Raw genomic sequence first — 86,577 nt, 5'->3', positions numbered from 1 at the left:
TCGGGCGCGGGTCCTTGTAGCCGCCGAGCGGCTCGGTGGCGCCCTTGTGCATCGAGGTGATCGTGTCACCGACCTTGGACTGCCGGACGTCCTTCCCTGTCCGTAAGTGCCCGCCTGCCCGCTTCCGGGGCGTCCGCTCCACCTGTCAGCGCGTGCGGCGGCCGGACGGCGAGCCGGCGACGGGCGCGGCAGGGCCAGGTCCCGCCGCGCCCGTCCGCTTCAGCCCGTGTAGGCGTCCAGGACGGAGCGCGCCTCGGTCAGCGTGCGCCAGTCCATGACGAACTCGCCGTTCATGCGCTCCAGCACGTAGTGGTCGCCGCGGAACCACAGGCACTCGGCGAGGCGGCGGCCGTCCCCCTGGTAGGTCCGCACGATCTCGTGTTCGCGGGCGTGCTCGTGCTGTTCGCTGCTGGACGTGGTGACCTTCAGCTCACGGCTCAGCGTCGTGCTCATGGCGGAGGAGAAGCCCTTGACGGCGAACGCTGCCTCGGCGGTGACGGAGATGCTGGTGGTCGACTCCACCGCCCTGGCGTTGCTGGTGACGAGCCCGACCGTCTCCTTCTTCGTCTCCGTCTTCTGGTGGGTGCCCGAGTGCTCGTAGAAGTAGACCTGCTGCCAGTAGCCGTACCGCCGGAGCACGTAGTACGGGCTGTTCTCAAGCTGCCACCGCGGCGAGGAGTCCTTGACCGCGAAGAACGGCATGACCGCCTGGCCGACGAGCGTCTCCGGGGTCCGGTCCTGGGCCGGCTGCGTGAAGCCGTCCATCCTCACCACGTCGCCGATGCCGTTGGGGTCCGTGTCCACCCGGTCCAGGCCCGTGATCTCGGGGTACTCGTCCTCGGCTTCGAGCTCCCACCACTGGTGCTCCCGCTTGTCGGCGGGTGCCCGGTCGTACTGCTGGAGCCCGGCGGACGGCGAGGTGCTCCAGCTCGCGACGGTCAGGTACTGGCCGCTGTTCACGTTCGACACCAGGTGAGCGCCGCCCGGCTGGGCGGTGAGCCTCCACGTCTGCGACGGCTTCTGCTCCGGGGGACGGATGTGGTACTGCTCCACGCCGAGCGAGGCGGAGGTGCCGTCGCCGTCGACGTTGAAGCACAGGCCCGTCACCTTGTTCACGAACACCACATCGCCGTTGTCCAGCGGCATCAGATGCCAGGTCTGCATGGCCCGCAGGCCATCGCCCTGCAGCCCGTACTGCTGAAGCTGGATTGGGCCGGTGCTCCACGACCGCGGGGTCACGTACAGCCCGCTCGCCCTGTTCCGCACGAGGTAGGTCCTGCCGGGTTCGAACGTCATGTCCACTCCTTGCTCTTGTAGGGCCCGCGCACACGGGCGCGGGCGGGACCGGACGGCGACCGCGCGGCCCGTCGTCGGCGAGGCGGTGCGCCCGCGGTGCAGCCGGCCTTCACGCCCTCCAGCGCGGTGGCCGGTGCCGTTGCCGGCGGCGACGGCACCGCCGGCACCACACGCAGTCCCCGGTGCCGGGGCTCCCGGCGCCCGCGAAGGCGCCGCTTGCCGTAGCGGGCCCTCGGCGGCACGCCGCCCCTGTGTCGTGCGGCGCGGCGCTCAGGACAGGTCCCGTCGAGGCTGCCCCGCCACCGGGTGTGCGCCCTAGAAGGACGCGGGAAGGCCGGAGAGGCCGTCCGACTCCCATGTCGGCAGCCAGACCCTGACCTCATCCGAGACGGAAACACTGCAGACGTCGCCGGGCGGGCAGCCCTCCAGCAGATCCTGACCGGCCGCAGCGTGGGCAGGGGCGCCCAGAGGCGGAACAGCGATCAGCGGGACGAGGAAAACGGCGGCGGTCAGGGCACTCCTGGCGGGCTTCATGCCGTGTGAACGATCCCGCCGCGCCCGCAGTAACGATCCCGCGCACAGACCCGGCCACCACACGGCGGGCCAGACCCGGGACGGGCCCCCGCAAGGCCGCACACAGTGCCCGGCAGGCCGGGTGAAGGCCGCGCACGCCTTCGCCCCGCACGGCAAGACCGGGCTCTCGGCCACCAGCCTGCCCCCCGGTTTCCCCCCTCCAGGCGGAGGGCAGGTAGGTCCCCGCGGCCCGCCCGCGGGCCGCGCCCGGGCGCAACCACCGCGCCCGGGGACGAGACGACGAAACGGGGCCGCGATGCCGTTCACCCTGCTGCCGTCCATCCACGTCGGCGACGGCCGCGTCATGCACCTCCTCAGAGGCGAAGTCGTCCCCGAACCCCGGCGCACCGACCCGATGGAAACCGCCGCCGCCTTCAAGGAGCAGGGCGCCCAGTGGCTCCACCTGCTGCCCCTCACCTCCTGGGGACTGTCCTTCGACCTGCGCCTCATCGACCGCATCGCCGAGCACACCGGCCTGAACATCCAGGTCGCCGCCGGCCACACCGTCACCGACGACCACTCCCTGGCCCGCATGCTCGCCACCCGCTGCGCCCGCCTCAACCTGGGCACCGTCACCTTCGACGACCCCACGTGGTGCGCGAAGGCCATCGCCGAGCACGGCGAGCGCATCGGCGTCACCCTGCCCGTGTGGATCACCGCCGAGGGGCCCCGCGTGGCGCGGCACGGCCGGATGGCCGACGGCGGCTGCCTGTGGGAGGCCCTCGAACGGTTCGACCGCATGGGCTGCACCCGCTACGCGGTCACCGACGTCGGCCGCGAGGGAACTCTGACCGGCCCCAACCTCCACCTGCTGCGCGAGGTGTCCGCCCGCACCGACGCCCACGTGCTCGCCGCGGGCGGCATCGCCACCCTCGACGACCTGGCCGCCGTCACCGCCCTCGCGCCCGCGGGCGTGGCGGGCGCCCTCGTCGGACGCGCCCTGTTCACCGACGCCTTCACCCTCACCGACGCCCTCACCGTCGCCCACCGCCCCGAACAGCACGCCTGAACCCACCGGGCCCGGTGCCCTCGCGGCACGGCACCGTCATCGGCCCGCGCGAAGCCCGGCGGGCTCAGCGCCGTGAACGGGGCTGCCCGGGAATCCCCCGGCAGTCACCCCGCCGGGCGGCGGGCGCACCAGACGGCCGGGGCCGGTGGTGGTGCCCGTCCACAGGCACAGGCCGCCCTCTGGTGAGGGCGCGAGCCGTCCCGGGGCTCCGCTCGCGGTACCGTTCGGGGCCTGGGCCGGCGAACTGGCGGACAAGGGGGGACCGCGCCCGCGGCGTCACGGGCACCACGGTGCTCATGGCGCCGCGGTCCTGGCGGCCGGGGGAGCCGGGCCGCTCAGACCTCGGCGGTCATCGCGGTCACGGTGACGGTGACGAACTCGGCGGGGCGGACAGGGGCGAAGCCGACCGTCAGGATGATCCGGCCTGCCTCGACGTCCTGGTCGGTCATCGTGACGCCCTTTCCGACCCGGACGCTGAACGCCTCCGCCGACGTGCTCCCCGCCAGCGCGCCCCGCCGCCACAGGCCGTGCAGGTAAGTGTCCGCCGCAGCCTGTACCCGCGTCCACGTCGGCTGGGTGTTCGTCTCGAAGACCGCCATGCTCAGCGCGTTCTGAAGGTCACGTCCGACCGTGTCGGCCAGACGCCGGACCGGAATCTGCGCCCACGTGCCGCCGGTGTCATCGAGCGTCCGGGCGCCCGTGACGACCGTTCCCCTGCCGCCGGTCTCGTGCAGGAAGTTGACCGGCTGGGCGCCGCCCAGCTCCTGCTCGGTCACCTTCCGGGCCGCACGAGCGGCCCTGATGCCGACGTCGGCCGGCGCGACCCACACCCCGCGGTCGCGGTCGACCGCGGACCACACGCCCGCGACCGCGCCCACGGGCGGCACCGGCTGGGACTGGTCCCCGGACGGGACCAGCCAAGGGTGGTAGAGGACGGCGTGGGCGCGCTGGTCCGCGGTCAGCCCGAACGCCAACGCCGCGTCGCGGGCCTCGTGGGCGTCGTGGTCCCGGCCGGCGTGGAAGATCGCCATCGCCCGGCGGCCGGCCGCGTACGCCGCCACCGCCCGCGCCTGCTCCCCGGCCGCGTCGGCACCCCGGTCCCACAGGCCGACCGGAACCAGGACCGTCACATCGCCGAAGGCACCGACCCCGGCCAGCGCCTCCCGCACGCTCCGGCCGGAGGTGTCGGCCAGGTAGCAGAAACCGCCGCCGTTGTCGAAGTACCCGCGCACGACACCGCCCGCGGCTGCGGCCAGGACGCCGCCCCCTGCGGTCTGGAGGAAGTGGAGCAGGCTGTCGACCCTCACCACACCCTCGAACGCCCTCCCGAAGTCCCCGAGGAAGACCGGCACCGCAGTATCACCCGACGACACCCACAGCCCCCCCGTGGACTGCTCGTCCACATAACTCATTGACACACTCCGACCGGACTAGGAGACGACACGACACGGGCCAGGCCCCGGCACCGCAGCCGCCGTTGACGACGACAAGGCACGGCGGGGCCGCTACTTCAATTCCGGAGCGTAGCGAAACCGGGACCGCCGGGTGATCGCATCCGGCACTTCCGGGCAGGCCGGGGACTGCGCACCGGAGCGCCGGGCACCCAGGCCGGCCGACGACTGGTCGGGGCCGTCAATATCACTGATGGCCGGGAAGGTTGCTGTGGCGGAGGCGGTGTTCTTCTCCGAGGAGAACCACAAAGGCGCGAGCAGGGAGCTGGGGATCGGACGGCACCAGATCGGCACGGAGTCCTCGATCTCCTCGGCCCGCGCCCCCCAGGGATGGACGGCCACCCTCTACACCGGTACGGACTTCGACGGCGAGCAGCACCGCGTCACGGGCGACGCCCCGACGCTGGGCGGCTTCAACAACCGCACGGCCTCCATCGAGATCGCGGGACCGCCGGTCTCCGCCCGCGCGAGCATTCTCGAATCGGAGACGAAGATCGACTCGATGTCGGACATCCGCGTCGTCTTCGAGGAAGCTGACTGACCGCCGGGAACCGTTGACCACGTGACGCGCGCCGGGGTGGCGGCACCCTTCACCCGCCCGCCGCGCACACCGGCGCGCGCCTCGCCGCCCCGGGTCCGCCCGGGACGGACCCGGCCAGCCGTGACCATCATCGCGAGCGCCGCACACCGTCCACGCCCCGGCCGGCACGCCCGGGTTCGGGCCTGCCCCGGCCTGGCCGGCCCCGGGTCCGGTCCCCACGCCGGGGGAGACGGCACCGGCCACAGCCCGGTGACGACGGCCGCCCCCCCCTTTCGACAGCCCGTCACAGGCACCGGCCAGCACGCGACTCCCCCAGCCGCAGCCGAGTCCGACTCGACGACCGAAGACAACGCCACCGGAGCCGGCGCCCCCGCTGCGCTCTGCCGCCAGGGCCCGGCCTCCGCCCTGACGTCCGGTCCGCCAACTGCTCCCGCGGCGGCCGTCCCTGCCGCACCCCAGCCCCCTTGGCCTTGACCATCCGGTGTCCCCGGCGGCCCGCAGGTGTACACGATCGTGTGGTCCTGCCGGCAGGACGCCCGAACGGCCCCCGCCACGCACCTACTGTTCCCAGCGGAGCGCGCTCCCGGCCCCGGGAGCGGTCCACCGGAGAACAAGGAGCTGGTCCGCCATGCCCGGAGCACCCAGGACTGCCACCGAACGCCTGGACCGCCTGAACGCCGCCCTGTCCGGCACCCGGGCGCACAGCCGCGCCGACAACCGGATGCGGATGAACCGCCCCGGCAACATCCTGTTCGGGGTCCTGCTGCACGCCGCGGCGCGCCTCGACCAGGGACTGCCCCTGACCGACCTGGAGCAGCGCCTGATCACCCAGGCGGGCAAGTACATGCCCGCACAGGAACTGCCCGCCTTCGGCCGGGCCTACCGCGAAGCCGTCGCCCGCGGGTCGATCGCCGTCCTCCCCCAGGCGATCACGGACGTGCCGGTGGAGAAGGGCTTCAGCAGCGCCGACCTGACCGCGGCCCTGCCCGCCCTGACGCAGGAGATCAACGCCCAGGACAACGTCCGCGTCGTCGACATCAGCAAGCTCGGCAAGGACGAGCCGGTCGACAACGACGACTACACCGCGGCCATGGCCCGGTACGGCCGCGGCATCACCATCCTCAACGCCCCGCGGCAGGAGTCGGACACCCAGAGCCTGCTGGACGTGCACATCCGCATGTACCGGTTCACGGCCACGAGGGAGTCCTCCGGGGAGGCCGGCAGTGACGAGATCTACTGGGGAGTGAGCGCGGGCAGCGACACCACCGCCAGGAGGTCGTTCAAGACCAGGGAGTACGGGTCCGTCGACACCGGCGAGACCCACCAGTTCGACTACGCGTACCGCAAGGAGACCTACGTGTTCAGCGGCACGGTCGACAGGCACCTGTCGACCGAGTTCGAGTGCTGGGAGGCCGACAGCAGCCCCGGCAGCTTCTACAGCAAGCTGATCGAAGCCCTGTCCGACTTCTCCGAGCACGCCGCGGACACCTCCAGCGAGATCTCCCAGTTCTACGACAACGAGACGAGGAAGGCCGCCGCCTGGGCCGCCCTGCTCGCCGTCGGCGCGGGCCTGCTCAGCTCCCTCCTCAGCCTGTTCATCAACGACGACGACCTCGTCCTCGCCCGCTCCATCGGCTTCTCCCGCGAATACCTGATGGACCTCCAGCGGATGGAACAGGACTGGTGGGACTTCAACGGCGGCGACGGCGGCAGGCACCGCCTCTTCCTGAAGTTCGCCTAACCCGACAGATCCACCCGCCCTCCGGCCGGCCCGGCCCGCGAACGGCGTGCCGCAGGACACGACCAGGGCCGGCCCGTCCCACAGCCCGCACGCCCCGTGTGCCGGGCCGCAGGCGGGCCACCCCGCCCGGCACACGCGGACCCGGCCGGCGGCACGGGCCGCCGCCCGCGGCGCACGCCCGAAACACGCAGACGGCACCGTACCCGCGAGGCCACCGCCGCGGCCGCCCGGCGGGCCCGCTGCGCTCTGCCACCGGAGCCCGGCCTCCGTCCGCCGGCGTCCGGTTCGCCAACTGCTCCTCCGGCGACCGTCCTTGCCGCACGCACGCCCCTGGGCCTTGACCACGCGACGTCGCCGGCGGCCCGGATAACACCCCGGATGCCCGAGGAACCGCAACGAGTCCACCAGCGGCGAACACCGAGCACCGTCCGGCCGCCATCGGCCGACGCCGAACCGTCCCGCCCGTGCAGAGAAGCGCCCTGAGGCCACCCGGCCGCGGCACCCGCCACGGGCAGCCCCAGGGCCCGGACCCGAGCACGCCGCCCCTGTCCGCGCCCCGCACCTGCCCGGGCTGAGCCTTGCGCACGTCAACTCGCTGTTGGCGCCGCCGGATTCCGGCTGGGCCGGAGTGGGTATCGAGATCCGTCGACGGGTGACGGCAGGGCTTGACCACACTGCTCAGGTCAAGCGTCAAGCCGTACGGCACGGTCCGCCTGCCGCATGGACAAGCCGCCTCGCCCTCGGGCGGGCCGCCACCGTGCCCCACCCCCTGCCCCCGGCGCACACCGCTGGCCGATCGAGCGCGGAGACACGATGACGGACTTCCAGAACCTCGCCGGCCCCCGGACGGAGGAGGCGGCGCGGAAGGCGCCCCCCGGCTCCGGCCTGGAGGCCCATCACCAGTGGATGACGGCGCTCTGGCGCACCAGCAGGATGGCCGGCGAAGCGCCCCTCCCGGTCGACGGCGCGGACGCACTGCGCTACGTCGCGCCACAGGACCGCGACGTCTTGGAAGCTTTCTTCGACTGGTACTGCCGCAGGTTCCCCGTCACACAGCTTCTTGACCTGAAGCATCTGAAGGACCAGACGCACCTGACCGTCATGTCTTTCCCGAAAGTGCGGGATTTCAGCACGCTGGCCACGCTGAACCACGCCATGCTGGTGACGTTCTACGTCGACGACTACCGTCACCGGCTGGATCTGGTGCGACTGCTCGACGACAGTCGCGCGGACACAGTGTTTCACGCGTTCATGGAATACATCCGGAGTGATATTCCCGGAACCTACGAAGAATACACGGACGTGTTCCGTGAGTTTCTCGCCGGAAGCCTGCTGCAAGGCAAGATCAAGCGGAGTGATCTCCTGTACAGCAGGGTGAAGAGCAGGACCATGGGCATCGTACCCGTGCACTACATCCTGTGGAGCCTGTACGGGCTCCCGTCCGGGAAATTCGGCGCCCTGAAACTCCACAACTACATGCACTGGCTGGAGATCGACACGGTCCTGGTCAACGACCGGTACTCACTCGCCAAGGAGTCCGCCTCCCGCGAGTGGAACGCACTTGGCGCACACGAGCTCACCCACGAAGAGCTGACCGCCATGATCGACGACAACTACGCCCACCTGATCACGGCCCTCGGAGAGCTGCTGGCAACCGAACAAGACCGGACGTGCGTGGAGGCGTACGAGGACTTCAAGATCTGCGCGGACGCCACGAAGACCTGGGAGGAGTTCTCGCCCAGGTACCACCCCGACCAGGACGGCACGAAGACCGAAGGGCCGGAACGCGGCCGGCCGGCGCCCCTCCGCATCCCCTGCGGCCCGACAGGACTGGGAACCAGCGGCCTGCGACTGGACGGCAACAGCACCGGCTGACCCGACAGACAGCGGCAGCAACAGGAAGCCCGGCGTCCAGGGCCCGCAGGGCCCCCGCAGCCGGCCGCCGCGCAGGACGCGGCTCATGGCGGCACGACGGCCCCACCGGGGTGCGCCCCGCCGCCCGCACCCCGGCGGGATGCGGGCGCGCAGGCGCCCGGCGCCTTCTCAGTAGGCGGTGGTGGGGTAGCTGGGGGCGGCGCCGGGATGGGCGGGGTCGGCGACGAGGACACCCTTGTTCTTCGGCTGGGAGAGAAGAACGTGCCAGAAGCAGTCGACGGCGGGTCCGGTGGCGTCACGGTGGGGGGCGATGCTGTAGATCGTCTCGCCCCGGGCCTCGGCTGCGGCGGCGGACCTGGTGGAGATGAAGCCGTACAGGTCGCTGTTGTTCCAGACCTCGACGACGGGGTTGGCCGGGCCCTCGGGCGCGGGCAGTTCCCGCTCGTCGTCGTAGAAGGTGCCCTCGCGCTGGTGGCGCTCGTCGTCGGCGAGGGCGGTGTCGACCAGGCCGAGGGAACGGCCGTCCTTGAGCCCGAAGCAGACGTCCGGGTGGTGCGCGGTGTCGCTCTTGCACCGCGCGATGGAGGCGTAGCGGTACCAGGTGTCGGTGCCGGCGGCGTTCGCGGGCCCGGGGGCCGCCAGCGCGCCGGCGGCCAGGGCGAGGACGGCGACGGCCGCGGCGGCGGCGCTCCTGCGTCGTTCGACGGTGATCACACGAGACTCCCAACGCCGGGCCGGGCCCGGCACACGCCAATAAGTCCCACTCAGCGTAGTGGCTCGAACGCTTTGCGTTGCGCCGTGTCGCGGGCCGGGGCCCTGGCGCAGGCGTTCGCCCCAGGGAGCACGGCGACACCCCCGGAGGGCCTCTGGCCCCCTCGGGGCGGGCGGGCGTATGCTCCGCCGGATGGAGAGCGGCGGCGCAGCACCTGGGTGTGAAGTCCTCGTCGTGGGAGCATACTTCGCCGATCTCGTCTTCCACGGCCTGCCGCACCCGCCCGTACCGGATGGCGAGGTGTTCGCCGAGGGCCTCGCGCTGGTGCCGGGCGGCGCCTACACCCTGGCCATGGCCGTGCGCCGGCTGGGGCGCAGCGTGGTGTGGGGCGCGGACTTCGGCGCGGACGTGTTCAGTGCGCAGGTGCTGGCGGCGGCGCGGGCGGAGGGGCTGGACGAGGCGGGCTTTCGCCACCATGCCTTCCCGGTGCGCAGTGTGACGGTGGCCCTGTCGGGGCCGTGTGAGCGGGCGATGGTCAGCTATCAGGACCCGGTGCCCGCTCGTGCGCTCGTGCCGCTGGTGGAGTGCCACCGGCCGCGTGTGCTGATGCTGCCTCAGCTGCGGTGGGACGAGGAGACGGTGGGGGCGTGCCGGGCGGCGCGCGGGACGGGGGCGCTGGTGGTGATGGACGGCCACGACACCCCGGCGACGCTTGCGGACCCGCGGGTGCGGCGCGTCCTCGCCGAGGTCGACGTCTTCACGCCCAACGCCGCCGAGGCCCTGCGGCTGACCGGCGCGGCCACCGTGGACGGGGCGCTGGCGGATCTCGCGGCCCTGGTCCCGACCGTCGTGGTCACCCGCGGCGCCAGCGGGGCCGTCGCCGTCCACGGCGGCGTGCGGTACGAGGTCGCGGCGCTCGCGGTGCGGGCCGTGGACGCCACGGCGGCGGGTGACTGCTTCAACGCGGGCCTCGTCCACGGCCTGCTCGCCGGCTGGGACATGCCCGCCTGCCTGGCCGCCGCGGCGGCCTGCGGGGCCGCGGCGACGACGGGCCCCGGCTCCACCGCGGCCCTGCACGCGAAGGACCTGCCCGGCTGGCTGGAGGGCGCATACCCCGCCCACCCAGCCGTGACGTGAACACTTCACCACCGGGTGTGGTCGTGTTAGCTTCACTCGGATGTCGAGGATTCTGGTCACCGATCTGGACGGCACCCTGCTCGGCGGCGGCACCGGCGAGCGGCGCCGGCTGCGCGACGCACTGGCCCGCCACCCCGGGGTGAGCGTCGTCTTCGCCACCGGCCGGGGAGCGGCATCGGTACGCCAGGTCCTGCACGACGCGCTCGTCCCCCGCCCGCGGTGGATCATCGCCGACGTCGGCGCCACCGTCCTCGACGGCACCGGCCTCTCCCCCCTCCAGCCCCTGCAGGAACAGCTGCGCGCCGGCTGGCCGGGCCAGGAGCGGGTACGCGCCGCGCTCGCCGGCTTCCCCGCCCTCACCTACCAGCACGCGGTCACGCAGGAGGGCCGCTGCTCGTACTACCTCGCCCCCAACGGCCTCACCCCCGAGCTCACCGCGAGCGTGGAGGCGCTGGGCTGCAGGTGGGAGTACTCGGCGGGCCACTACTTCGACGTCCTGCCGCCGCGCGCGTCCAAGGGCGGCGCGCTGCGGGCACTCGCGCAGGCGCGGGCCTGGCCGGTGCGGTCGATCCTGGTGGCCGGCGACTCGCTCAACGACCTGTCCCTGTTCCGCCTCGGCACCCACGGCGTGATCGTGGCCGGCGCCGAACCCGCGCTGAGCACCGCGGTCGGCCACGACCCGCTCGTCCACCGCCCCAGCCAGGCGGGCGCGGGCGGCATCCTCGCGGCCCTGCACACCCTGGGCTGGGTGACCCCGCCCCGGCGTCCCCGCCGGCGCGGGCACGCACTCGTCGTCGGCTACCACCGCCCGCCCGCCCACCGCAGCAACGCGGGCACCCGCACCCCCGCCAGCCCCAACGGCATCCTGCCCACCCTGACCAGCGCCTTCGCCGACGGCCTGCCCGGCATCTGGGTCGCCGCCACCACCCCCGGCACCAGCCCGGCCCCCCGCACACACCCCGCCGAGGCGCCACCCTCCGCCCCGCCGGCCGGGGAAGAGGCCCCCGCAGCCCGCCGCGACGGGCCGCCCCTGTCCCTCGTGCCGCTGAGCGCACACCAGTGGAGCGGCTACTTCCACCAGGCGTGCAAGGAACTCCTGTGGCCGGTCCTGATGTCCGAGCCCCACCGCATGGCCTTCCGGGAACGGTCCTGGGCCGCCTACCGCGCCGTCAACGCCCGCTTCGCCCGGCACATCGCCGACCGCGCCGCGCCCGGCGCGACCGTCTGGCTGCACGACTACAACCTGTGGCTCGTGCCCGGAATCCTGCGCACCCTGCGGCCCGACCTGCGCCTGGGGCTGTTCCACCACACGCCCTTCCCCCCGGCACTAACCTTCGCCGCCCTGCCCGTCGCCGCGCAGCTGCGGGCCTCCCTCGCCCAGCTCGACTGGGCCGGCTTCCACACCGCCGCCTTCGCCGAACACTTCCGAAACGCCCTCGGCAACGCCCGCCCCCTGCCCCGCATCGGAGTCCACCCGCTGGGGATCGACCGGCCCGCCATCGAGGCCATCGTCCGCACCCGCCCCCGCACCGGGCCCCCGCCGGCCCACCGCCTGGTGCTCTCCGTCGAACGTCTCGACTACGCCAAAGCCCCCGTGCAGAAGGTCGACGCCCTCGAACGCCTCCTCACCAACCGCCCCGACCTGCGCGGCCAGGTGACCTTCCGCCTCATCTGCCCCCCACCGGAACCAGGCATCACCGCCTACGACACCACCCGAGCCCTCCTCGAACAACGCGTACGCCAGGTCAACACCACCTGGGCCCACGACGGCTGGCAGCCCGTCGACTACCGCCCCACCCACCTCCCCTTCCCCGACGTCGTCGACCAGTACCTGGCCGCCGACGTGCTCTGGGTGACCTCCCTCCAGGACGGCATGAACCTCACCGCCAAGGAGTTCGTCGCCGCCCAGACCGCCCACCCCCGCCCCGCCACCCACCGCCCCGGCATCCTCGTCCTCTCCCGCCACACCGGAGCCGCCGCCGCCTTCGGCGACACCGCCCTGCTCACCGACCCCCACTCACCCGAAGACCTCACCAGCACACTCGCCCGCGCCCTCACCACCCCCACCGCAGAACGCGAATCCCGCATGAACCGCCTCTCCCACCTCCTGGGCCACGAACGGCCCGTCGACTGGGCCCGGCAAGTCGTCGACGCCATCCGGCAGCCACCAGACAACCCGGACAGCCACGGCCGCCCCGACCGGATCCGTCGCGGCCCGGTTCGGCCGGCGGCGAGAAGGGCGTGAAAGCGCCCGCGGGCGCCGACCGCCAGGCGTAGCGGGCACCAGGGCGATGGGCCCGGCATCGTGATCCGGGGCCGCCTGTGGCGCCTGGTCGGACAGTCCGCCGCAGCCGGCTGGCGCCGGGTGCCAGCGGTTGCACCGTGCTGCTCGGGCCGAAGGCGCGCGGGTTCCAGGGCAGGTCCCCCGGCAAGATCACAGCAGGTCGTATCGTCTCTGCGGTGGCATCCCCCTCTTCCTCCGACCTCCCGGTCCGGCGCTTCTCGTCACCGTTCCCCAAGGGCTATACACCCTGTTTCAAGGGCCATCCGGTACGTTCGCAGCCCGTGGTTCCGGAACTGGCCCGCCGGGACGAGACCCGCACCGGCCTGTTCCACCTGTGGGACCCGCAGTGGGGCGCGCGCGGCATGAGCACCCTCGCCTGCCCCCGCTTCTCGGGCTGCACGCCGTTGGCACCGGAACACCTGGGGGAGCCGATCATGGCGGCGCTCGTTCCCCCCGCGCAACGCTGCGGCGGCCCCTCGCCGTGGCCCACCTACGTACAGCGAGCCTGGGACGGACCCTTGCCGGAGCGCTGGGACGACGAGGTCATCCCGCGCTGGTACGTCTGGTGGCGGCTGTTCGAACTCCAGGGCGGCCGGTGCGCCTGCTGCCTGGCCTCTCCCACCGCCATCGACCACGACCACCGGACGGGGCTTGTACGCGGCCTGCTGTGCACCTCGTGCAACTCGCTCGAAGCCGCCTGCTTCCGCCGGGACCGGATGTGCATCCACCCGCCGCCGCACTGCTTCAACGCCTACTGGAGGAACCCGCCCGCGCTGCTGTTCGGATGGCTGTGGCACAACAAGTCGTCGTTCCGCCTCGCGCCCTGGACAGGGGGGCCTGCGGCTGCGGCGCCGAGGCGTCGGGCATCCTCCTGACCAAGCCAGGGCCCGCCCCGGCAACAGCCCCGGAGCCTGGCTCAGCGGCGGCCGTAGTCCGACGGGGCGTTCACTGCGTCGGCTGCTCGGGCCGGTGTCCGTGGTCCAGGAGCTGGGCGAGGCGGTCCGCGTAAGCGGTGATGCGCCGGCGCAGGAGGAGGCGGCCAGCCTTCTGGTTGACGGGGGTGTAGGTCTGGGCGATGTTGTCGACGAGCCGGCTGGAGTCCGCCCCGGCCTCGCGCAGGCCGGCCAGCACGGGGCTGTGGGTGTACTCGGCCTGGGTGATGTCGGTCCACACCAGGACGGTGGCGGTCAGCCGTCCCTCCTCGCCGGCCATCCTGGGGAAGCGGGGGCTCAGGTCGCCGAAGAGTGCGGCCCATTGTTCGGCGGGCAGCTGCCAGTGGGTGAGGGCTGTGCGGCGCCGGGTGTAGTCGACGCGGGCCTGGTCGTCGTCGAGGCGGCAGGCGATCTGGTCCACGCGGTGCTCGAAGTCCCGCCACAGGGTGGGGCCCATCTGCGGGCGGAGCTTGTTCATCGTGCTGGCGGCCTTGGCGACGGGGATGCCGAGAAGGCGGGCGCACTGGGAGTAGGAGCCGCCGGCCGCCATCTCGGCGAGTTTGAGGCTGACGGCTCGTCGCAGGTGCCGGGGTGTGTAGCTGGTGGGGTTGTTCAGGCGGTCGGCGAAGTCGGCGAAGTGCTGGTCGTACCAGGGCTGGGGGAGGTACGGCGGGACGTGCTGGGGCCCGAAGCGGCAGTCGCGGGAGGCGACTCGCACGCTGCCGTTCTCGGTGCGGCCGGCGGCGTGGAAGCCGTGCCGGTGGCGCACGAGCGCGCGGGCCAGACGCGGTGAGATGGTCTTGCGCCGCAGCGCGGTGTAGGCGCTCGCGTCGCGCCGGAAGGCGGCCTGGGCCAGGGGCTGGAGCCGCTCGCGCACATCACCCGGGTCGTGCTCGTCGCCGAGAAGGTGTTCGGCGGCCAGCAGGAGGGCGCCGCAGGTGGCGCTGTCCTGGGGTGCGGTCCACCGGTCCGGGGCCTGGGCGCCGGCGCGGATGGTCTGGACGTGGTCGTCGATGAGGTCCAGCATCCACGGCTCCAGGGTGAGGCCGTCGGCGGGGGCGGGCCAGCTGAGTGCGATCAGCTGGCTGGTGGCGGCGAGGTCCGGGAAGTACGCCCCGCCGGGCGCTGGGCCGGCGTGGTGCAGCCGGGCCTGGAGCCGCTGCTGGAGGCCGATCAGCCTCCCGACGCCGCCGGTGGCAGGTGGCGGGTGTGCCCCGGGTGGTGGCTGGTCGAGGCGGGCGCCGCAGACGGGCCCGCAGGCGCCAAGGCGGCTGCTGCCCGGCACGGCGGCGTCGCCGCGGCAGGCCAGCGGGTGGATGCCCGGTGTGCCGGGCCGGTGGAGCAGGGCTGCCCGGCGGTGGTGGATCGGGTTGGACGATCCGCCGCAGTGCGGGCACTCGTGGGCGAGCAGGCGCTGGTGGGCGGGGCAGGCGAAGACGACGGGCAGGTGCCAGCTGGCCTTCCACGCACCGCCGAGCAGGTCCTGGATGGGGCTGCCGTCGCCGGCCAGGCAGGCCGGGCAGTAGCGCGGTGCGAGGGTGAAGGCCCAGGTGCGGGCGAAGAACGCGGTGGCGAGGCGGCTGTGGGCGGGTACGGCCTTCAGCGCGGGATAGGTGTCTTCGAAGCGTCGAAGTCCCAGGTCCGCGACCTCGCGTGGGGTGAGGCGGGTGGCGGCGGCGAACGCCGTGGCCGTGACCGGTGCCAGGCCCAGGAGGTGGTCGGTGCTCAGGCGGCCGTTGCGGATCGGGCCGAGGCCGGCCAGTTCGGCGGTGCGGGCCGGGGTGCGGCGGATCCGGAAGGAGAGCCGCAGCAGGAAGCCGGCCATCGACTCCTCGGGCAGCGGGGCCAGGCTGCGGGCCAGCGGACGGCCCGTCACCTGGTCCGTCCTGTGGCGAATTCGGCCGCGGGCCGGGCGTCGCACCGGGCGGCGAGCTCGTCGGCGTAGGGGGCCAGGCGCGCCAAAAGGCGGGCTTTGTCGCCCCTGCGCACCCCCAGGAGGCGGACCGTCTCGCGCACCAGATCGGCCCCGCCGTCCAGCTGCGGCCCCGTGCCGCCGGCACGGACCAGAGGACTGAACAGGTATTCACCCTCGGTGACGCGGGCCCAGACCAGGACCGAGGCCGGCAGCCGCATCGCGCGGGCGGTGGGCAGGCCGGCGGCCAGGACGTCCCAGTCCTCCTCGGGGATGGCCCACGCGCTGAGCGCCGCGCGGCGCCGGGCGTAGTCGATCCGCCGGTCGTGCCGGTCGAGTTCGCCGGCGATCGCCTCCACCGCGGCCAGGAACTGTCCCCAGTGCGCGTCCGGGGTTCGTGCCCGCAGCTGCTTGAAACCGGAGACGGCGTGGCCGGGCGGGATGGCGAGCAGGCGTGCCCCGTCGTCCCGGGTGCCGCCCAGGGTCATCTCGGCGAGTTTCAGCGCGGCGGCCCGGCGCACGAGGCGGCTGTTGCTGCGGCTGGCGGCCGTGAGGTGCGCGCTGAAGCCGGCGAGGTGGCGCTCGTACCAGTCGGTGGGCAGGAGCTGGGGGACGTGCCGGGGGGCGAAGAGGCAGGGGCGGGAGGCCACCCGCAGGACGCCGGAGGTGCCGGCACCGGCGGTGGCGTGGAAGCCGAACTGCTGGCGCGACAGGGCGAGGGCCAGCGGCGTGGACAGCCGGCGGCGGATGATCCCCGCGTAGCGGAGCCGGTCGGTGTCGAACGCCGTGCGGGCGAGGGCCTGCATCGCCTCGCGCAGGGTGGCCGCGTCCGGCTCGGCCAGGAGGTGCTCGCTCATCGCGAGCAGGGCCGCCGTTGCGGCGGCCGGTGCCGGGGGGCCGATGACCTCGCGGCCGTTGTGCCCGTGGGGGAGGTCGGCGGTGCGTCGGCGTACGTCCTGGATGTGCGTGTCGAGTGTGTCCGCCAGTGCGGTGGGCAGCGGTGCGAGGTCGGCGGCGATGGGCCAGGTGATCTTGATGAGCTGGCTGACGGCCACCAGGTCCGGGAAGAACAGCGAACCGGTGCCCGTGTCCGCGGCGAGGTGGTGGTCGAGGCGTTCCTGGAGCCCGAGCACGGTGGTCAGCTGGGCCGGGGCGAGCGACCGCACGGCGGGATCGGGCGTGGTGAGGTCGGTGCCGCACAGCGGGCGGGGCCTGCTCGACTGCGCGTTAGGGGCGAGGTTGCGGCACTGGGTGGGGTGCAGGCCGGCGCCGTGCAGGTGGAGGATGGCGCTGGCGCGCCCGTCGTAGGAGAGGTTGGCGGGCCGCCGGCAGTGCGGGCACAGGTGTTCCAGCAGTCGGCGGTGGCGGTTGCAGGCGAAGACGACGGGCAGGTGCCAGCTGGCCTTCCACGCACCGCCGAGCAGGTCCTGGATGGGGCTGCCGTCTCCGGCCAGGCAGGCCGGGCAGAAGCGGCTGGCGGTGGTGAACGCCCACACGTTGAAGCCCACCCGGCCGTCGGTGCGGGTGCCGGCCTGGGCCATCGGCGGGTAGGCGGCGGCGTACTGGCGCAGTCCCAGGGCGGAGACTTCGCGTGGGCTCAGGCGGGTGGCGGCGGCGAACGCCGCCGCCCGCTCGGGCCCGAGGTCGACCAGCAGGTGCGCGGGCAGGCGGACCATGCGCCCCGAACGGTAGGGGGCGAGGCCGGTCAGCACGCCGATGCGCCCGGGTGGCCGGCGAAGGCGGTGGGCCAGCCGCAGGACGTAGCCGGCCAGGGATTCCTGCGGCAGGGGCGCGAGGCTGCGGGCGAGCGGGGCCGGGGCGGTGGTCAACTCACCGCCCCGCTGGGGCCGGCGTCGTCGAAGACCGTGTTGCGCCCTCGCGCCGCCTTCCTCCTGGCCGGGGCGGGGATGTGGGGCTGCTCGCCGGAGGCGGCGTCCAGGTCGGGCAGGTCGGTGGGGGTGACCGTGAAGGCGTCGAGCAGGTCGATGGTCAGCCGCTCGCTGCCATCGCGGATCGCGCGGCGGCAGCCGGTCTGGATGAGCTTCTCCAGCAGCCCCACCACCCCGCCGGTGCGGCGGAACAGGTACTCGGGCATGCCACCGGTGGTGAGCATGCCCTCGGTGTCGGTCAGCAGCCGCAGATGCTGCTCAAGGCCCGCCAGGTGCGCGGTCCACGCGGCGATCCGCGCGGGCGTGTCGTAGCCGAACGCGTCGAGGTCGATCAGGTCGAAGCGCCGTTCGTGCTGGGTGGCGGCCTGGTCGTTGGGGCTCTTGCCGCGGTCCGGGACCGGCTTGAAGATCCACTGGCCGGTCCTGGCGTCCCGGCGCCCGTCGCGCAGCAGCGCGGAGTTCGGGATGCCGACGCCCACCAGGATCAGGGTGACGGGCATGCTCATCATCTCCCGGATCAGGTCCAGGACGTCCTGGTCCGCTTCCCGGTGCAGCTTCAACCTCGTGATGTCGTCGATCACCAGCGCCTTGGAACCATGCGCGAAGATCGCGTCCTTCACGGTGCGGACGAGGTCCTCCAGGCGCATGCCCTTGTGGTCCTCGCCGAAGAAGTCGAGGATCCGCTGGCAGGTGGAGATCGGCGTCGCCCGGACCGGACAGCGCACGTACGCCACCGGGGCGTGCAGGTCCCGGGTGCCCTCGATCGCTTCCGGGTTGACCTGCCCGTGCAGCTGGAGCCACTCGTCCTCGAACGCGGCGAGCGCCTCGCACACCGTCTCGGTCTTGCCCTGGGCGCCGCCGCCGTTGACCATCACGCCGGTGCGTGTGCCCCACTTGTGGCTGAACGCGCCGTCCTCGATGCGGGTCTTGACCAGGTCGGCCACGGCCTCGCTCATCGGGGTGGCCTGCACCGGCAGACTGCTGTGGGTGGCCAGGCGGTGCAGGTCGTGGATCCGGGCCTGCCTGGGGCTCAGCCGCGCGTACTGCGCCGCGGTCAGCCGCGGCGCCGGCACGAACGCGTCCCGGCTCGCCCGCCACCGCTCCCAGCCCTGCCAGTGCGTGCGGTCCAGCGGCGGGCCCGGCAGGAACACCGGCACCGTTCCCTCCTCGCTCCCGCTCACCGGGTCTCCTCCGCAACCGTGGTGTCGTCCTCGTCGGGCAGGGCGAGCAGGCTCACCGCCCGCAGCCGCTCCCCCAGCCTGGGCGGCGGCACCGGCCGGGCAGGTACCGCCTGCTCCCTCCGGCGCCGGCGCTCGGCGTCCACCGCGCACTGGCCGGTCTCGGCCCGCTCCCGCCAGGCGAGCGGCGTCACCGTCGCGCCGCCCGCTCCGGCGGCCTCCTCGGCGGGCGGCGCCGCCTGCGGTGCCGGTACCGGGCGGTCGGCCGCGGCGGCGGCCACCTGGGCGACCTCCCGCGCGTGTTCCACCTTCTGGCCCGGGCTCAGCCGGGCCGGCCACTGCTCCACCGGCACGCTCGCGCCGATGAGCTCCAGCAGCACCGGCAGCAGCTCGGCGTCCGACTTCGGCGCCATCCCGCGACGGCGGACCTCCCGCAGCACCTCCCGCACCCGGGCGTCCCCGAACGCCGGCACCCGGCCCTCCTCGGGCAGACCGGTCCAGCGCAGGGTGTGCCAGTCGTGAGTGCGCGGGTCCTGGAAGAACACGAAGCACGGGTCACGCGGATCGCGGTGGAAGACGTACCGGTTGCGGGCCACCCCGCCCCGCCCGGAGGCGGCGAAGCGGTAGTCGTCCAGGGCGGCGCCGTCGTACCAGAGGTTCTTGATCTTCACGCCGCGCTTGCCGTGGATCATCACGCGATGGGTCGGCAGCAGCTGGTAGTACAGCTCGGCCGGCGGGATCTGCAGCGCGAACCCGCCCTGCACCATCGAGGCGGCGAACAGGCTGTTCGGACTGTGGTCCCCGGCCGGATCCCAGCTCGGGGCATATGCGCCGAATCGGCGGTTCTGCCACACCTTGACGATCCAGGTGGCGATCATGTGTTCCATCTCGGCGACCGTCAGCACCGCGTCGCCCTCCGGGTCCACGCCCCGGTCGGCCACATCCACGCCCTGGTAGCCGGGCAGGATACGGAACAGCAGTGACTGGATCGCGCCGAAGGCCCGCTCCACCGCCTGCTTGTCGGTCGGGCGAAGGACCCGGCTCGGGCGTATGTTCGCCCCGATCACGCGCTGCACCTCGGTGACATGGTGGTTCTTGTAGACGGAGCCGTGGTCGGTGGTGACGGTCTCCGGGGCGAAGAACGGCAGACCGGCGACCCCGTGCCCGGCGAACTCGGCGACCAGCGTGGCCGGCACCCCCGGGTAGGCCCACTCCATGTCCTCGCCCCAGTCCGGGCGCATCGGCAGCGGCATCATCACGTCCCGCAGCACCATCGCCACGTCGACCGCCGTGTCGGAGACCAGCGTGAGGCGGAACGCCACGATCGAGTGGGTGTAGACGTCCAGGGCCAGGGTCAGGTGAACGGACACCGCCTCGCCGAACACGTCCTCGCGGACCTTCACCGGCAGGATCGTGGTGTCCAGCGCGACGACCTGCCCGGGCCGGTGCACCACGACGTGCCGCCCGGTCGCGTTCTCCTGCACCCGGGCCGCCGAGCGGCTGTAGCGCTGGCGCGCGCCCGTGGAGCCGAACCACTCCCGCCACACCACTCGCAGGGTCTCGTAACTCGGCACCGGCTCCTGGGCCCCGTGGGTCTCCCGGACGTACTGGTGGACGAGGCGTTCGCGGTCCTTGGCGGTCAGCTTCGAGCGGTGCAGCGTCTCCGCGCGGACCGCGAAGAGCGCCTCGCGCACCGCGGGAGAGATACGCCTCCCCGTCGCCTCCCGCAGCCACCGGTCGTCCGCCACACCCACCGCGCCGAACCGGATCCGGCCGCGGTCCCAGCGGATCAGCGTGCGGTAGCTCACCCTGTCCAGCGCGAGCGCCCGGGCCCCGTCTGGATCCGCCGCGGCGGCCTGCCGCAGCTCCAGCGCCTTGTGCTGCCGGCGCTGGGTCAGCGTGGTGGTGTCCGGGTCGTAGCCGGGACGCGGCTCGCCAGCCGCCGGCCGCAGCGCATCGCCGCTGCGGTAGCCGGTCTCCACCTCCAGCAGGTGTTCCATCCGCAGCGCGACCAGCGCCCGCCGCTGCGGCGGCAGGTCCGCGAGCGCCTTCGGCTGCCGGCCGCGGCTGGCCGCCGGCAGGTCCGCCCGGGTGCGCGTGGAGGGGCGGCAGCGCGGATGGTGCATCAACTCCCGCAGCGAGGTGGTCCAGGGCTCGGCGCCCTCCCGAACCAGCGTCACCCGCCCCAGCTGCGGCTGGACCACATCCACGGTCCACTCGCACCCGTTCACGATCAGCTCGATGCCAGGCGCGAGATCCCAGCAGGCCGCCGGCGTCAAGCTGCCGCCCCCGTCCCTGCGTCACCAGGAGCGAGACGGACCGGGCTCGCGTCGGTGAGCGGCGCCGACACGTCGATACCCAGACGCCGGTGCCACATCAAGTGCACAGCGTGCGCGCGGGCGACGGCCGGCACGCTGCACCGCCCGACCAGGTCGCCGAAGTTCAGCGGCCCGCCCGCGACGGCGCCGAGCAACTCGCCCTGCAGCCCGAGCGGGTCACTCAGCCGACGCCGCCCGGCAGACAGGGCGTCCACCAGCTCCGGCACGTTCTCCCGCCAGCCGGACACCACGCTGTAGCGCCACCCGGCAGCAAGCGCCGCCTCGGCCGCCGCCGCGAACCTCAGCGCGTCCTCGGGGCGGATCCGGCCACCCGGCCGCACGTCCACCAGCCACGGCCCCGTCCCGGTCAGCAGCAGGAAGTCCGGAGTGTGCTCCCGCGAACCGGCCGCCGAATCGAACCGCAGCCGAAACGGCTGGGACAGCGCCTCCGCCAGGTCCGCGGCGAAGTCCGCCACCAGGAGCAGGCTCTCCTCCTCAAAGCTCTCGAAGCCGTGGTGGCGGCCGGTGGACACCAGGTACTCCAGGCCCGGCCGGTGCCACTGCCCGGTCCGCCAGGTGAACCGCCGCACCGGCCGGCTCCGGACGATCTCCGCTTCAGCCTCGGCCAAATCCCGGACCGCGTACACCACCGGCGTCCGCCCGAAGCGCCACGTCGTCGTCCACCGGCGCGTCCACCCCGACTCCAGCGCCAGCTCACCGGCAGACCCGCGAAAGCCCGCGTCCAGGTGCGCAAGGTCCTCCAGCCCTTGCGCATCCGACCACCGGACAGTCGCCGCCGCCGCCCGCCCACCACGTAACGCCATGACCGCCCGCTCCTTCGCCGCCCCACGATCAACGAGCAACCTACGACGAAGATCCAGCTCTAGGTGCATGTTCCCGACAATCAGGCGACACCAGCGCCGAGGCTGTCAGCACCGCCCTGTACGAATATGCCAACTAGATTCTGCCGATCATGCGTTTAGATGCCGCTCGGAACTGGCACAACACCAGCTCATGGCGCTGATCGAGTGCCATCTATCAGCAGTGGTCGCATCGCCGTGCACCCAGGTCTACGTCGGCTACCAGCCGGACAATCGACACGTCGACACCTGGATCATCGCGCTGCACGGCACCGCCCGGCAGCCCGGCTGGCGGGCCACCTTCAACCGGCACACTCCCGCCGAGCTGGTGATCGACCTTCTCACCTCCATGGTCGACCGCTCCGTCCCCCGCCCGGCCACCACCTCCTCGTCGCCCTCCTGAAAGGACGCGCCATCCCTCGTACTCTCCGCCTGCCTGCCCGTCGTCGCCTCGCCCTCGCTGAGTACCTGATCAGCGCCGCCGCCGTGGGCCTGGCCCTCGACGCGCTGCTGCTCAGCGAGCACGCCGCCGTCCGCGTGGGGCTGCTTCTGATGACCCTCCAGTTGGTCGTCGCGCGGGCCCTGCTTGTCCGTGTCCCGGCCGTCGTCGAGCCCTCTGAGCGCCGGATTCCCCGGCAGCGCTGCCCGCACTGCTGACCATCGCCTCCTCGCACGCCGCCGCGCCCCGGCCCGGCGGCCCAGTCATCGACGCACCCCGCGTCGAGCACCGCGACCACGGAGGCCCGTTGGAACCCGAGACCCTCGACCTGCGCGGTGACCGTGTCGGCAACATCGCCCGCGCGTTCGGCACCGCCTACGGTCCCGCGAACAGTGCGGGTGAGCGGACCCGCTACCACGTGCTGGCCTACCTCGCCCCCTCCGACCGTTACCTGCTGGCCGTCGGCGGCATCGACGGCGGACACGGGCGGCCCCATCCCCGCGAGGGCTACTGCGGGTGGAGCGATCCCGGCCAGCTCGCCGAACTCGTCGTCGCCCACCCGATGCGCGCCGACGGTGGTGGTCGAACCTTCTGCCACCACCACGTTGTCCCCGGCAAATCCGAGCGCCCGTGCGGGATCTGCCGAATCCGCCCTCCCCGTACCGACTGCGACTTCTTCTCCCAGTCCCGCTACGCTCCCCTGCCCCAGGAGGTTCCGTGACCACCAACCCGAACATCTCCCGCCGCGGCCTGCGCGACGTGGCGGTGGTGTTCATCGCTCTCACCGCCCTGTCCGGTGCCGTCGCCGTCGTGGCGGGCCTGCGCCACGACGGCGCATGGGCCGCCGTTGAGCTCGCCGCGTGCGGGGTGTCCGCACTCGCGCTGCACCGCGTGAGCAGATGGCTCGATGCCGACGCCGACCGCGCTGTGCTCGCCGCACTGGCCTCCGGTGCGGCCACACCTGACGATCTTGCCGCCGGCCTCGGCCTGCGGGTCGCCGTCGTCCGGCTCAGCCTTGCCCGGCTGCTGAGCTCCGGCCAGGTCGAGAGGGACGGGCACGGCTTCGCCCGCCGCCACGATCAGTAGGTGCGGCGCCCCGCTGGGGCAACGGTGAAGGGGCGGCACCGCGATTTCTCGCGGTGCCGCCCCTTCGTGTCGTTTCGCGGAGTCCACCCGGGCCGGGTCAGGGACCGTCCGAGCGCCGGTGGCGGCTGCGGCCCGCCGGTTCAGTTGAGGTACATCCCCGCCCAGGAGCCGTCGTAGCCGGTCGAGGCCATGGCCGTCTCGAAGTCATCCCACGCGGCGGTGGGCGTCGAGTAGTGCTGCTCGAAGTACTCGACCGTCAGGTCATCCTCGAGCCACTCGTGGCCGCAGCGGCAGCGGACGAAGACATGCCGGCGGATGCTGAGGAGCAGCCAGTCGCGGCCGGCCTTGCACTCCTCGCACGTGATCACGATGCCGCGGGAGTTCAGCTCGTCGTGGTGCGGGACCGCCCGGATCACGGGCTTGTCCTGCGAGAGGGTGGGGAAGTCGGGGATCGAGAACTCGATGCGGTCGAGCGGCGGGAGATCAGCCGGCTCGGTCGGGTCGTTGGGGCCATGGCCGTTGTGAGGTCTCGGCGAATCCGACAAGTGCAGCCCTTTCGTAGAGATGCCGGATTAAACCATGTGTTGGCCGAATTTATTCCCGATACTGCCGATCGTTACCTGACCGTGATGTCTCCTGCTCCGCTGCGCGGAGTCCGCCGGTTCTGCGCGGCGAGCACCCGATGTCACCTACGGGGTGCTCGGGGTGGGGCGGGCAGCGCGTGTTCAGCGCGCAGGACCTGCACGACGAGGGCGGAGGCCGCCATGGGGATTCGGGGTGAGCGCGCTTCCGCAGCGGCGGTGCGGCTGGCCGGCGCGGTGGAGACGGCGGCGCCGCGCAGGAGAACAGCGAGGACAGGTCCGGCGTTGAGCCAGGTGTCGATCGTCGACCACAACTCCGCGTTGCGTTCCTCCACCGCGGCGGTGTGGCCGGGCTCGATCGGTGCCCCGTCCGGCCGGCTGTGGCACTGCAGGGTGGGCTTCCACTGGTCGAGGGTCCGGTTGGCGTCCTCGAAGGCGCTGGCCAGGGTGCGCAGGTAGTAGCCGGCGCGGTCGGATTCCCGCCCGGGCGGCAGGAGCCGGTGGGCGGCGCGGCCGTCTTGGAGGAGGGCGTCGGCGTGGGGCAGGACCCGCTGCAGGTGGGCGAGCGCGGTGGCGTCGCGGCGGACTTTGCCGTCGTCGTAGAGCTGCTCGTCCAGCGGCCAGCCTTCTTCGTCGCAGAGACCGTCGGAGATCGAGTCCCAGTGGTCGAGGGCCTGTTGGGCTCCGCGGAGGGCTTCTTCGAGGACGGCCAGCCGGTGGCGGGCCTGGAGTCGGTCGTGGAGGGGCAGCAGGGTGTGCTCGATGTCGGCTGCTGCGGTCGCCGGGTCGGCGGGGACGGAGAGTTCGAGCTGTTCTCCATCGACCGCGTGCTGGGTGTAGGAGTTGCCGTCGGTCATCGCGGTCGAGCGGATCGTGTAGCTGTGTCCGGTGTTGTGCTGTTCCTCGACCACGAGGAGTCCGATCGGCCGGTCGGGGCTGGTGAGGACGGAGGCGTTGCGGAAGTCGGCGAACCGGATGGGGCCGAGGGCGAGCATCGAGAGGATGTCGGCCATGTCCGCATCGAGGTGTTGGTGGTGCTCGGCCGTCCAGGCGCCGGGCAGGCGGGCGGCGAGGGCGGTGGCGTAGGAGGGGAGGTCCACGTTCCTGTTCTCGGTGGTCGGCTTGGGTGTGGGGGTGTCGGCGGCGCAGGCGAGCGGATACGGTCGCGGGGCTGGCCCGGCGCGAGCAGTGCGCCGGGCCCGCCGCCGTTCAGGTGGTCAGCCCTCGGTCGGGGCAGGGGCGACCGCGATGTCGAGCAGGCCCTCGGCGTGGGCGAGGTGCTCGTGGACCTGGGCGGCGTCGGCGCCGGTGACCACCAGGTGGCCCAGGCGCGCGGTGCCGAGGTCGCCGGCCGGGGGCAGGAGGACCTGCCAGCCCGGCTCGCACTCCCACACCAGGCGCTCCAGCCAGGCGGGGTTGCCCAGTTCGGGACGGGGGCGGGCGGTGCGGACGGTGCCGGAGGTGGCCGGGTAGAGGAAGCGGACGCCGGCGGCGGCCGAGCGGCTGGGGGTGAGGTCGGGTTCGCGGCCGAGGGCGATGTCGGCCGCCGCGGCGGCGAGGTCGATGCCGGTGGCGAGCCGGACCAGGTGCCCGATGAGGTCTCCGCCGATGCGGCCGTTGACCTCGATCAAGCGGGGGCCGTCGGCGGTCAGGCGCATCTCGACGTGGGAGACGCCGGAGTTCATGCCGAGGGCGTCCAGGGCCGCCTCGGCGACCGGGCCGACCCGAGCGAGCAGCGGATCGCCGGCGGACACGACGTGGCCGATCTCCTCGAAGTGGGGCTCGGGCCCGAGCTCCTTGCGGGTGACGGCGACCGCGGTGGTGATGCCGTGCACCGTGACGCACTCCACCGAGATCTCGGGGCCGGCCAGGTACTCCTCGACGAGGATGCCGCTGCCCTCCTCGCCCTGGTCCTCGGCCCGGCCGCTGGCGTAGGCGAACGAGCCGGGCAGGTCGTCGGGGTTCTCCACCTTGATCACGCCGATGCTGCCCGCGTGCGCGCTCGGCTTCAGGACCACGGGGTATCCGATGCGGCGGGCCGCACGGGCTGCGGTCACCAGGGAGGTGACCCGGATCGACTGGGCGGATGGCACACCCTCCGACGCCCACACTGCCCGCGAGGCGGACTTGTTGCGGCAGGCCGCGGCGGTGGCCGAGGACTGGCCGGGCACGCCGAGGTCGGCGGCGAGCTGCGCGGCCGGCACCAGCGCGTACTCGTCCCACGTCAGCACACCCTTGACGGTGTGCCGCTCGGCGAGGCGGGCGACCACCCAGCGCAGCTGCTCCAGGTCGCCCAGGTGGGCCACCTCGTGGTCGCGGACGTAGTCCAGCTGCCAGGTCGGGTCGGTGGCGTTCACCAGGACCAGCGGGCTGCGGCTGGCGGCGGAGGCGAGGCAGTACGACCTGTACGCCCGGTCTCCCGAGCCCAGCACCAGGAGCACTCCCTCGTCGTGGATGTCGTTCGTCGGGGTGTCGGTGGGGGTCATGCTGGTCCTTCCGGTTCGTGGCGGCGAGGCGGGCTGGTCGGCGGGCACGGCGGTGTTCACCAGCGGGCCGCCGTCGGCAGGTGCGGGGCGGCCTGGTCGCCCAGGCGCTCGGACAGGCGCCGCAGCGCGCGTTCGGTGGCGGGCTGGTGGCCGATCAGGTGGACGACGGTGCGCAGGATGCGCGGTCGGTGGCCGAGGCGGGCCTTCGCGAGGTGGTTGGCGCGGCCGGCGTCGATGAGGATCGCGCCCTGGTCGATGGCCCAGCGGGCGGACTCGCACATCAGCCAGGTGTAGGCGAGCGGGGCGAGCGGGTGGTCGTAGTCGAGGCCGGACGCCCAGAGGTAGAGGCAGCCGTCGTACAGCCAGCCGTAGATCCCGCCGACGAGGCGGCCGTCGTGGCGGGCGGCGAGCAGGACGGTGCCGGGTACGGCGAGCAGCTGCTCGAACATGTCGCTGCCGTAGAGCCGGGTGCCGTGGCGGTCGGCGGTGCCGGCGGCCAGCGGGGCGAAGGCGGGGACCGTGTCGAGGATTCCGCGGCTGGTGGTGAGCGGGTCGAGGACGAGGCCGGCTTCGGTGCCGCGGCGCCAGCGGCGGCGGATGTCGCGGCGCTGGCGGGAGGGCATGCCCTGCCACCACTGGTCGAGGGTCGGTCCGAGGGTGCGGGTCCAGGCGACGTCGGTGGCCAGGTCCAGGGCCTGGCTTGCACCGGCGGCGCGGGCGGCGGCGGTCAGCCGATCGGTCTGGTCCTGGTCCAGGCCGGGGTGGACGAGGGCGCTGGCGCCGAGCCGGGCGGCGAGGTCGAGGCCGGCCCGGGTGGTGGCGGTGGCCATCGCGGCGGTCGCGGTGCCGGCCCCGCTGTACTCGGCGTGCGGGCTCCCGGCGTAGAGGACTCGGCCGGGCCACACCGGGGGGAGGCCGGCGTCGGTCTCCTGGCTCGTCCAGTACGGGGAGCCGTCCGCGGTGGTGAGGAAGAAGGAGACGGTCTCGGCGTTCCCGGTGGCAGGGTCGGCCAGGTGGAGGTGGTGGTGTTCCAGGATCCGCTCGGTGGTCAGCGTCGACCAGGCGCTCGCCCAGGCCCGGGTGCGGGAGGGGTGCGGTGCCCGCCGGGTGTCGGCCGGGGCGTCGTCGGGATCTTCGTACCAGCGGGCGGTGACCTGGGGTACGTCGGTGCGGGGCAGGGTCATGCGGTGGCGGTCTCCGAGGGGTTGGGGGCGGGTCAGGCTGCTTCGGCTCGGTCGGCCTCGTCCTGGGCGGCGGGCTCGGCGGCCGGGTGTTCGTAGGTGTGGCGGTGCTGGTGGAGGCCGATTAGGCAGAAGGCGGTGGCGACGGTGACGGCGACGGCACCGGCGAACAGAAGGGCGCGCACCCCGCCGGCGGGGACGACGGCGACCAGCAGGCCGGCCAGCGGGAGCGGGGCCAGGACGAGCAGGACGCAGACCGCCAAGGTCGCGCCGAAGCGCCGGGCGGGGATCAGGCGGGCGCGGGCGGTGCGCAGGGCGACCGTCGCGGCGCCCTCGGCGGCCATCAGGGTGGCGACCGCCGCGGTGTAGGTGGCGAGGGTCGGCGCGACGGCGGCACCGGCGGCGGCTGCGCAGGTGACGACGGAAGAGGTGAGGATCACGGGGAACAGGCCGTACCGGTCGATGGCCGGCTTCGCGGCGAGGACGGCCAGCAGGGAGGCACACGCCGCGACGCTCCACACCAGGCCGGTGGCGGCGGTGCTGTGGTGCAGGTCCCGGGTCACGGTGATCGGGGTGGACACCTGCAGGAGGCCGGACAGCAGGTTGGCGGCGGCAAGCGTGGCGACCAGCCAGGCGAGGGCCGGCGTGCCGAGCACGCCGTTCAGACCGCCGGCCAGGGCGTCGCGGGCCCGCTCACGGCGCTGCTCGGTGACCAGCCGAAGGCGCACGCGTGGGGTACGCATCACCAGCGCCATGGTGATGGTGACGGCGGACAGGATGGCCACGGTGGCCAACAGGAGTGCCGGACCGGCGAGCAGCAGCGCGCCGCCGATCAGCGGGCCCAGCAGGGCGGCACTCTGGTCGATCGCGGTGAATCGCGACTGCACCCGGTGCGCCTGGGCACCGGCTCGCCGGCTGGCTTCCGACCCGAGCGACTCGACCGCGAGGAAGCTGCCCTCGGCCAGCATGCCGGCCACCACGCCGAACAGAAGGACGACGGACACGCCAACTCCCAGGCTCATCCCCACCAGGGTGAGCAGGGCAGCCCCGGCGCGCGCCAGGCTGGTCGTCAGGACCGCGGTCTGCGGGCTGTGCCGGTCCACCAGCGGGCCGCCGAGGACGATCGCGGCGAGCCTGGGCAGCCACTCCAGCAGGAACGCCGCCCCGGTCCACATCACCGAGTGGGTGAGGGTGAGGACCAACAGCGGCACGGCATAGGTGATCACGGAACCCGCGAGGGCATCGGTGCCGCGCAATACGTAGCAGCGCAGCAGCCAGTCCCGGTCGCCCTGCGGTGCCCGGCGCTGGGCACGCTCGGCGCGGTCGCCGGGCTCCGGGTACGGGAAGACGGACATGCTGCTCCTGCTGGCGGTCGGCGGCTGGGTGGCGCGCCCGCCGACGGAGCATCGATCGCGTCCGTCGGCGGGCGGACAGCCAGACTCCGGGCTCGGCGGCCCGACGTATCGCGCCGATCTTGTGGTAGCGCGCGCCCGTCACCACCCCAGACGACCTGAGTCGACTTCCTGCTGCACAGGCTGTCGTCAGGCAGCACTACTTCCCCGCCCAGGCGTGAAGGGGGCCGGCACTTCGGTGCCGGCCCCCTTCACGCATTTCTGGGGCCGTGCGACAAGCGCCCGGCCCACCACGGACGGAGGACTTGATGGAGCACCACAACCTCGCGGAAGCGTTCGGAGCGGTCGCGGCCGTGCTCGGGGTCGGCCACGTGCTGGCCGACTACGTGTTGGGCCAGTCCGACTGGCAGGCCGCGCACAAGGGTGCCCCGAGCCGGGAGGAGGTCGCCGCCGGGGTCAGCCCCCGCCGTGGTTGGGGAGCCTGTCTGGCGCACTGCGTGAGCTATCACCTCGTGATGGCCGGCCTGTACGGCGCGCTCCGGCTCGTCGTACCGCTCCCCGTCACCGCGCTCGGCACGACAACCGCGGTGGCCTGGTCGTTCGCCACACACGCAATCTTGGACCGGCGCTGGCCCGTCCGGTGGATCCTTCGCCGCCTCGGCTCCGCCGGGTTCGCGGAACTGTGCTCCGGCGGACTCAACGGAGTGCACCTGGCCGACCAGGCCCTCCACCGGACTGCCTTGATCATCTCGGCCGTCCTGCTCGTACGGCTGTAGCCGAACCCGGCTCCAGTGCCACGGCCAGCTGGCCACCGCCGACCCGCCGTGGCCCGGGAGGGGCAGCACCGCGCGGGGCTGCCCTCCTTCCCTACCCGCCTTTCCGCGACAACCACGCCGACCACGTCGTCGGCAGAACTCTGGAGGTAGACCTTGACGATCGACGGTGCCGACATGGACCAGCCCGACGACTACGAGCTGCTGGCGACGGGGGTCTGGATGGACGGGGAGGTGGTCCCGGCAGTGGTCCGGATCCAGCGGCCCCTCCTGCCCAGGCCGCTTCCCCCGCTCCCCGACCTGGGCAGGTGTGCCGGGACGCGGGACTGCATCAACGGCGAGTGCTACTGCGCCGAGCCGATGCTCGCCGACTTCATGTTCCCCGACGGTGACGGCCCGGACAGCTACGGCTGGACCGGCTGGGACGAGTAGCCAGGGGCTGCCCCGGGGCCGCTCCCTCGCGTAGGTCTGCGGAGGGAACGGCCCCGGGCGGGTTCACCGTCGGCTGTTGCGGGCCTGACGTCCGGGGGCGGGCGCCGGAGCCCCCGGACCTGCGGCCTTGGTCCGGATGCCGGTCGTCTCAGTCTTGGCCGAGGGCGCGGCCGACAGCTTCGCGATCCGGCGGACGCGCCAGACCATGACGGCGGTGACGGAGTCCGCGGTGCCGAGTTCGCGGCGGTTCCGGGCCTCCTCCAGGAGCGCGGCCGGGTCGTAGCCGGCAGCCTCCGCCTCGGCCAAGGTGGCGGCCAGCGCGTCCCAGTCGCTTCCGCCGTGCTCGCCGGCACCCGCGTCGGGCAGCTTCGCCCGGATCGCCGCGTCCTGGCGCTCGCGCACCGACGAAGGCAGCGAGCGGCCACGGGCTGCCATGGCCGCCATCGGGCGGGCGGCCACCGTGGCGTACGCCGCCCGCAGCTGCTCGGCCGCCGCGCTGGCGGCGGCGGCCTGCTGGGCGTGCGAGCGCGCGGAGTGCCACCGGGCGGAGGCGATGGCCAGCAGGATCAGGGCCGACAACAGCATGGCGGTCACACCGCCGTCCTCGCCCCGGTTCCCGGTGTAGCCGCTGCTGAGCATCTCGCGGGCAGCTGCTCGCACCGCCCGGTTGTCGGCTCGCTCGGCACGCACGTGGGAGCGCGATGCCCGCTCGAATGCCCTTGCCGCAGAGATGAGTTGGGCCCTGGTGTCGGCGGGTGCTCGCACCGCGACCACGTCGATGATCTCGATCGCGCCGACGAGCTGCGCTGCTGCTTCCTCTTCGCTCCCTTCTTCGATGGTGCGAGTGGCGTCGTCCACGGCCGCTGCGGCTGCGCGCCGGGCCTGCGCCGCGCGGGAGCCGGGCGTGCGCTTCGCCCCCTCGGCTGATCCTCCCCGCTCGGCGCCGCGGTGGTCGACCAGCGGGGAGGCACCCAGCCGCTTTCGGATCCGCGGCAGGGAGAGGTCCGGGGCCAGTTTCGACCCGGAGTAGAGGACCGGATCACCTGCGGCGTTGCGGTCGTCGGGATCGGCGACGGAGTAGCCGAGCACGTCGCCGGACGGGCCGAGCTTGCGGTTCACCAGCAGGCCGGCGGACACCAACCGGTCGAAGAACTCCGCCTCGTCGGCGGCGCCCGCGACGGCCTGGCGGACCTTGTCGCGCAGCTGAAGGCGCACGGGCTCCGGGCGGCCGAGTCGCTCCGTCTTGTACAGCTCGGCGCTGGTCGGGCGCTCTGCGGCAGTGCCGTCGCCTTCCTTGAGTTGCCGCAGCCCCCATTCTTTTTCGATCTTGCGGCACTCGGCCTGGACCCGGTAGGCGTCACCGCGCAAGCGTGGCCGCTTCAGGTCGCCGCGGACGGTGGTGGCCATGATGTGGATGTGGTCGTCCGCGTGGCGCACCGCGATCCAGCGGCATCCGTCCGGGTCGCCCTCGGGCGCGATGCCGGCGACGTCCACCAGGCGGCGGGCAACCTGGGCCCATTCCTCGTCGCTGAGGTGGCGGTCGCCCGGAGCGGTGCGGACCGGGCAGTGCCACACGAACTTCTTCGGACGGCGGGCTCCCAGTTGGTTGACCCGCATCATCAGCACGCTGGAGAGCTGCATCAGGTTCGCGGCCGGATCGCGGCCGGGATCGGGGGCGTACCCGTCCCAGGAAGCGACCAGGTGCGCGTCCTCGTGCTCTTCCCGCTTGCCGGGCCCGTACAAGTAGGCCAGCAACCCGTACGTGTTGGAGCCGAGTTCCTTGCCGACATCGGGTACCACCGCTCACCCGCCGACGAGCGCGGCAGCGGTGCGGTCTACGGTGCCCACCGCCTGGCGTACGGCGGCCAGGATCCCTTCGAGTTCACCTGGGCGCGGGTGGCCGCCGGCGTTGAGTTGGAAGGCGACCTGGTTCAGGTTGTTGCCGACGCGGGCCAGGTGCGCGCGGGCGGAGGCGAGTTCGTCGACCGTGCGGTCGAGCTGCTCTTGCGGGTCGTTGCCGGGGCTGACGGATCGGGCGGCGTTGAGGGCGCTGACGGCGAGGAAGCGGCCGACGGCCACGGCACGGCGGGCAGCGGCGGCGGCGATCTCGGCTTCTTCTTCGGCGTTGAGGCGGACGGTCAGCTTGCGGGCTCGGCTGTGCGGGTCGCGGTGACGTCGGCGAGCAGCACGCTCAGGGAAGGTGGGCTCGCTCGGCGCTGTGGCGTGCGGTGCGGTCGTGATCTTCTCCTCATCTGTTCCTTCTGGCGCCCCCGGTGCCAGAGACCTGAGGACGAGTCGAGCGCCCCCGCTCGACTCGTCCTCAGGTCGCCCCGCCCCCCTTTGGGGCGGGGTAAGCGCCTAGGGCGGGCGTAAGCCCGGCATAGGCACTAGCTTGCTGCGCCGTAGGGGCCAAGCGGTCAGGCACCGAACTGCGATACGCGGCAAGAACTTTGGCCAGATCAGACGGCGGCTCCCTCCAGTTCGAGCTTGGCGTCGAGGAGCACTCCGAGCCCGTAGTCCATGACCTCGATCGGGCCTTCGAGGACGACCTTGGGCCCGTGTGCGGTGCGGCGAACGAGCCAGCTTCCGTCGTTGGCGGCGGTGGCGGTGCGGACGAGGCGCTGTTCCAGGAGGAGGCGCATCAGAGCGTCGGGGGTGGTCTTCGGTGTGGTGGTGCTGGTCATGAACGTTTCCTCGGGAGCGAGTTGGGCGTGGGGCGGGATTGGTGTGCGACGGAGTTGGATGGGCGCGCGGAGCTGGGTGGGGAGGTCGGAGGAGGTTGGGCATCGGTGTCCTCGATCATCCGGAGCAACTTGCCCATGCGCTCGTTGCTGATGGAGTAGCCCTCGTCGCGGAGTCCAGCGGCCACAACCTCCCGGTTGGTCCGGCCGGCCCGAGCGGCGGCCTTTCGGGCAACAGGCACCAGCACCTCCAACTTCACCCGGGCCCGTCCGGTCGTCGGAACCGGACCGGACGAGCCCGACGCGGGAACCGGACCGGACGGACCCGGCACGGGAACCGGACCGGACGAGCCCGACGCGGGAACCGGACCGGACCGACCCGGCACGGGAACCGGACCGGACGAGCCCGACGCGGGAACCGGACCGGACGAGCCCGACGCGGGAACCGGACCGGACCGACCCGACGCGGGAACCGGACCGGACCGACCCGGCACGGGAACCGGACCGGACCGACCCGACGCGGGAACCGGACCGGACGGACCCGACGCGGGAACCGGACCGGACCGACCCGGCACGGGAACCGGACCGGACGAGCCCGACGCGGGAACCGGACCGGACCGACCCGACGCGGGAACCGGACCGGACCGACCCGACGCGGGAACCGGACCGGACGAGCCCGACGCGGGAACCGGACCGGACGGACCGCTGACCTGCCGAAGGCGTGTTTGGTCCGCAAGAGCCTGCGCGTGGTGGAGTTCCGGAGCATCGGACCGGGTGCGGCGGAGGCGGGTACGCCACCAGGACCGAATCTTTCCCGGCTCGTCGGTCCGCTCCGCCTGGACCGACAACATCTCGCTGTCGTCCTCCGGGGCCGCCAACTCGCTGTCGGGCACGGTAGGAGCGTGCCGCGAGATCATGATGTAGAGGTGGGTGGCGCCGGCCAGCCCCAGTGGGGCGAGCGTGCTCAGTACCCCGACTGCGGCGCTCTGCAGGTGGAACGCGCCGTGCGAGGGCCGCTGCTGGTTGAGGGTGATGGCGTGGAGCGCGTTCGCCCAGATGGAGACGCTGGTCGCTCCCGAGAAGAGGCTCCAGGTGTAGAGGCGAGCCGTCCATTTCGCCTCGCGGAGCAGGACGAGGGCGCGCACGCCATAGGCGATGAAGCCGTCCACGACCAGCGGGAAGGCGTAGGTCAGTGGCTCGCGGACCTGAATGGCCTCGGCCGTCTGCTGCAAGGCGTCGTAGGAGAGGCCGAAGCCGGCCGCACCGAGCAGTCCGATTCCGGCGACGTCCCAGCCGGACATCTGTCGCGTGCGCGGCTCACTCACGCCGCCACCGCCGTGGCCGTCGGCGTGAAGGCGGCGGCGATGCGCTGTTCGCGCCGCAACAGGAAAGGCTGCTTCTCGAGCTGGGCGCGGGCCTCGCGCACTCGGGTGAGTGCACGCTTGCGACCGACGCCGAGCACCGGGGCCCAGATCCGCAGGTCGAGGTCGAGGATGGCGGCGACCACGCAGACGCTGTGCTTCTCCTGCCGGGAGAGGTGGACCGGGCGGCCGTTGAGGGCGGCGACGACGCGGTCTTCCTCCCAGCGGCCGACGGTGCTGAGGCGGTGCAGCACGATCCGCTCGCTCTCGACGAGGCCGCCGCGGATCCCGTACCGGTCGTTGGTCTCCAGCGCTTCGGTGAGGCACTCGTCGCTGACGGGGCAGTTGCCGCACAAGGCCTTGGCGGCCCGGGTCTCTTCGGCCTGGTCGGGCAGGGGGTAGAAGGAGTCAGGGACGCCGGTGCCGGCGCAGGCGGCGTGCTGGACCCAGGTGTTGTCGCGGCGGCGGGAGGCGATCGAGGTGATGGTGGACACGGGGTGGGTTCTCCGGGTGGGTCCGCGGGCAGGGCGCGGAGGTTCGAGGGGCGGGCCAGCGCAACCGGGGGCGGTCGCGCCGGCCTGTCGGTGGCTAGCGCGGGCGGGGGCCGGACAGACGGGGTGCCGTCTCCGGACTTCTGGCCAGCGTTCTGATCCGCCGGTCGACCGCCGTGCTCGTCCTAGAGTCCGCAGGTGCGCTCGGGCGGCTGGCCTGCAGCTGGGCCAGAGCCCGCAGGTAGCCGGTCGAGGCGTCCTCGCGGGTCTTGATCTTGGCGGCCTGGGCAGTCGCTACGTGGTACCCAGCAGACCGGCGCGGTTCCTCGGCTTGCCGGGTGCCGTACGCGCGCAGCACGCGAATGCTGCGCAGGATCGTTTCTCCGCGTGCTTGGTTGATCTTCGCGACGAGTACCGGGGCGAGGGTCCGCACGTGGGTCGCGTAGGCGGGGGATTCGGCGCTGACTTCGAGCTGGCCGTTCTGGTGGTCGAAGCTGACGGCGGTGACGTGGGCGGCGAGGTCACCGACGGCTGCGGGCCAGAGGTCGAGCAGTTCGCCGCCGGCCAGCGGTTCCTGCCAGGCGTGCTGGGTCACCAGGTCGGACAGGGCCGTTCCCAGGCCCACGGGGTCGAGTCCGCCGCGCCGGGGGCCGGCAGCGCGCCTGGTGGTCGGGGTCTTGGTCGCGCCGGTGGGGCGCTTGCTCGCGTCGGCGCGGGCCCGGCGCAGGGCGAGGCGGGCGAGGTCGATGCCGGCGTTCTCGTTGTGGCTCATCAGGCGATTCCTGCTCTCAGGTGGCTGCTGGTGGTGCGGAGGCGCAGGACGCGCTCGACGAGGTCGCGCCCGTAGATCTGCTCGGCCTGACCCCGACCCGCCAGGGTCAGGGCGGAGGTGACGAGTTCGGGTCTTCCGGTGAGGTACTGGCGCCACGCGGTGGTACAGGCCTCGCGGTGCTCGTCGCTGGTCGGCTGCTCGTCGAGGGCCACCAGCGGCTGGCGGCGGGTTGCTCTCGCCCAGGCGTCCCGGAACAGACGCTGGACCGCGGTGCTGCGCGGGGTCTGCCAGGTGCCCTGCCATTCGGCGTGGCGCTCCTTGGCCGCCTGCGGGCTGTCGCGCCACCAGGCGACGATCGCGCCGCGCTTGGCCGGGGTGTCGTAGAGCAGCTCCGCTCCGGCGAGGCGGGCGGTCAGGAAGCCGACCGGGCGGTGGACGCGGCGAGCGGGCGCCCGCTGGGCCAGGACGGCGATGACCTCGTGTGCGGTCCACCCGGCGTCCGCGAGGTGGCGAACGGCCCAGGCGACCCGGGCAACCGGGGTGCCGCTGAGCCACGGGACCTGCCGCACGAGTTCGAGGGCCAGCTGGTGGCGCCGGCCGACCGCGTTCAGCTTCCGGCGGGTCCGCTTCCCCGGTCGATCCTGCTGGTCTTTCCCGTTCCCGAGGTCGCCCTCAGAGGGATTGTTGGTAGGTGCTGCAGGAGAAGACGTAACAGAACCTGCCCCCATTGGGGTGCAACGGGATGACTTCGCAGTGGAGTTGATGCCGGCCTTCCTGGCGCTTCGACGCTTGGTGCGGCGCACGGTTCGCGCGGCCTTCTTGCCGAGCTGGGCGAGGGCGAGGCGGCTCTCGTCGGAGACGACGCCGACGACGGTGCGGATGAAGGCCCGGGACGTGGTGGTCCGCAGCCCGATGGTCTCGTCGAACTTCGCGGGGATGGTGCGGACGAACTCGCTTGCCCTGGCCGCGGCCTGGCGTATGCGGGTGCCCTTGACGGTGTAGGTGAGCAGGCCGGATTCCCGGAGGATGGACAGGTGGTACTGCACGGTGCGCTCGGACAGCTGGAGCATCCGGACGAGGTAGTCGACGCCCGGTCTGCACGGGGTGAGCTGGGCGAGCAGCTCAGCGGTGCGGATCGTGGTGTTGCCGAAGCGGGGACCGTGGGTGCGGATCGGGCGGTGGGCCTGGCTGTCGCGCACCCAGTGGACGGCTTGCAGCCATGTGTACGGGTCAGGCGCGATGCGTCCGGAGGTGGTTGATATCCACTGGGAGGGGTTGGGCACGAGCAGGCTCTGCGCTTCGGTGGCGCAGGCAAGGGAAAGGCGGCTGGGCACGGAGGTCCTGGGGATTCACTGGGCGCGGCGGCCAGCGCCCCGAGGTCAGTTCAGGGCGCGGCGCCTGCAGCTACGGATGGCAATGCGCGGTGGCGTCACGCGCGGGGCCGTCGCCCGCTCACGGGCTAGGGAGATGGAACTCGCCGCTCAGGGCAGGGGGAACCACTGGTGTCCGCCAGGTCCGATCGACCTGCGGGACCGGGAGTGATCGTGCTGCCGAGAGGTGTCCTCGGTCAGGCTGCCGCGAAGGCAGGCTCACCGGCAGCCACGGCGACCAGTCGGCCGGTGCCGAGGTCCAGCTCGTGGGCGAGCTGCGGGTCAAGGCCGGGTACGCGCTGGACGATCCAGCTGGCGGCAGCCTGCCGGTACGCGAGGGGCTGGGGCACGTGCTGCCCCTGAGCATCAAAGGTGCTGGCCGTACGGAAACCGCCGTCTCCCCGGTCAAGCCGCACGATGGCGGCGCCCGGGGCGAGTAGGCCGCTGAGAACCTCGATGAACGCGGGCGAGACGGTTTCGATCTCATCGGGCCGCGGAAACGCTTCAGCTGTACGCGGGCGGGAGAGCATGGAAGACTCCTGGGCTGAGGAAGTCCGGCAGCGTTGTGAGATGCGGAGGCCGGCCTTCGGACGTGATCGACGTCCTCGCGGTACGCGGGGCCCGGGAGCGCTAACTCCCGGGCCCCTCGCAAGGACGGCCGAGGAGGCCCATCCAGCCAACCCTTACGACTGGTCAGCGAGAATCACCCCAACCCCATGGCGAGTGCGCACTAAGGCCCCCACCAGGAGTTTGGCACTTTAGTGCCCCCTTCGACGCGATCAACGTACACCAAAGTGCCCACCTGAAGGCACTAGATCGCCCTTTGGGATGTGCATCGGCGCACCAGGAGGCACTAAAGTGCCCACTTGGGACGATCTAACACGCGGGAGGTGCTGCGATGGCCCAGCAGGCAGACAAGGACCAGGGCGGGCTGCCTCAGATCGCCGCGCGACTGAACTATCTCTTCGAGCACCGCCACCCGCGAACCCGCGGCCCATACTCGGTTGCCGAGGTCGCCGCCGGCACCGACGTCGGCGAGAGCACCATCAAGCAACTCCGCAGGGGAACTAAGGCGAATCCGACGATCAACACCCTCAGATCCCTCAGCAGCTTCTTCGATGTCCCCCCGACCTACTGGGTCAGCGACGAGGACCCCGAGGGGATGTTCGCCCAGCGGGACCTCGCCACGGCCATGCGGGACGCCGGAATCCAGTCGATCGCACTGCGCAGCCAAGGCCTCAGCGCGAAGAACATGGGGCGCATCCTGGACATGCTCGACATGGCCCGGGAATCCGAAGGCCTGCCACCAATCCCCCCCGCCTGAGAGCCCTCGACACGCCGGGTAATTTATTTTTGAACTTCATCTATGCGCATAGATTAATCAGGTGGCAAAACATACCCCCCCCCGGGCGCCGCAAATCCCTGATTGAGATGCAGGTCACGCTCGACCCGCCACACCCTGGGATACTTTTACTTTCGGTGATGAACGAACTGCCGCGCCGACTCGGGCACCCCAAAACAGCCCAGGCGGTCGGTTTGCGACGAATACGCTGCGTAGTCACCAGTAAGCCAACCCTAACCACCCCCAGCGCCATTTGATCATGGTCGTCAAGATCAAATGGGAAATGATCTTCAACTCTCTGCCTACGATCATCCAGCTACTACGGCAGAGGGACTTCCCCGCGCCGTGCCGCCAGTGGATTCCTTGATCTTTTCTGGGAGGGATCATGCATGCCAGTTCACTGCGGGATGCCTGCGAAGAACGCCTCGGACGCCTGTCCCTACCTCACCGGTTCGGCGAGGCACAGCTGATTGACGCGGTCGCCGCAGCAGTCGGTCGGAAGATCGTCTGCGAGGCCATCGACATGAGGAGCGCTTTCGCCTGCGGACTGCGGAAGAGGTACTCGGACCGCGAGGTCATCTATTACGAGAAGAATGCTTCACCGCTACACCAACGGCAGATCATCGCCCACGAACTCGCCCATATCCTCTGCGACCACAAGGGCGATGTCGACCTCAATGACGTCATGTCGGACGACGAACTGGCTGACCTGATGGACTGGAGCGTCCTCGGGGTTTCCGCCCGCACCTCGTATGAGACAGAGGAGGAAATCGAGGCCGAGACGACGGCCACCCTGATCCTCCAACTCATGTACCGCGGGGCAGTACTACCCGCTTCCCGCCCCCGCGAAGCGGACGAGCGCTGGGACGCGCTCTTCGCCTGACTTGCAAGGACTCACCTAATGATCAGCGCCATCTTCGGTGGCATGCCCATCCTGCTGCTCACCGCATCGCTTTACTGGGCATTCAAACCACGTCCGGGCAAGCGTCCCCCCGGCACCTTGAGCCTGTCTGCTCTTCTCGCCTGCTTCTCCGTCGCCTTCAGCGCGTACCAACCCGCAGTCCGGGTCCTGGCAGACTCCGCAGTGGCACTGGACTTCCCCCGGCTCGTGAGCAACTCCGCGACCCTGTCAGCGGCAGCCAGTGTCTCCGCGCTCCTCATCTACCTCAACTACTCCGCTGCCGACGCTCGTCGCCGAGTTCGCCAGCGGGTGCGGCTCCTGGCCCTGGCCGTCGCGATCATGGCTGTAGCCTTCGCCATCACCCCTTCCAGCATGGTGTGGAGCGCCGTCGAGCAGCGGGGCGGGCTCAGAACGCTGCCCACGTCCCTGCACGTCTACTCCGTGGCGTACATCGCCTACCTCGGATACGCGGTCTACGACTGCCTCACCCAGACCTGGACCCGTTCCAAGGCATCGACCCGCACCAGTCAGCGGATCGGCCTGCGCATGACGGCCCTGGGGTGCCTCTTCGCCCTGGTCTACGCGGCCTACAAAACCATCAACACCATCGCGGCCCTGTTCGGTTGGAACGCGGTTGCCGGCGGCGCCCGGTGCACAAGCCTGGTCACGCCGGCCGACTGCGCCTTCAGCGTCACGGCACCGGCCGTCAGCGTCCTGCTCATCACGATCGGCCTGACCCTCCCGGCCGTCCTGTGGCCGGTGGCCCAGTTCCTTCGTCACCGCTGGGAGCGGAAGACCGCCGCCGACCTACTGCCGCTTTGGCGCGACCTGACCGAGGTCTCCCCCAGTGTCGTCCTGACGGCGATCGGCGGGTCTGCCGAGTCCGACCTCGTCCTGCACCGCAGGGTTGTCGAGGTCTGCGACGGCATCCTCGACCTGGACGTCCACCGGTCCCGAACGATCGAGCGCCTGGCTGCCGAGGCCGTCGAGCGGCGCGGGCAAAGCGGCACCGAAACCGGCGCCGCCATCGTCGAGGCCGCGATCCTCGCTGCGGCGATCGAGGCGGCCCGAACCGGCGCCTTGCCTCAGGACGACCCGGCTCCGCAGGCGACCGGCGAGTTCGCCCGCGCGGGAGACCTTCGTGCTGAGGCTCTGTGGCTACGCTCGGTCTCCCAGCAGTACGCCACCTCCGACATCGTCCGCACCGCCGTCGCCGCCCAGCAGCACACGGCCCTTGAAGCGGCATAGGGATCGACCATGACTTCCCCCTTCGCCGAGCCCGCGTTCTACACCGACCGCTACCCCACCTACGCCGCTCTGCGGGCGACCTCCCCAGTCCTGCAGGTGCCGTTGGAGCACGGCGCCACCATCGCGACCGTCGTCACCGGCTACGACGCCGCGCGGCAGGCGTTCACCGCCCCGCTGTCGAAGAACACCGGCGCCTACTTCGCCGACAAGCGGTCCAACCGCTCGCTACACCCGGCCGTCGCTCGGTCGATGCTCACCGTCGACCCGCCCGAGCACACCCGGCTCCGGCGACTGGTGACCAAGGCATTCACCCCCGCCCGGGTCAACGCGCTTCGCCCCTACATCCGTTCCCTCGCCGAGCAGTTCGTTGGGCTGTGGGAGCCCGGCGACGAGGTCAACCTCGTCGAGGAACTGGCCGGCCCATTGCCAGTCACCGTCATCTGCCAACTCCTGGGTGTCCCCCCGAGCGACCGGGACGCGATCCGCTCCTGGTCCACCGACCTGTTCGCGAGCGGCGACCACCAACGGATCGACGCCGCCTCCCACGCCTTGGCGGGCTACATGACGGAGCTGATCGCCGCCAAGCGTGCCCACCCCGACCACTCCCTGCTCGCCGACCTGATCGCGGTCCACGACGACGACGCCGACCGGCTCAGCGAGGGCGAACTACTCTCCCTCGCCGTGCTGCTCCTGGTCGCCGGACACGAAACCACCACCGCGGGAATCGGCAATGCCGTGCTCGCTCTGATCCTGCACCCTGTCGACCTGAAGCACCTGCGCACCAGCCCGCACTGCATCCCGGGTGCTGTCGACGAACTGCTCCGTTACGACTCCCCGGTCAGCATCGCCACGTTGCGCTGGGCGCCCGATGCGGTAGACCTCAGCGGCAGCCAAGTGCCCTCCGGCAGCCCGGTCTTCGTCTGCCCGGGCGCAGCCAACCGGGATCCCTTGCGGTTCCCCGACCCCGACCGCCTCGATCTCGACCGTGCAAACGCTGCCAGCCACATAGCCTTCGGCCACGGGATCCACCGCTGCCTCGGCGCCCCGCTCGCCCGCGCCGAGGTCGAGATCGTCCTCGGCGTTCTCCTGGAGCGCTTCCCCGGTCTTCAGCTGGCCATCCCCGCCGAACAGCTCGCCTGGCGGCGATCCCGGCTGGTCCGCGGCCTCGAAGCCCTGCCAGTTCGGCTGTAGGCACGGTCAGGTGCTGCCGCGGCAACCGGCAGCACCTGACCCCAGCCGCTGATCTTGCCCGACGACGGCTCACACACCCCTGACAGCCACCGAACATGCGCTACCCGCCGGGTCTCCTGTCGCCTGTGCTGAGCGTCGCCGGCAAGGGCCTCAACGCCCCATCGCCGCCCGAACCTTCGCTATACCCCGCGCCGTCACCTCGACGCCGCGATCCGCGCCCTCCTGCCGAGGGACCGCACCCCGACACTGCACGCACAGGCCCGGTTCCGACAGCGGGTCACGGCATTCCGCGCACTCTGCCCCCCGGCGACGCCGGGTCTCCGAGGGAAGCTCCGCCGGCATCTTCCGCTCCAGGCGCGACCGCAGCACCGCCGCCGGGGAGTAGACCACCTGGGGCAACCCCGACAGCAACGCCTCCCGCAGCTGCTCCTCCGAGCCACCCCGGTCCATCCACGCCCGGACCATCGGGGCAAGCGCCGCCGCCTCCGCCTCCCCCAGCGGCAGGCGCCGTTCCGGTCTCACCGCCCGAAGCAGCGCCGCCATCGCCGTCCGCGTCTCCGTGTCCATCTCCGGCACCGACTTGCTCAGCAGGGGCCGAGGCCGAAGATCCGAAGCGGACTCCTCCTTCCCCCCCTCGGCAACCGACTCAGGCTCCGGCCCCGGGAGGGAGGGTATTTCGACCAGGTCATTTGGAAGGACGCCACGTTGAGCGGGGTCCGACTCACCGGAGTCCGGCACAGTGGCACCCGGCAACACCCCAAGCTGCGGCCTGTCGTAGACGTGCGCCTCCGAGCGGATTCGCCCGTTCGGCAGCTGGACCACGTCCACACGGTAGTAGCCCCATACCCGCAGCTCTTCCAGCGCCGCAGCCAGCGCCTTACGGCCCTGCGGGCTGGAGTCCGCCATCTGCCGGCAGGTCTCCCTCCAGTCGTCCGGCCGAGACAGCAGGTCCACCAGCAGACCCCTCGCGGTGTACGACATCGAGCGGTTCTGCGCCAGGGCGTTCGGGATGACCACGTAGCGGGAGCTGTGCGAAGTGCGGTGAATCTGCAGGGAGGTCCTCCTGGTGCCAGGGCCGGGGCTCGTCCCGACCGGGGGACGACGGACCATAGCTACAAAGTCGGTGCAAGTGAAGCGGACGCCGAGCGACCTTGATCACAGCCAGGCGGTCGTTTCGTCTCATGGCAAGGGGCGCATAGCCGCGCCACGGAAGCGGACCCGAAAGGGCCTGCCGGTGTAGGGTTTTCAGACGCGCTGGTGCGGACTCCGCTGTGGTCGGAACGCATCGTAGTAGTCAACTCACCTTGGAGGACAGGTGCCAGCGGTCCCGCGGATCACTTCTCGCAACGCGCGGTTCCAGCAGTGGGAAGCCCTGCTCGGGAACAGGAGGAAGCGGAACCAGCTCCGCGAGTTCCTGGTTCAGGGGGTACGGCCGATCTCGCTCGCTGTCGAGTACGGCTGGCCGATCAACGCCCTGCTCTACGACGACCGGCAGAAGCTGTCGACTTGGGCCCAGACGCTGTTACGGACAGTCAAGGCTGAACGGATCGCGATGGCACCGGAGTTGTTGGCGGACCTCGGAGAGAAGACCGAGGGAGCGCCCGAGGTGATCGCCGTGGTCGGCATGCCGGCGGACGATCTGGACCGGATCGAGGGCGGGCCGGACTTCCTCGGTGTCCTGTTTGACAGGCCGACCACTCCCGGAAACATCGGCAGCATCATCCGGTCGGCGGACGCTTTCGGCGCGCACGGGATGATCGTCTCGGGGCACGCCGCCGACGTCTACGACCCGAAGGCCGTTCGGGCGACTACGGGCAGTCTCTTCTCGCTCTCCTCCGTCCGCGTCCCAGGGCCGACCGAGGTCATGACGTGGGTGGAGCGGCAGCGCGCTGCTGGTCACCCGATAGTCCTGGTGGGCACGGACGAGAAGGGCGACGCGGACGTCTACGACTTCGACCTCACCCAGCCGGTGCTGCTTCTGATCGGGAACGAGACGACCGGGCTGTCCAGCACCTGGCGGGAACTGTGCGACTTCACGGTGAGCATCCCGATGACGGGGGCGGCCAGTTCGTTGAACGCGTCGAACGCCGCGACCGCGGTCCTTTACGAGGCTTCCCGGCAGCGGAGCGCTGCCGGGAAGCGTGCCCGCTGAGCACCGGTCAGGACCAGGTGCCGCCCGCTGCGGCTCGACGGTAGACCTCCAGATACTTCGCAGCGACCACGTGGTGGCCCCACCTCTCAACTGCGGTGGCACGAAGGTGTTCCGGGGTGGGAAGGGCGGCCAGGATCTTGGCAGCCCACTCCGGGGTGGGAACCACTGCGGAGCGGAGGGCGATTCCGACGTGGGGGGCGATCTCGGCGAGGCACCCGTTGTCGGTGGCGATGACGGGGGTGCCGCTGACGGCCGCTTCGGCGACGACTGTGGCACCGGGCTCGATCCACTCCCCGCCGAGCGGCCCGCCGAAGGGCTGGGAGAGGGCGAGCAGGGCGCGGGCGCCTGCGAGGAGGCCGGTGCGGCGGGAGCCGCCGACTTCGCCGATGTGCTGGGCGGTGTCCGGGTAGTCAGCGAGGATGCCGTGCAGGTAGTCCGGCTCCCATGCCGGTCCGGCAAGGATCAACGGGAGGTCGGCGGCCTGGGCGAAGGCTGCGGCTTGGCGGGCGCCCTTGTGGGCGGATACGCGGCCGAGGAAGAGCAAGAAGGCGTCCTTCGTCTCGCGGTAGGTGTAGCGGCCGGGGTTGACCGGCAGCCGGATGATCGGCGCGCGGGCGGATCCGGCGGCCCGGCGCTGGGCGTGGGAGAGGTAGACGCCGTTCGCCGGGTTCGCGAGTGCGCCGTTGAGGTGGTGGGTCCGGACGGTCGGCCAGGGTGCCTCGGTGGGCAGGAGTTGGTTGTTGGTGTGGTCGTGCACGACGTCAGGGGCGAACTCGCGGAGCGCGCCAAGGGCGGCGCCGGGGGTGGTGGCGTCGGAGACGATCAAGCCCGGCCGGGGGATACTGCCGGGTGCGCCAACGAGAAGGATCTCGCACCCGGCGTCGAGCAGCCCGTCGATGAGGGTGGCGACCACCCACTGGATGCCGCCATAGCCCTGTGGCGGGACGGTGATCCATTGGGTGGTGTCTTGTCCGTACCGGTAGGGCGGGTTCAGCATCGCGATCCTCACGAGCGGCCCCAGGCGCGGTCGAGGAGTTCGTGGGCGATCCCCGTCAGCACGGCCGCGCTGTAGAGCAGGGCGAGCGCGGCGGGCCGACCGCCTGGACCGCTGGAGCGGTTGCGGTTCCACTCCTTGCGCAGTCCGCTGGTGGCGGTACGTCTGCGGACCTCGCTTCGGCCCTGCCAGTAAGCGCGGCGGACGAGGTAGCCAGGGCGGAGCCGGTGGGCGGGGATCAGGTGGTGAACTTCCGTGTTGTCGAGGACGGTGGCGGTGGCGCCGAGGGCGATCAGCTGGCGGACGAACGTGGTGTCCTCAGCGGAGGCGAGGCTGGTTCCGATCCGGCCGAGGCGGTCGTCGAAGTCGACTCCCAGAAGCCGGGTGTGGTCGCGGTCGAGAGCGAAGCAGCCGCCCCAGATGCTGGCGGGCCGGCCGGGATGGTGGGAGCCGAGGTAGTGGAGCTGTCCGGGGGTCAGCCACCAGGGGGGCCGGCGGCCTTGGAGGTCGGCGGTGATCCGGGTGCCTGCCACGTGGGTGCCGTTCGCCAGGACGGCGCGCAGGCTCTCGATCGCGTCGAGGGTGGGGACGATGTCGTCGTCGACGAAGACGATGTGCCGGGTGGGCGCCTCCTTCAACACGCGGTTGCGGCTGTAGGACAGGCCGGCCGTGGTCCCGTTGAACAGCGCCGTCAGCCGCGCGGATGACTGCGGGAGCGACACCGCGGTGGCGGTGTCCACCGCGGTGTCGACGACGACGAGGAGGTGGTCCTCGGCGCCGAGGAGGTCGCGGAGTCGGTGGACGGCGTCGCCGAGCTGGCTGGGGCGGTTGCTGCACATGGCCAGGGTCAGGGGAACGCTCATTCGTCGGCCCACTTCGGGGCCGGTCGACGACGGCCGACCAGGTGCTCGGCCAGGTCGGCGAGGTCGAGCACGTGGAGGCTGTGGCCGGCGGCGGGGTGTCGCCGGATCTCCAGGCGTTCGGCCCGTACCTCGCGGTAGGCGGAGACGAGGGCCGGGTCGGTGCGCGGCGGGACGGTCCAGCCGATCGGTGGTTCGACGAGGGCGGCGTGGGCTCCGAGGCGCTGGGCGGGGGCGGCGTCGTGGTCGGGGCGGTCGCCGACCATCAGGGTGGTAGCCGGGCTCCAGTCGAGCTTCGAGATGGCCCAGGCCAGTAGGCCGGGGTCGGGTTTGGCGATGCCGACCGTGGTGTCGAGGGCGATCAGCGCCAGGTTGTTCGCGGCCCCGGTGTCGCGCAGGACGGTCTCGCACTCGGGCGGCTGGTTGGCCACGATGCACACCGGGCGGTCGGCGGCGAGGGCGTCGAGGGCGTCGAAGGCGCCGGGGATCACCTGGACGTGGTCGTCCCAGGTATGGCGGAGGTGGTTCCAGCTGAGGGTGCCGGCCGGGCTGTAGAGGCCGGGGCTGGCGGTGGCGCGGGCCCGCTGGAGGTAGAAGCGGCGCATCTCGGTGGTGAACTGGTCGAGGGTGAGCTTCGGGTCCGCTTCGCCGGCGCGTTCCAGGACGCCTTGCAGCCAGGCGAGTTCGAAGGGCTCGTCGTAGTAGAGGACGCCGCCGACGTCGGTGGCGATGGTCTCGGCCGGGGGGAGGGTGTTGGTCCTGGTCACGGCTTCTCTGTCCTGGAGGTGGCGGTGGTGTACCACTCGGGCTGGGTGTCGGGCTCGGTTTCGAGGGAGAGGGTGCTGCGGGGCTGGACCGGGCCGTGGGTCTTGGCCCAGGTGGCGGTGGCGGCGAGGCCCTCGGCCAGCGGGGTGTCCTCCCAGCCGCCGAGCAGCAGGCGGGCGAGTTCGCTGCTGGTGTAGGCGGCGTGGACTTCCTCGCGGGCGGCCAGGTGGTGGATCGGGTGGTCGGGGACGCCCATCGCGTCGCGTACGGCGTGGGCCATCTCCAGGACGGTGCAGGGCTTCTGGTTGCCGACGTTGATCGCCCGGTTCCAGTGGCGCGGGTTGTCGGCGGCGTCGAGGAAGCAGCCGATGATGTCGTTGACGTAGGTGAAGGAGCGGAGTTGGCTGCCGTCGCCGTACACGGTGATCGGCTCGCCGCGCATGATCTGGTTGAGGAAGATCGCCACGGCGTTGCGCAGGGGGTCGGCCATGTTCTGCCGCTCGCCGTAGACGTTGTGCATCCGCAGCGCGGTGAACGGCAGGTTCTGCAGGTGCGCGGTGATGGCGAGTTCGCGCTCGATGGTGAGCTTCGCGTTGCCGTAGCTGTCGGCGGGCTGGGGGTGGTCGTCCTCGTGCATCGGGACGCGGCCGGTGCCGTAGACGGCGACGGAGGAGGCGTAGGAGAAGTACCGAACCTTGGTGCGCAGGGCGGCGTTGATCAGGTGGGTGCTGCCGATGACGTTGACCTCGTAGTTGTGGGCCTTGACGGCGTGGCTGATGCCCTCGGCGGCGAACGCGGCCAGGTGGAAGACGCTGTCGAAGGCGTGGTGGGCGAACAGCTCGTCCACGGTCTTCCTGTCGGCGATGGATCCGACGACCAGGATGGCGCCGTCGGGGACGTTCTCGCGTTTGCCGCCGTCGAGGTTGTCGAAGACGACGACGTCGTGTCCGGCGGCCAGGAGGCGGTCGGTGAGATGGGAGCCGATGAATCCGGCGCCGCCGGTCACCAGGTGCAGGGGCATGCTGTGCTCCGATCGGGTTGGTGGGGTCAGGAGTTGAGGAGGGTGTGCACGCGGGCGATGTCGGCGGCGGCGAGCGCGGTGAGGCTCGGGAGCCGGGTGGCGAGGTTCTCGCGCAGCTTGTCGGTGTCCAGCTGGGCGAGGTGCTCTGCCGCTGTCGGGTCCGCGGTGAAGGCGGCGACGTCACGGTGCACGTCGGCGGCCGGGACGCCTGGGCCGTAGGTGTCGGCGAGGACGCCGCCGAACTTCGGGGAGTGGCCGATGGCCACGGCGGGGGTACCGCTGGACAGGGCTCCGATCGAGGCGTGCAGGCGTTCGGAGACGACGAGGTCGGCGCCGCCGAGCACGGTCTTGTAGTCGCCGGCCCCGGTGCCGCCGGCGTCCAGCACGTGGACGGGCACGTCGGGTAGGCGGGCCGCGATCTGCCGGGCCAGGATGCGGTCGTCGTTGTGCTCGCGGGAGTCGTGGCAGTGCGGGACGAGGACCAGCGGGCGGCGGCGCACCCGCCACAGGGTGTCGGCGAGGCGGGTCAGCGCGTCGAGGTGCTCGGCGTCGGTGACGGCGCTGTAGCGGGTGACGCCCTTGCTCGGTGCCAGGCACACGTACTGCTGCCCGACGTCGAGGCCGGTGTCTCCGAGCAGCTGCTTCGCGCGTTCCGGGGGCGAGGGCTGGAGGAGGAAGGCGGGGTCGGCGCTCAGCAGCACCTTCTCGGAGGGCAGGGCGAGTTGCGCGATGAGGTAGGCCAGGGTGGTGGTCTCGCGGACGGTCAGCAGATCGAGCCTGTTGGCGACGGCGGTGAACGCGTGCTGCTCGGCGGGGTCGGTGAAGGGGCCGACGGACTGGCCGATCATCGCGGTGGGGATGCCGAGCTGCTGGGCGCGGTCGAGTACCGAGAGGTAGGGGGTGGACACGCGGTAGCCGGAGGTGTGCAGGTCTCCCCCGGTCGCGAGGACCAGGTCCGTCTGCTGGAGCAGGCGCTCGGCGCGGGCGCGGCGGTGCGGTTCGGTTTCGACCGGCCTCATCGTGGCCCAGGAGCGGGAGACGACCCACGGGTCGGCGGTGCAGTCGGCGCCGGTGCCGGCCAGGGCCTCGGCGTCGAGGTCGGGGGTCTGGGTGAGCACGGTGACCGAGGTGTCAGCTGCGGCGGTCAGCGTGGTGGCGAGGGAGCGGGCGAGGGCTTCAACGCCGCGGCTCTCGCAGCTGGTGATCCCGGTGATCAGGACGGTGGGCACGGTAGTCCTCCCGGACTAGTCGGTGAAGGCGAGGAGCTGACCCAGGACGCGCCGGTAGTTGAAGCGGCGGCGCAGGTCGTCCTGGATCCGGCCCAGGCGCGGGCGGTTCGCGGTGGCGTCGCGCAGCAACCGGGCGAGGTCCTCGGCGGGGTGGTGGCCGAGGAGGAACGGAGTGATCTCCTCGCCGTAGAAGTCCGCGGTGTAGGCGAGTTCGGGCGGCAGGGCGGGCATGGTGCCGGCCGCGATGGTCTCGAACATGCGGGGGGTGAGCAGGCGTTGGTGGGCCAGCAGGGGGCGGGCCAGGACCGGGGTGATTTCGGCCTTGGCCATCTGGTTGAGGACCTGACCGAAGGGGACGGGGCCTGTGACCTTCACGCCACGCTCGGCCAGCCAACCCGGTCGGTTGGCGGTGGCGGTGAGGTGGTCGGGGTGGGGGTCGCCGCTCCACCAGCGGCCAGCCGCCCGAAGGCGAGTCAGCGGCGGCCGGGCCGATCGGGCGGCTTCGATCAGGTGGGTGAGGGCGTCCCAGCGCCACCAGTTCGCGCCCACGTACTGCAGCTCGTACGGCAGGTACTCGGCGGCGTGTTCGGGGCGTCGTACCGGCTTGGGCATCGCGAAGTACGGGAAGAACCGGGCGCCGTCCGGCAGGGGGCCAAGGCGAGGCTGGAGGATGAGGTCGCTGAGCTGCCGGTACAGCTGTTGCCACTGTTCGTGGCCGTAGGCTCCGGCGGAGTCGTCCGGGCCGAGGACGGTGTGTTTGCCCCAGTGGGCGTCCGGGTCGAGGACGATCCGGCGCTCGCGGGGAAAGCGCTCGCACAGCTCCAACTGCTTCTCGTCGAGGAACTGGCGGCCCTCGAAGACCAGGACGAGGTGGGTACCCCAGGCGAGGTCGTCGACGACCGGCAGGAGGTCAGGGACTTGGTCGTCCATCCGGCACAGTGGCCCTGCGAGGGCCACTTCGCAGGCGAGGGCGGGCGCGGCGCGAACGTACTCGGCGATCATGTGGGCGGAGCCGGCCTGCCAGTGGAAGTCCCCGGCGAACAGGAGTCTGGTCATGGCGTGCTCCTGACGGTGCGGGTGGCGCGTAGGCGGCGGTGGGCGCGGCGGCGGCGGGCGATCGTGGGGGTGAGTCGCAGCAGCCACCAGGCGGCGGCGGCCGTCTCGGCCCAGCCGCGGGCCGGGGTGGTGTTGCCGCCCACGGAGCGGCCGAGGAGGTCTTCGCGCAGCCACTGTCCGGCCAGGCTGATGATGTCGGGCCAGGTCCAGGTGATGTCGGTGAGGAGGAAGTAGTAGCGGTTGCGGCGCATCTGTACTCGCCGGTAGGTGCTCGCGCCGGTTCCGCCGCCGCCGTAGTGCTGGATGCCGAGGTCGAGGTTGAGGGCGACTCGCCAGCCGGCCCAGCGGGTCCGGCGACACAGGTCGGTCTCCTCGTAGTAGGTGTGGAAGACCCGGTCGAACAGCCCGAGGGAGCGCAGGACTTCGGCGCGGACGAAGAGGCCGGCGCCCTGGACGTAGGCGTGCTCCAAGGTTGCGGGGGCGCGGCCGGCGGCCGGGCCGGCGGGCGAGGGCCGGTTGGGGCGGTCTCCCACGAAGCCGTCGGCCTCGCCCAGGCGGAGCGCGGTGCGGGACCACTCGTTGTACTCGTCGAGGGCCACGGGCCCGCCGTCGGCGGTGTAGGTGTACTGCATGGGGCCGCAGACGCCGTACTCGGGCCAGCTCTCCATGAAGGTGGTCAGCTGGTGGATCAGGTCGTTCGGTGTACGGGTGTCGGGGTTGACGAGGAAGACGTAGTCGGCGCCGTCGGCCAGGGCAGCGCGCATCCCGACGTTGTTGGCCCTCGCGAAGCCGAGGTTGCTGTCGTTCTGGATGATCCGCACCGCGGGGAAGGTGTCGCGGACCAGGGCGGTGCTGCCGTCGGTGGAGGCGTTGTCGATGTACCAGACGGTGAGGTCGAGGTCGGGGGTGTTGCCGGCGAGCAGGGTGGACAGGCAGGCGGGCAGCCAGCGGGACTCGTTGGTGCCGACCGTGATGGTGGCGACCTTCGGGCGGCGGGCGGGGGCGGGGCTGGTCACGGCGACTCCGTGTCGGCGGGGACGAATTCGATGACGAGGCTGCGGCGGGGCCGCGCGGAGGTGTTGGGGCGGGAGGCGTGGACGGTTCGCACGTCGTGCACGGCCACGTCGCCGGCCAGCGCGCTGACCGGCAGGACCGGCCCGGCGGTGCGGACTTGGTCCACGTCGGCGTCGTCGGCCAGCAGGTGGCTGCTGGGGACGAACTCCAGGCAGCCGTTGCCGGTGTCGGAGTCGTCGAGGAACAGGCTCAGGTTGACCGCGGTGCCCGGACGGGTGTCGGTGCGGTCGCGGTGCCAGGGAACGGCTGCGGCCACGTGCGGCATCTTGACGATCATCGCGATGACCCGGGCTCGCGCCGGGCGGCCGAGGAGGGTCTCGGCGAGGTGGTGGAGCGGCCCGGCGGCGAACAGCCCGGCGGCGAGCGGGGCGCCCGGCTGCTGCTGGAGGTTGTGGACGCGGTAGAGCACCGGGGTGCTCGCCCCGTCTCGGGTGAAGTGCCAGAAGTCGTCGCTGCGGTGGCCGTCTTCGAAGGCGGCCACCAGGGCGTCGGCTTCGGAGCGCAGCCGCGCCAGCACAGGGCCGGTGACCACCGCGGGGACGACCGTGTACCCGTCTGCCCGTAGTCGGCCCGCGGCGTCGGGGGCCGGGGCGCTCACCGCGCGGCCCCGGCCGCGAGCTGCCGGGCGAACCAGGTCACGGTGGCGGCCAGGCCGTCCTCGACGGCCGTCTGCGGCTCCCATCCGAAGGCCTGCCGGGCCAGGGTGGTGTCGGGCCGGCGGCGCACAGGGTCGTCCTCCGGCAGGGCGACGAACTCGATGCCCGCGGCGGAGCCCGTGAGGCTGAGGATGCAGTGGGCGATGTCCAGCACGGTGCGCTCGTCCTGGGTGCCCAAGTTGACCGGGCCCGGGTGGCTGCTCCCGGCAACCGCCAGCAGCCCGGCCACGGTGTCGTCGACGTAGCACAGCGAGCGGCTCTGGTGGCCGTCCCCGGCGACTTGGAGCGGCTTCCCGGCCAGCGCCCGGGTGATGAAGGCCGGCACGGCCCGGCCGTCGTCGGTGCGCATCCGGGGGCCGAAGGTGTTGAAGATCCGCACGATCGCGGTGTCGGTGGCGTACTCGCGGCGGTACGCGGCGGTGGCGGCCTCCGAGAAGCGCTTGGCCTCGTCGTAGACGCTGCGCGGGCCGACGGGGTTGACGTTGCCCCAGTAGGCCTCGGTCTGGGGGTGCTGGTGCGGGTCGCCGTAGACCTCGGAGGTGGAGGCGAGGACGAACCGGGCACCGCGGTCCTTGGCCAGCTCCAGCGCGCTGAGCGTGCCGATGGAGCCGACCGTCAGCGTCGGGATCGGGTGGCGCAGGTAGTCGGCCGGGGAGGCCGGCGAGGCGAGGTGGAACACCAGGTCCACCTCGTGGTCGACGGCGAGCTTGTCGTTGACGTCCTGCTCGATCAGCTCGAAGTGCTCGGCGTCGAGCAGGTGCTTGATGTTGGTGCGGCTTCCGGTCAAAAAGTTGTCCACGCAGACGACGGCGAAGCCGCTGTGGTGCAGCGCATCGCACAGGTGGGAGCCGATGAATCCGGCTCCACCGGTCACGACGGCGGTCCTTCGTGACATGGGGCTCCTCAGGGATGGGCATGCCGAACCCGTCCGGCAACGAGACGACGCCGCCGGCGGATCGGTGTGCAGGTGAGCAGACGCGAGCACGGCTGGCGTGCCGTGCTTCGGCGATCGGTGCGAGCGGTCCGTCTTCGGTGACGTCATCTCGCTGTGCGGCCAGGTCATCGACGGGAACAGTCCTGAAGTGGTCCCTGGTCGCGCTCCCCGGCGCCCCACCGCACACCAGCGGTTGGACACCCTTCGGGGGAGCACTAGCTAACCGTCGCTCAACTCCCTTTGTGAAGACCGGTTTTGTCGTATCCGTGTCGTATTCCGGCTCCAGCGACCGCAGATGTAGCATCAGCACACAGTGGCGAAAGGGCTACAATCCGGTGAACATATCGGGAGTTGCTGATGAGCCGATCAAGCGGGTCGCGCGCAGGAGCACGACTCGTACACCCGCTCAGCGTCGTCCGGGACGAGCAGGGCTGGACCCTCCAGGACGTCGTCGACGTCGCCGCCGGCTCCACCAAGCGCTCCGCCGACCGGCGCAAGGCGTGGAAGTGGGAGAACTGGGGAGTCGAACCGGACGCCGAGAGCCAGGCAGCGCTCGCGGCAGCGCTCGGCGTACGCCTTGAGGAGGTGCACCGACTCGGCTGGCCGGGATGGCTACCGGACGGCGGGCCGGTCCGCACCGGTTTCCCCTGGACCACGGCGGGGACGCTGGATGCACTGGACGACACCCTGGAGCATGCGATGCCCGACCGGCGCGGATTCATGAAGCTCGGCGGGCAGGCCCTGACCCTGCTCGCCGGCGAGTGGCTCTCGCAGACGCCTCACGCCCTGGCCGCCGCAGTCGCCGGAGGCCCGGTCGACGAGCAGTTGGCGGAAGCCTTGGAAGGCGGCCTGCCGCGGCTGCGCCGGTTGGAGGCCGCGCTCGGCGGCCCCCGCGCCCGCCAACTCCTCGACACCGAGCTGGCCACCGTCACCGACCTGCTCAAGAAGGCGTCCTATAGCGAGGAGGTCGGCCGACGCCTCCTGCGTCTCACCGCCGAACTCGCCCGCCTCGCCGGCTTCGCCAGCTTCGACGCCGGCCTCCATGCCGCCGCCCAGCGGTACTGGACGACCGGCCTGCGTGCCGCCCACTCCGCCGACGACCGCGCCCTGGGCGCCAACATCCTCAAGTCTCTCAGCCTCCAGTGCTACGACCACGGTCTCGTCGCCGCCGCCCTCGACCTCGCCACCGCCGCCGTCGAGGGCGCCGGTGACGTCACCCCCAGAACGCGGGCCATGCTGCTGCTGCGCCAGGCCCGGGCCGAAGCCGCCTGCGGCAACCGGGCCGCCTGCGAACACCTGCTGTCCGAAGCCGAGACGCAGATGGCCCGATCCGCGGTCGCCGACGACGACCCGGCCTGGACCGGATACTTCGACGCCGCCGAGTTCCACGCCCAGACCGCCACCTGCTACGCGGACCTGCACCGCCCAAGGCTGGCCGGGGCCCACTTCAGCACCGCGTTGGATCTCATGCCTCCGGCCAAGGGGCGTGACCTGGCGACCTACACCATCCAGAGCGCTCGAACCCATATCGCGCTCGGAGGGGCCGACCAAGCCGTCCACCTCCTGGAGACGGCCGTCCAGTTGGCCACCAGCGCACCGTCACACCGCAACACGGCGCGGGCACTCGCCGCCCGGGCCGAACTCCCCATGACCAAGAAAGACCCGAAAGTCCAGCGCCTCGACCAGCTGCTCGCCACACTGTCCGCATGACCACAAACCCCGCCCAGCGCGTCGCCCTCGTCTCCGGAGGCAACCGTGGCCTCGGCCTCGCCGTCGCCACCCGACTCGCCGAACAGGGAATGCACGTCGTCCTCGGAGTACGCGACCGGCTCGCCGGCCAAGAGGCCGAGAGGGCCCTCGCCAGCAAGGGCTTGGCGGTCCACTCCCATGAACTGAACGTGACCGACCCGGCGAGCGTCGCCCGCGCCGTCGCCGACGTAGGCGCCGAGCTCGGGCGCCTCGATGTGCTGATCAACAACGCCGCAGTCGCCGTCGACCGCCACCAGGCCGCCACCGCACCCGACTTCGAGCGCGTCCGGGTGACCCTCGACACCAATTTGCTCGGCGCCTGGCGTCTCGCCGCAGCCGCTGTACCGGAGATGCGCAGGAATGGCTACGGACGGATCGTCAACATCACCAGCCACCTGGGATCCCAGAGCAACATGGGCACAGGCAACGTCTCCTACCGCGTCTCCAAGGCCGGCCTCAACGCGTTGACCCAGATCCTCGCCGCAGAGCTCACCGGCACCGGCATCCTCGTCAACGCCGCCTCCCCCGGCCGAACGAACACCCGCATGGCCTACGGCGAGACCGACCGCACCCCCGACGAGGCAGCCGACACACCGGTGTGGCTCGCCACCCTGCCCGACGACGGTCCCACCGGCGGGCTCTTCTACGAGCGCGAGCCCTTGGGCTGGTGACCTTCGGCGTCCTGCGAGACCGAGGGCTGCGGTCCATCCGTCACGGCTCGGACGCACGGGGGCGTCCGGGGTGTACCCGAGCAGATCAGCCGGTAGACAGCCAGGAGAAGGTGCTGCGCAACCGTCTCCGCTCCGAATCCGTTCAGGCCGTCGTTGCTCCACTCCGCCAGCTTCTCCACACCCAGGTCGTTCAGAAGGACGCCGTGGTACATCCGCACCTCGCCTACGACCTCTCCGACAGCCTCAAGCAGCTTCTCTGCCGACCGCTCACAACTCAGGACGAACGGCCCGTCGACCAACGGAACACCGCGCAACGGGGGATGCTCAGGTACGGCCGACTCCCCAGTTCAGTCCCGTTCGGCGGCAACTCGCGCAAGATGCGTCAGCAGAGCGGCCGTGTCGGTCAGGTCCGGCAACACCACTTCGGCGCCGGCCATGCGAAGGTCAGAGGCGGAATGGAGCCCTGTGGCCACGGCCACGATATGAGCCCCGCTGGTCAGCGCGGCCTCGACGTCCCGAGGAGTGTCACCGACCAGCACCACGGGCGCACCCGCCGGGACAGCACGGGCATTGTGGACGCGGTCTCGGGCCACCGCAACGAGTGCCGCCCGGTCCCGGTGGTCGGCACCATAGGCACCGACCTCCAGGTCCACCAGACCATCGAGCCCGAAGGCTGCCAGCTTCACCCGGGCGTTCGCCGCGATGTTCCCGGTCAGCACCGACGAGACGACCCCGGGCTCCTGCGCGACAGCGGTAAGGGCCTCCCGGACGCCGGGCAGCGCGCAGCCGCGCAGCCGCAGCACCTCGGACCGCGCCCGACCGGCCGCTTCGAGAGCGGCCTGGACGACGTTCCACCCCGGCTGGGCCAGACCGTCACGGTCGAACATCTCTCGCATGATCAGTCGATCGGTGCGCCCTTCTGTCACCGCAGGGCCAGACGGCCGACGCTGCGCCACGGCCTCGAAGGCCGCCGCATAGATCTCCTTGCTCACTCCCGCGTTGTCGATGAGCGTGTGGTCGATGTCCCACAAGACGATGAGCGCCATCGGGCCAGCGTAGGCAACCTGCCTGGTGCGCGTCGGCCGCTCCGCGTCCTAGGACGTCCTTGCGAGTCCTACCGTCGTCCGGTTGGATATCCGCTGTGAACGAGCGATTGCGCTCCGCACTCGCCCAGCGCGGTGTCTCCCCTGTGGAACTCGCGGCGGCCTGCGAGGTGGACCCCAAAACGGTGACCCGCTGGTTAGGCGGTCGACTGCCGCATGCACGCCACCGGTGGAATGTTGCACGCCACCTGAAGGTGGACGACGACTTCCTCTGGCCCCAGGCCCGACCCCAGACCGGACAGGCGTCCGGTCCCGGCACCGGCCTCGTGGCCACGTACCCCGACCGTGCCAGCGTCCCGCGGGAGATGTGGCTCTCTCTCCTGCTGGAAGCAGAGCAGGGCATCGACGTACTGGTGTTCTCGGGGACGTTCTTCGCCCAATCGAACCCGCGCATCGCCGCCATGCTGGCGCAGCGCGCGGCGGCCGGGGTGAAGGTCCGGTTGTGCTTCGGTGACCCGCAGGGCCACGCGGTAGCGATCCGCGGGCGGGAGGAGGGTATCGGCGACGCGCTCGCGGCGAAGATCGGCGCCTCGCTGACCTACTACCGGCCGCTGTTGGGCACGCCCGGATGCGAGATCCGTCTGCACGACACCACGCTCTACACCTCGTTGTTCCGTTACGACGACGATCTGCTGGTCAATCCGCACGTGTGGGGTCAGCCGGCGTCCGCCAACCCGCTGTTGCATCTCCAGAAGGGTGGCGACCTCGGTTGGTTCGGCGGCTACGCTTCGAGCTTTGATGCGGTCTGGGACTTGGCCCGGCCGTGGACCGACGACGCGCAGGGAGGCCAGTCTCGTGGCCGGCAGGACTGAGTACTACGGCGATCCGGACGCACCGGCCGCGAACTCGCTGGTGCCCGCGAGCAATCTGCTCGTGCAGAACGAGGCCGGCGAGATCCTGTTGCAGCGCCGACGCGACACCGGGCAGTGGGCGCTGCCCGGCGGGAAGCAGGACATCGGCGAGTCCGCGGCCGACTGCGCGGTGCGCGAGTGCGAGGAGGAGACCGGGATCAAGGCGGAGGTCACCGGACTCCTCGGCGTCTACTCCAACCCGGAGCACATCGTCGTGTACAGCAGCAACGGCGAAGCCCGCCAGCAGTTCGAGGTGGCGTACATCGGCCGCCCGATCGGCGGTATCCCGACGGTCAACGACGAGGCCGACGGTGTGCGCTGGGTGAGGCCGGGCGACCTGGACGAGTACGACATCCACCCGAGCATGCGCCAGCAGATCGGTCACTACCTCAGCGGCAGGTACCCCTACCTCGGCTGAGCCGCGGCGGCGACGCGGTGTTCGGTGCGGGCCACCGCTGCCTCGATCTCCGGCTGCGCGCGGTGGATGAATCGTCCCACCAGCGTGTCGGCTCCGTAGCGGGCGAGGATCTCCGCGACCCGCTCGCCGGCGCTGGTGGGGATGCCGTCGGGAGTGGTGGTCATGTCGCAGAAGATCAGGGCGTCCACCAGCACCTGGTCGTCGAGCAGCGGGAACTCCCGTTCCAGGGTCTCGCGCAGCCCGCGTTCCTCAGCCTCCAGCAGGGCGAGCGAGTGGTTGGCCACCAGCCGCACGAGCCGCGTGTCCGCACCGTGCCGATCCCGCAGGAACCGCGCGCCGTCCAGGGGGTGGAAGCCGGTCGTGGCCAGCCGAGGTGCGTAGCCGACGTCATGGAGCACGGCGGCGGCTACCAGCAGGCCGCCGTCCGGCCCGGCGACCGAGGCCAGTTGCGCGGCCTGGCGTGCCACCCCCTGGGAGTGTGCCCACCGCCTCGGCAGGGTGGCCGACAGCTCTTCCTTGGCGATCTGCCACGCCCACTGGGGCAAAGTCTCCGTCATGCTGTCGGCCTTCCCGCCCGGCGGGCGCTCCATACGCTGTGTGCAAGGGCTGTCCGGGCCACGGCCGTGGCCCGGACAGGACGTAGCGCGCTGGCGCCCGGTTCGGCTATCCGGCTGTTGCCGGGGCCAAGGACTCGCGGCCGCCCCACCGCCGCAGCACCGCCGGTACCGTGACGGTGCCGTCCGCCTGCTGGTGCTGGTCCAGCAGGGCCGGGACCAGGCGGCCGGGTGGCCAGCCCGGAGTCGTTAAGGGTGTGTACGTAGGCGGCCTTGCCTGCTGCTCGTAGCCGATCGCCTTGCCGGCGCCTGCCGGCCCACAGCAGATCCGCGGAGTCCCTGCGCACCGTCGGCTCCCCGCCGATGTAGTGGACCCGCCGGAAGCCGGTGTCGCAACCGGCCTGGAGGACCTCGATCGCTTCCTCCAGTTCCTGATCTTGCTTTCAGCGGGCACCTGCCTTTCAAAGGAAGCGAAGTCCAGGAGGAGCGCTGCGCAGATTGAATCAGCTCCAGAAGTGGGCGCCGAATCTCAGGTTTCGATTTCCTCGCGCCGTCAAAACCGAGATTCCCACTGATTCTGGCGGGCCTAATGAGTGCCTTCCAACCACGTTCCGGGACGTTCCAGGGACGTCCCGAGACGTATCCACCGGGGGCCGTCCCCCGCGTACCCACTCGCCCTATCCTTCGGGGGTGGCAGCACAGGCCCGTGCCCGACGGCTGCGAGCAGCCGGGGGATGGATCAAGGGCCCTGGCACGGGGGATGCGTGCTGCCCAGCCTGACTAGCGGCTTGCGTCAGCAGGGCTCGATGACGCTACGCCTGGAGGTCGAAATTCCACATTCACAGGGAAATATGACCCCAGGTAACGGCCGATTGATGATGGGCAACCAGTGCGAGGCCGCCTATAGGCGGTGCCTTTGTACGCCGTCCGCCTCCGCTAGCCCGGGGGCATGAGAGGAGCGAAAAATGGCAGGTCAACCGGATGAGGAACTGTTGCTCGCGGTCGATGAGCTGGGGGCGGTGCACGACCGGTACGACAGTCTCCGCTCGGACAACGCCGGCTCCGGCGGCGACGACCCGTGGCCGGGGGGCGACGGCAATCTGCACGACAGCGAGTGAGTGAGCCGGCTGGTGGGCGTACCGGTATCCGGACGCCCACCAGCCGGTACGGCCTGGTGATCGAGTTCAGGGGAGGTTCGCATGGAGCACAGGTTGATCAGGGCCGTGGAGTCGGCTCTGGGCTGGGCGGGACCGGAACGGATCGGCGATCGGTTCACGAGGGGACACACGGGGGTCGAGGACCTGTCGAGGCGGTTGCTCACCCCGCAACGGCTGCTCGACCTGGTGATGAGGCGTAGTCTCGCCCGCCCGCAGTTCCGGCTGTTCCAGGAAGGTGTGGAGGTCCATCCCGCGGTCTACTTCACGGACAGCGTCAGCCCCCGGGGCCAGAGCATCTCCTTGGTCAACATGAACGCCCTGGGGCGGCTGCTCAGCGAGGGCGCGACGCTGATCCTCGACCAGGCGAACGTCGCCGATCCGACCCTGGAGGTGGCCTGCCGCGCGCTGCAGTGGTGGAGCCAGGAGCGGGTCCAGGTGAACGTCTACTGGACTACCGGCGAGGCGGAGGGGTTCCCGCTGCACTGGGATGACCACGACGTGATCGTCGTCCAACTGGCGGGCGAGAAGGGCTGGGAGGTCCGTGGTACTTCGCGAACCGCGCCGATGTACCGGGACGCCGACCCGAACTCCACGCCGAGCGAGGAGGTGATCTGGTCGGGACTGCTTCGCGCCGGCGAGGTGATGCACATCCCGCGGGGCCACTGGCACCGGGCCACTCGTGTCGGCCACGGGGACACCGGTCACTCGCTGCACGTCACCTTCGGCATCACCAAGCGGACCGGGGCCAGTTGGATGGCCTGGCTCGGCGACTGGTGCCGCGAGCACGAGGTCTTCCGGCACGATCTCGACCGCGCTCCGGGTGCCGACGCCAGCCAGTTGATCGCCGCCGCGCAGGAGCTGGTGGACTCACGGCCTCCGGCCGCGTTCCTCAGCGACTACCAGCGGACCGCCGGGCCGGCTCGGCAGGTGCCGCACCTGGACGTACTCGGCCCGCTCACGGCGGCGGTCTGCACCACGAACTTCCGCCCGGAAATCCGCCCGGGTGACAACGTGGTGGAGGTGACTGCGGCCGGTCGACGTCTCAGCTTCGCCGCGAAGGCGGAGCCCGCGCTGCGACTGCTGCTCAGCGGACACCCCGTGGTCCTGGCGGAGGCCGAGGCCGCTGTCGGCACCGAGGTACATGCGGTGGCCGGCCTGCTGGCGAAGGAGGGGTTGTGCGCGCCGCTGACCGACGAATTGTTCTCGGGCTACACCGGTCTCGTCACGAACGCCACCTCCTGACGGCGGCGTTGGATCACGGAGTGACCGCGATCGACACCGCGTTCAACTACCTGGGCTTCACCTCGCACGCCACGCTCGCCGACGTGGGCGGGGACCTGCTGTCCTGCTTCACGGTCTCCACCAGGGTCGGCTACTTTCCGGCCGTCGGCGGTCGGGCGCGGCACAGCCTCGATCCGGTGGAGCTTCGCGCCGCGCTGGAGCAGACGATTCGGGACCTGGGACGTTCACCGGACGTGGTGTTCCTGCACAACCCGGAAGCCTCGCTCACGGCCGGTGAACGAGGCGGGGAGCAGTTGGCCGCCGCCTGCGCTGTCCTGGCCGAAGCGGTGGCGGCCGGGCTATGTGGGGCGTGGGGGGTCGCGACGTGGAATCCGCGCGCGGTGGCCGTGCTCGGTGCCCAGCTTCCGGTCGCGCCGGAGGTCCTGATGGTCCGATCCGGGCTGCTCGTCGGCCACGAGGTCCTGGCCGTCGGTGAAGTCCTCGCCCGGGGATGGGGTATTCCGGCCGAACGCCGCTGGGGCATGAGCCCGTTCGGCGGGAACCCTGCCAGCCCGCCCTGGCGTCGGAGCGACCCGCGTCTCTTCCTGGCCGGTGCCGCGGGTGAGTCGACTCCGGTGCAGGCGGCCTTCCGGGTTGCCTTCGAGCTGCCGCTGGTGGGCGCGGTCGCGGTCGGCACCGACAGGCCGGATCATCTGCGCGAGCTGGTCGATGCCGCCGGTCTGGCGGTCAACGCCGAACTCATCGACGGGTACCGGCGTCTGCTGGCTGAGCGGGCCGCCCGTCAGAGTGGTTGAAGCGCGTGGATCAGTTGCTCGGCCTCGATCCGGGCCGGGGCTACCCGGGGGTCGTCCGGGTGGGCGTGCGGGCCGGCGATCTTCGCCAGCACGAAGAGGCGCGTCACCATGCCGTCGCGACTCTCAAGGTCCGTCCGGCGCTCGCGGCGTACGCGGTCCGCGAGCGCCGGGACGGCGAGGGAGGCAGCCAGAAGAGACGCGGAGTCCAGGCCGTGCGGCGCCATCCCCCAGTCCTCCCAGTCGAACAGGCAGAACTCGGGACCGGTGACGTTCGCCCAGTTCAGGTCGGCGTGCGCCGCAGACCACGAGAGCACCTGGGTGCTCACCGCCAGGGGGAAGGCGGTGCGGATCACCTGATCGACCAGCTGTTGGGTGATCGGCTCGGTGTCCGGCGTCGCCACCCTGGACGTGGGCTGGGCGGCGAGCGCGTCCAGGGAGGCATTCAGGGCCTTCCACCAACCGTCCGGAAGCTCGGGATCGGTGGCCAGGACGGCCGTGCCGACCGGACTACCCGGAATGCGCGACGTCTCGTCCGCTCGCCAGATCGCCCCGTCACCTTCGTCGCGCCACGCCACCGAACTCACCCAGCGGGGCATCGCCACGCCGGTCAGAACGGCAGCGGTTTCGGTGCCGGCCCAGCCCTGCTCCCTGGCCCTCTTCCACGGACGACGCTCGATACGGACCCAGGTGTCCCGGTCGGTTCCCGCTCCGACCGACCGGCGCTTCCTGACGACGCTGGTCCGGTCGAGTGCTGTGCCGAGGCGTTGCTCGACCAGTTCGAGGATGCAGTCGACCGGCTCCTTCCGGAGGTCCATCGCGCGGCCGTCTGCTGCGGAGAGCGTCATGGTGGTGACGGTAGCAGGCCGACGAGGGGCGGCTGTGCGGGCGGCGCCGCCGGCGAACTACTGACGGCGGGCCGTGAGTTCTGCGATGGCGCGGAGTACGGCCTGTGGGTCGCGCAGGCTGTCGAGGACCCGGTCCGCCCCGGCGCCTGTGAGCTGGTCGGCCGTGGTGGTGCCGGAGGCGACAGCGATCACGCCTGCTCCGCCTTCCGCTCCGGTCCGCACGTCTTCGAGCGAGTCCCCGATGATGACCGTGTTCGAGCGGTCGAAGGTCTTCCCATGGCGGGCGGCGGCTCGGTGCTGGGCGACGCCGACCAAGGCCGGCCGGTGGGAGTCGTCGGAGGCGAAGCCGCCAATGGCGAGGTCGACAAACTGATCGAGGCCGAAGGCACGGAGTTTGATCTCCGCGTTCTGCTGCAAGTTGCCGGTGACCACGGTGGGTACGAGGTCCGGGTGGGCATCGACTGCTGCGAGTGCGGCGGTGGCACCGGGCATCAGCTGGCCTCCTGCGCGCAGCTGCTCGGCCTTGGCGGCGAGGAGCCTGGGCAGGAGCTCGATGATCTGCTCTGCGAACAGCTCCAAGTCCTGGTGGTCGATGTCGTTGGCGGTGAGCAGTTCCCGTACTGCCAGCGGCATCGTGCGGCCGGTGCCGCGTTCGGGAAGCTTCGTCGCGTCGCGTCCGACGACCTGGCGGAACGCCTCGCGGTAGACAGTGCGGTCGGTCTCGCCGACGTACACCAGGGTGCGGTCGATGTCCCACAGAACGAGTACGGTGCTGGTCACGGTCACGACTCCTTGGCCGCCATCACTTGTCGTGACCGTTCTATCAGCTCGTTCGACCGCGGGCTGGGGATGGCCTGGAGGTGCTCCACGGTCTGCTTCAGGTGCTCGGTCAGCCTGGCCGACTGGACCTTCGACGCGAGGGTGAAGGCGGCGTCTGCGGCCATGAAGCCTCCGTCCCGATCGTCGGCGAGAAGGTGGGCGGAGGCGGCCCGCGATGCGAACAATGCCCGCGTCCGCAGATCCTCGGGGTTCAGGGTGGAGGCGGCCTGCTCGAAGTGGTCTGCCGCGGTCTTGTGCTCGCCGAGTTGGAGGTAGCAGCTGCCGGTCTGGCCGAGGATCTCGCCCCAGTTCATCCAGTAGAGCCAGCCCGGGTCCTGCTCGGCTGGGCCGAGCTGCTCCAGTTCGGCAGCCAGTCCGAGCGCCCGCAAACATGCCTGTCGCTCCCCGAGCTTGGCATGCCCGCGCGCCTGACGGGTCAGGAGCATGGCCTCAAGGTGCGAGGAGCCGAGGGTACGGACCTTCTCTCTGGCGGCCTGCATCGCGGTCACGGCGTCGCGAGGGTCGCCGATCGAGTAGCTCTGGATGGCCAGGTAGGACAGAGCGCCGGCGCCGTACCGGGAATCCCCGGAGGCATGGGCAGGTCGGAGTGCTGCGAGGAGGGTTCGCTGGGCCAGTACATGGTGTCCGGCGTCGAAGTGGAACCATCCGAGCTGGGTTGCGGTGTCGGCGGCGATGCCGGCCAGGCGCTGCCCGATCTCCTCGGTGTAGCTGGCCGACTTCAACGTCTCGTACAGGACGCTGAGATGGGCACGGGCAAGGCCCGCGACCAGGCCGCTGCCGGAGCTGGCGTCCATGGTGCGCAGGCTGTCGATCGTCCCCTGGAGGCTACCGGCGAGCGCTCGGGTCACCTGCGCGCCACCGAGCGCGCGTTCAAGGGGCTCGGCGTCGGCGATTCCCCACTGGTGGATGTAGGCGGAGAGGGCGGTTCCGGCTAGGAGTAGGAAGTGGCGGCGATTCGGACGCATGGGCATGGCGGCAGGCTCCCCTCGCATCGCGTCGTGCAGTGCCGCCACCATACGGCGGGCCGTCCACGGCCCGGCGGTGTCGTCATGAGCAGGGAGTGAACTGACGCTCCGTCCTGGGCCAGAGGGGTCCGCGGCCGTGCGCAGCGGGAGCCTCACCAGATCGGCCGGGGCGCCAATCGCGTCGAGGAACTCGATGATCCGGTCGATGTGGGTCAGCTGCACCCGGCCGGCCTCCAGCCTCGACAGGTAGCCCTGGGTCAGCCCGGTGATCCCGGCCAGATCGTCCTGGCGAAGCGGAACGATCTTCCGAAGGCGCTTGCTCAGCCTGCCGAAGTCCAGTTCGGCAAGGCTGTCGCGCACCAGGGCGTCTCGCCACACCCACGCGGGAACAGGCTCGGCCGGTGTCTCGGCGACCGTTCGCGCGCATGGGCCGCACGCACTGGCGCTGTCGTTGTACCGGCTGAGCGCGCACCCACAACGCTCGCATCGCCGCACCCCCATGCCGCCCCTCCCGTCCGCAGGAGCCTCGGCCTCCCACAGGCAGCCCCGTGATCATATTTCAGCGCGAATATGACTACGCGAATGGTCGCCGTCGAACACTCTCAGGCACCTTACTGCGGCGAACAGTTGACCATGGCGGAATTCGATCACTCCGCGTCCCAGGACGTCCCGCATGCGTCCCCCGGTGGGGTCGCGTCGTCCGGCGAACCGCCGCCACCATCTGACGCAGGGGAAACAGAGGACGCAACCCGTCGCCACCAAGTAAGAACCTCGCCAGCGGGGTTCTACGGCCAAGGCTCGTCGAACCGATCGAGCTCTGCCCGCGGTGGGCGCGGCCGGGCACCGGTGCCCACGGCGGCCACGTCCACGCTCACGACATGCCTGGAAGGACGGTCTCATGAACGCCGTGCCGCCCGCTCGGCCGGTGTACCACCCCGCCGGGTTCGACGATGCGCTGCGGACCGCAGTGGACGAATTGCGGGCCGGACGCTGGCTGTCGACGCAACGGCTGCTGGCGGCGACCGGGCAGGATTGCGGGCGTCGTACCTCCCGGACGCAGGTGCTGGCGCTGGTGGCCGCCCGGTCGACAGTGCTCACCGACTGGGGACTTGAGGACCCGACCGACCCGGGGCTGGCCATCCTGCGGACTCGGGTCGCGGTCGAGCACGCCCTGACCGCGGCCAAGGCCGGTTCGCCGGAGGCCGGGCGCCTGGAGCAGGCAGCGCGCGAGTCGTGCTGGGCCGCCGCCGACGCCGTGCCGTCGGACCCCGTGCCGTGGGTCTGCCTCCTCGCCCTGGCCGTGTTGGACCGTCCCAGGGCGCGCCCCGAACACCGACAACGGTCGTCGGATCCGATGCTTCCGCAAGGGCCGTGGGGCCTGCTCGACGAAGCGCGGCGACGCGATCCCGGCAACCGGGAGGCTCATCACCGGATGCTGCGTTACTGGCAGCAGGGCTATCGGCCGGCGGCGGCCGACTTTGTGAACGTGGTCCTGCCGAAGGCCCCAGCCGGGTCGCCGCTCGCCGCCCTGCCGCTGTACTTGTCGGTCGAGCAGTACCGCAACGAGCCCAGGCGGAACGCGGTGGTGCTCCGGCAGTGGCTACGGGAGCCGCACTTCTCCCGTGCTCTGCGCGCGTACGAGAGCTGGTCCGTGTCGGTGCCCGGATCATGGCCGGTCGCCGATCTCAGCTACCTCGCCCACGCGCTGTGGGCGTCGGCCCAGATGGACGCCGCCGCCGAGGTCTTCGCCGCGCTCGGACAGTTCGCTTCCGGGGCCCCGTGGAGCCTGGTCGCCGACTCGCCGGAGAAGGCGGAGGGCCTGCTGCTGATCGCGCGCCAGCAGTCCTTCGCCGGCCGGGCGACCGCTCTGGCCTGACTCCCCCCGTCCCTGCCCACTTCTCCCCAAGGAGGTCGACTTCGATGTCCCCCGTCCACACCGCTGAGCTGTCCGACGAGGATCGGCTGCGTCAGCTCGGCTACGAGCCCAAGCTGAGCAGGCGGATGGGCGAGTTCGGCAACTTCGCCAGCTCGTTCTCCGTCATCAGCATCCTGTCCGGGTGCATGACGATGTTCGCGTTCGGCCTGAACACCGGCGGTCCGGCGGTGATGTTCTGGGGCTGGATCAGCGTCGGTGCGATGGTCCTCTTCGTCGGCCTGGCGCTCGCCGAGGTGACCTCGGCCTACCCGACGAGCGGGGGCCTGTACTTCATGGCGCACCAGCTCGGTGGCCCGCGGTGGGGCTGGCTGGTCGGCTGGCTCAACCTGCTCGGCCTCCTGGGCGGGATCGCCGGCATCGACTACGGCGCCGCCAGTTTCATCGGGGCCTTCCTCAACCTCCAGTTCGGCTACGAGCCCACGCCCGTCGGCCTGTTCGGGATCTTCGCGGCCGTCCTGCTGCTCCACGCGCTGCTGAACCTACCGAACGTTCGCCGGGTCGCCTTCCTCAACAGCGTCTCGGTGTGGTGGCACATCGGCGGCGTCGTGCTGATCGTCGGCGCGCTCGCGATCGTGCCCAGCCACCACCAGGAGGCCGGCTGGGTCGTCGGGCACTTCGTCAACAACACCGGCTGGAGCAACCCGATCTACGTGAGCGCGATCGGGCTGCTGCTGGCGCAGTACACCTTCTCGGGCTACGACGCGAGCGCGCACATGGCCGAGGAGACCACCAAGGCGGCGGTGTCCGCGCCACGCGGCATCGTCCGTTCGATCTGGGTGAGCTGGATCGCCGGCGCCGTCCTCCTCGCCGGTATGCTCTTCGCCGTCCAGGACTACGACGCCGTCCTCACAACCGCCACCGGTGTGCCACCCGCCCAGATCTTCATCGACGCGCTCGGGACGACCGGGGGGAAAGTACTCCTGGTCGTGGTGATCGTGGCGCAGCTGTTCTGCGGGAACGCGGAGACCGCCGCGTCGGCGCGAATGGTCTTCGCGTTCTCCCGGGACGGCGCGCTCCCCGCCTCGGGCCTGTGGAGCCGGGTGTCGGAGCGCACTGGGACGCCGGTGGCCGGGGTGTGGTTGTCGGTGGGGGCAGCCGCGGTGCTGGCGCTGCCGTCGCTGTACAGCACGACCGCGTACGGGGCGGTGACCGCCGTCAACGTGGTGGGGATGACGCCGGCGTACGCGGTGCCGATCTACCTGCGGCTTCGCAGGGGCCGGACGTTCCGGCCCGGGCCGTGGAACCTGGGGCGTCGTGGGCCGCTGGTCGGGTGGATCGCGGTGGGCTGGGTGGCGGTGGTGAGCGTGCTGGTGTGCCTGCCGCAGTCGTTCCCGGTGACCGTCGACACGTTCAACTATGCCCCGGTCGCGCTCCTGGCGGTGTTGGTGCTGGCGTGGGCGTGGTGGCTCAAGGCGGGGCGTTCGTACGCGCCGCCGGTGCAGCGGTCGGCCGAGCTGGTGGAGCTGACCGAGGAGGTCGTGTGACCAGCCGCCGCTCGGGTCGTCCGAAGGCGGCGATGCGGGCAGCCCGGCACCGCGGGACCGGCAGCTCGCCGGCGGCGGCTTCGCCGGTCGGGCCACTGCACCGGCTGGTGGCCGACTTCGGGATCGAGACGGTGCTGCTGGCGGCCGTCGACGTACAGGGCCGTCTCAAGGGCAAGGAGTACGACGCGGCCTGGCTGGTTGAGCGGCTGCGGTCGGGCCGACTGGCCCCGGAGATGTGCGGGTACGTGATCGGCACCGACCTCGGGATGACCGCCCCACGCACCGGGGCGTTCTCGTGGGAGTCCGGCTTCGGCGACACCGCTCTGCTGCCCGACACCAAGAGTGCCCGCGTGCTGCCGTGGCTGCCGTCCACGGCGGTGGTGCTCGCCGATCCGGTCAGCAAGGGGTGGCCGCACCCGCTGGCCCCGGTCACCGTGCTGGCCGAGCAGCAGGAGCTCCTCGCTGGTGTCGGCCTGACGGCGATGGTGGGCGTCGAGACCGAGCTCCTGCTCTACGAGGGAGCCGCCCGGGATGCGGCGGCGGCCGGCTGGCGCGGGCTTCGCCCCGTCACGTGGGACAACCGCGACTACGCGCTCGACCAGCCGTCGGCGGTGCGGGAGTTCAGCCGTAGGCTCCGGCAGGTCCTGGCCGCCGCCGGTCTGCCGGTCGAGGCGGTCAAGGGCGAGGGCGCGTCCGGCCAGATCGAGGTGACCTTCCCGTACGGCCCGGTCCGCGAGGCATGCGAGCGGCACGTGCTGTTCAAGCACGCCGCGAAGACCATCGCGGACGACGCCGGTCTGACGGCGTCGTTCATGGCGGCCCCGTCCACCGGGGTCGGCAGCGGCCTGCACCTGCACGTCTCGCTGCACGATGTCGACGGCCGGACGGTCTTGGCCGCCGACCCGGCCAACGGGACCGAACTGTCGGAGCTGGGCGAGCAGGCGGTGGCCGGGCTGCTGACGGTGCTGCCGCAGACCGGCCCGCTGTGGGCGCCGTACGTGAACAGCTACAAGCGCCTCGGCGACCACTCCTTCGCGCCGGCCCGCTTCGCCTGGGGCCGGGACAACAGGTCGTGCGCGGTGCGGGTGGTCGGGCACGGCCCCAGCCTACGGCTGGAGGTGCGGCTGCCCGGTGCGGACGCCAACCCGGTGCTCGCGCTGGCGGCCGTCCTGGCCGGTGTCCGGCACGGCGTCGAGGCCGGCCTCAAGCCCCCGCCCGCCACCCGCGGCGACGCCTACCTGAACCGTGAAGCGTCGCCCGTGCCGCAGTCCCTGGCCGAGGCGCTCGGCGCCTTCGAGACCAGCGAGCCGGCCGGTGAGCTGCTCGGCGAGCCGGTGGTCGCGCACCTGGCCCGCGTCGCCCACCTGGACCTGGAGTACCACGCCGCCCGCGTCACCGACGCGGAGCTGGAGCGCGGTCTCACCCAGGCATGAGCCCCGGGCCGGTCGTGGCGCCACACCCCCGGACCCGCGACCGGCCCGGCCCAATCCCCACCCCTCACCCTGCTGGAGGACTCCATGGAGAGCATGGACGCCGTTTCCGTCCGACCCCGCACGAAGGGCAGGGCGAAGCCCGCCCCCGACGTGCTGGCCAAGGCGCACCTGGTCGACATCGCCGCGCCCGGCATGGAGGGTCTGGCGATGTGGCTGGCCTCCCGCGGCCTGGACGTCACCGGCAGCATCGGCCCCGCCGACCAGGACGGCCCCGCCGCCGCCCGGCTGCGCGAGGCCGGCGTGAGCGTGGCGATCGGCCTCGACGCGGGCAACGTCCGGGAGGACCGGACCTGCGTGGTGTGGTCGGCGCCGGTACCCGCACTGCCGCTGGCGCCACCCGTCGGAGCGGTGGTCGGGGACGGCTTGCAGCCGTCCTGCTTGGCCATCGCCGCACCGAGGTCACCGTGCTGGAGCTTGCTCTGCGCCTGGGTGGAGAGCGAGGCGAGCTGCTGCACCTGGTCGGCCACGCTGCGCAGCCCGTCGGCGAACTTGGCCTGGTCGTCGTTGGGCAGCGCGTCCAGCTTCTTCTGGACCTCCAGGTAGCCGTCGGCCGCCTTCTTCAGTTCGTCGACGGTGTCCTTCTGGAGGGTCGCGCCGTCCTTCACCTTGGGCGCCCCGGCCGTGTCGATGGCGGCGGCTATGTCCTGGTTGGTCTTCGCCAGCCGCCCGATGTCCGTGGAGAGCCGCTTCTGGAGGTCGGCCGGCGCCTCGCCGGTCTTCACCTGGCCGGTGTCGGCGAGCGCGGTCTGCGCCTGGGCGATCGGGTCCTTGGCGGCGCCGCAGACGTTCGACGCCCAGGACTCCAGCTGCTTGCTGTTGTTGTCGTCGCCGCCGCAGCCGACGGCGCCGAACGCGAGCAGCACGCCGAGGGCGGGTACGGCCAGCAGTCGCTTGTTCACCGGGAGAGGCCTTTCGGTTTCGGTCGTCATCGGTCGTCGAACCTACACGGCCGGTGTCCGTTCCCCGGTTCCCGGTTCTCCCCCGACCCCGCTGCCCGCTCCGCTCGACGCCCCGACCACGTGTCGTGCCGGGCGTGCGCGGGCACGGCGGGAACGGCCCACCGCGGCCGACCGCCGGGTACGGATCCGCAGGGCCGCCCTCGCCGCGGCTTCCGTGGCTTCCGTGGCTTCCGCGACACGGTCCGCGGGGTCGGCGACGTGCCGCCACGCCCGCCCCGGGATGGGGCGCAGCCTCATCCCGGGCGCGCACGAACCGGGCCCGTGCGCCGGGCATGTGAGTGGGGCCCGTGAGCCGGATGCGAGAAAAGCCGACGGCCCGGGGCAGCGTCGAAGCGGCGCCCGGGCAGCGCCGAAACGGCTCAGACCGCGATGGAGGCGACCGAAACCGGCCAGCTCATCCGGATCAGGCCACCGTCCGCCCCGTTGGTGACCTCCAGGTCCTCGACCAGGCCGGTGATCACGGCAAGGCCCAGGGTGTCGTCGTCCGGCTCGCCGCCCTCGGCGGCGCCGGAGGCCGGGACGGCGGCGGGGCCGGCCTCGTCCTCGACCTCGATGAGGAAACGCTTCTCCTGGTCGGTGAGCGCGACCCTGACCGTGCCGCCGATGCCACCGCGCTGGTGCAGTCCGACCGCACGGGAGCACGCCTCGCCGACCGCGAGCCGTACCTCGTCGAGCACCGACTCGTCGACCCCGGCCCGTCTGGCGACGGCCGCGGCGACCAGCCGGGCCGTCCGCACGTGCTCGGGAAGCGCGCTGAATCGAAGTTCGACGGTTGCCATCTCTCCCCCTCGGGGTACTCCGACGGGGGCCGGAGCTCCGGCCCCTGCGGGCCGGCGGAACCGGCCCAGGGGCGCCCGGCGACGCACCGGGCCACACGGACCCGGGCACCCGGACGCGAGGAACGAGCGGGGCCGGCCACGAGGGCCGGCCCCGCCGCGTCAGTCGGTCGCGCTGACCGCGTCGTCCACCGAGGTGTGGATCGGGAAGACCTTGGTCAGGCCGGTGATGCGGAAGATCTTCAGGATGCGCTCCTGGTTGCAGACGAGGCGCAGCGAGCCCTCGTGGGCGCGCACCCGCTTCAGACCGCCCACCAGCACACCGAGGCCGGTCGAGTCGAGGAAGTCAACGCCTTCCATGTCGACGACGAGGTGGTACTTGCCGTCGTTGACGAGCTCGACCAGCTGCTCCCGCAGCTTCGGGGCGGTGTACACATCGATCTCGCCGCCAACCTCGACGACCGTACGATCGCCGACTGAACGGGTCGACAGGGACAGGTCCACGGAACCTCCAGCACCTTGCCTTGCTACGTCATGTGCGATCCTCGGCCGGACGGCCGCCACCGCATGGTCGCGAGCCCGGGCGCGCCCAGCCAACGCGTGGCAAGCCTCAGCGCTGCGACCCACGGCCATACGGCCGTCACGGCCACATTCAACCACCTGCGGCCATGCCCGCACGATGGCTTACGACGATTCTCCGTCACGCCGGTGACACACTGGGTCCTCATGCCGCCCCGACACAGCCCGCCCGAGGCACTGCTCACGACCCTGGCCACCAGTCGGGGGCGGTCCGACCGGCTCACCCATACGGAGCATCTTCCCGCCCGACCTGCGCGTTATTCACCGTGGCCCGACTCGATCCGTCCGGAGGTCGTGGCGGCGGCGCGCGCCGTCGGGGTGGAACAGCCGTGGGCGCACCAGGCAGAAGCGATGAACCTGGCCAAAAGCGGCCAGACTGTGGTGATCGCCACAGGAACCGCCTCGGGCAAGTCGCTGGGCTACCTCGCCCCGGTGCTCAGCGACCTGCTGGACGGCACCGAGGCCCGCAACGGCCGCGGCGCCACCGCGCTCTACCTGGCCCCGACCAAGGCACTCGCCGCCGACCAGCGACGCCGGGCCGCCGAGCTCGCCCCGCCGCGGGTGCGCGCCGCGCTCTACGACGGCGACACCCCGCCCGAGGAGCGCGAGTGGGTCCGCCAGTACGCGTCCTACGTGCTCACCAACCCGGACATGCTGCACCGGGGGATCCTGCCCGGACATGCCCGCTGGTCCTCCTTCCTCAAGGCGCTGCGCTACGTGGTCGTCGACGAGTGCCACAGCTACCGGGGCGTGTTCGGCTCGCACGTCGCCCAGGTTCTGCGGCGGCTGCGCCGCATCTGCGCCCGTTACGGTTCGTCACCCACCTTCCTGCTGGCCTCCGCGACCACCGCCGACCCGGCCGCGACCGCCCGGCGGCTGACCGGGCTGCCCGCCGTGGCCGTCACCGAGGACGCCTCGCCGCGCGGACCGATGGTCTTCGGCCTCTGGGAGCCGCCGCTGACCGAGAACGTCGGCGAGCACGGCGCGCCCGTGCGCCGCACCGCGACCGCCGAGGCCGCGCACCTGCTGACCGACCTGGTCGAGCGGGAGACCCGCACCGTCGTCTTCGTGCGCTCCCGGCGCGCCGCGGAGCTCGTCGCGCTCCAGACCCAGGACCAGCTCGCCCGCCCGCTCGCCGGACGGGTGGCCGCCTACCGCGGCGGCTACCTCGCCGACGAACGCCGTGCCCTGGAGCGCGACCTGCACACGGGCCGACTGCTCGGCCTCGCCTCCACCTCCGCTCTCGAACTCGGCGTCGATATCTCCGGTCTCGACGCCGTCCTTATGGCCGGCTATCCCGGCACCCGGGCCTCGCTCTGGCAGCAGGCAGGCCGGGCCGGCCGGGAGGCCCAGGGCGCGCTGGCCGTCCTGATCGCCCGCGACGACCCGCTGGACACCTACCTGGTGCACCACCCGGAGGCACTGTTCGCGGCCCCCGTCGAGGCCACCGTGCTCGACCCCGACAACCCGCACGTGCTCGCCCCGCACCTGTGCGCGGCCGCCGCCGAACTCCCGCTCACCGATGCCGACCTGGAACTGTTCGGGCCGTCCACGGCACCGCTGCTGCCGGTCCTGGAGCGACGCGGCCTGCTGCGCCGCCGCAGCGACGGCTCCTGGTACTGGACCCGTCGCGAGCGCGCGGCCGACGCGGTGGACCTGCGCGGAAGCGGCGGCAGTCCGGTGCAGATCGTCGAGGCCGACACCGGCCGGCTGCTCGGCACGGTGGACGCCGCCGCCGCGCACACCACCGTCCACACCGGAGCCGTCCACCTGCACCAGGGCCGCACCTACCTGGTCCGGGAGTTCGACCTGGAGAACTCCGTCGCCCTGGTCGAACCGGCCGACCCGCCGTACACCACCGCCGCCCGCGACATCACCTCCATCTCCGTCCTCGACACCGACACCACCGTGGACTGGGGCGAGGGCCGGCTCAGCTTCGGTTCGGTGGAGGTGGTCAACCAGGTGGTCGGCTACCTCCGCAAACGGATCTCCACCGGGGAGATCATGGGCGAGAGCAAGCTGGACCTGCCGCCCCGCACGCTGCGCACCCGCGCGGTCTGGTGGACCGTCACCGAGGACCAGCTCCTCGACGCGGACATCCCGCTCGACCAGCTGCCCGGCGCCGCCCACGCCGCCGAGCACGCCTCGATCGGCCTGCTGCCGCTGTTCGCCACCTGCGACCGGTGGGACATCGGCGGAGTCTCCGTCCCGTTGCACCCGGACACCGGCCTGCCGACCGTGTTCGTCTACGACGGCCACCCGGGTGGGGCCGGCTTCGCCGAACGCGGCTTCCAGCGGGCGGTCCAGTGGTTGACGGCCACCCGGACGGCGATCGCCTCCTGCGAGTGCGAGCGCGGCTGCCCCTCCTGCGTCCAGTCACCCAAGTGCGGCAACGGGAACGATCCGCTGGACAAGGCCGCCGCCGTCCGGCTCCTGGACGTCCTGCTGGCCGGGGCCCCCGGAGCCGCGGAGGCCCAGGGCGGGCCGGGCGGGTCGGAACCGGACCGGCCCCGGACGGCCGGAGCCAGGGCCGTCCCCGAGGCGGACGACGGAGCGCCGGACGGTTCATGAGGCCGCGGAGGCCGCCATCGCGGAGCTCGGGGCTCCGGACGGAGCACCGCCCGGCCCGCCGTCCGGCACGTCCTCGGAGCCGCCCGTGACCGGGGCACGCACCGGCCCGGCCCTGGCCCTCGCGCGTGCCGGGCCGACCCGCAACCGGACCGGGAGCCCGCGGACCTCCGCCTCGGCCACCACCTCGACGGCATCCGCCGAGCGGTCGACCGCACAGGCCACCAGCCCGGCGCCCTGGGCGGCGGCGATCGCGGCGGCCCGGGCGCAGCCGCCGTCCCCGTCCAGCAGCAGCCGGCCGGCCGCGGCGAGGGCCGCGAGGTCGGCCGCCGACTCCGCCCGGTGCCGGGCCGCGACCGCCGACCCCACCGCGAGCGTCCCGCCGAACACCGCCGTGCCCAGCATCGCCAGGGCGAGCAGCCAGACCGTCGCCGAGCCGGCGTCCGGCCCCCGGCCGCCCGTCGCGGCCGCTCGGGCGGCTCGGACGCGTGCCAGCCGATGCGCCGTGCCCCGCGGCCCGGTCAGGACGGCCATGGGCCACCACCCCGCTCCGCGGCCGCCACCAGGACGTCCTCCCGTGCCGCCACGGCCGCCGCCCCGAGCCGGACGGCGAGCAGTCCGCCGAGCCTGCCCGGCCCCGCGCACGGCGCCTCCACGTCGACCCGGACCGTGTCGGCGGCCAGGGCCACCCGGACCTGCGCGCCCGGTGGGGCCGCCGCGCGGGCGATTTCCGCCGCGTCCGCCTCCCCGCGTGCGGCCGCCCTGGCGCCGATCCGGGCGGCGTCCACACAGCGGATCTGCGCAGCCGCCGCGAGCACGCCCCAGATCAGCATCGCCGCGAGCAGGACGAGGGCCGGCAGTGCCACCGCCGTCTCCGCCGTCACGAAGCCCGCGTCACCGCGCCGCCCCGGGCGCGGCGACCACGTCCGGCCGGCACCACGCGCCACCGACCGACCAGGGCCGGCCCTCAACTCGCCTTCGGCCGCCCGGAGTCCGGTCGGGGCGACGTCGCGACGGCGAAGGCCGAGAAGGCGGAGAAGGCGGAGGCCGCCGCGCGGCCCGGACGCGGGCGCCGGCGCGCCGAGCCGGCCGGAGCCGGGGGCGCCTCCCGACCGCCCGGCGGCAGGCCGTCGACGAACGACGGCCGCCCCACGAAGCTTGCGCGCGGGCCTCCCGGTCGACGATGGCTCGCGCTCGGGAGCTCGGCGACAGTCCCTACGTCGCATGGAGCGCCCGCACCAGCATGTCGGTCAGCGCACCGGTGATGGCCTCGCTGGTCACCACCTTGTACAGCCCGGCCGCGAGGGCGCACGCGCCCAACGTTCCGACGGCGTACTCGGCCGTAATCACTGCTTAGTTGATGTGTCTCTTTAGTGAGGGCTGGAGCCCTGAAGAGAGGTCAAACTCTCTTGCACTCAGCCGTGTCTCATATCTAGGCTCCGGGCCATGCACTTGATCTTCTTCAAGCCCAACGAGTGGGAATCGTGGGATCTCGGCCGCCGCCCGCTGATCCCCGAAGGCATGCCCGTACTGGTCGACGACGACCTGGAGTTCGAGGCAGCCGGAGCCCTTCGCCCGGCCGCCGTGGCGAACGTGTGGCTGAGAGAGCTTCCGGTCAGCGGCGCGCCCGCACAGAAGACCTGGAAGTCGTACGCACAGGCACTCAGGAGTTGGTTGGAGTTCCTGGCAACGGCTGACGTCGATCCGCTCGGCGATCGGGATGAGGTCCGGAAGGCCCTCAGCGCGTTCTCGGAGTTCCGGTTCTCCGGCCCGCTGGAGGCCAGGTGGGACTTCGGGACGTGGAACACCAACATCAACGCGGTGGCCAGGTTTTACCGTTGGGCCGTTGACCAGGGATATTGCGCCAGCGTCCCGTTCACGTACGCCACCGTGCGCCGCGAAACCGATGCCGGCGTGAGGACCACGAAGCGCAACACCGCAACGGTGAGGCAGGCCAAGCCCCATGTGACGGTGAAGTATCTGGAAGATGACTACTGGCAGTTGTTCATCCGGGCGCTCGCCGGTCTCGGCCCTGATGGGGAGCCGGACGGCTTCCGGGGCCGCCACCTGGGCCGCAACAGCGCGATGGGCGCGCTGGTGAAGTCGGGCGGCCAGCGCGCGCAGGAGTTCACGCACCTGCTGACGTACGAGCTGCCGACGCTGCCCGCTCGCCGAAGCGACGTCCCGGTCCGGTTCCCGCTTGCCGCGCAGATCACCAAGGGCAAGAAACCCCGTGAAACATGGGCGAGTTGGGATTCCCTGGCCGACATGTGGCAGTACATCGAGCTCGACCGGGCTGCGATCATGGACGGGCGCGAGTACCGGCCGGACCCGCGCCTGGGCAAGCCACTGCACGTCACGGCCCCGGACTGGGAGGGCGGCAAGGTCAACGGTCGCCGGGTGTCCTGGCGGAAGCTGACGCTGAACGAGCGGCTGCGGCTGGTCACCCCGGAGCGGACTCCGGCGATCATCGCCCTCCAGTCGGACGGCACCCCGTACACCGACTGGGCGACGACGTTCCGCCGCACGTCAGAGCGCATCCGCCGGGACTACCAGCCCCGGTTCCCGACCGTAGGGCCGCACGTCATCCGTCACACCATGGCCATGGCGACGCTGGAACTGCTGGTCAAGGGCTACTACCAGCAGGCCGCCGCCCTGGTGGCCAAGACCGGCGAGGACGCCGCGCTGGCCCTGTACCTGACGAAGTCGGACCCGCTGCTGGTCCTGCGCGACCTGCTGGGCCACTCCAGCGTGACCACGACGGAGATCTACATCCAGCGCCTGGATGTCCAGCGGATCTACCAGGACCTCTACACGGCGGCGGGCCGCGACAACGACCTGGCAGTCGCCGAGGCCGCCGCCGAGTTCGACAGTGAGGAGGACGAGCTGTGGTGACCCGTGTCGAACACGACCCGCTGCGGATCGAGTTCACGTTCCCGGACGGCGACAGCTGGACTGCGAACCTGGCAGCGACGCCGAACCCGCGGCTGACTGAGGACCTAGCGCACGCCCTGGTGCAAATGGTCCACCCTCTAGGCGGCGTCGCCCGGCGCCACACTGCCGAGGATTACTCCTCGGCCCTTCGCCGGATGGTGGCCGAGCTGACTGCCGACGGCTTCGACGGCGGCGTCGGTGATCTCACCAAGAGCGGCATGCTGCGCTACTGGCTGGCGTCGAGCCCCGAACGAGTGCGGAACACCCGGATGCTGCTTCGAGCCTGTGGCGAGAAGGTAGAGCCGGAACTGCGGGCCTACCTGGAGGGCCGGCCGGTCAAGCGGCCCCGCCAGCAGGGCACCTACCAGCCCTACTCCGAGGACCACTGGCGAGCCATCGAATCGGGGCTGCGGTCCCGGGCGGTGGATCTTCTGTCTGCCCACCGCAACGCGCTTGAACTGGCCGCGCTCGGACCGGACGGCACCAACTTGGGACGCAACAAGCAGAACTATGCCTGGTTGCTGCTGGAGCACGGGCCGCTGAAGCTCGCGGATCTCGCTGACATGCTCGGGCTGAGCACCGGCGCTTTCCGGAAGAACATCAGCGCCGGCTATCTGGAAATACGGCGCGCCCTGTACCCGCCGATCCACGACGTGTACGCGGTTCGGACGCTCTTCAGCGTCTACAGCGGAGTCGTCCCGGACGGCGTACGCGACCTGGGACTGGACGACTTCGCGTGGGCCGGAGAACACACGGTGCTCATGGACTACGTCAAGAGGCGACGGGGCCCGGAGTCGACCACCTTGCCCGCGCGGGCGGTGCGACTGCTGGAGCGTTGGCTTGAGCTGTCCGCACCGATGAGGCGCTTCGCACCTCCGCAGGCCACCAACGACCTGTGGATCTACGCGGATGAGGCGGGCACCGCCGGCGCCCTGGACAAACGGATACCGGTGCAGTCGACGCGCCTGGCCCAGGAGGCTGGCGGGAATGCTCGCCGCCGACTCTCGAAGGAACTCGACCTGCGGGACGAGGACGGCAGCCCTGTCGGTCTGCACGCCGGGCGGATCCGCGTCAGCTATCACAATGCGCTGGCCCGCAAGGGATGGACCGGCCGGACACGGATCGACCCGAACCACACGGCTGCGGTGGAGGGCAGCCACTACGTGTCGTCCACAACTCCAGCCCAGACGGAGTCGGTGGAGGCCATCATCGAGGACGCCCAGGCTGATGTCCTGCGGCAGGCCCGTCCACCGATCGTGCTGAGCGACGAGCAGGCCGCCGACTTCGCGGCCGGCTGGCCCGAGGAGGCTGCTCGGCTGGGCGTGGACGAGGGCACCTGGGCCGAGCTGCTGGCCGGTGAGATGGACGTGTTCACCGCAGCGTGTTCGAACCAGCTCGCCGGCTTGCACGGCCCCAAGGGCAAGCCGTGCCCGGCCCGGCCGTGGGTGTGCCTGCTCTGCCCGCTGGCAGTGTTCACGCCCCGGCACGCGCCCAACCTGCTGCGGCTGAAGGCGTACTTCGCCCGGCAGTCACGCCAGATGATGGTCGAGCAGTTCCTGGCCGTCTTCGGACCGTACGCCGACCGGCTGGACCACGACATCCTGCCCCGCTTCGGGGCTCATGTCCTTCAGGCGGCCTCGGGTGAGGTCGCCGACACCGACGCCGAACTGCCCTTGCGCCCCGAGGAGGCGAGCCTGTGACGACCGCTGCCAGCGCCCTGACGGTGGAGCTTCCCGTCGGCCCGATACCGGCCGCCTGGGCCACCACCTCACCGTTCGCGGGCCTGGACGTGTGCAAAGCCGCCGGATGGGAGGTGAACTCCGACGCTCCGCGGCCCAGCTTCGACGAGGACCGTTGGGACCTGACCGGGGTGAAGGGCTATTCCAGGAGCGTGTCCGCCCACGCGAAAGTGCTGGACTTCACCGGGATCGTCAACCCGGCGTTCCGCCTGACCGCAAAGGAGTACGTCCTCGCGCTCCTCGTGCCTCGCCACGAAGAGGTCCTGGCGCTGCCGGCAGCCCTCCGGGAGCCGATCAAGCCCTCGACCGCGTACAACTACACAGTGCAGCTGGTCCTATGGCTGGAGTTCCTTTCCACGCAAGGGCTCGACCGCCTGGACCAGGTGCTGCAGGAGCACTGCGACGTCTACCTGGACATGCGCCGCCAACGCCAGCAGCCCGGCAGCGGGACGGGCCCGCTCCAGTCCGGCTCGCTGGTCTCCGTCCTCCAGCCCGTGGTCTACCTGGCCCATTACGGCGATCTGTTCACCGCCAGCTCCTACCGGGCCGGCTTCAGACCATGGCCAGGCCGAACGATCCGGGAGATAGCGGGTTGGAAGCCGTTTGCGGGCAACTCGGAGCCGGCAGTGGCGGAGGAGGTGTTCCAGCCCACCGTCGCCGCCTCCCTCTACCTGGTCGAGACGCTGGGCCCACTGGTGGCTGAGGAGTTCACCAAGTATCAGAAGGTCCGTCAGTTCCGCTCGACAACGCCGGTCGCGAAGGTGACCCCAGGGGTGCGACAGACACTCGCGGCTGTCCTGAATCACCACGTCGGCATGGGCTCCCCACTGCCGGAATCCGACGGCCGTGTCGTGGCCAAACGGCTGGCGACCAGCTGGACGGAAGACGATCCGCTGGTGCGGGTGAACACCGACCGGCTGCTGAGTAGTACCGGCGGCCGGGCCAGGATCCTTCTCCGAAGCCAGGTCGAGGAGCTCCGCCCGATGCTGGAAGCCGCAGTCGCCCGAGTCGGCACTGCCGGCGAATACGGGCGTGATGCGACGCTGGTGGGCCGCCAGGATGTCCCCGAGCGGATGGTGCCGTGGACACTGCCGATCACCGCGCTGGAGCTACGGGGACTGCAGTTCGTGATGCTGGCGGCCTGCCGGACGCTGGTGGCGGCAGTCGCCGGCATGCGGGCCAGCGAACTCGACGAACTCACGGCCGATTCTCCACTGCAGCCGACCACCGTGCCCGGCGGCACGCAGCGGTTCCGGCTGGCCAGCACGCTGGTCAAGGGCCAGGCGATGGGTGGGGTACCGGAGGAGTGGGTGGTGCTGGAGCCCGCTTGGCGGGCGGTCCAGCTCGCGGCCCGCCTGAGTCGTGCCACCGGCCAGGACCCGGTGTTCCCGAACTCCTCCCAGGGCTTCCTCCACAAGCGGTTGCGCGAGTGGGTGAACGGCCCGGCCGGGCAGCGTCTGGGTCTGGCCCCGATTCCGCCAGGGCCGGTCAACGGCCGGATGCTGCGGCGGGCCCTCGCCCTCACGCTCGCCCACCGGCCCGGCGGCCTGCTGGCGGCGAAGATCCACCTCAAGCACGTGTCCGTGGTGACCACCGAGGGATACGCGCACCGTCCCGGCGGCTCCCAGGCCAACCTCCTCGCCGAAGTCGAGAAGGAGGAAAAGGACCACCACCTGAAGCTGACCGCCGAGGCGTTCGAGGACTACCGCGCCGGGCGTCTTCCGGCCGGGCCCGGCGCCCGTGACCTGATCAAGGCGTTCGAGCACATCGACGCCGCCCTGAAGGACCACGATCCGGGGAACGCGTCGGTGATCGACAACGAGCGGCGTCTGGAGATGATGCTGCGGCAGCAGTCGAAGCACCTGCACCTCCAGGCGGCGAACTACTGCTGGTTCCGCGACCCGGCCAAGGCCCTGTGCCTGAAGCTGGCCGGGACGCCGGACGCGAAGCGCCCGCTGGCGGGGATGTGCGACTCGGCCCGCTGCCCGCAGGCCACCCACCACCCCTGTCACCTGCCGGTATGGCAGAGTCAGGCCGCCAACCACAAGGTGTTCCTCGCGAACCCGCGCTTCCCGAAGGGCGAGAAGACCCGGCTGATGCCAGAGCTGGAGCGAGCCCAGCGGGTGGTGGACGAGATCATCACGGCCCGCGCGGCCAGCGGAGGGGAATGAGATGGCCAGGATCAGCGACGAGACCAGGACCCGCAACGAGCAGGCGATCCGCGGGGCGATGGACCGGCTCCTGCGCGGCGAGCTTCCGCCCGGCGGCAAGGCCGATCTGAAGACCCTGGCCGCCGAGGCCGGGGTGACCCGCACCGGCTTCTACCCGAAGAAGAACCGCGACGGCACCACCCGGCCCGGCCCCTACCAGCACCTCGCCGAGGAGTTTGAGCGACGCCTCAAAGCCCTCCAGGACGCCGGGGAGATCCCTGACCCCAGGGACGGGCAGATCGCCCGCCTCAAAGCCGCCAACGCCGAACTGCGCGAGCGCCTGACCCGCCGGGACGCGACGATCACGGAGCTGACCGTGTTCCAGACCCTCGCGCTGTCGCGCCTCGCCGCCCAGCACGACGAGATCACGCGCCTGCGCAAGGCCCTGGAACACCCGGAGAACATCACCACCCTGCCCGTGCGGGCCCGGGTCGACCCGAACCGTCCCCGCCGGTAGAGAAGATCCCCGGTGCCCCGTGCCCCGCACAAGGCACCGGGGTCAGCGGGGAACGTCCGTGCCGTCTCCGGGCAGGGCGGAACGGAGCACCCGGGCCAGCGCGCGGGCGGAGGGTCGCTGTCCGGCGTCGTGGGCGAGGCCGGCGAGCAGAGCGTCCTCGAAGGCGGGGAAGGGCCAGGGCCGGACGGCGGCGACGTCGTGCGAGCGGCCCGACGCTATGTCGGCCAGCAGGTCGGGGCGGCGGGCCTGGGGGTCGCGGTAGTCGGTGGGCGGGGTGCGGGTCCAGGACCAGAACAGGGACGCGGCCAGCGACCACACGTCCGCCTCGGGGGTGGTGCTGATGTGCTCGGTGGTGCCGGTGATCAGGGCGGCGGTCTCGGGGGCGGTGGTGTGGGCCAGGCCGCCGCGGTGGACGTAGAACGGCACCGGGACGGGGCCCTGGGCACAGGCCAGGTCGATGATCCGCACGGCGCCGTCCTCGAAGACGACGTGGTCGGGCTGGAGGTCGCCGTGGGTCCACCCGGCGGCGTGGAGGTCGGCGAGCGCTTCGGCGGCCTCGGCGGCGGCGGTGAGGACCGCGCGGCGGGTGGCGGGGGTGTCGTCGCCTCGGTGGGCGGGTTCCAGGGCGTCCCAGAGGCTGGTGCCGTCGATCCACCGCATGGCCAGCCAGGTGCCGTCCCCGTACGGGCCGTGGGCCCGGTAGTGGTCGGCGCCGAGGGCGGCGAGCACCTCGCCTTCGCGGCCGGCCATCAGGCCGTCCGTGATCTTCAGGGCGGTGTCGCCGACCTTGTAGAAGGTGGTGCCGCGTCGCTCGTGCAGGAGCTTCGCTTCGCCGTCCAGGCCGAGCTCGGTGATCAGTGGGTGCACGGGAGTCCTTCCGGGACGGCCGCCGTCCGGGCTGTCTCCTGGTGGCCAGCCTGCCCGATCCTGCGGCCGGGTGCGAGTGATGGATGTGACCGCGGTCGTCGCGGTGCCGCGTGCGGGGCGCCTGCGCGGGCGGGGCTTCAAGTTGCCCTAGGGTGTGGGGAGTTCCCGGTGGCGTCTCGCTGCCGGGACTTCGTGCTTCCCGGGGCGGAGTGGATCATGCGGTACGTACGGTTGCTGCGGCGCGGGCCTGTGCTCCTGCTGTGGGGAGCGCAGACGGCCTCGGTGTTCGGCGACCGGTTGTACGCCATGGCCGTGATGTGGATGGCGTGGGAGCACGCCGGGGCCGGGGCGATGGGGCTGGTGGCCGTCGCCGAGTCCCTGCCGTACATCGTGCTCGGCACGGTCGGGCGCCGGGTGATGGACCGGTTCGCGTCGCTGAAGGCACTCGCGGCCGTGGACGCGGTGCGGCTGGTCCTGGTGGCCGCGCTGCCGTGGGCGTGGTCCGAGTTCGGCACGACGGGGCTGATCACCTCGGCCGCCCTGCTGGGGGTCGGTGGGGCGTTGTTCGACCCGAACCTCGGCGCGATGGTGCCGGACCTGGTCAGGCCGGGCGAGGTCCAGGCCGTGAGCGGTCTGATGGACCTGACCGGCCGGATCGCCCGGATCGCCGGGCCCGGGGCGGCCGGGCTGCTGCTGGCGGTGATGCCGCTGGCCGGGCTGTTCTGGGTGGACGCGGCCACCTTCGCGCTCTCGGCGCTCGCCTTGGTGCTGCTGGCCGCCCGGCTGCGGCCGGCTGCCGCGACCGGGCAGGCCGGGCCGCAGGCGGCGGGGGTGCGGCCGGGCCTGTGGGCGCTGGTGCGGACCCATCCGGACACGGGCGTGGTGTTGGTGGTGCACGGGATCGGGATTTTCGCCGGGGCGGTGTCGCTGGCGATGCCCGCCCTGCTCGCGGCCCGGCTCGGCGCCGGGGCCTCCGCCTACGCGGCGGTGCTGGCGTGCACCGGGGCCGGGGCCCTGGCCGGGAACCTGGTGGCCGGGAACGTGCGGCTTCCGGCGCCGCTGACGGCGGTGTACTGCGGGGCGTGGGCCGTGTCCGGGCTGGTGCTGGCGGTGACCGGGCTGGCCGGGTCGCTGCCGGTGCTGCTGGCGCTGTCCGTGCTGTCCGGGGCGGTGTCGCCGTTCCTGCAGATCGCGCTGTCCACGCACTTCGCGCTGTTCCCTCCGGCCGCCCGAAGGCGGCTGCTGACGGTGGACCTGACCGTGATCCGCACCTGCGGGACGGTCTCGATGCTGTTCGTCCCCGCGCTGGCCGCGAGCGGTCCGAGGGCCGCGTTCCTGGCCGGTGGTCTGGCGGTGGCAGTGGTCGGCGGTGCGGGGGCCGCGGCGGTGCTGGCCCTGGTGCGGGGGCGCCGGCCGCTGCCGGAGGCCCTGCCGGTGCCGGAGCTGGCGGCCCGCGACTGAGCACGGGCCGGGCCCCGCGGTGCGGGGCCCGGCCGGTGTGCTGGTGGTGCTCAGGTCAGCTCGCGAGCAGCTGCCAGTGGGTGACGGTGATGTCCTCCAGCGGGATGCCGAGGTCCTTGTAGATCCGCTGGTGCATGGCGCCGAACCAGGCGTCGCGGCGGTCGTCGAAGAACGCCCGGTCGTACCAGGCGACGCCGAGCAGGACGGTGCCGCCGCCGTTGGGGTTGCCGGGCTCGGCCTCCCAGTAGGTGCACTGCCAGTCCCAGAGCATGAGCTCCTCGGGGCGCTGGCGCAGGCGCTCGTCGGACTCGCGCAGGGACTGGATGCACCGCTCGGCGGTGGCCGCGTCGGGGCAGTAGTAGGTGCAGTCGGACTTGGCGATCGGGGTCTTGTCGGCGCGGCGGGCCGCGTCGGCGTCCTCCCCGGTCAGGACGCGGACCCGGGTCACCAGGTCCTCGCGGGTGGCGATCTCTTCGAGGATGGTCACGGTGTTGTGCTCCTCTCGCTGGGGTGTTGATCCCTTGGGTGGTGCTACCAGTCCGTCCCGGTGACCGGGTCGGGGCTGGGGCTCTGGGGGTCGCGGCGGCGGATGCCGCCGGGGGCGACGTAGCGGATGTTCAGGCCGACGCGGGCGCCGTCGCCGGTGTTGGTGCCGGAGCGGTGCAGCAGGCGGCTGTCCATGAGCAGGGCGGACCCGGCCGGCAGGGGCAGGGCGGTCGAGTCGACGGTGGTGAAGCCGGTCGCCTGGTCGGCCCGGCCGCGTTCGGCGCCGTGCTCGGCCTCGGAGGAGAACGGCAGGTAGCCGAAGTGGTGGGAGCCAGCCACGGCGTGCAGGCAGCCGTTCTCGAGGGTGGCGTCGCTGATGGCCAGCCAGGCGGAGACCGACCGGTCGGGGTCGAGTTCGACCCGCGCGTCGATGCCGTCCTGGTGCCAGGGGATCTCGAAGGCGCGGTGGGGCCACTTCACCACCAGGAAGGTGTTCTCCACCGCGACGTCCGGCCCGATCGCTTCCTGGACGGCGGCCAGCAGGTGCGGGGCGCGGACGGCCGCTCGGGCCCAGTCGGCGGCCAGGTGCGGGTTGCGGACGATCTCCTGGCGGCGGGCACGGTGCTCGGCGACGAGCTGGGCGGCCCGGGCGCGGGCGGCCCCGGGGGTGGACCATTCGATGCCGGTCCGCATCCCGCGGCGGCCGAGGATTCCATCGGTGCTGGTCACATCGGTCATCAGGTCTCGTCCCTTCGAGGCGGTGGTGGTCAGGCGGCGGTGCGGGGGCGGGTGCTGTCGGGTGCGAACGGCGGTCGTATCGGGGCGCGTCCGGGGCGCGGGAGCGCGCGCAGGACGCCTCGCACCGCCCGGCGGGAGGCGGCCATGACCTGGCGCCGGGTCACCGGCTGCTCGGGCAGGGCCAGCTCGGCCCAGACCCGCTTGCCCCGCTCGGTCCGCTCGCTCCCGTGGGCCAGGGCGAAGTGCTCGACCAGTTCCAGCCCCCGGCCGCTCTCCCCAGTCATGCCGGCACGGCGGCGCCTGGGCAGCGCGATCGAGCCGTCGTAGACCTCGACCAGGGCCCGCCGCAGCGAGACGTTCACGTGGACGGCGACGGTCAGCATCGGCGCCTGGGTGTGCCGGACGGCGTTGGTCACCAGCTCGGAGGTGACCGTGTCCAGCGCGAGCCGGGTGTCCTCGTCGAGCTGGACGCCCCAGCCGACGACCAGGGCCCTCACCCTGCGGCGGGCGGCGGGGGTGGCGGCGGGATCGCGGACCAGGAAGAAGCTGCTGCTGCACACGCGCATGTCGAAGGAACCCTTCGGGGCGTCGGGCCGGGGCTGGGGGCTTGGGGAGTCCGCGCGGAGGGAAGGAACTTGTCTCGCTTGATCTCCGCTGGGCTGGTACACAGTCAACTCCCGGCAGCACTGCCTGCGGTGGTGCCAGAAGGGGGTGCATTTTGCGTGCGGGGGGCCGCTTAGGGGGGCCAGGATCGGGCACCAGACGGTCAGACGCTTGGGGGACGGGCATGATGGCACCAGACGGCATCGGCGCCATGCTGAGGGAGATCCGGGAGTCCGCCGAACTCACCCGCGAGGAACAGGCCCTGCTTTTACAGAAGGCCCAGGGCGGCAGGTGGTTCGACCCGGAGAACCTGAAGCGCTGGGAGACCGAGCGCCGCCTGCCCATCCCGAAGTGGCACCAGCTGCTGGCTGACGGGTACGGGCGGTCGGTGGAGGAGATCGCATCGGCGGTCGCGGTGTCCAGGCGCTGGCGCAGGCGACAGCGGGCGGCCGGCAGCAGCGGGGAAGAGGGAACGACGGTGAAGCGACGGCAGTTTCTCGGTGTGGCAGCCGCGGCGACAGGGGTAGTTGCCCTGCCCGGCATCGCGGAGGCCCGGCAGGGCATCGACGCCGGCCTGTCGGGGTCCGACGCGGGTGATCTCGCCTACCTCGACGGGGCGTTCGAGCGCCACCGGGGCGGCTACCACGGGCGCCCGCCGGGTGTCGTCCTCACGCAGATGCGCGCCGACCTCGACCTCCTGCGTGACGTCCTGACCCGACCCCACCCCGCCGACGCCCGCGCAGACCTGGCCCGCACCGCCGCCGGGATCACCGGCCTCGTCGCGATCATCCAGCACGACCGGGGCGACCAGCGCGACTCCCACGGCTGGTTCGCCACCGCCGAGCGGGCCGCCCAGGAGTCCGGCGACCGGGACATGCTGGCCTGGGTCCTGGCCCGGCATGCCATGGTCCCGCTCAACTACGGCGCCCCCGGCGCCGCGGCCGCGCTGGCGACCCGCGCCCGCGCCGAAGCGGGCACCGCCCCCACCGCGGCCGCCGCACTGGCCGCAGCGGTCACCGCACGGGCACTCGCTGGCATCGGCGACCACCAGGGCGCACTCCGTGCGGTTGCCGACGCCCGGACCATCGCCGAGCGCCTGGACACCGCCCAGGCCGCCGACACCTGGTTCGGCTACCCGCTCCAGAAGCACCACGTCCACCTCTCCCAGGCGTTCACCCTCATGGGTGAAACCCGCGAGGCGTACGCGGAACAGGAAGCCGCACTCGCCCTGACCCGCTCCCCCTCCGTGATGACCCGCGCCCTGCTGGCCATGGACGCCGCGATCTGCCTCAACACAGACGGTGACCCAACCGCCGCAGCCGGCATGGCCGTGGACGTGTGGGAGAACCTTCCGGAGGCGTACCGCGACGGACTGGTCCGCACCCGGGCCGAGAGCCTCCACCACGCACTGTCCGGCTCGGCCCACGCCCGGCTCGGCGAGGCTCTGGCCAGCTGACCGCCAGTCGCTCGGGCGTGGGCACGCGCCCACGCCCTTCTCCCTGGACTGGGCAGCTAAGCCCCTCGCGGGAAGCGGGTGCTGGTCACGCCGAGTTGAGGCCGAACACCCTGGCCAGCAACAGGTAGAGGGCCACACCCAGCGCCTGGGAGACCATCTGGCGCCAGCCCATGGGCTTGGGGGACGGCGGCTCAATCCGCGCAGCCGTCTCATTCACCGCCATCGCCCCCCGCCCGCCAGAGCTGGGCTGCCCCCCACTGACACGACGCTTGCGACTCATCTCAGGCCCCTCCTTCGAGATCGGCACGTTGCCGACTGGCCATCAGATTTCGCACACCGGCCGCGACCAGCGCAAAGTCACATCCGCAACTCCCGCCACCTGAATCGGCGTTGAGCACTTGGGTGGGGGTGGGCCGATGATGAGGCTCATCGCCTCGGCCCGGGTGGCCGGGTCGCGCAGCTGGCCGCGCACGCAGGAGGTGATGGTCTTGGCGCCGGGCTTGCGG

At 71.9% G+C, this 86,577-nt stretch carries 81 protein-coding genes and 1 pseudogene; 35 read left to right on the top strand and 47 right to left on the bottom strand.

The annotated features are described in order from the left end of the window. Positions 1-219 precede the first annotated feature (219 nt). Positions 220-1,296, bottom strand: a complete 1,077-nt coding sequence (locus AB0E96_RS01370) for an RICIN domain-containing protein (RefSeq protein ID WP_359817147.1) — start codon at positions 1,294-1,296, stop codon at positions 220-222. 829 nt (positions 1,297-2,125) lie between these two features. Here AB0E96_RS01370 and AB0E96_RS01365 point away from each other — a divergent pair. Next, positions 2,126-2,878, top strand: a complete 753-nt coding sequence (locus AB0E96_RS01365; RefSeq protein ID WP_359817145.1) for a HisA/HisF-related TIM barrel protein — start codon at positions 2,126-2,128, stop codon at positions 2,876-2,878. Positions 2,879-3,213: 335 nt separating this feature from the next. Here AB0E96_RS01365 and AB0E96_RS01360 read toward each other — a convergent pair whose 3' ends face one another. Then, positions 3,214-4,290 (bottom strand): phage tail sheath C-terminal domain-containing protein, encoded by a 1,077-nt coding sequence (locus tag AB0E96_RS01360; RefSeq protein WP_359817143.1) that lies wholly within the window; start codon positions 4,288-4,290, stop codon positions 3,214-3,216. A gap of 232 nt (positions 4,291-4,522) precedes the next feature. Between AB0E96_RS01360 and AB0E96_RS01355 the strand changes: the two genes are divergently transcribed. The 3 genes from AB0E96_RS01355 to AB0E96_RS01345 all read left to right on the top strand — a co-directional run bounded on the left by AB0E96_RS01355 (position 4,523) and on the right by AB0E96_RS01345 (position 8,486). Beyond that, the gene (locus AB0E96_RS01355; protein WP_359817141.1) at positions 4,523-4,870 is read left to right on the top strand and encodes a hypothetical protein; all 348 of its coding nucleotides are present in this window, start codon (positions 4,523-4,525) and stop codon (positions 4,868-4,870) included. Between the two features lie 628 nt (positions 4,871-5,498). After that, entirely contained in the window at positions 5,499-6,611 is a 1,113-nt protein-coding gene (locus AB0E96_RS01350; RefSeq protein ID WP_359817139.1) for a hypothetical protein, read from the top strand. Between the two features lie 813 nt (positions 6,612-7,424). After that, a complete protein-coding gene (locus AB0E96_RS01345; protein WP_359817137.1) occupies positions 7,425-8,486 on the top strand; it encodes a hypothetical protein in 1,062 nt (353 codons plus the stop codon). Between the two features lie 168 nt (positions 8,487-8,654). Here the strand turns inward: AB0E96_RS01345 and AB0E96_RS01340 are convergent, their stop codons facing one another. Then, positions 8,655-9,200 (bottom strand): hypothetical protein, encoded by a 546-nt coding sequence (locus tag AB0E96_RS01340; protein WP_359817135.1) that lies wholly within the window; start codon positions 9,198-9,200, stop codon positions 8,655-8,657. 232 nt (positions 9,201-9,432) lie between these two features. On the opposite strand from AB0E96_RS01340, the gene AB0E96_RS01335 reads away from it, so the two are divergent. The 3 genes from AB0E96_RS01335 to AB0E96_RS01325 all read left to right on the top strand — a co-directional run bounded on the left by AB0E96_RS01335 (position 9,433) and on the right by AB0E96_RS01325 (position 13,494). Beyond that, positions 9,433-10,335: a carbohydrate kinase family protein gene (locus AB0E96_RS01335; RefSeq protein WP_359817133.1), complete on the top strand. Its 903-nt coding sequence runs from the start codon at positions 9,433-9,435 to the stop codon at positions 10,333-10,335. Positions 10,336-10,375: 40 nt separating this feature from the next. Then, positions 10,376-12,580 carry a trehalose-6-phosphate synthase gene (locus AB0E96_RS01330; protein WP_359817131.1) on the top strand — a complete coding sequence of 735 codons (2,205 nt, stop codon included), beginning with the start codon at positions 10,376-10,378 and terminating at the stop codon, positions 12,578-12,580. 320 nt (positions 12,581-12,900) lie between these two features. Beyond that, positions 12,901-13,494, top strand: coding sequence for an endonuclease domain-containing protein (locus tag AB0E96_RS01325; RefSeq protein WP_359817129.1), 594 nt, complete (start codon positions 12,901-12,903; stop codon positions 13,492-13,494). Between the two features lie 70 nt (positions 13,495-13,564). Here the strand turns inward: AB0E96_RS01325 and AB0E96_RS01320 are convergent, their stop codons facing one another. From AB0E96_RS01320 to AB0E96_RS01300, 5 genes are read right to left on the bottom strand one after another with little or no spacing between them, the layout of a single operon-like run. Beyond that, entirely contained in the window at positions 13,565-15,427 is a 1,863-nt protein-coding gene (locus AB0E96_RS01320) for a TniQ family protein (RefSeq protein WP_359817127.1), read from the bottom strand. After that, positions 15,424-17,292 (bottom strand): TniQ family protein, encoded by a 1,869-nt coding sequence (locus tag AB0E96_RS01315; RefSeq protein WP_359817126.1) that lies wholly within the window; start codon positions 17,290-17,292, stop codon positions 15,424-15,426. Before AB0E96_RS01315 ends, AB0E96_RS01320 begins: the two co-directional genes overlap by 4 nt. Then, entirely contained in the window at positions 17,289-18,533 is a 1,245-nt protein-coding gene (locus AB0E96_RS01310) for an AAA family ATPase (protein ID WP_359817125.1), read from the bottom strand. The genes AB0E96_RS01315 and AB0E96_RS01310 overlap by 4 nt, the downstream gene beginning before the upstream one ends. Beyond that, positions 18,530-20,761 (bottom strand): transposase, encoded by a 2,232-nt coding sequence (locus tag AB0E96_RS01305; protein ID WP_359817123.1) that lies wholly within the window; start codon positions 20,759-20,761, stop codon positions 18,530-18,532. The genes AB0E96_RS01310 and AB0E96_RS01305 overlap by 4 nt, the downstream gene beginning before the upstream one ends. A 44-nt stretch (positions 20,762-20,805) precedes the next feature. After that, positions 20,806-21,741, bottom strand: a complete 936-nt coding sequence (locus tag AB0E96_RS01300) for a TnsA-like heteromeric transposase endonuclease subunit (RefSeq protein WP_359817121.1) — start codon at positions 21,739-21,741, stop codon at positions 20,806-20,808. Positions 21,742-21,862: 121 nt separating this feature from the next. On the opposite strand from AB0E96_RS01300, the gene AB0E96_RS01295 reads away from it, so the two are divergent. The 4 genes from AB0E96_RS01295 (at position 21,863) to AB0E96_RS01280 (ending at position 23,233) form a co-directional block, all read left to right on the top strand. Further along, the gene (locus AB0E96_RS01295; protein WP_359817119.1) at positions 21,863-22,111 is read left to right on the top strand and encodes a DUF317 domain-containing protein; all 249 of its coding nucleotides are present in this window, start codon (positions 21,863-21,865) and stop codon (positions 22,109-22,111) included. 83 nt (positions 22,112-22,194) lie between these two features. Beyond that, a complete protein-coding gene (locus tag AB0E96_RS01290; protein WP_189277789.1) occupies positions 22,195-22,365 on the top strand; it encodes a hypothetical protein in 171 nt (56 codons plus the stop codon). Positions 22,366-22,454: 89 nt separating this feature from the next. Continuing rightward, on the top strand, positions 22,455-22,868 hold the full coding sequence (locus AB0E96_RS01285) for a hypothetical protein (protein WP_359817117.1): 414 nt from the start codon (positions 22,455-22,457) through the stop codon (positions 22,866-22,868). Then, entirely contained in the window at positions 22,865-23,233 is a 369-nt protein-coding gene (locus AB0E96_RS01280; RefSeq protein ID WP_359817116.1) for a hypothetical protein, read from the top strand. The genes AB0E96_RS01285 and AB0E96_RS01280 overlap by 4 nt, the downstream gene beginning before the upstream one ends. Positions 23,234-23,373: 140 nt before the next feature. Here AB0E96_RS01280 and AB0E96_RS01275 read toward each other — a convergent pair whose 3' ends face one another. From AB0E96_RS01275 to AB0E96_RS01255, 5 genes are all read right to left on the bottom strand, one after another. After that, a complete protein-coding gene (locus tag AB0E96_RS01275) occupies positions 23,374-23,778 on the bottom strand; it encodes a hypothetical protein (RefSeq protein ID WP_359817114.1) in 405 nt (134 codons plus the stop codon). A 140-nt stretch (positions 23,779-23,918) separates the two neighbouring features. Then, a complete protein-coding gene (locus AB0E96_RS01270; protein ID WP_359817112.1) occupies positions 23,919-24,914 on the bottom strand; it encodes a hypothetical protein in 996 nt (331 codons plus the stop codon). 117 nt (positions 24,915-25,031) lie between these two features. Next, positions 25,032-26,300: an ATP-grasp domain-containing protein gene (locus AB0E96_RS01265; RefSeq protein ID WP_359817110.1), complete on the bottom strand. Its 1,269-nt coding sequence runs from the start codon at positions 26,298-26,300 to the stop codon at positions 25,032-25,034. Between the two features lie 56 nt (positions 26,301-26,356). Further along, the gene (locus AB0E96_RS01260) at positions 26,357-27,484 is read right to left on the bottom strand and encodes a GNAT family N-acetyltransferase (protein ID WP_359817108.1); all 1,128 of its coding nucleotides are present in this window, start codon (positions 27,482-27,484) and stop codon (positions 26,357-26,359) included. A 32-nt stretch (positions 27,485-27,516) separates the two neighbouring features. Next, the gene (locus tag AB0E96_RS01255; protein WP_359817107.1) at positions 27,517-28,836 is read right to left on the bottom strand and encodes an MFS transporter; all 1,320 of its coding nucleotides are present in this window, start codon (positions 28,834-28,836) and stop codon (positions 27,517-27,519) included. 305 nt (positions 28,837-29,141) lie between these two features. Here AB0E96_RS01255 and AB0E96_RS01250 point away from each other — a divergent pair, with 305 nt between their 5' ends. Then, on the top strand, positions 29,142-29,609 hold the full coding sequence (locus AB0E96_RS01250; RefSeq protein WP_359817105.1) for a hypothetical protein: 468 nt from the start codon (positions 29,142-29,144) through the stop codon (positions 29,607-29,609). A 153-nt stretch (positions 29,610-29,762) separates the two neighbouring features. Further along, positions 29,763-30,038 carry a hypothetical protein gene (locus tag AB0E96_RS01245; protein ID WP_359817103.1) on the top strand — a complete coding sequence of 92 codons (276 nt, stop codon included), beginning with the start codon at positions 29,763-29,765 and terminating at the stop codon, positions 30,036-30,038. 63 nt (positions 30,039-30,101) lie between these two features. Here the strand turns inward: AB0E96_RS01245 and AB0E96_RS01240 are convergent, their stop codons facing one another. From AB0E96_RS01240 to AB0E96_RS01205, 8 genes are all read right to left on the bottom strand, one after another. Further along, positions 30,102-31,838: a mobilization protein gene (locus AB0E96_RS01240; RefSeq protein WP_359817101.1), complete on the bottom strand. Its 1,737-nt coding sequence runs from the start codon at positions 31,836-31,838 to the stop codon at positions 30,102-30,104. Between the two features lie 3 nt (positions 31,839-31,841). Beyond that, positions 31,842-32,117, bottom strand: a complete 276-nt coding sequence (locus AB0E96_RS01235; protein WP_359817099.1) for a hypothetical protein — start codon at positions 32,115-32,117, stop codon at positions 31,842-31,844. Positions 32,118-32,497: 380 nt separating this feature from the next. Further along, positions 32,498-32,722 carry a hypothetical protein gene (locus AB0E96_RS01230; RefSeq protein WP_359817097.1) on the bottom strand — a complete coding sequence of 75 codons (225 nt, stop codon included), beginning with the start codon at positions 32,720-32,722 and terminating at the stop codon, positions 32,498-32,500. Further along, entirely contained in the window at positions 32,719-34,044 is a 1,326-nt protein-coding gene (locus AB0E96_RS01225) for a DUF2637 domain-containing protein (RefSeq protein WP_359817095.1), read from the bottom strand. Before AB0E96_RS01225 ends, AB0E96_RS01230 begins: the two co-directional genes overlap by 4 nt. Continuing rightward, on the bottom strand, positions 34,041-34,574 hold the full coding sequence (locus tag AB0E96_RS01220) for a WhiB family transcriptional regulator (RefSeq protein ID WP_359817093.1): 534 nt from the start codon (positions 34,572-34,574) through the stop codon (positions 34,041-34,043). The genes AB0E96_RS01225 and AB0E96_RS01220 overlap by 4 nt, the downstream gene beginning before the upstream one ends. A gap of 94 nt (positions 34,575-34,668) precedes the next feature. Continuing rightward, entirely contained in the window at positions 34,669-35,343 is a 675-nt protein-coding gene (locus AB0E96_RS01215) for a DUF721 domain-containing protein (RefSeq protein WP_359817091.1), read from the bottom strand. Further along, positions 35,343-36,677, bottom strand: coding sequence for a helix-turn-helix domain-containing protein (locus tag AB0E96_RS01210; RefSeq protein WP_359817090.1), 1,335 nt, complete (start codon positions 36,675-36,677; stop codon positions 35,343-35,345). The genes AB0E96_RS01215 and AB0E96_RS01210 overlap by 1 nt, the downstream gene beginning before the upstream one ends. A 233-nt stretch (positions 36,678-36,910) precedes the next feature. Beyond that, positions 36,911-37,243, bottom strand: a complete 333-nt coding sequence (locus tag AB0E96_RS01205; RefSeq protein ID WP_359817088.1) for a hypothetical protein — start codon at positions 37,241-37,243, stop codon at positions 36,911-36,913. A 368-nt stretch (positions 37,244-37,611) separates the two neighbouring features. On the opposite strand from AB0E96_RS01205, the gene AB0E96_RS01200 reads away from it, so the two are divergent. From AB0E96_RS01200 to AB0E96_RS01185, 4 genes are all read left to right on the top strand, one after another. Further along, positions 37,612-38,037 (top strand): helix-turn-helix transcriptional regulator, encoded by a 426-nt coding sequence (locus tag AB0E96_RS01200; protein WP_359817087.1) that lies wholly within the window; start codon positions 37,612-37,614, stop codon positions 38,035-38,037. Positions 38,038-38,440: 403 nt separating this feature from the next. Next, positions 38,441-38,938, top strand: a complete 498-nt coding sequence (locus AB0E96_RS01195) for an ImmA/IrrE family metallo-endopeptidase (RefSeq protein WP_359817085.1) — start codon at positions 38,441-38,443, stop codon at positions 38,936-38,938. Positions 38,939-38,956: 18 nt separating this feature from the next. Further along, positions 38,957-40,204 carry an MAB_1171c family putative transporter gene (locus AB0E96_RS01190; RefSeq protein WP_359817084.1) on the top strand — a complete coding sequence of 416 codons (1,248 nt, stop codon included), beginning with the start codon at positions 38,957-38,959 and terminating at the stop codon, positions 40,202-40,204. Positions 40,205-40,213: 9 nt separating this feature from the next. After that, positions 40,214-41,395, top strand: coding sequence for a cytochrome P450 (locus AB0E96_RS01185; protein WP_359817082.1), 1,182 nt, complete (start codon positions 40,214-40,216; stop codon positions 41,393-41,395). A gap of 150 nt (positions 41,396-41,545) precedes the next feature. Here the strand turns inward: AB0E96_RS01185 and AB0E96_RS01180 are convergent, their stop codons facing one another. After that, positions 41,546-42,412 (bottom strand): hypothetical protein, encoded by an 867-nt coding sequence (locus AB0E96_RS01180; RefSeq protein ID WP_359817080.1) that lies wholly within the window; start codon positions 42,410-42,412, stop codon positions 41,546-41,548. Between the two features lie 298 nt (positions 42,413-42,710). On the opposite strand from AB0E96_RS01180, the gene AB0E96_RS01175 reads away from it, so the two are divergent. Further along, entirely contained in the window at positions 42,711-43,547 is an 837-nt protein-coding gene (locus AB0E96_RS01175; protein WP_359817078.1) for an RNA methyltransferase, read from the top strand. Between the two features lie 7 nt (positions 43,548-43,554). On the opposite strand, the gene AB0E96_RS01170 is transcribed toward AB0E96_RS01175, so the two are convergent. Genes AB0E96_RS01170 through AB0E96_RS01130 form a run of 9 tightly spaced genes read right to left on the bottom strand, consistent with a single transcriptional unit; the run spans position 43,555 to position 52,076 of the window. Next, entirely contained in the window at positions 43,555-44,544 is a 990-nt protein-coding gene (locus AB0E96_RS01170; RefSeq protein WP_359817076.1) for a glycosyltransferase, read from the bottom strand. 8 nt (positions 44,545-44,552) lie between these two features. Beyond that, positions 44,553-45,404 carry a glycosyltransferase gene (locus AB0E96_RS01165; protein ID WP_359817074.1) on the bottom strand — a complete coding sequence of 284 codons (852 nt, stop codon included), beginning with the start codon at positions 45,402-45,404 and terminating at the stop codon, positions 44,553-44,555. After that, positions 45,401-46,168 carry an HAD family hydrolase gene (locus tag AB0E96_RS01160; RefSeq protein ID WP_359817072.1) on the bottom strand — a complete coding sequence of 256 codons (768 nt, stop codon included), beginning with the start codon at positions 46,166-46,168 and terminating at the stop codon, positions 45,401-45,403. The genes AB0E96_RS01165 and AB0E96_RS01160 overlap by 4 nt, the downstream gene beginning before the upstream one ends. Further along, positions 46,165-47,187, bottom strand: a complete 1,023-nt coding sequence (locus AB0E96_RS01155; protein WP_359817070.1) for an NAD-dependent epimerase/dehydratase family protein — start codon at positions 47,185-47,187, stop codon at positions 46,165-46,167. The genes AB0E96_RS01160 and AB0E96_RS01155 overlap by 4 nt, the downstream gene beginning before the upstream one ends. Before the next feature lie 26 nt (positions 47,188-47,213). After that, positions 47,214-48,416: a polysaccharide pyruvyl transferase family protein gene (locus tag AB0E96_RS01150; RefSeq protein WP_359817068.1), complete on the bottom strand. Its 1,203-nt coding sequence runs from the start codon at positions 48,414-48,416 to the stop codon at positions 47,214-47,216. Positions 48,417-48,431: 15 nt separating this feature from the next. Beyond that, complete coding sequence (locus tag AB0E96_RS01145) at positions 48,432-49,472, bottom strand: hypothetical protein (protein ID WP_359817066.1); 1,041 nt, start codon at positions 49,470-49,472, stop codon at positions 48,432-48,434. Further along, complete coding sequence (locus tag AB0E96_RS01140; RefSeq protein WP_359817065.1) at positions 49,469-50,488, bottom strand: glycosyltransferase family 2 protein; 1,020 nt, start codon at positions 50,486-50,488, stop codon at positions 49,469-49,471. Before AB0E96_RS01140 ends, AB0E96_RS01145 begins: the two co-directional genes overlap by 4 nt. Next, positions 50,485-51,228, bottom strand: a complete 744-nt coding sequence (locus AB0E96_RS01135) for a phytanoyl-CoA dioxygenase family protein (protein WP_359817063.1) — start codon at positions 51,226-51,228, stop codon at positions 50,485-50,487. Before AB0E96_RS01135 ends, AB0E96_RS01140 begins: the two co-directional genes overlap by 4 nt. Continuing rightward, positions 51,141-52,076: an NAD-dependent epimerase/dehydratase family protein gene (locus AB0E96_RS01130; RefSeq protein ID WP_359817062.1), complete on the bottom strand. Its 936-nt coding sequence runs from the start codon at positions 52,074-52,076 to the stop codon at positions 51,141-51,143. The genes AB0E96_RS01135 and AB0E96_RS01130 overlap by 88 nt, the downstream gene beginning before the upstream one ends. Positions 52,077-52,493: 417 nt before the next feature. On the opposite strand from AB0E96_RS01130, the gene AB0E96_RS01125 reads away from it, so the two are divergent. Both AB0E96_RS01125 and AB0E96_RS01120 read left to right on the top strand, forming a co-directional pair. After that, positions 52,494-53,846: a hypothetical protein gene (locus AB0E96_RS01125; protein ID WP_359817061.1), complete on the top strand. Its 1,353-nt coding sequence runs from the start codon at positions 52,494-52,496 to the stop codon at positions 53,844-53,846. Then, complete coding sequence (locus AB0E96_RS01120; RefSeq protein WP_359817059.1) at positions 53,843-54,556, top strand: SDR family NAD(P)-dependent oxidoreductase; 714 nt, start codon at positions 53,843-53,845, stop codon at positions 54,554-54,556. The genes AB0E96_RS01125 and AB0E96_RS01120 overlap by 4 nt, the downstream gene beginning before the upstream one ends. A gap of 347 nt (positions 54,557-54,903) precedes the next feature. On the opposite strand, the gene AB0E96_RS01115 is transcribed toward AB0E96_RS01120, so the two are convergent. Continuing rightward, on the bottom strand, positions 54,904-55,602 hold the full coding sequence (locus AB0E96_RS01115; protein WP_359817058.1) for a haloacid dehalogenase-like hydrolase: 699 nt from the start codon (positions 55,600-55,602) through the stop codon (positions 54,904-54,906). 95 nt (positions 55,603-55,697) lie between these two features. On the opposite strand from AB0E96_RS01115, the gene AB0E96_RS01110 reads away from it, so the two are divergent. Both AB0E96_RS01110 and AB0E96_RS01105 read left to right on the top strand, forming a co-directional pair. Next, on the top strand, positions 55,698-56,471 hold the full coding sequence (locus tag AB0E96_RS01110) for a helix-turn-helix transcriptional regulator (protein ID WP_359817056.1): 774 nt from the start codon (positions 55,698-55,700) through the stop codon (positions 56,469-56,471). Beyond that, positions 56,455-56,928, top strand: coding sequence for an NUDIX domain-containing protein (locus AB0E96_RS01105; RefSeq protein WP_359817055.1), 474 nt, complete (start codon positions 56,455-56,457; stop codon positions 56,926-56,928). Before AB0E96_RS01110 ends, AB0E96_RS01105 begins: the two co-directional genes overlap by 17 nt. Here the strand turns inward: AB0E96_RS01105 and AB0E96_RS01100 are convergent. Then, positions 56,916-57,485 (bottom strand): HD domain-containing protein, encoded by a 570-nt coding sequence (locus tag AB0E96_RS01100; RefSeq protein WP_359817053.1) that lies wholly within the window; start codon positions 57,483-57,485, stop codon positions 56,916-56,918. The genes AB0E96_RS01105 and AB0E96_RS01100 overlap by 13 nt on opposite strands. 962 nt (positions 57,486-58,447) lie before the next feature. On the opposite strand from AB0E96_RS01100, the gene AB0E96_RS01095 reads away from it, so the two are divergent. From AB0E96_RS01095 to AB0E96_RS01085, 3 genes are all read left to right on the top strand, one after another. Beyond that, on the top strand, positions 58,448-58,600 hold the full coding sequence (locus AB0E96_RS01095) for a hypothetical protein (RefSeq protein WP_359817051.1): 153 nt from the start codon (positions 58,448-58,450) through the stop codon (positions 58,598-58,600). An 81-nt stretch (positions 58,601-58,681) separates the two neighbouring features. Next, a complete protein-coding gene (locus tag AB0E96_RS01090; RefSeq protein WP_359817049.1) occupies positions 58,682-59,881 on the top strand; it encodes a cupin domain-containing protein in 1,200 nt (399 codons plus the stop codon). A gap of 20 nt (positions 59,882-59,901) precedes the next feature. Beyond that, entirely contained in the window at positions 59,902-60,675 is a 774-nt protein-coding gene (locus AB0E96_RS01085; protein WP_359817048.1) for an aldo/keto reductase, read from the top strand. On the opposite strand, the gene AB0E96_RS01080 is transcribed toward AB0E96_RS01085, so the two are convergent. From AB0E96_RS01080 to AB0E96_RS01070, 3 genes are read right to left on the bottom strand one after another with little or no spacing between them, the layout of a single operon-like run. Continuing rightward, on the bottom strand, positions 60,663-61,520 hold the full coding sequence (locus AB0E96_RS01080) for a hypothetical protein (protein WP_359817046.1): 858 nt from the start codon (positions 61,518-61,520) through the stop codon (positions 60,663-60,665). The two genes, AB0E96_RS01085 and AB0E96_RS01080, sit on opposite strands and share 13 nt — an antisense overlap. Positions 61,521-61,577: 57 nt before the next feature. Then, positions 61,578-62,306, bottom strand: a complete 729-nt coding sequence (locus AB0E96_RS01075) for a haloacid dehalogenase-like hydrolase (protein WP_359817044.1) — start codon at positions 62,304-62,306, stop codon at positions 61,578-61,580. Then, on the bottom strand, positions 62,303-63,685 hold the full coding sequence (locus tag AB0E96_RS01070) for a helix-turn-helix domain-containing protein (RefSeq protein ID WP_359817042.1): 1,383 nt from the start codon (positions 63,683-63,685) through the stop codon (positions 62,303-62,305). Before AB0E96_RS01070 ends, AB0E96_RS01075 begins: the two co-directional genes overlap by 4 nt. A gap of 538 nt (positions 63,686-64,223) precedes the next feature. On the opposite strand from AB0E96_RS01070, the gene AB0E96_RS01065 reads away from it, so the two are divergent. Genes AB0E96_RS01065 through AB0E96_RS01055 form a run of 3 tightly spaced genes read left to right on the top strand, consistent with a single transcriptional unit; the run spans position 64,224 to position 68,178 of the window. Beyond that, positions 64,224-65,201, top strand: coding sequence for a hypothetical protein (locus AB0E96_RS01065; RefSeq protein ID WP_359817040.1), 978 nt, complete (start codon positions 64,224-64,226; stop codon positions 65,199-65,201). Between the two features lie 44 nt (positions 65,202-65,245). Further along, entirely contained in the window at positions 65,246-66,745 is a 1,500-nt protein-coding gene (locus AB0E96_RS01060; RefSeq protein WP_359817038.1) for an amino acid permease, read from the top strand. Further along, positions 66,742-68,178: a glutamine synthetase family protein gene (locus AB0E96_RS01055; RefSeq protein ID WP_359817037.1), complete on the top strand. Its 1,437-nt coding sequence runs from the start codon at positions 66,742-66,744 to the stop codon at positions 68,176-68,178. The genes AB0E96_RS01060 and AB0E96_RS01055 overlap by 4 nt, the downstream gene beginning before the upstream one ends. 1,378 nt (positions 68,179-69,556) lie before the next feature. On the opposite strand, the gene AB0E96_RS01050 is transcribed toward AB0E96_RS01055, so the two are convergent. Both AB0E96_RS01050 and bldG read right to left on the bottom strand, forming a co-directional pair. Next, entirely contained in the window at positions 69,557-69,976 is a 420-nt protein-coding gene (locus tag AB0E96_RS01050; RefSeq protein WP_359817035.1) for an ATP-binding protein, read from the bottom strand. Between the two features lie 159 nt (positions 69,977-70,135). After that, positions 70,136-70,477 carry an anti-sigma factor antagonist BldG gene (gene bldG, locus AB0E96_RS01045; protein WP_030240921.1) on the bottom strand — a complete coding sequence of 114 codons (342 nt, stop codon included), beginning with the start codon at positions 70,475-70,477 and terminating at the stop codon, positions 70,136-70,138. Positions 70,478-70,699: 222 nt separating this feature from the next. On the opposite strand from bldG, the gene AB0E96_RS01040 reads away from it, so the two are divergent. Next, positions 70,700-73,123 (top strand): DEAD/DEAH box helicase, encoded by a 2,424-nt coding sequence (locus AB0E96_RS01040; RefSeq protein ID WP_359817033.1) that lies wholly within the window; start codon positions 70,700-70,702, stop codon positions 73,121-73,123. Here AB0E96_RS01040 and AB0E96_RS01035 read toward each other — a convergent pair. The 3 genes from AB0E96_RS01035 to AB0E96_RS01025 all read right to left on the bottom strand — a co-directional run bounded on the left by AB0E96_RS01035 (position 73,118) and on the right by AB0E96_RS01025 (position 74,470). Beyond that, positions 73,118-73,654, bottom strand: coding sequence for an Rv3654c family TadE-like protein (locus tag AB0E96_RS01035; RefSeq protein ID WP_359817031.1), 537 nt, complete (start codon positions 73,652-73,654; stop codon positions 73,118-73,120). The genes AB0E96_RS01040 and AB0E96_RS01035 overlap by 6 nt on opposite strands. Beyond that, positions 73,642-73,986, bottom strand: a complete 345-nt coding sequence (locus AB0E96_RS01030) for a TadE family type IV pilus minor pilin (RefSeq protein WP_359817029.1) — start codon at positions 73,984-73,986, stop codon at positions 73,642-73,644. Before AB0E96_RS01030 ends, AB0E96_RS01035 begins: the two co-directional genes overlap by 13 nt. Positions 73,987-74,335: 349 nt before the next feature. Beyond that, positions 74,336-74,470: a DUF4244 domain-containing protein gene (locus AB0E96_RS01025; protein WP_359817027.1), complete on the bottom strand. Its 135-nt coding sequence runs from the start codon at positions 74,468-74,470 to the stop codon at positions 74,336-74,338. 96 nt (positions 74,471-74,566) lie between these two features. Between AB0E96_RS01025 and AB0E96_RS01020 the strand changes: the two genes are divergently transcribed. From AB0E96_RS01020 to AB0E96_RS01005, 4 genes are read left to right on the top strand one after another with little or no spacing between them, the layout of a single operon-like run. Next, the gene (locus AB0E96_RS01020) at positions 74,567-76,015 is read left to right on the top strand and encodes a site-specific integrase (protein WP_359817026.1); all 1,449 of its coding nucleotides are present in this window, start codon (positions 74,567-74,569) and stop codon (positions 76,013-76,015) included. Continuing rightward, complete coding sequence (locus AB0E96_RS01015) at positions 76,012-77,754, top strand: hypothetical protein (RefSeq protein WP_359817024.1); 1,743 nt, start codon at positions 76,012-76,014, stop codon at positions 77,752-77,754. The genes AB0E96_RS01020 and AB0E96_RS01015 overlap by 4 nt, the downstream gene beginning before the upstream one ends. Then, positions 77,751-79,964: a hypothetical protein gene (locus AB0E96_RS01010; RefSeq protein WP_359817022.1), complete on the top strand. Its 2,214-nt coding sequence runs from the start codon at positions 77,751-77,753 to the stop codon at positions 79,962-79,964. The genes AB0E96_RS01015 and AB0E96_RS01010 overlap by 4 nt, the downstream gene beginning before the upstream one ends. Before the next feature lies 1 nt (position 79,965). Next, positions 79,966-80,460 carry a hypothetical protein gene (locus tag AB0E96_RS01005; RefSeq protein WP_359817020.1) on the top strand — a complete coding sequence of 165 codons (495 nt, stop codon included), beginning with the start codon at positions 79,966-79,968 and terminating at the stop codon, positions 80,458-80,460. A gap of 42 nt (positions 80,461-80,502) precedes the next feature. Here AB0E96_RS01005 and AB0E96_RS01000 read toward each other — a convergent pair whose 3' ends face one another. Further along, on the bottom strand, positions 80,503-81,327 hold the full coding sequence (locus AB0E96_RS01000) for a hypothetical protein (protein ID WP_359817018.1): 825 nt from the start codon (positions 81,325-81,327) through the stop codon (positions 80,503-80,505). Between the two features lie 216 nt (positions 81,328-81,543). Between AB0E96_RS01000 and AB0E96_RS00995 the strand changes: the two genes are divergently transcribed. Then, positions 81,544-82,788: an MFS transporter gene (locus AB0E96_RS00995; protein WP_359817017.1), complete on the top strand. Its 1,245-nt coding sequence runs from the start codon at positions 81,544-81,546 to the stop codon at positions 82,786-82,788. A gap of 55 nt (positions 82,789-82,843) precedes the next feature. Here the strand turns inward: AB0E96_RS00995 and AB0E96_RS00990 are convergent, their stop codons facing one another. Genes AB0E96_RS00990 through AB0E96_RS00980 form a run of 3 tightly spaced genes read right to left on the bottom strand, consistent with a single transcriptional unit; the run spans position 82,844 to position 84,578 of the window. Next, positions 82,844-83,275, bottom strand: a complete 432-nt coding sequence (locus AB0E96_RS00990) for a hypothetical protein (protein WP_359817016.1) — start codon at positions 83,273-83,275, stop codon at positions 82,844-82,846. 44 nt (positions 83,276-83,319) lie between these two features. Beyond that, entirely contained in the window at positions 83,320-84,012 is a 693-nt protein-coding gene (locus AB0E96_RS00985) for a phytanoyl-CoA dioxygenase family protein (RefSeq protein WP_359817015.1), read from the bottom strand. A 29-nt stretch (positions 84,013-84,041) separates the two neighbouring features. Further along, positions 84,042-84,578 (bottom strand): ATP-binding protein, encoded by a 537-nt coding sequence (locus tag AB0E96_RS00980; RefSeq protein ID WP_359817013.1) that lies wholly within the window; start codon positions 84,576-84,578, stop codon positions 84,042-84,044. Between the two features lie 221 nt (positions 84,579-84,799). On the opposite strand from AB0E96_RS00980, the gene AB0E96_RS00975 reads away from it, so the two are divergent. Next, entirely contained in the window at positions 84,800-86,071 is a 1,272-nt protein-coding gene (locus AB0E96_RS00975; RefSeq protein WP_359817011.1) for a transcriptional regulator, read from the top strand. A gap of 85 nt (positions 86,072-86,156) precedes the next feature. On the opposite strand, the gene AB0E96_RS00970 is transcribed toward AB0E96_RS00975, so the two are convergent. After that, positions 86,157-86,288, bottom strand: coding sequence for a hypothetical protein (locus tag AB0E96_RS00970; protein ID WP_359817009.1), 132 nt, complete (start codon positions 86,286-86,288; stop codon positions 86,157-86,159). 198 nt (positions 86,289-86,486) lie between these two features. Further along, positions 86,487-86,577 (bottom strand): annotated as a pseudogene (locus tag AB0E96_RS00965) (GTP cyclohydrolase I FolE); the annotation flags it as partial.

Source organism: Kitasatospora sp. NPDC036755, from assembly GCF_040636595.1.
Taxonomy (GTDB): domain Bacteria; phylum Actinomycetota; class Actinomycetes; order Streptomycetales; family Streptomycetaceae; genus Kitasatospora.
Note: the sequence above shows the minus strand (reverse complement) of the source record. Positions and strands in the feature narration are given on the sequence as shown.

Coding starts and splice junctions, on each gene's coding strand:
- AB0E96_RS01300 (WP_359817121.1), bottom strand. CDS start 21,741: ATGCACCTAGAGCTGGATCTTCGTCGTAGGTTGCTCGTTGATCGTGGG.
- AB0E96_RS01205 (WP_359817088.1), bottom strand. CDS start 37,243: ATGCTCTCCCGCCCGCGTACAGCTGAAGCGTTTCCGCGGCCCGATGAG.
- AB0E96_RS01195 (WP_359817085.1), top strand. CDS start 38,441: ATGCATGCCAGTTCACTGCGGGATGCCTGCGAAGAACGCCTCGGACGC.
- AB0E96_RS01115 (WP_359817058.1), bottom strand. CDS start 55,602: ATGGCGCTCATCGTCTTGTGGGACATCGACCACACGCTCATCGACAAC.
- AB0E96_RS01120 (WP_359817059.1), top strand. CDS start 53,843: ATGACCACAAACCCCGCCCAGCGCGTCGCCCTCGTCTCCGGAGGCAAC.
- AB0E96_RS01020 (WP_359817026.1), top strand. CDS start 74,567: ATGCACTTGATCTTCTTCAAGCCCAACGAGTGGGAATCGTGGGATCTC.
- AB0E96_RS01035 (WP_359817031.1), bottom strand. CDS start 73,654: ATGGCCGTCCTGACCGGGCCGCGGGGCACGGCGCATCGGCTGGCACGC.
- AB0E96_RS00985 (WP_359817015.1), bottom strand. CDS start 84,012: ATGACCGATGTGACCAGCACCGATGGAATCCTCGGCCGCCGCGGGATG.
- AB0E96_RS01170 (WP_359817076.1), bottom strand. CDS start 44,544: ATGCTGAACCCGCCCTACCGGTACGGACAAGACACCACCCAATGGATC.
- AB0E96_RS01005 (WP_359817020.1), top strand. CDS start 79,966: ATGGCCAGGATCAGCGACGAGACCAGGACCCGCAACGAGCAGGCGATC.
- AB0E96_RS01165 (WP_359817074.1), bottom strand. CDS start 45,404: ATGAGCGTTCCCCTGACCCTGGCCATGTGCAGCAACCGCCCCAGCCAG.
- AB0E96_RS01365 (WP_359817145.1), top strand. CDS start 2,126: ATGCCGTTCACCCTGCTGCCGTCCATCCACGTCGGCGACGGCCGCGTC.
- AB0E96_RS01330 (WP_359817131.1), top strand. CDS start 10,376: ATGTCGAGGATTCTGGTCACCGATCTGGACGGCACCCTGCTCGGCGGC.
- AB0E96_RS01040 (WP_359817033.1), top strand. CDS start 70,700: ATGCCGCCCCGACACAGCCCGCCCGAGGCACTGCTCACGACCCTGGCC.
- AB0E96_RS01355 (WP_359817141.1), top strand. CDS start 4,523: ATGGCCGGGAAGGTTGCTGTGGCGGAGGCGGTGTTCTTCTCCGAGGAG.
- AB0E96_RS01230 (WP_359817097.1), bottom strand. CDS start 32,722: ATGACCAGCACCACCACACCGAAGACCACCCCCGACGCTCTGATGCGC.
- AB0E96_RS01345 (WP_359817137.1), top strand. CDS start 7,425: ATGACGGACTTCCAGAACCTCGCCGGCCCCCGGACGGAGGAGGCGGCG.
- AB0E96_RS01370 (WP_359817147.1), bottom strand. CDS start 1,296: ATGACGTTCGAACCCGGCAGGACCTACCTCGTGCGGAACAGGGCGAGC.
- AB0E96_RS01185 (WP_359817082.1), top strand. CDS start 40,214: ATGACTTCCCCCTTCGCCGAGCCCGCGTTCTACACCGACCGCTACCCC.
- AB0E96_RS01135 (WP_359817063.1), bottom strand. CDS start 51,228: ATGGGAGCCGCAGACGGCCGTCGAGGACGGCCTGGCCGCCACCGTGAC.
- AB0E96_RS01080 (WP_359817046.1), bottom strand. CDS start 61,520: ATGACGCTCTCCGCAGCAGACGGCCGCGCGATGGACCTCCGGAAGGAG.
- AB0E96_RS00980 (WP_359817013.1), bottom strand. CDS start 84,578: ATGCGCGTGTGCAGCAGCAGCTTCTTCCTGGTCCGCGATCCCGCCGCC.
- AB0E96_RS00975 (WP_359817011.1), top strand. CDS start 84,800: ATGATGGCACCAGACGGCATCGGCGCCATGCTGAGGGAGATCCGGGAG.
- AB0E96_RS01215 (WP_359817091.1), bottom strand. CDS start 35,343: ATGAGCCACAACGAGAACGCCGGCATCGACCTCGCCCGCCTCGCCCTG.
- AB0E96_RS01090 (WP_359817049.1), top strand. CDS start 58,682: ATGGAGCACAGGTTGATCAGGGCCGTGGAGTCGGCTCTGGGCTGGGCG.
- AB0E96_RS00995 (WP_359817017.1), top strand. CDS start 81,544: ATGCGGTACGTACGGTTGCTGCGGCGCGGGCCTGTGCTCCTGCTGTGG.
- AB0E96_RS01360 (WP_359817143.1), bottom strand. CDS start 4,290: ATGAGTTATGTGGACGAGCAGTCCACGGGGGGGCTGTGGGTGTCGTCG.
- AB0E96_RS01190 (WP_359817084.1), top strand. CDS start 38,957: ATGATCAGCGCCATCTTCGGTGGCATGCCCATCCTGCTGCTCACCGCA.
- AB0E96_RS01155 (WP_359817070.1), bottom strand. CDS start 47,187: ATGCCCCTGCACCTGGTGACCGGCGGCGCCGGATTCATCGGCTCCCAT.
- AB0E96_RS01145 (WP_359817066.1), bottom strand. CDS start 49,472: ATGACCAGACTCCTGTTCGCCGGGGACTTCCACTGGCAGGCCGGCTCC.
- AB0E96_RS01065 (WP_359817040.1), top strand. CDS start 64,224: ATGAACGCCGTGCCGCCCGCTCGGCCGGTGTACCACCCCGCCGGGTTC.
- AB0E96_RS01125 (WP_359817061.1), top strand. CDS start 52,494: ATGAGCCGATCAAGCGGGTCGCGCGCAGGAGCACGACTCGTACACCCG.
- AB0E96_RS01350 (WP_359817139.1), top strand. CDS start 5,499: ATGCCCGGAGCACCCAGGACTGCCACCGAACGCCTGGACCGCCTGAAC.
- AB0E96_RS01095 (WP_359817051.1), top strand. CDS start 58,448: ATGGCAGGTCAACCGGATGAGGAACTGTTGCTCGCGGTCGATGAGCTG.
- AB0E96_RS01250 (WP_359817105.1), top strand. CDS start 29,142: ATGGAGCACCACAACCTCGCGGAAGCGTTCGGAGCGGTCGCGGCCGTG.
- AB0E96_RS01100 (WP_359817053.1), bottom strand. CDS start 57,485: ATGACGGAGACTTTGCCCCAGTGGGCGTGGCAGATCGCCAAGGAAGAG.
- AB0E96_RS01255 (WP_359817107.1), bottom strand. CDS start 28,836: ATGTCCGTCTTCCCGTACCCGGAGCCCGGCGACCGCGCCGAGCGTGCC.
- AB0E96_RS01295 (WP_359817119.1), top strand. CDS start 21,863: ATGGCGCTGATCGAGTGCCATCTATCAGCAGTGGTCGCATCGCCGTGC.
- AB0E96_RS01200 (WP_359817087.1), top strand. CDS start 37,612: ATGGCCCAGCAGGCAGACAAGGACCAGGGCGGGCTGCCTCAGATCGCC.
- AB0E96_RS01050 (WP_359817035.1), bottom strand. CDS start 69,976: ATGGCAACCGTCGAACTTCGATTCAGCGCGCTTCCCGAGCACGTGCGG.
- AB0E96_RS01260 (WP_359817108.1), bottom strand. CDS start 27,484: ATGACCCTGCCCCGCACCGACGTACCCCAGGTCACCGCCCGCTGGTAC.
- AB0E96_RS01060 (WP_359817038.1), top strand. CDS start 65,246: ATGTCCCCCGTCCACACCGCTGAGCTGTCCGACGAGGATCGGCTGCGT.
- AB0E96_RS01265 (WP_359817110.1), bottom strand. CDS start 26,300: ATGACCCCCACCGACACCCCGACGAACGACATCCACGACGAGGGAGTG.